The sequence below is a fragment of the Paenibacillus hexagrammi genome, from assembly GCF_021513275.1.
In the GTDB taxonomy this organism is placed as follows: Bacteria; Bacillota; Bacilli; order Paenibacillales; family NBRC-103111; genus Paenibacillus_E; species Paenibacillus_E hexagrammi.
The window spans coordinates 3,976,369-4,091,711 of the sequence record NZ_CP090978.1 but is presented as its reverse complement, the minus strand read 5'-3'; the positions used below and the strand labels follow the sequence as shown (position 1 = coordinate 4,091,711).

Sequence of the window (115,343 nt, the reverse complement as noted above, 5' to 3'; positions counted from 1 at the left end):
CACTTTCAAAAATAATACGAGGCTTGAATCCGGCAAGCGCACACAAGGCATCTGTTGTCTCACGCAAACTGCTTCCTTGTTTTAAAGTGATAAATCCATCCTCTGCAAACTGGGAGAGATGCACACTTTTTTGGGAAGCAAGCGGATGTGTATCAGGTACCGCGAGAAAAATCTCTTCCTTCAGCAGCTCTTTTTTTCAGTTCCGCTTGGCCCTACTAGAGATGAAGTGATACAAAAGTCGAATTTCGCTTGAGTTGGATTTCTATCATGCTGCAAGAGATGGAAGGTCACCTCTGGATGACGGTCACGGAACTCTTTTAACAAATCAGGCATCAATTGAGAGGCTACGTCAAAACTTACGTGGAGCGTCCCAGACGTTTGTCCGCTAATATCTTCCAGTTCCTTCCGTCCATCTTCCAATGCGCCCAGAGCAATGTCTACGTATTTCAAAAAAACTGCTCCATGGTTATTCAGCTTGATGTGCTTCCCTTCCCGATCAAAAAGCTTTACGCCAAGGTCTTTCTCCAAGGTAACGATCATTTTACTTAGAGCCGGTTGTGAGATATGCAGTTCGGCCGCAGATTTCGTTATATTCTCTGTCCGGGCTGTGTGTCTAAAGTATTTGAGCTGAGATAATTCCATAGTCCACCTCTATATATGTATTTGGTTATATATTTTATATACATTTATATATTTTACACTATATATGACTCGGTAATAAAATGAAATAGCAAGGAAGTATAGGTTCGTTCAAGAAAGGACGTGTCCAAGTGGTAGTTTCCATTAGCGATGGACAAATGGAGGGCATACAAGAGAATGGTCTGCATATTTTCAAAGGCATTCCATATGCCCGCCCGCCGGTAAAGGAGTTAAGATTCAAGGCGCCTAAACCGGTTATACCATGGGAAGGCATTCGGGATGCGAAGAAGTTTGGCGGCATAGCTCCACAAGCTATACTGCCTGAATGGCCAATCGCAGAAGAGCAGTCAGAAGATTGCTTATATTTGAACATATGGACGCCTGCCTGTGACGATCATAAACGCCCTGTTGTGGTTTGGATCCATGGAGGAGCTTTTGTTATGGGAGCCGGGTCCGAGTATGATTGCGCCGTATTCGCTGAGAAGGGGATCGTTAGTGTAACGATCAATTATAGACTGGGCGCGTTAGGTTTTTTGGAATTAGGCGATGTATTGGGTGATGAATATAGAGGCTCCGGTAATTGCGGATTGATGGACATTATCGCAGCTTTGCGTTGGGTTCAACAGTATATTTCCAGCTTTGGGGGAGATCCTGCTCGGGTTACGGTTATGGGGCAATCGGCTGGAGCCAAATTGGCTTCTACGCTTCTTTGCGTCCCAGAGGCAAAAGGTTTATTTCACAGGGCCATCATTCAGAGCGGAGGAGTCCAATCGATCAGAGACTTGGGCACGGCATCCACAATTACCGGTCGGTTTCTTGAAGCTTTGAATCTCTCCAAAGAACAAGGGAATATGCTCTTGGAGTTACCGTTTTCCGAGCTAATAAAGGCACAGTCGAGTTTCGATGGAGGAGCAACCGGACTTCATAAGTTTGGACCTGTGATTGACGGTAAAACGATTGTAAGACCACCACTAGAATCTATTCGAATGGGTGAAGCGAATGTAGTTCCAGTGTTAATCGGATCCAATAAGGATGAGGCTCTAGCTACGATTCAGATTGAGGGTTTAAGCATAATGGAGAAATCTAACGTTCAAGCCTTATTTGGGAAAAATGGTTTAGAAGTTACTCAAGCCTATGAGGAAGCTTGCCTTCAAAAAACGCGGGAACAAGCTGCGGTTGAAACATTAACGAACTACCTGTATGGATACGCAGTCGTTCAACTTGCAGAAGCTCTCGCAGCTAAGCATGTTCCTGTTTGGCTGTACCGATTTGATTATAGCAAAGGTGCGATGGGGGCGGTCCATAGCGCTGAGATGCCATTGATTTGGAAGCTGCCGATGAGTCCTCTAGAGAGTGAGCGATTAGTTGATCGCATGCATCAAGCATGGGTTTCTTTCATGAGCTTCGCGAATCCGGAAGCGGACGATGTGCATTGGAGCAAGTTTGATCTTGTGGAGCGTAAGGCAATGGTTTTTGATGATGAGTGTCAGTTGATTAGTAGTCAGCCTATAAAAGACGTTCCTTCTCAGGTTTTCATCCTGTGAGATGGCATGGAGGTTATGAATGTGGTGGAACATGTACAAGTAGAACACAAATGGACGAAAAGGCGAGATGAAAAAAATCGCCGTATGAGCTTAGTGAAACCATGGTTGCGAGGTTCTATTCTGCAGGCGGAGCTTATCGTGGATGCCATGGAAGTGTTGATATCTTCAGGTGATAGAGTTGCCCTTGAAGGCAACAATCAAAAGCAAGCGACATTTCTTTCCGGCGCCCTCTCCAAACTGGATCCCCATAAAGTCAACAACCTGCATATGCTCATAAGCAGCATTTCCCGACCTGAACATCTCGACATTTTTGAAAAAGGAATAGCGCGTAAATTGGACTTTGCCTATGCAGGACCCCAAAGCTTACGAATTGCTCAAATGATGGAAGATGGCTTGATTGAAGTGGGCGCCATACATACCTATCTCGAATTGTACGGCCGGATGTTTATTGATTTAATTCCGAATATCGCCTTGGTTGCTGCGGACAAAGCGGATCATGCTGGTAATCTATATACCGGACCCAATACGGAGGAGACACCGACACTTGTTGAGGCGACGGCTTTTTCCAATGGAATCGTCATCGTACAGGTCAATGAAATCGTGGGCGAGTTACCCCGAGTAGACATTCCCGCATCTTGGGTAGATGTCATCGTTGTAGCGGAGAAACCCTATCAGCTCGAAGCTTTGTTTACGCGAGATCCAAGGCAAATTTCGGAGACGCAGATCCTGATGGCGATGATGGCGATACGAGGGGTGTATGAGCGGCATCAGGTGATGTCGTTAAACCATGGGATCGGATTTAATACCGCGGCTATCGAGCTATTGCTTCCTACTTATGGAGAGAGCCTTGGCCTTAGGGGGAAAATTTGCAAGCATTGGGCACTAAATCCGCATCCTACCCTTATCCCTGCTATAGAGAGCGGTTGGGTAGAGAGTATTCACTGTTTTGGTGGAGAAGTAGGAATGGAGGCGTATATTGCAGCAAGACCGGATATCTTCTTCACAGGAAAAGACGGAAGCCTCCGTTCTAACCGAGCTTATTGTCAAATGGCTGGGATGTACGGTGTTGATTTGTTTATTGGGTCGACACTTCAGATGGATGAGGAAGGCAACTCATCGACCGTGACATCGGGCAGACTGGCAGGATTCGGAGGAGCGCCCAATATGGGCAGCGATCCTCGTGGGCGTAGGCATTCATCTGCGGCCTGGCTGGACATGATTTCCGAAGAGGGACCGATCGTCCGTGGAAAAAAGCTGGTTGTTCAAATGTTTGAAACCTTTCAAAAAGGAGACCAGTCCACATTTGTCGAGTCCTTGGATGCTATCGCAGTTGGCCGTGAAGCCAAGCTTCCGACAGCCCCCGTTATGATTTATGGCGATGACGTGACGCACGTCATTACAGAGGAAGGGATCGCCAATTTATACAAGGCCCGAAATCTGGAGGAACGCAAGCGATCCTTGGCTGCCATCGCGGGGGTCACACCTCTAGGCAGGAATCATAATCTTGCACTTAACGAGCAGTTAAGGAAAGACGGTCTGATCGCCTTTCCGGAGGATTTAGGGATTCGCCGGACAGAGGCTAAGCGATCCTTGCTTGCGGCTAAAAGTATGGAAGAACTTGTGGAATGGTCAGATGGACTGTATCAGCCACCTGGTAAATTTCGCAGCTGGTAGGTGAATACCGTGATATGGAAGAGTGCCGAACAATGCGGACTATGCCTGGGAGATCTGGCTGTAGCCGCACTTATAGACGAAGTGAAGTTGACTCCAAAGCCAGGCTTAGTGGACTTGCAATCTCCCGGCAGTCATACGGATATGCATGCAGGACTTATGATAGCTTCGGCTGACTCTCTGCGCAGCAGCTTCGAGGCCATGGGCAGTACGGCTTATGGCAGAGAGCCGAATCAAGAACTGCGTGAGACGCTTGCCTGCATCGGACGAACCGGGGAACAGAGCATGCTGCTGACAACCGGAGGCATCAATACGCACCGTGGCGCCATTTGGGCATTAGGGTTACTCATCGCGGGGGCAGCCATTTGCGGGAGTGGAGAAGCTCCGGAGCAAATTGCAGAAGCTGCAGGTACGCTAGCTCGGTTTCCTGACCGCACAGCACCAATATCAACTTCCAACGGAATCATGGCTATGCAAAAGTATGGAGTGAAAGGTGCCCGCGGAGAAGCAATGAATGGATTTCCACACGTTGTTCAGGTCGGACTCCCCGTGCTGCGAGACTCCCGCAGGAGCAACATGAGTGAAAACCATGCACGATTACAAGCGCTGCTTGCCATCATGGCGAATTTAGATGATACCTGTATCATTCATCGAGGCGGTATGGAAACGTTACTGGTTGTACAGCAGGGTACACAAAAAGTGCTTGAGCTCGGAGGGGCGTCTTCCATTGCCGGATGGGAAGCATTAGAGCGATTAAACAAAGACCTCGTTTTAAGGCATGTATCCCCTGGCGGAAGTGCAGATTTACTAGCAGCAACCCTGTTTCTAGATCGTCTATCGATCCTATCGTGATCAGAAGGTTGGAGAGGAGGCAAGGAGAATGGAGAAGCTTATACTTCGTTATGATGCGACAAAGTCTATTTCTAGGCGTGCTCATGTAGGTGTAGCCGGCTCGGGAGACTTGGAAATATTATGTGAACCACTTAGTGAACAAACGGCGCTGGTTCATATTCGAACGCAGTCTGATGGATTTGGGGATACGTGGCAAGCCATGATGGATCGCTTCTTTTTGAAACATAATGTGGCTGCTCGTATGGAGATTAACGATTTTGGGGCGACCCCCGGCGTTGTATCCTTGCGATTAGCCCAGGTCATTGAGGTGTTGGAATTATGACCATTCCTATTAGGGAAAGAAGTAGTTTTATCGAGTTGAGTGCAAGAGAACGCGCCCAATCCGTGATGGACCACGGAACTTTCAGGGAGCTTCTAGGTCCCTTCGAGAAGATGGAATCTCCTCATTTAGAGGCTCAAGGCATTGTTCCACAGAGTGATGATGGAGTGGTCATTGGAAGAGGGACGATAGACGGGCATTCTGCCGTTGTTATCTCAATCGAGAGTGCTTTCCTAGGGGGAGGCATTGGGGAAGTATCCGGTGCCAAAATCGCCGGAGCTTTGGAACTGGCTATTCAAGATAATCGGAAGGGAATACCCACTCGTGCCGTGTTACTGCTTGAAACAGGAGGGGTCAGGCTGCAGGAAGGGAGTTACGGTCTGCTTGCCATTGCGGAAATGCACGCGGCTATCGTAGCTTTACGCAGGTACCAGCCGGTTGTTTGCGTAATTGCTGGAATGATCGGCTGCTATGGGGGTATGTCCATTACAGCTGGGCTCTGCAGTACGGTTATCATGACTCAGCAAGGTAGGCTTCAATTGAATGGCCCAGAAGTAATTGAGCAAGAAGCGGGAATGGAAGAGTGGGACTCGAGAGACAGAGCATTGATTTGGCAAACCGTAGGCGGGGTGCAGCGCTATGAAACAGGAATGGTTGATATCCTGGTTGATGATGACATTGCGGATATTCAACGTTCGATACGTAGTGTCTATCGAAGCAGTATCCAAGACAAGCTGCGAAGTGAACAAGTAGGACCGTTTCTCGCACGGCTTGCTTTAATCGATACCGAGCAAACCATTCACCCGGAAATGCTTCGGTCTTTGTGGGGCAAATCTCTTCCCCCTGCCATCGATCATGACATTCAACACTTAAAGTCGATATGGCAGCAAACACATTCTGAAGACTCCGTTAGTAGAGGAAGGACCTGGTTCCAAGCCTTAACCGGGAAGCAGGAGTCGCTGCAAGAAGGATCTCCATCGGTGCTTTGCGCGGACTCAATCATTGGGGAAGAGCGTATACGCTACATCGCGGTTGTTCCGAATAGAAACAACCGTTTCTATCGCGCCCGCTGCGGAGAAGTGGGATTAGATGAAGGATGGACAATTGCTCATTATGTTAGGCAAGCCATGCAAGAAGATGAGGATGAACAGCGCAGGACGATTGTTGCAATCGTTGATGTCCCAAGTCAAGCATATGGGTATCGCGAAGAAATGCTCGGGATTTATTTAGCTTGTGCAGCAGCGGCGGATGCATATGCTAGTGCCCGGCTCGCAGGGCATGTAGTGATTGCCTTTATGGTTGGAAATGCAATATCTGGTGCATTTTTGGCCCATGGACTTCAAGCTAACCGATTAGTTGCGCTGAATGATCCAGGGGTCTCGGTGCAGGTCATGTCCAAGACGTCGGCTGCAAGAGTGACTCGAAGAAGCGTAGAGGAGCTGGATGAAACGGCGAAAAAGATTCCAGCTACAGCATACGATATCGAATCTTTTGCGAGCTTGGGGGCCCTGCATAGTTTGACAAGCGGCCTTCATGCCGATCGGCCAACTTCCCAAGATATTGAGAAGGTCAAACAGAATCTCTTGATGGATGCCATCTCGGCTTCGCGGCAAGCGTCACCGGATTTGAGCAGCCGACTTCTTTCTGAAGAGGCGAAGATAAACCGAGCTGCTTCAATTGCCGTTCGTCACAAACTCGAGGAACAATGGAAGTAAACGCGCATGATTTGCTCAGGATCTCATCGGTAGGCTCGCTAATCGTAGATAACCCAATTCCAGATTGGGTATGTGACTCCTTATCTCATGCAAGCTTGGTGGTAGTCCGTCGCGATGCAGCCAAGCCTGAATGGGTGCCTGTTGGTATTCGTGGGCATTCACGCCGTCAGCGGTTTCCTGCCTTTTTGCCAATGGAAGCCATCATTGAAAAGGTTAAGCCGGAGGACATGGTCGAGAAACGATTATGGATGGCAAATCCGCGACGTTCCCAGATCCCAGCCCTCACTTCACTCGATAGATTGGCTGAGTTTTATTCCGCTTATGGCTTATCGTGGGGACCAACGGGAAGTGTCGGATTTGAACTGGCCAGCGGGGTGCCCACAGCACACGGAGGAAGTGATTTGGATGTTGTTATTCGCGCACCTCAGCGTGTGGAGCAAAGAATTGCAAAGGAATTAATCGAATTTCATGAGTCTTTCCCTATTCGAATTGATGTTCAGATTGAAACACCTTTAGGCGCTGTTTCATTAGTGGAATATGCTAGAGGGACTGGAACCGTGCTTGTGAAAATGAACCTAGGGCCTCGTTTGGTTCAGGACCCTTGGATCAACGCATAAGGAGGTGTTAAAGATGAGCGTTGCTTTTTTGTTTCCGGGTCAAGGCTCGCAATGTCCAGGAATGCTGCATCAATTGCCCTCCCATCCTGTGATTCAGGCAACACTTGATGAAGCGACTTCCATCATGGACAAAGACGTGCTCTCGATGGATACCTGTGAAGCTTTATCCTCAACGGTTTCCGTACAGCTGGCTTTACTTTTTCGGGAGTTGCGGTTGGCCGTGCACTCATACAGGAAGGAGCAAAACCTGACTTCGTCGCAGGACATTCAGTCGGCGCATTTGCAGCTGCTGTAGTTTCCGGATCCTATTATTTCGCGATGCATGTGGACTAGTGAAATTGCGTGCCGAAGGGATGGAGAGCTCGTTTCGTTTCGGTTACGGAATGGGGGTCATTGTTGGTGTTCGCGAGCAGAAATTGCGTTACTTGGTTAAAAAAGCCCACGAGAATGGAGAAGAGGTATTCCTTGCTAACGTTAACAGTCCCAATCAAATCACGGTAGCCGGTAAACTGGAACATATCCATAACCTATTTGCTCAAGCTCGAAAGAATGGAGCGCGCAAAGCTGAGCTTCTCCGTGTTTCAGTTCCATCCCACTGTAGGCTCCTCCATCAGGTTTCCCATGACTTAGAGCTGGCTATGAGGAAAGTTAGCTTCAAGCAGCCCTCTATTCCCTATGTAGCGAATACGAACGCACGATTATTGCGAACAGCGAACGCGATTCAAAAGGATCTTGCTTGCGGTGTGGCGAATCCAGTTCAATGGCATCAAGCTACGACACTTCTGGGTGAGCTTGGTGTCCGATTGTTTGTCGAAATGCCGCCCGGTCATATTCTAACAAATCTTGCTCGTCAGGATTTGCCTTTCGTTCGATCCATAGCGCTGGAGGAAACAAGGCTTGACTCTGTTGTCAAAGTAATAAACCGGGAACGATGTGAAGAGAATGGAAGTTAAATATATAACCTGAGCGAGCCGACTATCCAAATTGAAGAGCGCCGAAAGAAGGGGGCCAGCATATGAATATTCAAATTACACAAGCCAGATACGAAGATGCAGGGATTGTTCACGACGTTATGCAAAAAGCTTTCCAAGAGTATCAAGGTAAGCTGACTCCGCCTTCAGGTGCTCTTTTAGAAACCCCCGATGATGTTCGACGCAAAATGTCAAATGATGGTGGAGCGATAATTGCTACTGTGAACGGGCAATTCGCAGGGTCATCACAATATTCTTTCAAACATGCTTATGTATATATCGGCAGAGTTTCTGTACTGCCTTCTTTTCGGGGATTACGTATCGGAAAGAAGATGGTTGCTTACATCGAAGATATTGCGAGAACGAGCGGGGTGGGCGAAGCTCAATTAGAAGTCCGGCTGTCTATCCCGAGTAATGTGACCTATTATCAAAATCTTCAGTACGAAATTATTTCGAAACACGACTATCCGAATCAGACCGATCAATACTATACAATGAGAAAATGGCTGTAACTTCGGCCACAGAACGACTATGCTTTTCTTTTTTAGTTTGAGCCTTCTTTTCTTCAGTATGTTTATCATGAATCTGGTTCCGCTGACGGAATCTATACCTTCGGTTCGATATATGTTGCTTCCAGCTGGTTTTCTGGTCATGGCGACTGGATTGCATTTTTTTAGTTTACTGAAATATGCCGACCAACTAAAGTGGTATACCCGTGTAGTTACACATGTTCCTCTTCTAGGGATATTAGTTGTATTCTTTCAACAAAATGGAGTGCAGATTACAGTAAATCAAGGCCTTTATTGGAGGATGGAACAATACAATAACTCGTTTACATACCTTGTTTCAGGTATAGTGCTGTACTCTATGATTGTATTGCTGGTGTTTCTTTATACTTCATACCAAAAAGCAGTAAGAAGTGAGAAGAACGACCAGCAGCGTTATCGAATTCGTTTAAGCCTGATAGGTGGTTCATTTACATGAATGTGGGAAATGTTGGTTTATATACTGAAAACGCCCATACAAGTATTATTTCCATGAGTTATGCACCTCGTGGTAACACTTGGTAATTTTGTGGTTTAGGTGTAACCCAAAGAAGCATTAAATAATGCTGTGGCCAAAATAATCGAATAAGTCTTGCAAAACGTTTCACTTCTATGTCAAAATCAACGTAGATTCGCTCATGACCTTTGTAGGTTCTTTTGCGAGTTTGGCAACGAGTGTGGAAAAGGCTGCGGACCATTTCGCCGTGGGTGCAGCCTTCATCTCCACTCGTTTTTTCTTTGTTCATTTCAAATAAGGCAACGCCCAGCAAGGTCTCCGCTGTAAATAATAGCTCGAAGTGGGCATGGTGATGCGCTTCGGATTCGGAGTGGCACTTTTCAAAAGCCAGTTCCTGCTTAGCAGTTCGAAAAAACACCTCAATACGCCAGCGTTTCACATACGTCTGTGTAGCTTCCTTCGGTGCATCGTAGCGGTTACTAATGAGAAGATAAGCCCCTCTGTATGTAGCTGGGGATTCGTCATCTTCCGTAGATTCTACATGTATCGAGAGTTCGTCTTCCTTTAAACGCATGGCGGCAACAGCGGCAATCTGAACATATCTTTGTTTGGTGACTTGTTTTCCTTTACGATTGGTTACGGTATAGGGCTGTTTCATATAGATATCTGGAATTGCGATGGATACCAGACCTGATGTTCTGTGACTTGTTAGCTTCTTAAACACTTCTCGAATAAGCATATTGGGAGTCAACGGTACGTAACGCTCTCTTCGAGTAAGAGGCTCGATTTCCCTTCGAAATAAAGCCGTATTTCGCTTGGCTTTGGTTACCCAATCAAACTGATTTGACTCCAGGAACACGAAAAAATCCTTACACAAATACCAACGGTCCATGGCTACCCATAATCGGCATTTCACGGATTCACGCAGCATCAAGAGCATTTGCTTGGCGAGATCCAACTTCGTAAGACCCTCACCTTTGGTTTCAGGTTTATGCCAAATCGAATAGAACAAGGGATACTCTAGCCCACTTTGTAAGACAGCTTGAATGACAACCAAATTCATCGCCCATGAATATGTTTTCGTAGAATGATCAAAAAGCCATGATAAAAAAGGGAGTTGTTTAGCATACGGATGCGCACAATGCGTGTCATCTAGATTTATGACATCCCCTTCTTTCAGCCTTGTTTGCCCATCCTGCTGAAGGCGCTCAATTCGCTTTTTACCAAATGTTTTCCATGGAAACGAAGTCGTAAAAAAACGGCTCATGGTATACTGCGCAAGTTTCCATGGCTTAAACATAACTTTTAATAAAGAGTCCTTTTGAGCCAAATCGGCCATTTGAACAACGGAAGAGCAATTAGAAATGAGACCCACCACATAGAGAAAACATAGCAACCAGGACGGCGTTCCGCTACGCTTCATCATGCCAGACTGAGTTAAGAGGAGCGAAATATCAAACCTCTCCCAAAGGGTACGCAAGATAGGGGCGCCCGCACATTCACTCAATTGTAAATCCCGATATTTCGGTTTTTTAACGCTTTCATTGGAAAATCACCTGTAATTTTGAAGTAACACCTTGGTTAAGGTATCCTTCGCAATTATTGTGGTGATTTTCAAAAGTCAAGTGTTTTTTTAGTTGGACGTAAGATTTTTGACATAGATTAACTACCAATAAATTACTTCAACTGCATAACTCATGTTATTTCCATTCCTTCCATTAACGACGGTAGCTACAGATACGAAATAACGCTTATTTGTTTAGCCAGAAACCAGCAACCGAATGAGGTTGCTGGTTTCTTTACTATATGTTCTCCTAGGTAAGTTTTCTGGATCTACACTCTTGACAGTGATAGTGATAATTATTATCATTTATATTGCACTTAATTATTGATAATGATATTCATTTTCATCTAAAGGGGATTGATTATGAGAAAAGCCATACTGACGATTCATTTGTTTCTGAGCTTGATTTTAGGAATATTCATCGTTGTAACTTGCACGACGGGAAGCCTTATTACGATCGAACCAGAATTGGAAAGCTGGTTGTATCCGATTGAAAAAACTCCAACATCTGGCGATGTGGGAGCAGCCGTCATTCAAGAGAAAGCGAACGCGATGAATCCCGAATACAAGACCGATTGGATAGACACCTCCAGGAAAGACGGCTTCTACCATGTTCACCTATCCAAGGATGGCAAAGATGGCCGACTGATTTATGCCGACCCCGGTACAGGGGAACCATTCGGAAAGGTACAGGATGCGCGTCGGGAGCCGTTCCTGACTATTTATAATTTGCATCGATATTTTCTGCTCATCAATGTAATCGGGAAGACGCAAGCGGCTTGGTTCGTCGGATATTTGGGGATCGGACTGCTGCTTATCTTGCTTACGGGGATTTACTTGTGGTGGCCGGGGCTCCGGAAGCTTGCTCTCGGGTTTAAGATCGTACGAAACCGGGGCAAATTGATGCACAACAGAAGTTTGCATAAAACTATCGGTATCATAACCATACCTGTGCTGCTGATTGCCTCGCTGACAGGCGTAGTGAACGCTTTTGAAAAATCGATACCCGGGTGGGTCGGATTTAAAGCAAGGGAAGAAATTCCAGCTTCCGCTTTACAATCCAAATCAAAAGATGGTGCTATCTTGCCGCTTAAGCAAGTGGTTGAGATCATCAATAAGTCATATCCGGAAAGCTCGATTATGAAAATTATGATGCCTCAAAAACCAGGGCAATCCTACCAAATTGCCATGAAGGAAGGCATTAGCGGCACAGGCGGCAGCAACACCACGGTGTATATGGATGCAACAAGCGGTGACATTTTGTACAAAACCAATCCGAATCTCTTAATCAACGCATACAACTCCTGGCGAAAAGGGCTCCACTTTGCGACATGGGGCGGAATAACGACGAGGTTGATCAGCTTTTTATTCGGCATGATGCCTTTGGTACTAATGATTACAGGAGTCGTTATTTGGCGACTGAAAGCACAAGCCCGTAAAAGAAGCAGTAAAACAAAAGCAAAATCACCAATGGCAGCCTAAAAAAGATGAAACCAGCTTCGCTACATATTGAATATTTGTTATCCAGATTAACGATTTGGTATTTCTGGCGTCGGGGGCCGAGCCTATAATGAAAACAACCCGCCTTTGCCCGCTATACCAACTATTGTTACTAGGAGGAGTCAATGTGTATCGGAAAGTAAGTGCTATACTCTTAAGCTTCAGTCTTGTTATTCCTACCTTCTCTTCGGCAGCACCAGTCTTGGCCGCTTCTGCAGAAGAAACGCCGTCATCGGTAGTTGCTACTTTCGCGGATATGAATGGTCACTGGGCGAATGATGCTGTCGTGAAATTTGCACAGGCTCATATTGTAACCGGTTACGACGATCAAAAGTTTCACCCAAATGAGCCGGTAACACGTGCTGAATTTGTCACATTTCTGAACCGAGTGTTTCGGTTTGCGGGTAATGGCACATCCTCGTTTTCGGATGTAAAACCATCTGATTGGTACATGGATTCCGTATCCAAAGCCACTCAGGCTGGGTTGATCGAAGGGTATCCGGACGGGAGGTTCCTTCCCGATGAGCCGATTCTGCGTCAAGATGCCGTGCTTTTGCTTACTCGGGCCTTTCAAATTGGCAGTCGAGCCCAGGATTCGATTTCTGGTTTCCATGATGCTGTAGATATTGATGATTATGCCAAATCAGCCATGGCCAGTTTAACATCGGAAGGATATGTAACTGGGGATGAAGATCACAATTTGCATCCAAAGCGTGCTATGACGCGTGCTGAAACCGTCGAGTTGCTGAATCGGATGATTGTCTGGATGAGCCCGGATTACGGCGATCTCAAAACGAAGGAAATCAAAGGGAATGTGATCATTAATCGCCCAGGTACGGCACTTCAAGATATGAAAATTGATGGGAATCTTTATGTTACAGAAGGAGTAGGCGAAGGGGAGGCCACCTTTAGTAACATTACGGTTTCAGGTGACACATTTGTTCATGGAGGCGGGACGCATTCCGTCATATTTCATAAGTCGAATCTGTCTCGAGTGCTCTTGAGCAAGAAGAATCATCTTGTGAGGCTTGCTTTAAACGAGAATTCTTCGGCTGACATCGTCGAGGTCACAGATCCGTCTATTGTGGAAGTAGCTTCAGGTGCTACAGTGAAGGAATTACATATTGGAGAAGCGGCGGGTGGCTCCAAAATCGTGAACAACGGCACGATTGGTCATTTGAAGGTAGGGGCTGCTGGTGTGACGGTTAACGATAAACCGGCAAGCATTGAGAAAGACGGCGACAAAAACGTACTTGTTCTGGAGGCAAAAAAAGAATCTCACTCGGGTCACGACTACACATCGGGTAAGCTGACTTCCCAAATGAAAGGCGACTGGACTTACGGGAAGTTCGAAGTTCGAGCAAAGTTGCCTGTCACGCAGAGGGAGATCGCGAAGGAGCTGGGGAGCTCTCGGAGCTATGTATCGCGCATTGAGAAGCGGTCGCTGATGAAGCTTTATCATGAGTTTATAAGGCGAAGCGATGAAGCAGGTGAAATAACTATAAGAGATTTATAAGAGGACTCGAATGAGTTCTCTGAGTTTGTTGATCAACTAGGTTCCATTACGAACTTCAGTAGCTTTTCTCCGATCGCTGTTGACATTTTGTTATTTCATTGAAATAAAAGCCTTATAGGGTGATAACAAAACTGTCAAAGTCGACCGCTACGCTTCTCCGAAAACTACTGAGCTCTTCATTCCAGTTTATCAACAGTCTTAGAGGACTCCAATGAGTTCTCTTTTTGTGTTTTTAAACACAAACGGTGCACACTGCTCTAGTTGGATAAAAACCCGAATTATGGAAATATAACCTCTTATTAGAAGATCGCCATTTAACCTGTCCTTTGGGCAGAGATTGGTGATCTGTTTGACATTCTTACATATTTAGTGAAATCCACCGTTGTATTTAAACTAACACTTTTGGAAGTGAGCCGACTTTTAAAATCGAGAAAATTAGACGCAGCTGTGTTTACTTGAGTATGATTCGGTCTACCCTGGATTGTTTGCTGTGGGCTTTATAAGGCACCTGGATTTATAACCCCTCAGTTACTGATGCCCTTTCTTACTAACATACTGGTTTAGAATAGATACTATTAAGCCTAAATGATCGAATAAAGAAGGAGAAACAATTTTTGTGTGGAATGTTGAAAAAAGTAAATTAATTCTAGTCGATGAGGTGTACGATCGATGAAACTGCCAAAGACTTGGACGAAACGCATTATGCATATTGCGCCGAATATAGTCATCCTGCTCTCTGCGTTTTCTCTTACTATGAATATGATCAGCTCCGTTAACAGTTCGCGAGGTCTTGTCCTTGCCCTCTCCTTTACTGGTTTCATCTTTGCCTCAATCCTTGTCAAATCGATCCCTTATAAGTACGTGCTAGCGGCAATCGCTTATCTCGCATTCTTCAACGCACTGCCCGAATTATCGTTTGATAAGTTGGTCAGTGTCATGTACCTATCGCTTGTCCTTCTTGCATTTCTGCTGCCATCGTCCTTACCAACGTTCTTCGCCGCGGGATTTTATCTATATATCACTCCAATTTATTGGAGCGAAGAGCCGGTGGAGATGATTCGTACTATGATGGTCGGTGTCATCGTAAATATGATCCTCTATTCGCTTCTGGCTTTTTACTTCCGGAACTTGAAAGAAGAGAACTCGATCAATGTAGAGTTAAACCTGCAGCTCAATCAAGCGTTTGGCGAGCTTGAAAATATCGCCTACTACGATACGCTTACTAAGCTTCCAAACCGAGAATTGCTCAAGGAGCGTATGGATACGGAGTTGTCCAAAGAAACGCCACTGGCCGTTATGTTTCTAGACCTCGACCACTTTAAGAACGTCAACGACATGATGGGTCACAATGCGGGAGACCAGATGTTGCAGGACGTAGCAAGACGTCTTAACGAAACGGTCGGCCATTCTTGCTTCATTTCCCGCTATTCTGGAGACGAATTCATACTGCTACTCTCCTACAAGCAGCAGGAGGAGATCGAAACATTGGCGGAGCGGCTCATCCGCTCGTTCCGCAATCCATTTTGGATATATCAAAAGCAGTTCTATACGACACCAAGTATCGGCATCAGCCTGTATCCCGAAGATGCGCACGATGCTGAAACACTGATCCAATACGCCGACAAGGCGATGTACAGTGTTAAGCGCAGTGAGAAAAATGGGTTTCGTTTCTTCTCCGCTATTAGGAGCACAGAGTTGCTACGTCAAGTAAAGCTTGAGAACGATCTCCGGAGCGCAGTGAGTAAGGGGGAGATAATCGTTCACTACCAGCCGCTGGTGGAGATAAGCACGGGGAGAATTAGGGGTTGGAGGCGTTGATGCGTTGGACACATTCGGAACTAGGGTCGATCGAGCCATCCGTCTTCATCCCGCTAGCCGAACAGACCGGTGTTATCGTTGAACTGGGCGAATGGATCCTTGGGGAGGCATGCAGGCAGGCGCGTTACTGGCAGTGCGATGGAAATCCCAATCTAACGATAGCTATTAATATCTCGATCCGCCAGTTTAAATCGCCAAATTTTTCCTCGAGGGTCCTAGAAATCCTGGATGAGGTGGATTTCGACCCCGCTTTCTTGGAGTTGGAAGTCACGGAGAGTATGATGCAGAACCTGAGCGAATCGATCTCAATACTTAGTGAACTCCGGAGCAAAGGGGTGAAAATTTCGATTGATGACTTCGGAACGGGTTACTCTTCACTCAGTATTTTGCGGCACCTACCCGCGGATTTTCTTAAGATTGATCGGTCATTTACACAGGAATTAACAGCCGACACCCCCTCTGATTCAATAGTCAAGCTTATCATCGATATCGGCCACAGTATGAACTTACAAGTCATCTGTGAAGGCATCGAACAATTGCAGGAGTTGAGTATACTCCAGCAATACGGCTGTGATATCGGGCAAGGTTTTTACTTTCACCGCCCCTCTTCCCCAGAGGAAATAGGTCTTTTACTTAGCCGTAAGTCCCTTGTATGAGCGTATGAAGCTGTATCATGAGTTATATAAGGCGAAGAGATGAATGAAGTGGAGTTTAATAGAAAGCTAAAAGGGAGGACTCGTGGAGTTCTTCCTTTTCTTTTATTTTTAGTACAGGCTCCAGAGGGAAACTCAATGCACTGCTATTTTTGGTTACCGGAGTTTACATATGCTTATCGCCTTGTTCCTTGGTTTATTAGCGGCCCGTAATCTCTCGAATCCCAAATTCTCGGTAGTGATTAAAGCTGGCGTTTCCTTCATACGAGCTGTGCCTACAGTACTATGGGTGTTAATTTTTGCCGTTGCTGCAGGACTTGGCAGTGTCGCAGCGGTTATCGGGATGACGTTCCACTCCGTTAGCTATTTGGTTAAAGCGTATTCGGAGTCCTTCGAAGAGCTGGATAAAGGGGTCATTGAAGCGTTAAAAGCGAGCGGCGCCAATTGGTGGCAAATCGTCTTCCAAGCCGTTATCCCTTCAAGCGCCACCTACTTGATCTCCTGGACGTTTATGCGCTTTGAGATCAACTTTGCAGTTGCTGTAGCCATGGGAGCGGCAGCTGGAGCCGGGGGATCGGCTACGATATGTTTATGGCCGGATCCTTCTATTATGATGTGAGGGAAATTGGTTCCATTACGTACTTTATCCTCGCTTTCGCCGTCATCCTTGAAATGATCGCTTCGAGAATCAAAAAGACATTAAGAGTGAATCACTAAGGGACTAGTAGAAAATAAAACCTGTCATTATCCCGATTGGGTAACGGCAGGTTTATTTTTCGCATGGTTAGAAGATTAGGGGTGAAAATCAGTTTTTTTAACCCGCTTGCAGGTGTACATGTTCTCATCAGCGATCCGCAGCAGTTGGTCCAAATCTTGTCCGTCATCAGGGAAGATCGCAGTTCCAATCGAGACAGTGACGGGGAAGTCGAACTTGTCTGCAACCTCCAATAGCTGTGTTTCCAACAGGTTCAAAATGACTTGGAGAACTTTTTCTTCGTCTTTGTAGTGACCGATAATAACGAATTCGTCTCCACCCCAACGTGCGATGAGATCACGTGGACGAGTGGACGCGGTTAGGGTTTTCGCGATGGAGGCCAGTACCGCATCCCCTTTGGCATGTCCGTATGTATCATTAATCTCCTTGAATTTATCACAGTCGATGAGGAGGAGGAACATACGACTTTTTACTCGCTGAACTTGAGATTTAATTTTTCCAAACGCGCTTATGATGAATCGACGATTATAAAGATTGGTTAGTGCATCCATATTGGAATAATAGACCGCTTTGTCATATTGAAGGCCAGCCCAGTAGGCAATAATAATAAAGAGCGGATAGGCGGAGAGGTCTGCAATATCCACGCGGCCATCACGGATGTAATAATAAATAATGTAAGCCGTGTGAATCGGTAAAATCAGGCAAGCCGTTATGATTCTTCCTCGGTATTTCACGATGCACCTCACTGCGGTCGGAGTGGAACCAGTTTCAATGTTTATAGTTTATTATCTAATATACAGTAGTGGGGACCATGTGATAAGTCAACAATAATTTCCATCTACAGATGCAGCATCAATCAGTATGGTTTCTTTTCGCGGAGCCTATGTGTCACCAGTAGAGAAAAGGGCGCTTACGAAGCTGTATCATGAGCTTTAAAGGCGAAGCGGTAGATTGGTTTAAGGTCTTGAAGGTATGATCCACTCGTATTACGATAAGAATAACAATAGAGACGTGCGCTACTCGTCTCTTTGCATAACAGTTTGGATGGGGCTACCCTCCAAGTGTATGTAGGAAAAAAATAACCCACTACCTGGCTGAAGTCAACTTGGGTGGGTTACTTTCGTTTTTGCTATAAGTCAAAAGAGCCAGAAGAAATGTCCGGAACGCGATAAACGACATGATCGTCTGGAAAGTATCCATACCGCCACCTCCTTACGGAGGGGAGCGTTCCACCACAAGCTGGTTATGCTTGTCTATTATAGCTTGTTATTGATTGCAAACATTGAAGAAATAAGAATGTATATTCTTGTTTTTTTGTGGATAGTCAATGAAATCCCATACTTACGAAGATGACAAGGGGAGGATTTTGATCAATGGCTTGAAGTGAACGCGGGCCTCGTTACTGAATTATTGTTTGTCGGTAAAGCTAGGAAGCTGCGCCGAAGAATAAAAAAGCATTTTGAGGATACCGTCTCACCTATTAAAAACAATAGAAATGAAGTAACAAAGATTGAGGTTAGTGTAGTTGAAGACCCGGTTGAAAGAGAAATCTACGAAACCTATATCGTGAATAACATACAGGGCCAAATACGACGTAGACAAGGTTTTATTCAAATAAATGATAAAGCAATAAGCAATTGTCACCCAGATAGGTCATTGCATATTGCTTTTTTTGAATCACATTGGTAACGTTTAAAAGTCTTGGGACTTCAAATAAACTGTTAGATGTGTCGCGAATTGAGAAGCGGGCGCTGATGAAGCTTTATCATGAATTTATATAGCGAAGCGGTGAAAAGATGAAACCTGCCTAAACCCAAATGGGGTAACGGCAGGTTTATTTTTCTCCTGGAAATAGAATCGCGAATAATAATACAGAATTACGTACCCCAGATAGCTTAAGATTTCACAGCACCGTCCGTAACCCCAGAGATAATGAATCTTTGCGCCAGTAGATAAATAATCAGGGTTGGAAGCAGAACAGCGATAATACCAGCAGAAAGAACGTTCCACTGGGATAAGCGATCTTGGGTGAACAGCATCAAGCCGCTCGTAATCGTAGATAACTTGGATGAAGGCATGTAAACGGTTGGAACGAAAAAATCGTTATAAATGCCGACAACCTTCAAAATACTGATTGTGGCGATGGCTGGACGCATCAATGGTAAAATAAGAGACCAATAGACACGCCAGTATGAGGCGCCCTCGACTCGCGCGCTTTGATCCAATTCGGTCGGAATCTTGTACATGAATTGCATAAACATATAAATATCAAGAACTCCAGCAGCCGAGTACAACACGAGTCCAGCGGTTAGCGTATTGTAGAGATGCAGGCTTTTGATAATTGTAAAGGTTGCAATCGCCGTTGTAGTGCTGGGCAGCACGGCAGCAAACACATACATCCCAAGCAGCAATTTCCTAAATCTGAATTGAAACCGGGTAACCACGAAGGCCACCATCGTTCCCATAAATATGCTTGTAAATAAAGCTACAAGAATAAGGATTCCCACGTTCTTAAATCCTAGCAGCATCTTTCCACGCTTCCAATAGATGGAGAAGTTTTCGAAATTCAAGAAGCTTTTGGGCAAATCCCAGACATGGGAATACATATATTCTTGATTGGACTTAAAAGAAGCTAGAAACACAATCAATATCGGGGTGACCACCATGATCACGAAGAGCAGCAGGAGCGAATAATTAAATAAGCGGAGCACCGGGTGATTTACGACAAGGCCTGATTCGAAATATCGACGCTTCACGACTCTTCACCTCCCCCGCGAATCACAATATTCTGAATGAGAAGCACGATAAGAACAATAGCCAGGAGGAAGATTCCCAGTGCGGAAGCTAATCCGAAGTTGTGAAAATTAAAGGCTGTGTAATACGCCATGGAAGCAAAAGTTTGCGTGCGGTCGCCTGGACCGCCTTTAGTCATAATAAAAGGCTGGAAAAAGGCCTGCAAGGCGCCGTTTAAGCTTAAGAACAAATTAATTTGTACGACTAATTTCATGCTTGGAATGGTAATAAAGCGCACTTTATCGAAAAAATTCGCCCCATCCATACTCGCTGATTCGTACAAATCTTTCGGGATCGATTGCAGCGCTCCGAGAAAAATTACCATGGCTAAGCCTGTGTTTTGCCATAACCCCATGAACGCTAGCGACATGTTGGCAGACCACGTGTTGGACAAGAAGTGAATGGAATAGTCTCCTAGACCAATCGACCTCAATAGAATATTGATCGGTCCATCTTCAAAGTTATACAAATAACTGAACATATACGCAACTGCGACTCCGTTCAAAATGTAAGGCATGAAAAGAAAAGAACGAAAGAAGCGCTTTGCCCGAATATTGGAATCCAGCAAAATTGCGAAATACAAACCGAGAAATGTTTGGATTACCGATATGATGACGTAAGCCAAGTTGTTTACCAACGTTTTCCAAGCGGTATTTTGACTGATAATCTCTTTGTAATTTGCCAATCCAATGAAATTATATGTAGGCTTTAGACCATCCCAATCCGTTAAACTAATCTGGAACAATTTCACTGCAGGATAATAGGAAAAAACGAGCAGTACGATGAGAGGAAGTGCCAGGAATAAAACAATCGTCAGTCTTCTCTCTAGGTTATCGTTCATATTCTGCATCATTGTGGCAACCCACCCCCTTTTTTACCAGAATAATGACTGAAGAAAGCCGATTAGGGTCACCATAATCGGCTCTTGCATACTAGTTTATTTGCCAAGCGCTGTGCGCGCATCATTCCACATTTTATTATACTTATCAACCACTTCTTGCGGGTTTTTGGATAGGACGTATTCTTGTGCTGCTTTCTTTGTATCGATTTGAGCCTTGTTGATCAATTCTTGATATTCAGGGGTTAGAGCTTCCCACTCAACGATTGGAAGGTTGTAGGCGAACAATTCTTTCAAGAAAGGCTGATCCGCTTGGTAGTCTTTATTCGCAGGTATCATGCCCACTCTTTTCGGCATATTGCCATTGTCCCACATGAATTTAACGAACGCTTTAGCAACATCCGGATGCTTCGAGTTTTTCGTTACACCGTACATGATATCTGCAGAACCGACCAACGCTTTAGCTCCCGGTACAGGAAACATGCCGAGATCTTCCGGCTTCGCGCCATTTTGCACGATCTGCGATGGAAGCCAAGTGCCTAAGAACATCATGCCAACTTTTCCTTGGGCCAAATCACGTTTAGATGCATCCCAATTGGTGGACATCAGATCTTTTTCCAGATAGCCTTTGTCTGAAAGATTTTTAAGGAATTTAATTCCGTCCAACAGTCCGCCGGGGTCGCTGTTAAAGAGATCTTTTGTAAGCAATGTATTTTGATAGTTTTTCAATCCGGTAAGATCATTGGAGTAGGCTCCATCCGCATAGTTGCCAAGCGGCCAAATATCTTTAAAGTTGGAGGCAACCGGTGTAATGCCTTTGGCCTTCAATTTCTCTGCGTCAGCCAAGAATTCATCCATGGTTGTTGGTGTTTTATCAATTCCAGCTGATTTGAAAGCGTTTTTATTGTAGATAAAGCCTTGGTAGTTTACCCCGATCGAAAGCGTGTAGAGCTTTTTATCAGGTCCTGTTCCATTATCGTAATACCAGAAGTTATCTTTCGTATAACCGAGTTCGTCAATAGGCACGAAGTAGGTAGGATAATCTTTTCTAGTTATGCCCAATCCGTTCGGGACAAACATAATATCAGGCAGTTCATTCGCTGCGATTTGCGTTTTCAACACATCATCGCCTTTACTGGCTTCCACATTAATTTTTACACCTGGATGTTGATCCATAAATTCTTTAGCAATATCGGTTAGGGTTGTATCTGCAAGGTCCGTACGGTGAGTCAGAAAAGTAATTTCCCCGATAATGCCGAAGTTCCCGATTGTGCTGCCGGGCTAGCGCTTGTGCTTGTTGAATCCGCTTCGCTTGAGCATCCCGCTACAAGAGCCATAGCGGTAATTGCGGCGGTAATCATGGCTAATTTTTGTTTCAATGTGAGTCCCCCTAATGTTTTATCGCTTGGATGCATCCTATCGTTATTGTAACGAAACTTTTCTATGTGCAACATGACAGCGATAAAGATTTCTTTACAATTCTACAGATAGGGCCAAATTTTTGCGGTTTCACGATAAATGATACAAACAAGTCAACGGATAGGAATGCACACCATGATATTTGTCCCCACTCCAAGGGTACTGATGATTTCAAGCCCATATTTGCTTCCATAAAAGAGTTGAATGCGTTTATTTACGTTGTACAAACCGATTCCCGTCCCCCTAATTTTAGGATCTCGGAAAGATCGATTCAAAGCGGCCGCTGTTTCTTCAGCCATGCCTTGGCCGTTATCGCAGACCTCAAAGATCAGGTTATCGCCATCGCTATATCCTCTTACCTCGACAATCCCACCGCTCGAACGATTACTTATTCCATGATAAATCGCATTTTCAACAAGGGGCTGCAAAATAATTTTCAACATGCCCATATCCATCATTTCCTCGCGAATATCCAAGGAGATCGTAAAAACGTCATCGAATCGGACTTTTTGCAACAACATGTACTGCTCCAAATGATAAATTTCTTCCCGGACGGATACTAGATCACTTATATGGCCAATGCTGTACCTCAAAAGCTGACCTAAAGAGAAAGCCATATCTGCGGCATCTGGAGCCTTACGCGACTCCGCAACCATTCGTATCGATTCCAATGTGTTGTACAGAAAATGAGGATTTATTTGCGATTTTAACATCTGAAGCTCCATCTCTTTTTGAGTAATCTTCTCCAATGAAATTTCATTAATTAGGTGTTGGATTCTGCCAGACATATGGTTAAAGGTACGGGCTAACTGGCCAATCTCATCTTCTTGCGGCAACGTAATTTCCTTGTTGAAGTCACCGTTTTCTACCAATCTCATTAAGCGAATCAGTTTTTGAACTGGCTTGACAATACTTCTTGAGAAGAAGACAGTGAATACGATCATGATCAAAAGCAGCGATGCTGTGGTTAAGAAGGTCGTCATTGCCAAGTGATTAATGTTCTTGTACAATTCGTTCAAAGGAATCATATTCACAACCGTCCATCCGGTAAGCTGCGAAGTGGCATAACTAAATAAATAAGTAACGCCATCCAGCTTAATTTCTTTAGACATTTCGCTGGAACGATCCTCAAGCTTAGCAGCTATGATGGGGGAGACGGGCTTTCCGATATTTGCTGTATCCTTGTCAGCCATAATCCGATTCTTTTCATCGAGCAGCAGAACCCTGTTATTGTTCACACTCTTCATTTCTTCACCCAACTGCAGCAAATAGTCCATGCGGCTAGTAACCATCACAACGCCTATGGTTTCAGCGGATTCCAGCTTGTAAATGCCTCTGGAAACACCAAATAAGTAATAAGGCTTGGAAGGGACCGACGTGTTGTCAACCCGATAGGACGGGAAAATAATTGGAGTTTTATAATCACGCAAAGAGGCATCATACCAAGTCTTTGCATTTGATTCATGTACGTTGGGATCCGTGATCCATTTTCCTTCAATGTACATGATTCCAACTCCATTGCGATTATAGATGACAAAAGATTCCACGTTCTTATTGGTAATCATATACTTACTCGCTTCATTCGAAAGGGCATATTGAAAATTGAAATCAAAGTGTCCCGTCCGATTCGATTCATCGATATAATTAAAAAGCTTGGAGTGAGCTCCATTTTCCCAAATCATCGGAACCTTCGTCATGGCGATCAAACTGTTTACTGTTTCATCCATTTTGTTAACTGTCTGTGAGTTCAAGCGCTGAACCACGTCCAGCGTATTCTTCTGCTTATCTGTCTTGAAATTTGAATATGTCATCCATGAAAGCGCGATCATAATGGCGAAAACGAAAAAAAAGCCGGTATACAGCTTGACCGCAATGGGGAAATTCCGAAAATGCAGGTATTTACATCGAGTGGATCCTGCATGAGGATCATGAAGGTGGATCATCTTTAAACCTCCGTTTTCCATAAGATAGATTGTCTTATTCTAGCATGGCAAGAGTTGTATAGGAACTACAAATTCTTACTTATGTAACTTGAAAATAGCTAAGAGTCTGGAGAGGTTATTATGCTGAAAATTGTAATCGTTGACGATGACAAAACAATTCGTGCAGGCATTCATGCCATCCTCGATGGCTTGGATCGAGGGTATGAGATCGATTCTAGGGCTTCCGATGGTAAAGCGGCTCTCGAACGCGTTATCGAATGGAAGCCAGACCTCCTGATTACCGATATCAAGATGCCCGTTATGGACGGAATTAAACTAGTCCACACGATTTCGGAGATGAAACTCCCCGTCAAGACCATCGTGATCAGCGGCTATGATGAGTTGCCATATGTCAAAGAATGCTTAAAGGCCGGCGTTCGGGATTATTTGTTAAAACCTCTGAATAAGCGCGATTTGGTTGAACAATTGGACCGTATGGAGTCGGCTAAACATATTGAAAGCTTGCGGGCTCAACAGCTAGAAAATCTCAAGCGAAGCGCAAAAGAAAGCCGCTTTTTAAGAAAAGAGCGTTTGCTCTGGGATTTGGTCGTTAATCGCTTTCAAGATCCACATGCTCTTGTGCAGCGCGTATCCGAATTTGGATTGAATGAAGCAGCTTCATTTATCATTGCTGTTATCAAGCTGGATAAGAGCGATGCGAAGCAAAGTCTCTCTTCCTTGGATTGGGAGCAATGGATTTATACTTTATCTGGGGAAATTTCATGGCTTGAAAGTTGGCACTTTAGTATGCAAAATGAACAAATGACGATTCTTGCTCCTCTTGATTCTGCACGAAGCGATGTCGATCCAACTCCTTTTACATGGTTTTCGGAACAGATGAAGTTGTATACCGCCTCCGCTTTTACTACTGGCATAAGTCAAACTTTTCAGCAGCTGAGTTATTCCCCTCTGGCTTATCAAGAAGCGTACTCTTGTTTACAACGAGCATTTTATGAAGGTACCGGAAAAATTTATATGTACAGCAAGGATGAGCCTTCCCTTTATAGCCAGTTTCAGGAGCTAGACATTATCGAATATACTCAGTCGTTATTTCAAGCGATTGATGCGCCCAATGCTTCAAAAGCCCTAGCTATACTAAACAGTATGATTACAAGGCTAGCGGATAATCGGGTAGAACCATCCCAGTTTAAGGGAGGGTTAACGAATCAAGTGCGCAAGCTTTATGTGCTGCATCCAGAAGTTGCTTCGGCCGCAGTGAAAGAGCCCCGCTTTGATTTGCTGTCTATCATCGAACACGCTGTAACGGTTCAAACCTTGAAAGAGCAACTGAATGAGGGTTTGCATGGACTTATTCTTCTTATGCAGGAGGAACAGCTTAAGAAAGATAATCGAATCATCATGAAATCCAAAGAAATCATTCAGAAGAATTATCAGCACAACATCACGCTTCAAACTGTTGCCGCTCAGGTCAATCTGAATCCGAACTATTTTAGTAACTATTTTAAACAAGAGACCGGGAGGAATTTCCTAGAGTATTTGCTTGAGGTCCGTATTCAAGCCGCAAAAAAGCTGCTTGCGGAACCGGATGTCAAAGTATACGAGGTCGGCTATTTAGTTGGATACGAAAATCCCAGTTCTTTTAACCGTGCTTTCAAGAATGTAACGGGCACTACACCCAGCGAATATAGAAAGACGCGAAATCTGATTGGACCGTCGGAATTACAGATTGATTGCTAGCCACTTGCTGCGGGCAGGTGGTTAGCATTTTTTGTTATACTGTTCACTTTTGTAGGCAAATCCAAAGAAAATTCACAATTAAATAATAATATGTGACAAAATTCACCTTACTTTGACAATATTGGTGTGATATATTTGTCGAGTAGTGAATGCGCAAACGTTTGCGCAAATCAATTGATAATATAAAGGCAATGCTACCTAAAAGGGTACAACCTCGGAGAATCCCCCCTGTGTTGTTCCCTATTTTTGTTGCCAAGAAAGGAAGATCGAAGTGAACCTGCATGCATTGTACCATCGTTCCAAGCAAAGTTGGGCTTATGCCTATGATTTGAAAACAGTGAAGCTTCGTCTGCGAACTGAACGCAACGATATCGAGACTGTGGATGTTGTTTATGGAGATAAGTACAACTGGAATATGACAGAGCAAACCGCATCTATGCACAAGTGGATGTCCGATGAGCTTTATGATTATTGGGAAGCTGCCGTCCAGCCTCCTAACGGACGCCTGAGCTATAGGTTTTACCTAAAAAAAGGGGAGTCCAGGATCTGGTATTCCGAGCGATGGTGCAAAGAACAACCGCCGAAAGAGTCTTTTGGGAACTTTGAATATCCCTATTTGAGCAGTGCGGATATCATCAGTCCTCCATCCTGGGTGAAGGATGCTGTCTTTTATCAAATTTTTCCCGAACGTTTTGCAAATGGAAATCCAGCGATAAGTCCTGCGCATGCACAACCATGGGGGGGCACGCCGACCACAGATAATTATTTTGGCGGGGATTTGCAGGGTGTCATCGATCATTTGGACTATTTGGCGGAGCTTGGCATCAATGCTATTTACTTGAATCCGCTATTTCTGGCGCCGTCCTACCACAAATACGACACGATCGATTACTGGCAAGTCGACCCCCACTTTGGTACGAATGAGACTTTGAAACAGCTGGTAACGGCTTGTCACGCCAAAGGAATCCGCGTTCTGCTGGACCTCGTGTTTAATCATTGCGGCAGCCATTTCCCTCCTTTTGTCGACGTGCTGGAAAAGGGGCAGGATTCCAAATACGCGGATTGGTTCCTCGTGCGGGAATGGCCGATGCAGGTGAAAGATGGGAAAGCGAGCTATGAAACATTCGGTTTTGAACCGACAATGCCCAAATTCAACACGGCCAATCCGGAATTGTGCGAATATTTATTGAACATCGCCAAGTTTTGGATCGAGGAAACGGATATTGACGGTTATCGGCTGGATGTCGCGAACGAAGTGGATCATCGTTTCTGGAGGAAGCTGAGGGAAGTGGTGAAAGCGGCGAAACCGGAAGCGTTCTTGCTTGGCGAGATTATGCATGACTCGATGGCTTGGCTGCAGGGAGATCAATTAGATGCTGTTATGAACTACCCGGTAACGGATTTTGCTCTGAAATTTTTCGTGAAGAATGTCATGGACAGTCGCGAGTTTGCCGATGCGATTGCGACTCAGCTTACTTTTTATCCGCAGCAGGTCAACGAAGCTGCTTTTAATTTGCTGAGCAGTCATGATATTCCGAGGCTGCTTACTTTATGCAAGGGAAATAAAGATCGGATGAAGCTTGCATCTATCTTTCAATTTACTTATCCAGGTGCGCCTTGTATGTATTACGGCGATGAAATCGGTCTTACCGGTGAGAATGACCCGGATAATCGGAAGTGCATGGAATGGAACACGGCCAAACAAGATCATGATTTGCTGGATTTTTTCAAAAAAGCGATTGCCATGCGAAAGAAATATGCGTCATTGCGGTATGGCGACTTTATATTCCTTTCAGCTGAACCGAAGGATTTTAGATTGATTTATGAACGTAAGCTTGGCGAGGAACGCTTTGTGATCATCATGAATGCGGCACCTCATCCTCAGCGTATCGATGCTTATATTTCAGAGGGAGAATGGGAGGATGCTTGGAACGGAGGCTTCATTGAGGTGGGGATGGCGTATTCCGTTACGCTTCCGGGATTCGGGTTTCAAATATTGCGTGCAAAGGAGTTGAAATCGTGAAGGCGTTAGTGTGGACAGAAGGAAGAAAGCTGGAGCTTTGCGAGATGCCGGAGCCTATTATCGTCTCAGCAAATGATGTGAAAGTCGAGATTCATATGACTGGCATATGCGGAACAGACCTCGCTGTGATTACAGGGAAAGAAGAGGGAGTTGCCGGCATCATTCGTGGTCATGAAGCAGTAGGTATTGTTGTTGAAGTGGGCGACAATGTGCAGCAGTTGAGCATTGGTGATCGTGTTGTTATTGACCCGAATCAAAGCTGCGGCGAGTGTTACTATTGCAATCGGGATAACCCGCATTTATGTGTAGGGAGCGATGGGAGCGGCATGCCCATAGCAGGTTTAAATAGACAAGGGACGTTTGCGAGATATTTTGTATGTGATAAGAGGTTTATCCATAAGCTGGATGACGGGATGAGCTGGGAAGCTGCAGTCTTGATTGAGCCGCTGGCCTGTGTCCTGCATAACTTTGAAGCAGCAAGAGTGACGTCAGAGGAAACTGTACTTGTTTTGGGATCAGGGCCTATGGGTATGCTGTGCCAGTATGTGAGCACCCATAAGACTAGAGTTACAGTGGCTACGGAAGTAAATCCCTACCGTCTATCTCGAGCGCAGGAAATTGCAGACTTAGCATGCTCTCCAGATCAATTACATGCGTCCATGCTTGAGGGACTAACGCAAAATGGCAAATTCGATGTGGTTATCGATACCGTCGGCAACCAACTTGAGATGGCCGAACGCTGGATTGACCGGGGCGGCAGGATGATTGCTTTCGGGATCAATGCGAAATATGAGTATACGTGCAAACCGACGAAGATGATCCAAAATGCCATTCAGCTGATCGGAGCTGGGGAATATAGATACAAATTTGAGGAAGCCATTCAGTTTGCAAAAGAGCATCCGGAGCTTCAGGGGATAGTTACAAAAAAGTATAACTTGGAAGATTGCGATGCGGCCGTAGGCGAGCTGTTGGAGAGCAGCCGTGTAACGGATAAGGGGGTGATCAGTCCAGTAAGTCAAACGCTGAAGACGGTTTTTGTTTTTGAGTAATGGATCAAATCTGTTAGAAACGATTGAGGAGAGGAAGAGAAACGTGCTGATTTCCAAAACAAAAGAGAAAAATTTGGAGAGCTTAATCGGTTATTTATCCGGCAGCGCAGAAAAAGAGGAAGCGTCTTTCTGGATCCCGGCGATTTGGAACGAGTGTGGGTACACGAACATCCTCGAGGAAAAAGATGGTGAAATTCGCGTTCACCCTTATGCCTTTTTAACGGAGCATCTAACCTATGTATTAAAAATGTCCAAGCAGTATGGACGTACGGAGTCAACGGATTTTGCCAATAGTGTCATCTATTCGTCCCTTGTGCGATACTCAACGGCGTGGGACTACGACCATGACGGCGAGATCGAGTCAGGAACCTTTTTACGAATGATGATGCTCCTGCCGCTGCTCAAGAAAATGGGAGTCACGATTTTATACATCCTCCCGGTCAATCGTTACAGTAAGCTGAATTTGAAAGGGGATATTGGCTCCCCCTATGCCGTTCAAACGTTGTTCGATCTGGATCCGAATCTGCATGACCCCTTGCTGGACGGAGCGGCGGATTGGAATATCCACGATGAGATGGCCGTTATGGTGGAAGTCTGCCACCTGCTTGATATTAAGGTTGTTGTCGATTTTATTCCTCGTGTAACTGCCCGGAACAGTGAGTGGGTTCGCGAGCACCCTGAGTGGGTGTATTGGATCAAGAATGAGGCGTTAGACGGATTCAAGCCTCCGCACATTCCTGAGCTTGGTTTCTTTGAAGAATGTACGCCGGATAAGCTGGAAACTGTGTATAACAGCAAAGAGACAGCGGAGTTTTTGGCCAAATTTTCGCAGCCGCCTCATCTTGTTGATTCAGACCTGTGGGAGGAGCTGAAGCAGCGTTCGGACGCCACGGGTGAGGAACTGCTGACACTCGTCGAGCAGCATATGGGGATTACAACATCTCCGGCTCATTCGGATTGGATTAACGATGTGCAGCCAATCTGGACGGATATTACATTTCTAAGGTTGTATCAAGATTTTGCTCCGCAGGTTCGGTCCTATTTGAAGCCTGATCAAGCGCCGTATGTGCTTTTTGATACGATCAAGTGCAATTACTATCCGGGCGAAGAGCCAACCCAAGAGCTATGGGACGTGCTCGTAGATGCCATACGCTTTCATCTAGAGAGGTACGGCATAGACGGATTCCGCATTGATATTGGACATGTGCTGCCAACTCCACTATTGACGAGGATGTTTAGCCTTATACAATCGATGAAACCGGATGCGATCCTGATCAGCGAAGATTTGTTCAATCGGAATCATGAGAAAGCAGCCGCCACCGGCTACAACATCATGCTGGGCAGCGGTTGGAATATTATGACGCAAATTACAAAGGAAAATTTGATCGGATACGCTTCTGAACTGCCGCAGCTGAAGCTGCATGTATTTGCATGCGCGGAAACGGCGGATACCCCGCGGATTACAAGCCGAGGCGGAGTCAAATTGGCGCGTATGATCAGTGTGTTCAATCATTTCCTGCCCAACGCAATTCCGTTTCTCACGACTGGATTTGAAATGAATGAAGAGCAGCCGCTGAACTGCGGGCTGGGCGACAATACGAATGGAGCAGAGATTCCGCGAGCTTTCTTTAATCAGATTCAAATAAATTGGACCAATCCGCAGCCGATGCTGCCTCTTCTTGAAAAGCTGAACCAATGCAAACAGAGATGGCTGTCTCTGGTTCAAGCCAACCATTTCTTTATTCCGGAATCGCCGGAAGGTGTTGTCATTTATGGGTACATGGACGAGGGCCAACTGCTGCTTGGACTATTCAATTTAAACCCTGAAGAGTCTGTCCAAGTTGACCTGGATGCCTACATCCCGGGTGTGAAGTCATATAGGGTGGAGATCGATACCGAAGGTAACGGCTCGGAAATTCTGAGAACAGGTAACGTTATCGAGCTCCAGCCACAGCAGGCGATTGTGTTATCACATTCCAATACTTATTAACCAAGGGGGATTAACCATAATGACAACGCATAAAAAAGAAATCGTGCTATGGCACGAGTTTGATGGTCCTGGAGATACATCTATTGAAGTTTTGGAGGAGATTTGCCAACTCTATTCGCAGCGGAACAACGTTCGAGTTGTGACAGAAGTCATGAGTATTCAGGAGCTTGGCAGAAGAATCGGAGAGGTGGCTGGAACAGATTTAGCACCTCATATCGCTTTCGTTCCGGCAGATATGGCTTGTTATTATGAAAGTGGGAAATACTCCCAAGTTCCAGGCGATTTTGTTGAAGACCTCCTGGACAGCGATGCCCTTGCAACGATGCAGGTAAATGGTATGCAATATGGCATTCCGACACTGTTAGGCAACCATCTTGTGCTGTATTACAACAAAGATGTGTGGGACGAAGCGCCTCAATCGTGGGATGCGATCGCAGCACTTCAGCCCGGACTGCAATCGAAAGGGATCATTCCAATTGGGGCCGACCTGGAACAATCGTATTGGTTCATTCCATTTCTAACGGCATTCGGCGGATGGCTGATGAAGGACGGAAAACCGGATCTTATTCATGAGCCATTGCTTCAAGCGCTGCAATTCGTCCTTAGCCAGCTTGAGCAGGGTACCATGGTTAGCTTAAATGGTTCTACAGATTTGCTTGAAACATTTATTTCCGGAGAAGTCGGCGCAATCATATGCGGTGAATGGAACTTCGATTATTTATCTCAGCACATGAAAGACAAATTAGGTGTGGGCAGGCTGCCTAGGATTCATGGACAAGCTTCCGTGCCCATGTCATCATCCATCGGGATGATCTTCCCGAATGGAGCTTTGGAAGGTGACTTGCGCGAGGAACTCCGATCTTTTGCACGGTTTATGCTAAGTGTGGAGTGCCAGCTGAAATGGGCAGATCAAGTGCAGCGAATTCCTGCTAACTCATCTGCACGGCGGCTGGTAACGGCGAACAGTACACCAAATAAAGCGCAAATTTTAGCGCTGCTGCAAGAGAGCCGGCCTATGCCGATTGATACACTGATGATTCACAATTGGGTAGCGATGGAGCAAGGACTCCGCACTCTTTTCGAAGAGAAGAACCCTGAAGCAGCACTTGGACAAATCGAGAAAACATTGCATCAAGCACTTGTGGAGGTAGGAGCACGATGAAAATCACCATATTCAGCCAAATATCAATCGACGGGAAGCTGACTTTCGGGGAAAAGGCTTCAAGCAAGGAGCTTTTCAGCTTATTTAATGATGACGATATGTCGTATATTCATAAATTCCGCGGACAAGTAGATGGGATCATGGTCGGCAAAAATACCATCCAAAACGATAACCCATTTTTGACGAACCGATATGAGGAAAATAAAAATCCGGTGCGTATCATCCCTACGTCAACGATGGATATCCCGCTTGATAGCAATGTACTGACCGATAATGGCAAAACCATCATTGTCACAACCGAGCAGGGAGCCGACCAGGAGAAAATAAAAATTATTCGCGACCGTGGTAAAGATTGCCTCATTTGCGGTACGGATAAGGTCGATTTTATGGAGTTGGGTAAGCAATTAGAGCACAACTACGGGATTACGAGCTTAATGGTCGAAGGCGGAGGATTTCTGAATTGGCACGCCTTTAGTCAGGATGTCGTCGATGAAATTATTCTCATGCAGCTTCCGATCATCATCGGAGGAGCTTCAAATATTACACTAGTAGACGGCGATGGCTTCCACGGGTTGTCTTCTACGAAGAAGTATCGAGTCATTGAAGTTCAGGCTAAAGAAAACTACACGCTGATGCGTTATGCGAAAGCGGTGTAAGCATGCGGCAACATGACGTGGATGCGGTCATTTTTGATATGGACGGGGTGCTCGTCGATACCGAACCGCTTTATTTTCAAGTAGAACAGCAGTCATTCCGACATTTTGGCATTAAGATGGATGAAGCTGAACATCACGGATATGTCGGCGTCACTCTTGAGAGCATGTGGTCACAGATCCGGGTGAAGCATGGCTTGGAGGTGCCGGTACAAGAACTGCTGGCTTATCACAAAAGCAATGTTCTTCAGTTCATCTCCGCCTATCCGGATTTACAGCCGATGCCGCATGTTGAAGCATGGATTCAGTGGCTCAAGAAGCAGAATATTCCGATTATCGTCGCTTCTTCTTCACCTCTCCCTTTAATCGAACTCATTTTGCAAAAAGCGGGGCTAGCACCTTATTTCCCGATTAAGGTCAGCGGTGAGAGTATGGCTAAAGGCAAACCGGAGCCTGATATCTTTCTTCATGCAGCGTCTGTGCTGGGGACGGCACCTGCCGGATGTCTTGTGATCGAGGATTCGACTAATGGGGTGAAAGCAGCGAAGGCGGCTGGAATGCTTTGCGTCGGACTAAAGAATCCAAATTCCGGCAACCAGGATGTAAGTCAAGCGGATTTCAAAGTGTCCGGCTTTAAAGAACTGTTTCAATTACCCGAAGTTCATCTACAACGTTGAAAAACATCGTTGTAGATGGGAACTTCCGCTTCTCGGTGCGTTGTGGGCAGCTGCAACGATGCTCAGCATCGTTGCATGAGAGGCCCCGCGCCTGAGAGAGCTCTACAACGCTGAAAAACATCGTTGTAAGTGGAACTTCCGCGACTCGGCGCGAGGTAGACAGTTGCAACGATGCTCAGCATCGTTGCATGAGAGGCCCCGCGCCTGAGAGAGCTCTACAACGCTGAAAAACATCGTTGTAGATGGGAACCTCCGCGACTCGGCGCGAGGTGGGCAGCTGCAACGATGCTCAGCATCGTTACGTGAGAGGCCCCGCGCCTGAGAGAGCTCTACAACGCTGAAAAACATCGTTGTAAGTGGAACTTCCGCGACTCGGCGTGAGGTGGACAGTTGCAACGATGCTCAGCATCGTTGCATGAGAGGCCCCGCGCCTGAGAGAGCTCTACAACGCTGAAAAACATCGTTGTAGAGTCGAACTTCCGCGACTCGGTGCGAGGTGGGCAGCTGCAACGATGCTCAGCATCGTTGCATGAGAGGCCCCGCGCCTGAGAGAGCTCTACAACGCTGAAAAACATCGTTGTAAGTGGAACTTCCGCGACTCGGCGCGAGGTGGACAGTTGCAACGATGCTCAGCATCGTTACGTGAGAGGCCCCGCGCCTGAGAGAGCTCTACAACGCTGAAAAACATCGTTGTAGAGTCGAACTTCCGCGACTCGGTTAAGCGGTCAAATATCTTGGAAAGTGGGCAGCAAGTGATGAGTAGACAAGATGATTTTTATCAACAGGTCATGAAAATTGCTATACCTGTTACGATGCAAAGCTTGATCATGTCGCTGCTTTATTTGACGGATCAATTAATGGTTGGCCAGCTAGGCGATGTTGCGATTTCCTCAGTCGGTATGTCGACCAAAATTTACGGGATCATCTCCGTCGTTCTAGCCGGGCTTTCTACCGGTGTTTCCATCTATGCCGCTCAGTTTTGGGGGAATGGGGACAGAAAAAGTGTTTCACAAGTCCTAGGTCTTGGTTTATTCGGCGGATTAGCGCTGTCTATTATATTCACTGTATTTGTTTTCATCTCCCCGCAATTGTTTTTGGGGATGTTTACAACGGACCCTCGAATTACAGGCGACGGCTCCATTTTTCTCAAAATTGTTTCTCTCAGCTACGTACCTATGATGCTAACGATGATGTATTCATCAATCCTTCGAAGTACGACGCATGTCAAATTGCCGATGGTAGTAAGCTTAATCACGGTTTGCCTGAATATCGTACTTAATTACGGGCTGATTTTCGGGAAGCTGGGAATGCCGGAATGGGGATTGATGGGATCGGCTGCGGCTACGTTAATTGCTAGAGTTGTTGAATGTCTGCTAATTATTGGCGCTGTTTATAAATACCGCTTGCCGGATCGGTGGATCTCAAATACTTATTCAAGATTCCCCGTCCTCTGCTTCGGCAATTTTTAAGCACAACGTATCCCATCATTCTAACCGAATTTGTTTGGGTGTTATCGGAAACCGTCTACGCGATCATTTATAGTCGTATGGGTACCGAAGAGATGACCGCCATGACCATTACATTCCCGCTGCAGGGCTTGAGTATTGGTTTGTTATCCGGCTTGGCAAGCGCAGCAGGGGTCATCGTCGGGAACCAACTAGGAGCGGGAGAAAACCAGGTGGCACTCCATTACGCCAAGCGACTCATTCGTTTAGGTATTGTCATTTCTTTGGTGTTGGGAGTCATTGTTGCTGCTGTGTCCCCGTTCTATGTATCAGCGTTTAACATCTCGGAACAAGCGCATCACTTAGGCATCTATATTGTTCTTGTGTTCGCTGGATTTCTTTGGGTGAAAGTAGCCAATATGATTATTGCAGGAGGAATCTTGAACAGCGGAGGGGACAGCAAGTTTGTTTTTGCCATGGAGTCCACTGCAAATTGGATCGTCGGCGTACCATCTGGTTTACTGCTGTCGTTCGTTTGGAAGCAGCCGGTGTATCTTGTTTATCTTGTGCTCTCACTCGAAGAGGTTGTCAGATTTGGCATTGGATTGACGAGGATTTACTCTAAGAAGTGGATTCGGAATTTAGTTAAGGATTTAGCAGCCTAACGTTAGTGATGGTGCTCAGCATATTCGCTCCAGTTTAGCGAAGTTGAGCTTGGGAGCTCCGAGTTATCAGGTCAGCCAGGGTTTCTGGCTGTAGTAGGCATCATGAAATCCGCCAAGGAGAAATCCCCTTGTTAAAGCTCAAATATTTATTCATCGGCTTATCCACAACCCGAGGACTCTATGGAGTTCTCGGGTTTATTTGGTAAGAGACAGGCAAAAATGAAAGCGGTTTTAGACAGCTATGGAAACAAGGTCGCAATAAAACGAAGAAATAAATACACACACAGCTTAAAAAGAGATGCGCCTCTCTATGTACTCTTACTGCTGCCCATTTCGTATATTCTCATCTTTAAGTATGCACCGATCTATGGTGTTGTGATGGCATTCCAAGATTATAATATTTTTGAAGGAATCAGCGGAAGTGAATGGGTAGGACTTGACGTCTTCCAGTTTATTTTCCAACAAGATAGCTTTTACCGTGCACTAAAGAATACCTTGCTTCTCAAACATCCAACAATACGAATGCCCGCGGCAATTTATTTGAAGAAATCCTTTCTGCAGATAGGAACAGCTTAACCAACGGGGTAAAAACCAAAATGAACCGAGAAGACGTCATTGTCCAAGAGAAGGATCTGGATCAGGCGGATGGATGGTTACAAAAATATGTTAAGATCGTACATTTTCTTAGCTATCTTCGGAAGTTAGAATGAGGAAACAAAAGATACAGCACCGGGAGTGGTAGTAGTGGAAAAGGTTGAGCCTAAAATTATCACAAGTTTACATAAAATCGCCCCTATTTACACACTTTGTGATAGCGCTTACACTTAACATGTAGAGGGAAAATTTGTATGAAGGGTGGCGATGCGATAGCCTTTAAAAGAACCTGCCGTCTGAATGATGTTGTCCAATATTTTTCATGAGGAAGGGCTGCGAAAAATGAAAATTCGAATAAAACGATGGATCTCATTAGCATTTGTGTTCACGATGATCTTACAGACAAGTATCGGAGCTGCAGATGTGACAGCGAACGCTGCAGAAGCAAAAGGACCTCAGAACCAGATAAGTGATCAAGGCAGTTATGTTTCAAATGAAACTAATGGGAATGACTTTGCATTAGTAGCAAATGAATCTGCAGCAAACTTATATGTGGATAATCATGATTCTGTGAGTGTCAAAAGAGCTGTTAATGATTTTAAAAATGATATTAAAAATGTTACAAATGTTGATGCACAAGTAGTAAATACGATACCAAACAATGGCGATGTAGTCATATTTGGTACAATTGGCAGCAGTGAAGCGATTGACACACTAATAAGCAATCATAAGTTAGAAGTATCGGAATTAAAAAAAGCGATGGAAGCTATAAATGGGAAGGCTTTCTCATTGATGTTGTTGAACATCCATTCGAGGGAGTTGATCAAGCACTAGTTGTAGCCGGTACGGATCGAAGAGGTACGATTTTCGGACTTTATGATATATCGGAAAAAATGGGTGTATCCCCATGGTATTATTTTGCTGATGTTGCGATTCAACAGAAACAAAACGTATATATGAAGGCAGACACTAGAATTACGGATTCACCGGATGTACAGTACAGAGGGATTTTTCTGAATGATGAGGAAAAGCTTAACGAGTGGGCTAAAGCACATACACAGGATGGAACAATAGGACCTGACACTTATAAGCATATATTTGAATTAATTTTGAGGCTAAAGGGAAATTACCTATGGCCTGCTATGCATGTGAACGGATTTAATAATAATCCTGAAAATGCAAGATTAGCTGAAGAATACGGTGTTGTGATGGGGTCAAGTCACCCTGAAATGTTTTTAAGGAACAATAATATGGAATGGCCGGAGTGGAAGCAAAATTATGATGCGATTCACCATACAGATGTGAAATATGACTATACCGTAAGTCCGGAGGCCGTACTGCAATATTGGAAGGACAGCCTTACGAGAAACATGAAATATGAATCTCAGTGGACGCTAGGTATGAGAGGTGCGCATGACGAGCCATTTACTACTGCAAACATTAATAATGGAACCTTTCCTGGTGCTACTGAAACAGAAAGAAAGGTTAATTTGCTTGACAAAATTATTAAAGATCAACAGGGCATGATGAAGGATGTCTTGGGGGAAGAAGGCTACCAGAACGCTTTCAAGATGTTTATTCCCTATAAGGAAGTATTGCCTCTGTATAACGCAGGTTTAGAGGTTCCGGATGATCTAACCATCATGTGGGTGGATGATAATCATGGTTACGTGAGAAGGCTGCCAAATGAAGAAGAAAGACAAAGAAGCGGAGGAAATGGCTTATATTACCACGTTTCCTACTGGGCTCCGGCAGATCAAAGCTATGTGTGGCTAGGTACGACTCCACTAGCCTTAATGGCAGAAGAATTACAGAAGTCCTATGAGTCGGGGATTCAAAAAGCTTGGATTTTAAATGTTGGAGATCTAAAGCCTTTGGAAGGTGAAATGGATTTCTTTATTAAATACGGCTGGGACGTTCATAAATATGAGAACAATCCTAACCAATTCTTACATGATTGGGTTAGCAGTCAATATGGACGCCAGTATGCAGATGAGGTAACAGACATTGTCAACACCTACTATCAACTAACGAGTAATCGCAGACTCGAGCATATGAAGGTTGATGTGTTTGACCAACTGCATTATGGCGATGAAGCAAGTAAAAGAATGTTGAAGTATCAAGGGATTTTTGACCGGGCAAATGCCGTGTATAATAGCCTGCCTGAGCAGATGAGGGATGGTTTTTATGAACAAGTCTTATGTAAAATTCGTTGGGCTTATTATGTAAATAAAGCATTCTATTACGCCGACCGAAGTAACATGGCCTATGATCAAGGCAGATTTTCTTCGGCAAATACTTTTTTAAAGCTGTCTCAGGATGCAGACCAGAAGAAGAAAGAGGAAATCGCCTATTATAACAAAGGATTAGCTGGAGGCAAATGGGATCGGATATTAGACCCTGAGACACACGCTCCACCGGTTATTTCTCAATGGCCAGAGGGGTCACCGGCATTAGTGTTAGGAGATCCTGAAATGGGTGCAATCGTACAAGGTGAAGAAAGGGTTCAAGATCATTCAGTTCTAGAGTTCTCCGAATTTGGTCAAGGTGGAAAATATATCGAGATTTTCAATAAGGGAGCAGAAAGCTTGGAGTGGACTGCTTCTACGGACAAGGATTGGATTCAACTTTCCCAAACAAGCGGAACCATTATGGATGAAGAACGAATTTGGGTAAACATAAATAATTTAAGCAGCCACAAAGGTGAAAGCGGTTTAATCGTGTTGAAAAGCGGCGAAACCGAAAAGAGCATTACAGTAAACATTGATGAAACATCTGTAGGTTTAGAGCAAGTAAAAGGCTATGCGGAAGCGGATGGGTACGTATCCATGGAAGCGGAGCATTACAGCAGAAAGAATGATGCTGGAGCTTTAAAATGGCAGGAGATTTACAATCTGGGAAGAACAAAGGGCAATGTGATGCGGTCCTATAATCCTTCCCTGACAAGAGTTCCGGAAGATCAAATTCAGCAATCCGCGCCTTCTTTGGAATATGATGTGCAGTTTGAGCATGCAGGCAATTTCCCGATGGAAATCTACAGAGTACCGACGTTAGATTCGACAGGAACGATTAAATTTGCTGTTTCCATCGATGCTGAGGACCCAATCATCGTATCCAGTAAGGCAGTTGACGAAGGTCAAGGTACAGACTGGGTACCTAATCTTTTCCGTCATATTGAAAAGCATGTGATCGATGTTAATATTCCAACGGTAGGTAAGCATACTGTAAAGCTGTGGATGATTGATAATGATATCATGATTGATAAGATGGTCATTTATACGGATGGAAAGGGTATTTTGTATTCGGACAATGGACCTGATGAAAGCTATAACAGTGTCTACAATGATACATTTAGTATCGGATACGAACTGTTACCTCACACTTCTGTAGCACAGACCAAAAAAGACGAAACAGCTTCATGGGGAAGCGGTGCTATTCTTGAAAAGGATGGAAAGGTATTCATAGAACCGGAAATGGCTATAGAAAATAGTGAGTATGCAAAGGTAGTAGCAAAAAGCGGGAATTCATGGAGAATCACGCAGTCTGATACAGGCTATGCCATGAGACTGCCAGACCAAGGCGCTATTTGGCGCGATGCAAGTGACTTGGTAAGTAAAAGTCCTGAAATGCAATTTAAGATCAAATTTACCACGCCAGGCACCTATAATGTATGGATGAGAACGAGAATTATTGATGATGCTTCTGATTCCATTTACGGTGGCATTGATGGAGTTTATAAGGCAACTAGCTTTGATTCATCTCAACTTTGGAGCTATGAAAGAGATGAAAAGTGGATGTGGCCGAGAAAGAACGGCACGATTAGCGTTCCTAGTGCAGGTGAGCATACGTTCAATATTTGGATGAGAGAAGATGGAATTTCTGTAGATCGAATTTATATTACTAAAACATCAGAGAATCCTCCTAGTGATACAAATTGGGTTGTCTCTGAAAGAGAGTTTGAGAACCCTGACAGTATTTATGAAAATAAATTAACTACAGCGATTCAGGCCGCTGAAGAAAGTTTAGAGCAGGCACCTGTTCCTTTAGGAACAGAGCTTGGCAGTTACGGGCAAGCTGAGTATGACCTGGTGCTTTCTTCTCTAGAGGAACTGAAAAAGCTAAAGGAAAGCGGCAGTAAAGATATGCCAGCCATTGATAACGCGATTGAAAAGCTAACAGATGCAGAGCGTCAATTAAGAAACAGTCAGAACTTAGATGATGGTCCTTTTCAATATGTTGCTTATCAAGATTTTGACAGAAATGAATTAGGTAAATTACCTTTTGGATTCAATGTACAAAGTATTACAAATGGTGGGGAGGCTGTTGTAGCCGAAGAGGATGGAAACCGATTTGTACGTTTTACCTCTTCTAATATAAGTGGAACTCAAGCGTTGCTTCAATTGCCATTTGGGGATGCTGGAGCCGCTGGAGAAGAGATTGTCATTGATTTGAAAGTAAGGATGCCTCAGAGTGCAAGATTTACGAATTTAGCTTACATTTCTACCGCTCCAGGTTTGTATGCGATTGCAGCAGGTTTTGATAGAAATAATGATCAAAACCAGAAGAATGTCATGATGCAAGATGGCGGCAGCAAAAAAATGATTAGCACCTTCGAAGAAAATAAGTGGTACAATGTCAAGTTTGTTGTAAATACAGCAAAAAAGACATACAGTGGTTATTTTGATAATCAGTTGGTTGCTAAAGACTTTAAATTCAGAATTCCAGATGGTGATCAACTTAATTATTATTCGTTTGGTTTGGATAAGCAGGTGGACGGAATCTATGATGTCGATGACATGAAGGTGTATGCAGCGCCAACTGCAGATGAATTTGCCCATGGCATGACATCATTGCTGTACAAAGACAATGAGGTAGTCCTTCCCGAATATGATGGATATACATTGGAAATCACAAACTCAAGTAAACCTGAGATTATTTCTACGGATGGAGTTGTTACGCCTCAGAAGGAAGATGCAGAGGTAAATCTAACAATAAAAGTTACAAAAAACAATGATAATTCCTGGGCAGAAACAGCCCCAATAACTGTTTTGGTAAAAGGCTCAAACAGCAGCAAGGTAGAAATGCCTACTGCAGACCCGGCACCAGGAACTTACACAAGTGCGCAAGAGGTTACGCTTACAAGTGCAACAGAAGGAGCAAAAATATACTATACAACCGATGGTAGTATACCGACCGTATCCAGTACGGAATATACAGAAGCCATTGATGTAGCTGAAACCATGACAATCAAGGCGATTGCAGTGAAACATGCTACGGTGGGAGAGGCTGTATATTCGAGTGATGTAGCGACATTCAACTACACGATTGGTGGTAATAAGGTAGTCATTGAAGGACCGGAGGAAGCTTCCAAAGGATCAGATTTTGATTTGATGTATGGCTTAAGCGGCATGGATCAAAATGTTTATGCTCAAGACCTGACATTCACTTATGATCCGAGTCAGTTGGAATTCGTTTCGGCTGAATCCGTGAATGCCGATGAAGTCGTTATCGTCGACAAGGCTCAAACACAAGGGCAAGTTCGCTTCATTGTAGCTACACTTGGACAAAACGCTCGACTTGACGGAAGCCTTCTGAAGCTTCATTGGAAAGTAAAAGCCGATACGCAAGCTTCGGCCTCTACGATTACATTAGCGAAAGCATTCATTGCCGATGAAGCAGGCCGTGAAAAAGAGCTGGTGGGTAAATCTCACACGGTTCAGTTTAGCTATGTTGCCGTTGACAAGACTGCACTGCTTGCATTAATAGCTAATGCCCAAAGCAAGCATGATGCTGCTGCCGAAGGAACTGGAGCAGGGCAGTATCCGGCGGGCTCCAAAGCATCGCTGCAAGCAGCAATCGATCAAGCGAAAGCTGTAGCGGATAACACTGCGGCAACCCAGGAGCAAGTAGAACAGGCGGTAAATGCATTGACGGCTGCACTACAAGCGTTTATGGATTCCGTCATTACCACCCAGCCTGGAGATGTGAACAGTGACGGTCGTTATTCTGTAGGTGACTTGGCTATCGTTGCAGCAGCCTATGGCAAGACCTCTGCCGATCCGAACTGGTCTAGCTACATGAACGCTGATTTGAACAACGATGGCAAGATTGACATTGAGGATCTAGCTGCAATGGCCATAAAAATACTGAACTAGGTTATATACGTACCAATTGGTAAACGTTCACCAGGAAAGAGCGGGAGGCGAACCTCCCGGAGACTGTCGATAGAAAATCTATGGAAGCTTGCAGACCCTACTTGATCAACAAACAGAGGGAGGCTAGCCTCCCTCTTATTATCTTGCGTCTTTTCGGATACAAAATGTAACATGGGCAAATGACCTTGTACCAGAAGAGGCAGTGAGTAATGATCAATGGACATCGTTTTGAAAGGAACATGCAGATGATAACAAATAGGAAACTTTCAGCATTTTTAAAGAAAATAGTTGTATTGTTCATCGCATTTCTAATGGTTTTTTCGTCCGTAAGCCTAACGAATGTGCGTGCTGAAGCCGCAGTAGAGAATGAATCCGGATTTCCGGTGTTTAAAGATGGTGTCGCGGCGGACTTATACGTATCGAACTCGGATTATAAGCAAATTGTACGCGCTGTAGGTGATTTGCAGAAGGACATACATGCAGTTACAACGAAAACGCCCGAAATTAAGCATGATGTTGCTGCTTTAAGTCAGCATGCAATGATTATTGGTTCTGTTGATGAAAGCGATGTCATTAAACAGTTGATGGCGGACGGGAAGCTAGATGAAGCGAAAGATCTTACAGGAAAATGGGAATCCTATCTGATCAAAATCGTAGATGATCCTGTTCCAGGCGTGAGCCAGGCATTGGTGATTGCCGGCAGCGACAAACGCGGTGCTGTCTACGGAATTTATGACGTCTCCGAACAAATCGGCGTTTCTCCCTGGTATTACTGGGCAGACGTGATTCCGCAGGTGAAGAACGAAGTCATCATTACGCAAACGCTGAAAAAAGAGGGAGAGCCTTCCGTAAAATATCGCGGGATATTTATCAATGATGAGGAAAATCTTGCAAAGTGGGCGGCGCTCAATGACCCTGTAGGAAAACAAGGCGGGAATATTGGACCGGAAACGTATAAAAAAATATTTGAGCTGCTGCTTAGACTAAAAGCCAACTATATTTGGCCGGGCATGCATTCTGAGATCCGTTTGGGACCGACCGATTATTTCAATAAGTATCCTGAAAACAGTCAAAATGCCGATGACTATGGCATTGTTGTCGGTACTAGTCACTGTGAGCCGATGATGCGCAATGGTACCGGCGAATGGGGGCCATTTTTGCAAGATGAAGGATATTTGCAAGGTGTTGACCTTAGTACGGTTACGGCCATTGATGATCTGAACAATCTTAATAAATATCCGAACTCAGCGACCTACGACTATACGCAGAACCCAGAGCTCATCAATAAATATTGGGATGAAAGCGTAAAAGCCTATAAGGATCATGAGGTGTCCTATACGCTTGGGATGCGAGGGCTTCATGACAAAGGGTTTGTTACGGCAGGAGCTACTACAACTGCACAAAAGCTAAATGTGCTTCAGAACATCGTAGACGCTCAGACAAAAATGATGGAAGATAACAACGTCAATTCCGAATCTTTCCCTATTTTCATTCCTTATAAAGAAGTGCTGCCTCTGTATGAAGCAGGACTTAAGCTGCCTGACAACGCAACGATTGTATGGGCGGAGGACAACCATGGTTTTATCCGGCGTTTTCCAACCGAGGTGGAAAATGCTCGTTCAGGCGGAAGCGGCGTATACTACCATGTCTCCTATGTGGGAACGATGACCTATATCTGGCTGAATTCTACGCCTCCTGCGCTTATGCTGAGTGAAATGGGTAAAGCTTATGAAAGTGGAGCCAAGCAGCTTTGGATTCTCAACGTGGGGGATCTCAAGCCAAGCGAAATCGGGATGGATTTCTTCTTGGATATGGCATGGAATATCAAGAAATGGAACAAGGATAACCTGAGCGGAGACAACGGTTACCTGTCCCAATTTGGCGAGAAAATGTTTCCGGGAGCCGACAACAAGGAGATTGGAAACATCTTAACGGAATATTATCGTTTGAACTATATGAGAAAGCCGGAGCACACCAATGCCAGCTCTGCCGTATTCGATCCCGTGGATTACGGAGATGAGTCTCAGCAGAGACTAGTCGATTATCAAAACCTGATGAATCGGGCTGATGCGATGTACCAAACACTCCCTGATGATCAGAAAGATAGCTTCTACCAGCTTGTTTCTTATCCGATCAAAGGTTCCTTCTATATGAACTTAAAGTATTATTATGCCCAGAAGAACAAGCTGTCGCTGGATCAGGGTAGAGCAGCTTCTGCTAATCTGTATGCAGACCTAGCGCAATGGGCGCAAGATAAAGAAACACAGGAAACCGCTTATTATAATACCCAGATGTCCGGCGGAAAGTGGAATAAGATCATGGATCCATATCCATCGCCATTGCGGCCTGACGCACCGGGTATGCCTTCTGTAACGAGGGTAAATGTTCCGGACGGCCCCAAAATGGGAGTCGTGGTTGAAGGTGAAACGAACAGTACGACTGACAGCTCTTTGAGCTTCTCGGCGTATTTGAAAGACACCCATTTCATTGACATCTTTAACAAAGGCAGCGAGTCATTCAGCTATCAAGTAACTGCCGATCAACCTTGGGTGAAAATCTCGAAAACCAGCGGAACCGTTGTTGATGAAACCCGTATTTTTGCGTCCATTGACTGGAGTCAGGTTCCTTCCGGTACGCAGAATGCGGTCATTACCGTAACTGGTGCAGGAAGTGAAAAGAGCATTATGGTTCATGCCAGCAATCCGGCACTTTCCCGAGAAGAGATTGACGGATATGCAGAAGAAGACGGTTACGTTTCCATCGAAGCTGAACACTACGCGAGAAAACAAAATGATGGAGCTATTGGTTTCCAAACCTTTGAGGGTCTAGGTCGTTCAGGCGGCTCCGTAGCAACGTACCCGATGAATACGCCAAGCTATATCCATAATCTGAGTGATGCACCTAAGTTAAGCTATGACGTGAATTTTGAAACTGCGGGAAGCTTTACGACGACGGTTTACCGTGTACCGACTTTAGGCGCTGATGGACAACGATTTGCAATCGGAGTGGATGGAAACACGCCAATCGTGTTGTCGGGTCAAGACACAGCGGAAGAAGGCACATGGAAAACAAATGTCACCAATGCGATTGAAAAGATGTTAGTAACCATCAACATACCTACAACAGGGCATCATACAATCGAGCTTTACATGATCGATGCAGGTGTGGCGATTGACAAGATCGTGGTTAATACCGGTGGTGAAAAACCTTCCAATCAAGGTCCGCCAGAAAGCTATAACTCGGTTTACAATGCTGATCCTGTTTTCGTACCGAGGGTATTGCGTATGTCCAGAGAGGTTCTGGATGCCTATCTGCCAGCGGTTGAAGCGAAAATCACGGAACTGCAAAACGATACGAGCGGTGACTCGTATATTCCGGATGCTATCGCGTATTTAAAGAATGTTCGGGATGAGGTACTGGCATCGCTGGATGACCCGAAAGCGGACACCGTGCACGATGGATACGTCCGGCTGATCGGTGCGATGCGCGAGGTAGATTCACTAGGCAATCTTCAAGGCATGCTTGAAGGAGCTCTTGCCAAAGCTGAGCGGATTAAGATTACCGGTGTCGTGGGAACCAAGTTCCTGAATTATCCATCTGATGCCATGTCGAGCTTCTTGACCACTTATACAGATGTGTTGGATAAATTGAAAGGCAGCCCGAGCTGGACCATTCAGCAAGAGTGTTATCAAGTGCTTGTTTTAGCGACTAGCACACTTGAAAGTAAAAGGAATATGGTCGATGGAGATAAGAAGTACTTGTTATACGATGATTTTAATGGAGCGGATTCTACGGTTGACCTTACTTCTTCATGGGAGGTCGTACAGGACGGAGGTACAATAAACCTGGAAACAGATCCGACTGAAAGCACTAATAAATATATAAAAATGACGAAAAATAACGCAGCCGGAGAAACGGGACTAACTGCTCAATTCCCGGAAGCAAGCGGGCAAGTGATCTTCGAAATGAAGGTGCGATCCGATGCGCCGGATACCTTTTTTGGAATGCCTTACATTTATGGTTTGAATAAAGATACCCAACTGTTCAGTAATGCGATGCGCAATAATGGCACGTTTTTAGTTAACAACACGGATGTCGGCAAGTTTACAAGCGGCACATGGTACAACCTAAAGATTGTGCTTGATAGCGAGAAGCAGACTTGCGACTTCTACGTAGATGGTGTGAAGGTAAGGACCGATTTGCCGCTTCGTGCTGCAATGACTGCTGCGAATATCCTTAGCTTCTATACAAATAATGACGGTTCCAACGCGGGTAAAACCGGTTCGGTGTATATCGACAATGTAAAGGTTTATACCCTTGTATATGAACCGGCCACAGAGGAAACTTTGGCGGCACTTCAAAACGCAATCGCAGCTGCAAGAAATCTGCAGGAGAGAACTACACGGCGGACAGCTACGGCCCCGTAATGGAAGCAATCATCGACGGCGATAACCTAATTGCAAATGGAGGATCAGAAGAAGCAGCACAGGGTATTTTGCAGAAAATAAAAGCTGCAGCAGACGGCTTGAAGCTTAGAAGGTATATCGTTAACGATAACTTTGATAATCTGAACTCACTTGGTGACCTTTCAAGCGACTGGAAACCGATCGAGACCGGCGGCAAAGTTACGTTGGGAAGTGAAAACGGCAATAAGTATCTGAAGCTCACTCAAACTCAAAAGGGCAGCGGTCTTTCGGTGGAAGCCAATAGGATGTTTCCAGAGATGAGCGGGAAAGTGTACATGGAGGCGAGAGTGCGTTCAGATGCTCCTACAAACTTCTATGGATCGCCTTTTATTTATAAAAACGATAGCTCTACAACCATTATTGCCACTGCAGCACTGCGCGATAACGGCTCCATTAAAGTATCAAATAAGGGCGGTAACAGTACGAGTACTGCTGAGGTTGGAAAATTCAATATCGGTGAATGGAATACAATCGATCTTATCCTTGATTCTAGTACGCAGAAAGTGCAAGCCTATGTCAACGGAGTTCTGCAGCAGCAGGATTTACCGATGCGCAATCCATTGACAACACTTGGGAAGCTTAGATTTTATAGCGATGACAACAACGGAAGCAATCCATTAGCCATTGGTTACGTTGACTTTGTTCGTGTCTACCAAGAAGGAACAGCAGCTATAAACCTTGAAACCTTAGATTCGAAGCTTGCCGAAGCTGCATTATACTTGGACAACGAAGCTTACACATCTGAATCTCGGACAGCTTTAAGCAACTTCATTCAAACTATTTCCGAGGAAAAAGCGGGCTATACCACACAATCTCAAGTCGATGCTGCTGTTGCAAGCCTGGAGCAAGCCGTATCTGCCTTAGTTGAAGCCGAAACAGAAGTAAGGGCTGCATGGGACGGAACGGATCAAGTTTCCGCGGGTCAACCGTTCAGTGTTACTTATGGATTGCGGCATGTAAAAGACGGCATATTTGCACAAGATGTAGTCGTATCCTATGATTCCAATAAAGTGGAATATGTTTCTTCGGAATCCTTACAGTCGAATTTAGAGGTCGTAAGTGAACTTAGCCAGGATGGAGAAGTCAGAATTCTCGCCGCAAGTCTGGGAGAAGGCAATGAGGTTCATACTGACGGAGATTTTCTTAAGCTGAATTTCAAAGCAAAGCAGGCTGAGGCATCGTCAGAAACAACCGTTGCTTTATCGAATGCGGTCATATCGAATGGAGCGGGTAATGAAACACAGCTGACGGGAATAACTCATCATGTAAGGATTAATGCCGTGAATAAGACGGCCTTACATGCATCGATTGAGAAGGCTATAAGCACATATCAATCGGCGGAAGAAGGCAACCGTGCAGGCCAATATCCAGTTGGTTCGAAAGCTGTACTTCAAGCGGCAATTAACAGTGCGAAGGCAACCGAGGACAACACAGCGGCGACACAGTCTGAAGTTGATCAAGCGGAGGCAGCCTTGAACGAAGCTTTGCAAACATTCACTGACTCTGTCATTATCGGCATACCAAGCGATGTGAACGGCGATTCTAAGGTAACCATTGGTGATTTGGCAATCATCGTGAAGTACTATGGAGCCCGAGCAGGTGATGAAAACTGGAATGAAGTTAAGTTTGCGGATATTAACGGGGACGGTGCTGTCAACATCATGGATTTGGCAGTCGTTGCAAGGTTAATTCTGGGAGACTAAGCCTAGGGAAACAAGGAGGCTCGGGGAGACGTTCTCTTCGGGCTTCTTGGTTACTAAGACCTAAAAAAATTATAACTATTTCTAAAAACATCAAAAACATTTTGACTATTAAGTGTGTTAGTATAAATGAAAGCGTTTTAATTTTGGGTTCATATTGGGACTCTTACCGTAAAATAATGAATAAGGGGGTGGCGTGCGCGCCTTATGATACATAATGTAACATTTTGTTGATTTTACACATATTTTTATGAGTTCCCTTTTCGGTACTAGGCTGCGAAAGCGTTTAATAACGATGGAGAAAAAAGGAGTTTTGACTTGATGAAAAGAGCTGGCATAGTTTTATTAATCATTTCTTTCATATTGATGTCATTCGTTATTCCTGACAAAACTGCACGAGCGGCAACATTACCTGATGAGAATGGATATGATTTGTGGTTGCGCTATCCTTCAGTTACGGTTGCTGCACTATTAGCGAAATACCGCCAAAAGGTCACAGAGTATGTAGTCGAAGGATCGACGGACATCTCGGGCTCCATTCGAAAAGAATTGAATCGTGGACTTTCGGGTCTGCTTGGACAGCCTCTCACCGAATCGGCTTCAATCACACAGGATGGAGCGATTGTGGTAGGCGCCCTTCAAAATTCCCCTTTGATTAGCAGCTTGGGGTGGGATGAAGAACTTCAGACACTAGGTCACGATGGCTTTATGATCCGCTCTGCCACATTGTCGGGTCATGCAGTGACTGTGATTGCAAGCGCCAGTGACCAAGGTGCACTTTATGGTACTTACCAATTATTAAGCCGTATCCAGCGTTACCAATCCATCGATAATCTGAATATCTCGGATAAGCCTGCCCATGAGTTTCGTATGCTTAACCATTGGGATAATTGGAGCGGATCGATTGAGCGGGGATATGCCGGAAGTAGTATTTGGAACTGGAGTGAGCTTCCTGAAACCGTAAGTCCTCGATATGAGGATTATGCACGGGCTAACGCTTCGATTGGAATCAACGGAGCGGTTCTGAATAATGTGAATGCTTCCTATGATTTCATCGATTCGAAGAATCTCCCCAAGATAGCGGCAATAGCAGATGTTCTTCGTAAATATGGAATTCGAGTGTATCTATCGATAAGATTTGACAGTCCTATTCTCTCGGGCGCATTATCCACTGCTGATCCGATGGATCCTCAGGTCATTCAGTGGTGGCACAGCAAGATCGATGAAATCTACAGCTATATACCTGATTTCGGAGGTTTTAGCGTAAAAGGCGATTCAGAGGGGCAGCCGGGACCATTGAAATATGGTCGGACTCATGCCCAAGGGGCTAATATGTTGGCTGATATCTTGCAGGAGCACAACGGCATGGTGATATGGAGAGCATTTGTGTATGGCGTCAGCGGCCTCTCCTCTGACCGAACCAAACAAGCGTATGAAGTGTTCAAGCCGCTCGACGGACAATTTGCCGACAATGTAATTCTCCAGGCAAAAGAGGGACCGCTAGATTTTCAGATAAGAGAACCTTTGATTCCAGTCATTGGTGGAATGCCAAATACAAATACAGGACTTGAACTCCAAATTACGCAAGAATATACGGGTCAATCCACTGACCTGTGTTGGTTGATTCCGATGTGGAAAGAAGTATTTAATTTTGATACCAAGGCATTAGGGGCTGGCTCAACTGTTGAAAAGGTGATCAATGGATCGCTTTTTAACCATAAGCACTCGATGGTGGCAGGTGTGTCCAATATTGGCGCAAGTACGAACTGGACGGGGCAGCCGCTTGGTCAGGCGAATTGGTACGGTTATGGCCGCCTTGCCTGAACCCGAACCTTTCAGCTCTAAGCATCGCCGATGAATGGACGGGAATGACCTACAGTAATGATTCGAATGTCAAGAGTACGATAACATCACTTCTCTTGAATTCTCGTGACACCTACGAAAGCTATACCTCTCCTTTTGGTTTAGGTATCATGAGTTCTTCGAGCGACCACTATACGCCATCGCCTGAAAGCCGAACAAGTTATTCCGGGGCTAGCGCAGATGGCTTGGGTTACGACCGGACCCGTGAGACAGGAAGCGGTGCCGTTGATCAGTATTACCCTGAAGTGGCGGATATGTATAATAACCTGGAGACCACACCTGAAGAGCTCTTAGTCTGGTTCCATCACGTTCCATTCTCGTACAAACTTAAAAGTGGAAAAACACTTATTCAATCCTTGTATGATTCGTATTTCGATGGCTTTCATAAAGTCACACAAATGGTTGATTCATGGAAGACACTGCAAGGGAAGATTGACCAGGCACGATATGATGAAGTGCTCGCTACATTTAATAAACAAGTAGATCATGCAAAAGCATGGAGAGATTCATTTGTTACGTATTTTCAAAATCTATCTAGCATTCAGGATGAACAAAATCGCAGCTTATGGCCGGATAACTGGGCGGACGGCGTATTCCATGAGAAGAATGGAGAAGTAGCGATTGAGGCGGAAATTGCTGCACATAATTCTGAGAATTCAACTATCACCGCACGTGATAACGATAATTGGAACAAGACAGTAGGTAAATTCTACGGAGCCCTGTTACTCGGACCTGATGATGGAAGTAAGTGGGAGAACGTAGCTTCACCCTCATCAGAAGTGCTTAATGCACATGCTCCAGAGCTAACGTATAAAATTAATTTTGGCCAAACGGGCGACTATAATGTCTGGATATTGGCTAAGGCTCCCGACTCCGGCAGTGATTCGATTCTATTTGGCTTGGATTCAACGTATAAGGCTGCATTCACGACATTTACAAGAGGTAATTCTTATAATTGGAACCAAGCAGGTAAACTGACAATTAGCAGTGCCGGATTGCATGACTTGAACCTGTGGGGAAGAGAGGACGGTATCGCAATAGACCGAATCTACTTAACTGCAAATGATTCAAACACACCTCCTGCCTGGCCATCCAGCAACGTGGATGTAAATAGCTTAAGCCTAGATAATGGAACACTTCGTCCTGCCTTTTCAGCTGATGTAACCCAGTATAAGGTAGCGGTAGCGAAAGATGTTAAGGATGTCACGATAACAGCTGCTTCCGTTAATGCAGGCGCAACGGTTACTGTCAATGGAGTAGAGGGAGTGTCGCAAAAGGTTGATTTAACAGGAAGTTCTACTCGTATTCCAGTCACGGTCACAGCACTGGATAACACACAGAAGACTTACTGGGTTACGGTAGAACGGCCTGAAGATGTCATTCTTCAAGGTCCTGACCAAGCGGCTAAAGGCGAATCCTTCGAATTGAATTATGGGCTGGAAAGCGTGGAACAAAATGTTTACGCTCAAGATCTGACATTTACTTACGATCCGAGTCAACTGGACTATGTATCGGCCGAATCCGTGTATCCGGATGAAGTCGTGATCGTCGACAAGGCTCAAACACAAGGAGAAGTCCGTTTCATTGTTGCAACACTTGGACAAAACGCCCGTCTTGACGGCAATCTTTTGAAGCTTCATTGGAAGGTAAAAGCTGATACCCAAGCTTCTGTCTCTACGATTTCATTATCCAAAGCAATCGTTGCCGATGAAACCGGTCATGAGAAGGACCTGGGAAGCAAAACTTACACAGTTCAGCTAAGCCAAGTCGTCATTGACAAGACAGCACTGCTTGCATTAATTGCGAATGCCCAAAGCAAGCATGATGCGGCTGCCGAGGGAACCGGTTCTGGCCAATATCCAGCAGGCTCCAAAGCAACACTGCAGGCAGCTATTGATCAAGCGAAGGCGATAGCGGATGAGATATCTGCAACCAAGGAGCAAGTTGAGCAGGCGTTAAGCACATTGAACGCTGCCCTGCAAACGTTTATGGATTCAGTCATTACAACAAACCCTGGCGATGTGAACGGTGACGAACGCTACTCCGTAGGTGACTTGGCGATCGTTGCAGCAGCCTATGGCAAAACCTCGGATGATCCGAACTGGTCCAGCTATGTGAACTGCGATTTGAACAAAGACGGTAAGATTGACATCGAAGACCTTTCGGCAGTAGCGATGAAAATTTTTGAATCTTAAGCTGGATTAACATAGAGAACCGGATCCATAGATAGGTGCAGTCCCGCCTGTGGAAGAGAGATAGGGAAATAGTCCGACTAACCCCTATCTCTTCTTTCACTTGTAATGGGAACGGATACAAGTCAATGTCGACGATCCCATGGATGGCTGGGTTAACGTGCTGAGATATGATTTGACTGAAATGAATTTTCATTAATAAACCAAATTTAACCAATTGGGGGAAGAGATGGATGCTAATATGGTTTAACATGACCTATGCAGTTCACCCCAATTGATGGGAAAAGCTTAGAATTCATTATAATTTTTACCTAAGTTCATAAAAACCACTTGACTTTTCAGAAACACCACAATAATCGCGAAGGATACCTTTTTGAACAGGTATATCTTACAGATTATAGGTGATATTCCAATGTCAGCGTTACAAAAGCCGAAGTTTAAAGATTTAAATCACAGCGAATGTGCTGGAGCTCCCATTCTGAAAAGTCTGTGGGAGCGTTTTGACTTCTCTTTGTTACTCGCACAATCTGGCATCATGAAACGTAACGGTACTCCGTCTTGGTTAATTTGCTTCCTCTACGTCGTCGGCCTCGTTGCCAATTGCTCTTCCGTTACCCAGATAGCGCAATTGGCCGACAAAGACGCTTTGCTGAAGCGAATGTTTCAGCCTTGGAAGCTTGCACAGTACACGTTAAGTCGCTTTTTAACGAAAGGCTTTGCTTGGACGACTTTTGGAAAAAAGCGTGTTGAGCGCTTGCAGCAGGATCCTGTAACTGCGCTTACTGATGGAGATGTCGTAAATCTCGATGATACCCACAGCGCGCATCCCTTTGCCAAGCTGCTTCCGTTTCTGTGCTGGCTCTATGACCACTCCGCCAAAGTCTATGTATGGGCAACCAATTTGGTTGTTCTACAAGCTGTTCGGAAGAGCGGATTGGAGTATCCGTTGTTTTTCCGGATTTGGCATAAGCCCGAAACAAAAGGAGAAGGCTTGACTAAAATCGATTTGGCCAAGCAAATGCTACTCATGTTGCGGGAATCTGTTTCATGCCGCTTGTGGGTAGCCATGGATCGGTGGTACCTTTGCAAGCATTTCTTCTCGTTCCTGGAGGAGAATAACTTTGATTGGGTCACCAAAGCCAAACGCAACACGGCTCTGTTTCGTAAAGTCATCGAACCCGGCACTCGTCGGGAACGCTATGTACCGCTGACTCCAGTCATGCTGATCCGGGAGGTCTTTAAGGAGCTGTTAGGTGGGGAGGCATCCGGTCTGACCTCCATTTCGATACCGGATATCTACATGAAGCGCCCTTACGCAACCGTGAATCGGAAAGGGAACCAAGTGACCAAGCAGCGGTATGTTCTTGTAGCTGCTGTTGTTGCGATACGTTTGAAAGAAGATGACCAACCGATAACGGATGCTGATCAAGAGGAAAAAGGAGAAGAGCCTGCTACTTACAAAGGCGCTTATTTGTTAATTAGCAATCGCCACGATGCTCCGAAAGACGTGGTTCAGACCTATGCCAAGCGCTGGCGCATTGGCGTGTCCAGTTAAGGACACAACATCTAGTCGGTGAAAGTCCGACCGGGAGAAAAGACTAGACTCCCGTAGCCTGAGAGGCGCCGTGGAGCGAAAGCGAGACGGTGAAGCCCTCTGACATCACGCTCAAAAGGAGCATGGGCAAAATTCCAGGTTGTAACGTACAGTGAACGCAGACGTAGCCTCGTTACACGCAATTCCGGTGGCTGAGACGGTCGATAACGCGCGAAAGCAGCAAGAACTGACCGAAAGAGTCTGAAACGGCAGTTCTCACCGGCGGGGTATCAGCGGCGACATGGAGTGAAAGATGTTATGGAAACTGGAGAAGCCCTCGGCATCCGGTGAAGAAAGCTCACCGAGGAGGCATTCCCTATAACCGTGATCGGGAAATGGGACATGCAGATGTCAGGGTGGCGGATCGGACCGTAGTACTTTAGATCCGCGTGCAGCAAAACGCGCGGGGAGGGAAGGGTCCGGACCGGTAAACAAATCCGTATAACCAAAGGAGGCAAGGGTGAAAATGACAAAAACACCCATCAGTCTGCAGGAACTGAGGCAACGGATATATCAAAAGGCGAAGTCTGAACCTACGCATCGGTTCTGGGGTCTATTTACCCACATAACCAGCATAACGACTCTCCATGAAGCGTACCGACATGCGAAGAAAAACGGCGGTGCCGCAGGCACAGACGGACAAAGCTTCGCAGACGTGGAAAAAGAGGGTGTTATCCCGTTTCTCGAAGGCATCCAAGAAGAACTCCAAACGGGAACGTACCAACCTCAAGCCAACCGGAAGGTAGATATACCGAAGGCGAACGGCAAAATGCGAACTTTACAAATTCCCGTAATCCGGGATCGCGTTGTACAAGGTGCTCTAAAATTGATTCTCGAAGCGATCTTTGAAGCTGACTTCTGCCCAAATTCGTATGGATTTCGACCGAAGCGCTCACCTCACCAAGCATTAGCCGAAGTGAGACGAAGTGTACTGCGACGCATGACCAATGTAATCGATGTCGATTTATCCCGATACTTTGATACAATCCGGCACTCGATTCTACTGGAGAAGATGTCGAAGCGCATCCAAGACCCACAAGTGATGCACCTGATCAAACAGGTGATAAAAGCGGCGGGAAAGATCGGCGTACCCCAAGGTGGGCCGTTTTCTCCATTAGCTTCGAATATCTACCTGAATGAGGTAGACTGGGCATTTGATGCCATTCGGCGTAAAACGGCAGAAGGCAGTTACGAAGCGGTCAATTACCATCGATTTGCCGATGATATGGTGATCACCGTAAGCGGACACTCCAGCAAACAAGGGTGGGCTGAACTAGCTCTTAAAAGACTTCAGGAACAGCTGAAACCGTTGGGTGTAGAACTAAATCTGGAGAAAACTCGGATGGTTAACGTCCTGAAAGGCGAGGCATTTGCTTTCCTTGGATTTGACTTAAGGCGAGTACCAAACCGTAGTGGAACTGGATACTTCATCCTCATGACACCGAAGAAGAAAGCACGCATTGCAGTCAAGGCGCGAATCCGCGAGCTAATCCAAAATGGCGGGGCAACCCCGGCAAAAGACATGGTGAAACGGATCAATGCCGTATTAGCTGGATGGGTGAATTATTTTCGGGTTGGCAATTCGAGTGATGCATTTAGCGAGGTGCGTGACTACACGGAGATGAAAATACGAACCTTGCTGACGAGAAGAAAACGGAGAAGAAAGCGTAGTGTCGGATGGCGAAGATGGAGTAATGAGTACCTCTACGGTGTATTGGGACTATATTGGGATTGGAAAGTCCATCCCCTCAAGAACGTAGAAGGATACCGATGAAAGTGATCGCCATTTGATAGGTCTCATAACCCTTTTGAAGAAGTTTACTGGGTGAGCTGCTTGAGGGAAAACCTCACGAGCAGTTCTTATGGGGAGGGGCTGGAAACGGGTCGCAAACGACACCGCGCCAATTCTTTACCCGACAAGTATTCTTTCGCTCGGCCAAACAGGAATTAGCTTTTGAAAAATGCCATTCCGAATACGAGGCGCATCATCATGCCCATTTCGAGTTGTTGTTTGTCGCCGAAACTTTATTAGCGATTGCGCTCTTTGAACTGAACAAAGAAAAAACGAGTGATGATGAAGGCTACACCCACGGCGAAATGGTTCGTGGCCTCTTCCACACTCGTTGTCAGGTCCGCGTGAACAACCGCAAGGGCATTCAGCGAATCACTATTGATTGTGACACACAAGTGCAGCAGTTTGCAAGACTAATTGAGCTTTTTTGGCCAGAGCACTATTTGGTGCTTCTTTGGGTTATACCTAAACCTGGTAATTACCAACTACTACCACGAACTGCATAGGTCATGGGTTTAAAAAATTACTATGTGCATTACTTACATTCTCTATAGTCATTACTTTAGCTCCAATCATTGGTAAAGGACCTTCTGCATATGCGCAGACGGTCAACATCTCAGATCATACCTCAAATAAGGTAGAAGGCAACATCATTACCATTTCCTCTGGAAATCAGGAAGTAAAGATAGAGCTCTGTACCTCTAGAATGGCTAGAGTTCAGCTTTCTGTTGACGGTACTTACCGTCAACCGGATGAAACCTATTATATGGTTCAAAAGAATGACTGGGCTGATGTTGAAAAAACGGTAAGTGACGAAGGGACATATATCAAAATTGAAACCAAAGATATGGTGATCAGGGTTCAAAAGTCTCCTGTAAGGGTACAGATGTATAAGAAGGATAACATCACCTTGCTTAGCAAGGACGCCGATGATCAGGGGATGTATTGGGATGCAAGCACCGGTGTCAGAGGAGTTAAGAAAGTGGAGGGGCCTGGAGGCGGCGGTATTTTTGGCTTCGGAACAGGGGAGAAGGGACACAGCGAGCAGCTGAACAAATATGACTTGGATGTGACGGATTTTGGCATGGACCATGGGCAGCTCATTGCGCCCTTCTATATGAGTACAGTGGGTTACGGTATATTTCTTAATACAATTGATCAAAACACGAAGTTTTTTAAAAGAGGCGGAGGCTTTGAGACAAAGGATTATCTGGATTATTACTTCATGTACGGCCCCGACTTTAAAACGATTCTCAACCAGTATGCGGAGCTGACGGGCCGAATGGAGCTTTACGGTAAATGGGCCCACGGCTTCATGCTCTCCAAGTATGGCAATGATAATGCTACGCAAGCCGAGTTCTTAGATTGGCTGGATCATCTGAGGGGCGCTGGTAAGTATGACGGCCAGGGCTCTTACCCTAGTGATGTCTATGTATTTGACTACGGGTGGCGGGGAGATAAATGGAGTCCGCACCGTTGGGATCCTACACGTTTCCCTGACCTGGATTCCATGTTTGCGAAGGCGGATTCAATGGGATTTGAGGTAGGGCTTCACAATAATAAAGGAACGCCGGAGGCTAAGGTCAAGGATAGTGACCCGGCTACACAGGGTGGCCGGTTTTTGAATCCTGCCGTCAATGAAAAGTGGACCCAAGCTCATATGGACAATGTTATCAAGCCTGGATACGGCGACTGGTTCTGGCCTGATGAATTTGATATTGCTGAGGGCAGTACTCATAACAACTGGATGCCGACACTTTCAACCAAGAGTGTGTATGAAGCCTGGAAAAATTACACGGACGAATCCCGACCTATGTTCATCACTAGAGGAAGCTATGCCGGGCAGCACTTTGCTACCGCTTGGTCAGGAGATATTCAGAACACGACGGAAGAAATGGGATATCAGATCGGCTATGGTCTTGAATCGGGTCTTGTTGGTTACTGGACTACATCACATGACCTTGGCGGCTTCTTGCAAAGACCTAATGACAATCTCTACACAAGATGGGTAGCTGAATTCGGTGCTTGGAACGGTATCATGCGTGCACATGGACATGGCGGGCGCGAACCTTGGACATTCAGCAGTACAGCGCAGGATACACTTAAGAAGAATCTTAAAATACGTTATGCCTTATATCCCTACACCTATTCTTTGGCATGGCAGGGTTATAGCCAAGGCGTACCTATGATGAGACCGATGTTCTTAGAAGATGGGAATCAAAACAATTCCAAAACTTGGGATCTGAACAGACATTACTACTACGGTGATTGGTTCCTTGTAGCTCCGGCTCTTTCAGAAAGCGATACGATGGTGAAATTATGGCTTCCTGCGAAAACGACCTGGTACAACTATTATACGGGGCAAAGGTATGAAGGCGGAGAAAGTGGAAGAGACGTTTATGTCAATGCAAAACTTACGGATATACCGGTATTTGTGAAATCAGGCGCCATCATACCTATGGGCCCTGACATGAACTACGCGGACGAGAAGCCCTTAAATCCTCTAACATTGGATATCTATCCAAAAGCTGATACTTCCTTTACGTTATATGAGGACGACGGACGATCCAGAAAATACATCACGGAGAATGCATACAGCACAACAAAATTCGACAGTCACCAAGCTGGGAACAATATTACATTTAGAATAAACAAAAGAGTAACTCCAAATGTGTCAGCATTTAAACCAGTTGAACGCTCCTACAATCTCAAATTTAACCATATCAACAATGTAAGGGGGGTTACCGTAAACGAAGCACCTATACAGGCAGTGGATTCCTTGGAGAACTTTAATGCAAGTAGTGAGGCTTACTGGGTCGACCCCGCAAGCGGTGTGGTCTACGTGAAGACTGCTGATACCGGGGAGCAGATCGAGATCACTCTTGATTCTGATGGCGTTGTGGAGCCGGCTCTTGGAGAAGAGGGCTCAGCAGGACCTGTGATAAACTCTGGTGATAAGTTTGAATTGGAGCAAGCCACAATGAAGGGAGTAACCATTGACACGGAGTGGAAAGGCTATACAGGAACAGGTTTTGCAAAAGGATTCAAGAACGTTGGAAATTACGTGCAATTTACCGTGGATATCCAGAAGGCCGGAAATTACAATCTGATCCTGCGCAGTAATAGCGGCAAAAAGAATGATCCCAAGTATGATTCCACTCCGCGTCAAGGCGCTTTGTACTTAAATAATGCTAAGGTAACTGATTTCGCCCTTAAGGTAACACCTACCTGGGGAGACGCGAACAAGAACGGAGATTGGTTCGACTACATCATATCGGATGTAAAGCTAGATGCAGGCGCGAATACGCTCAAAATCAACGTGGAGGGCAGCACAAATCCAGGCAATTACAATCTTGATTATGTGAGATTTGATTACGCTCCGAAAATAGCGGATGCTTACGGAACCATAGAAGCTGAGACCGCTTCAACACGCCAAGGCGTAGATGTAGGTGCATCCAGTGATGATAGCGGTGGTTATAAGCTCAACCATATTGAAAACGGAGATTGGGTTAAATTTTCTGATGTAGATTTTGGAACAGGTGGCGTAAACGGTTTTGAAGCACGTTTGGCTAGTGGACTACAGGGCGGTAAGCTGGAAGTTTGGATAGACTCCATGGAGGACCAGCGGGCAGTTGAAATGGAATTTGGAAGTACGGGATCTTGGAATAATTGGGAGACCATTCAGGCACCTTCTCAATCCATTACAGGTATACACGATGTTTACTTGAAATTTGTAAATACCGAAAGTGCTTCTTCGATCCTTGATCTCAATTGGTTCCGATTCCTTAAGGATTATAAGGCCCCGGTAGTTGGCGCCGTTCTTCAAGGACCTGCAGAGGCTTCTAAAGGAGCAGATTTTGATTTGGATTATACCCTAAGCGGGCTGGATCAAAATATTTATGCTCAGGACCTAACATTTACTTATGATCCGAGTCAACTGGAATTCGTGTCGGCAGAATCGGTTAATCCAGATGAGGTAGTCATTGTTGACAAGGCTCAAAAGCAAGGTGAAATTCGGTTCCTTGTGGCTACCGTTGGACAGAACGCCCGTCTTGAAGGCAGCCTTCTGAAGCTTCATTGGAAAGTAAAATCCGATACTCAAGCTGCTCTCTCAATGATATCTTTATCCCAAGCATTAATCGCCGACGAAGCAGGTCATGAGGCAGAAATAGAAGGCAAATCTTACACGGTTCAACTAAGTAATGTTGTCATCGACAAGACCGCCCTGCTTGCATTAATCGCCAATGCTCAGAGTAAGCATGATATGGCTGCGGAGGGAACCGGCACAGGCCAGTATCCGGCAGGCTCAAAAGCATTGCTGCTGGCAGCAATTGATCAAGCGAAAGCTGTAGCTGATGATGTTACGGCAACCCGGGAGCAAGTAGAGCAGGCGGTAAGTGCATTGACGGTCGCTCTGCAGACTTTTATGGATTCTGTCATTACAACACAGCCTGGCGATGTGAATGATGACGGCCGTTATTCCATTGGTGACTTAGCTATCGTTGCCGCAGCATACGGAAGAAACTCCGCCGACCCGAACTGGTCTGCCTACAAACATGCCGATTTGAACAATGACGGCAAGGTCGATATCGAGGATCTAGCGGCTATGGCTAGGAAGATATTGAGCTAAAGTGTAGATAATTTGTACTGCGTAATTATAGACTAGAATCACGAAACAGCCTTAGTCCTGCAGGTTATGGGACTAAGGCTGTTTCGTTTACGTGCGATTATACAGCTTAGGAAAAATCTTCTTTAGCAAAGCATGTACCCAATCTTAGAATAGATCAATTTTACATGTGTATATATCATTGTTTTCATTAGGTTCGTCATATAAAATCATGTTACAAGTGGTAAATGTTGGGAGGTTTGTGGACGGATGAATCTTAGGTGCTGAGCTTATGGGTGTTGAAGTTGAAAGCGTTTTCTAATGATGAGGAAGGTGAACACGGTGCGACCAAAGGAAAACAGTTTGAGAAGCATGTCTATCAGGAAATTTCTCTATATATTGCCTTTTATGATTCTACTCGCAACCTTTGCGTATTACCCGTTATACGGGTGGGTGTATGCGTTCTTTGATTACACACCGCCGATTCCGCTGTCCAAATCACCGTTTGTTGGTTTGAAGTGGTTTCATTCTTTGGTAGAAAACCAAGTGAAGATCGATCAGCTGCTTCAGGTTATCAAAAATACGTTTGGAATGAGCGGATTGCTGCTGCTTTTCTCCTGGCTTCCCATGATATTTGCCATCTTTCTCAATGAGATTAAAGCGGTTCGCTTTCGAAAATTTGTACAAACGGTAACCACGCTTCCCAATTTTATCAGCTGGGTATTGGTGTATTCACTCGCATTTTCCATGTTCTCCAGTGAGGGGATCGTCAATGGGTTGTTGAAACAATGGGGGTTTATCGACTCTCCGGTGCTATTTCTTCAAGACTCAGACCATGTTTGGTTGACGATGTGGATGTGGGCTACTTGGAAGACATTAGGCTGGTCGGCCATTTTATATATAGCTGCCATTACAGGGATCGATGATTCTCTCTATGAGGCGGCTCGTGTAGACGGCGCAACGAGGATGCAGAGCATACGGCATGTCACCTTGCCCAGCTTGCTGCCGACTTACTTTGTCCTCTTGATGCTGCAGCTTGCGAGCTTCTTGAATAATGGTTTGGAGCAATATTTTGTATTTCAGAACTCCTTTAATAAGGACACCATACAGGTTCTGGACTTATATGTATACAACTTGGCTATGGGAGGCGGCAGCTATTCCGTTTCCGTTGCCATCAGTATGTTAAAAAGCTTGATCAGTGTTGTGCTTCTCTTTTCGATCAACGGATTATCTAAATTAGTAAGAGGAGAGAGCATTGTATGAGTGACAAAACAAGTCTAGTACCGAGCGAGAACGTGCGCAGCGGGAATCCGTTGCAGCCTGTTAAAGTAAGGGCAAGCACGATCGATAACATGATTTCTGTTTTGATCTATGCTCTGTTTGCCTTATTTGCTCTTATTTGCGTGTATCCGTTCTACTCGATCTTGATTAACACGATCAGTGCCAATGATCTCAGTGCCAGAGGCGATGTCATATTTTTCCCTCAGAAAATTCATTTCCAGAACTATTTCGATGTGTTCAAAATACCGGGGCTGTGGCACGCTGCCATGATTTCTCTGGGAAGAACGCTGATTGGTACAACATTAACGGTTGGGGCTTCCGCTTTTTTAGGATACATGTTTACCCAGGAGGACATGTGGAGGAGAAGGTTTTGGTATCGCTTTACGATCATAACCATGTATTTTAATGCGGGGATTATTCCTTGGTATCTGACTATGAGATCTCTGCATCTGACAAATAATTTTTTGGCTTATATATTGCCGACCATTGTGGCGCCTTTTTTCATCATTCTGGTAAAAACCTTTGTGGAATCAACGCCTAAGGAATTGCAGCAGTCGGCAAGTATCGACGGGGCTGGAACGATGACGATCTTTTTTAAGATCATGCTGCCCATCTGTAAGCCCATATTGGCTACGGTTGCCATATTCTCGGCTGTGGATCAATGGAATGCCTTTCAGGATACCCTGCTTCTGGTTACGGATAGCAAGCTCTACAGTTTGCAGTTCATTTTATATAACTATATCAATCAGGCAAGTTCCTTATCCACTATGGTCAATCTGCAAAATGCCGGTTCAACTGCCATGGCGAGTCTGGCAACCAAGCAAACGACGACCTCTATTCGCATGACGGTTACGATCATCGTGGTCGCACCCATCTTGCTGATTTATCCTCTTTTCCAAAGATTTTTGTAAAAGGAATTATGATAGGTGCAGTAAAGGGTTAATCTGCGCGATTATAATAAACGAACAATATGGGGGGAATGCAAATGAGTAAGACGAGCGGAGCAGGAAATAAATCGATGTCGGCCGTATTGGCCTGCCTCGTCCTGGGAATGACCGTACTCAGTGGTTGCGAAAGCGCACCCAGCAGTGCGGATCCGACGACTGGGGGAGCAAGCAGCCCGGCCTCACAGGGTCAAACAGCCATTGATCACAGTGAGCCTTTGACCATTACCGTCTTTGACAATGCAGCCAATTATCAGGGGGAACAAACGGGCTGGTACGGCAAGCTGCTGAAAGACAAGTTTAATCTAACGTTGAACATTCTTGCTCCACAGATTGCGGGCGATCAATTGTACAAGACGAGGTCGGCAGCGGGTGATCTGGGCGATCTGATGATTGTCGATAACAGTCAGCTGGAAGAGCTGATACCGGCGGGTCTTGTTATGGATCTGACAGATAAGGTCAAGAATACAAAGTATCTCTCCACTTATGTGGACAATCATTATAAGCCATTCAATGCGGCTTTTGACAAGGTAAATCCTGATGGCAAGATTTATGCGATGCCAACTTTTGAAGCGGATACTTCACCGACAACATTCTCGGAAGAAATCCCCTATTCCAGCCCTATTATGCCGTGGGATTATTATAAGGGCGTAGGGGCTCCCAAGCTGAATAATCTGACAGATCTTCTGAATGTGCTTAAGAGCATGCAAGAGAAATATCCGAAGACGGCAGACGGGAAACCGATTGTTCCGATTACCTTGTGGAAGGATTGGGACAACGGTGATATGGAGAATGTACGCTGGCTCAGCAACTGGTACGGCTATGAACAGCCGGAAGGAACCACAACCCTGCAGCTCAATGCAAAAGGCGACATTGTTCCGCTCGTTGATGACAACAGCATGTACAAGAAGATTCTGCAATTCTACTTTACGGCAAATCAGATGGGACTTGTAGATCCTGATTCGGCAACACAGGATTGGAATAAAGTAGCTGAAAAGCTCACGAACAAGCAGGTATTGCTCTTGTGGTATTCGTGGCAAAGAGGATTCTATAATTCCATCGAAAGAGGAAAGAATGGGGATGGCAATGTCGCTGTTCCTATCGCTGACACCCATATTATTCAGAACAGTGACGCTTACTACGGAAACGGAAGAGTGTTTGCTCTCGGCGCAAAAGCCAAGCATCCTGAACGAATTATGGAGTTCCTGGACTGGACCGTTTCACCTGAAGGATTGCGCTACTATACGAATGGATTTGAAGGCTTCAATTATGAAAAGACAGCGGATGGGAAGTATAAGCTAACCGAAGTTGGGCAGACTGCCTTCCAAAAAAATACACCTGTACCGGATCAGTACGGCGGCGGTGGCTATCAGGATGGTCAGAGTAAGATCAACAGCATGATTATGAGCGACTTTGTGAAGGATCCCGATACGGGAGAATTCTATAACAACAATTACTGGAGCACGACCATTGAAGCGAATAAAACGGCTTTAACTACGGATTGGCAGAAAGCTTATGACGCTACAAACCCAACTGAGTACTACATGAAAAATCATATGATCGATATCGTTCCTAATATCAACACAAGCCTGGGAAGCGATTCATCTGACATTAAAAACAAGCGGAGCCAGATTTCGAACTATGTGAAGAATACGTCCTGGAAAATGGTATTTGCCAAGAATCAAGCGGAATTTGACCAGCTATGGGCAAAAATGAAGACAGATGTAGTTGGACTTGGCTGGGAAGATGTATTTGCAGCGGATAAAACGAAAGCTCAAAAGATCGTTAAGATGCGTACGGAAGCTTCGGCTAATAAGTAAAACCCTCAAAAGGCCCTGCTGAACCATGAGCGGGGCCGAAGTATGCAGACAGCTTGAAATGCTATTTGGTGAAATGAAGGGGGACATTACATATGCTAAGAATCGTAGAGGTTGAAAATGGGATCGTACAGGGCTTGCCGGCAGCTGATCCCCGAATCACGAGCTTCAAGGGGATTCCATTTGCTGCCCCGCCCGTTGGCGAGAATCGCTGGCGAGCCCCGCAGCCAGCCGCAGACTGGAGCGGCGTGCTCAAAGCCTACGAATTCGCACCGATCTCGATGCAGGTGAGACAGGAGATCGACCCGAACAACATCTATACCCGGGAATGGGCCGTAGAACCGGATATTGCCATGGATGAGGATTGCCTCTACCTGAATGTTTGGACACCGGCTACTCGCACCGATGAGAAATTGCCGGTATATGTATGGTATTTTGGCGGAGGGCTGCAAGTCGGCCATACCGCCGAAATGGAATTTGACGGAGAGCGCATCGCCCGGCGTGGCATCGTGGTCGTCACGATCAACTATCGTTTGAATGTCTTTGGATTTTTATGCCATCCGGAGATTACGGCGGAATCGCCGGAAGCACCAGCGAACTTCGGCAACCTTGACCAGCAAGCGGCAACAAGATGGGTGAAGCGCAATATTGCAGCCTTCGGAGGCGATCCGGACAATATCACCATCGGGGGACAGTCGGCCGGTGGCGGTAGCGTCTTGAGCCAACTGGTTTCGCCTCAGAATGAAGGTCTGTTCCAGAGGGCCATTATCCAAAGCGGTATTTTCAAAGAGCTTTACCCAGGAAATCGCATGCCCAAATTTGGGCTTCAGCTGGGGGATGCCGAGCTGGAAGGCGTGGAGTTTTTTGAGTATCTAGGCGTTTCCTCCCTAGAGGAAGCACGAGGGCTCGATGCCGTCTACCTGCGAGACAAGGCCGTAGAATACCAGGGCTTCTGGGGCACGGTTGTCGATCAGGCATTCAGTGTAGGTCATTCGTTTGAATTGTTTCTTCAAAATAAACGTTGGATGGTACCGGTATTATTCGGTCATACGTCAGGGGAGTTTATCAGCACTCCGAATCTGGATACAATTGGCGACTTTGAGAAATTGGCCGAGGACATGTTCGGCGACGATGCGGATACGTTTCTTGCGCTTTGCAGTGCGCAGTCGGGCAGTGTGGAGGAGCGCATACAGAGGGCAGCGGTTAGCAGCATTGAATATGCGATTCGCATCGCAGCACAAGTAAGTGCTGACCATGGTGGGGATTCTCCTTTTTACTATTATCATTTTGATGCGGAAATACCAGGCTGGGATGATCCCGGTGCCTTTCACTCGGTAGATCTGTGGTTTTTCTTCGAGACGTTGGCTAAGTGCTGGAGACCGTTTGTCGGTAAACATTATGATTTGGCCCGCCAAATGTGTACTTATTGGGCTAACTTCATCCGTTCTGGAGATCCGAACGGACAGGATTCTACCGGAGAGGAACTGCCTCGTTGGGAAGCCTTTACGCCAGAAGCGCCGTATAGGATGGTGTTTGCAGATCGATCCGAATTTTCCAGGGAGCAGCCGAGTGAGATCATGGCATTTCTTGTGCAGCAGTATGTGAAGAAATATAAATTAATGGATAAAATGTAATAATTTTGGACAACGGCATGGAATATGCGCATACCGATGAATTTGCTTACATGAGGGAAGGAGCAAGAGGACGAACAATGGAGAACATGGATATGACAGCGCTGCCTCCCGAATATAAACAGCTGGCTAAAGAGGGGCATAGAGGCGAGATTCATCAGGTTACCTATAAGGTGAGACATTATTTGAACGCATCCAGGCAGCTAGTGACTAGCGGGAATGTCGAAGCTGCTGAAGCGGGAAGAGAACCAGTTGAGGGAGAAGCCATCCTGAAGACATGTAGCGTCTATTTGCCCGCTGGCTACGACCCGCATGATATCGAAACCAAATACAATGTATTGTATTTACTGCACGGCGTAGGCGGGGATCATGATGAGTGGCTGGACAGCAACGGCAAAGTCGACGGGAGCTTTGTCCTGTGTAATATCGTTGACAATCTCATCGCAAACGGTCATATCGATCCGCTTATTATTGTATTTCCTAATGGGAGAAGTGCGCACGACTGGACGGATCGATCGTTCAATCCGATGGGGACCAACATCCTGGGCTTCTATTATTTCGATTATGAGTTGAGATATGATTTGATTCCTTTTATCGAATCCACTTACCATACTCGTGCGAATATACAGGACAGATCCCCTGAGGGAATTGAAAAAAGCCGTATGCACAGGGCCATAGCTGGCCTTTCCATGGGTGGCATGCAGGCTTTGAATTTGATACTCGGCGGGGACCGATGTGATTCTACGGCTTATACCGGGAGAGAGAGCGGTTGGGCAAATGGGCTTGATCCTACGGTACGGGCTTCCGGTATGGAAGATCTATTTGCTTATATTGGAGCGTTTTCGAACGCGCCTACCTCTAGCGGTGGTTCGGTGCTAGGTGCGGGTATCGCTTCCAAGATGCATCAGCTGCATGTGCTATATATGATCTGCGGGGATGCAGATGAAGTGTCCATTGGCAGCTTCGAGTCTTCAACGGATGGACTTGCTGAAGCTGCTGGAGCGTACCTCGCTGATTTTTACCAGGTTATTGTCAAACATGGTGTTCATGATTTTCATGTATGGAACAATGGAGTCTACCAGTTTCTTCTATTGTCATGCAGAAGACGTGAGCTGCATGTGCGGCCGAATGTGATCAGGTTGACCATCGTTTAGCAGCGGCGAACTCAGGTGGATAGCTTCTGGGCCGTTCCATAGGGAGCGGCTCTTTGGAATCCATCCATTGAACAAAGATACGAAGATTCTACATGCAATTTCCAGTTTGTGGTTGCTATTTGTGGAAATTAGAAATAATGACAATCAGGAGATGATGATATGAACACAACAGTTACTGTTAATACGGATCTGGAGGTCGGCACGATCAGCCGGCATATTTACGGTCACTTCGCTGAGCATCTCGGCAGATGTATTTATGAGGGTATTTGGGTTGGCGAGGATTCACCGATTCCGAATACTCGAGGCATTCGGAACGACGTCCTGGAGGCGCTGCGCCAGCTCAGCATTCCAGTGCTTCGCTGGCCGGGCGGCTGCTTTGCCGATGAGTACCACTGGAAGGACGGGATTGGTCCGAGGGAGCAGCGCAAACGCATGGTCAATACGCATTGGGGCGGAGTTGTGGAAAATAACCACTTCGGCACGCACGAGTTCTTCGATCTATGCGAGCTGCTTGGCACGGAGCCATATATTTGCGGTAACGTCGGAAGCGGCTCGGTTCAGGAGATGCAGGAATGGGTCGAATATATGACCTTTGAAGGTGAGTCACCGATGGCTAACTGGCGGAAGGCGAACGGACGAGAGAAGCCTTGGAAGCTGAAATACTTTGGTGTAGGTAACGAGAATTGGGGCTGCGGCGGGAATATGAGGGCCGAATATTATGCGGACGAGTATCGCCGCTATCAGACCTATGTTCGAAGCTACGGCGGCAACCGCATTTATAAAATTGCCGGCGGTGCCAATGGAGACGATTATCGCTGGACGGAGGTGTTGATGCGCGAGGCAACCGGACATATGGATGGCCTCAGTGTGCACAACTACACAGTGCCTGGCGGATTTGAGGTGAAACGTCCGGCAATCGGATTCGCCGAAGCGGAATGGTTTGAGACCATGCAGCTGGCTTTGCGCATGGACGAGCTGATTACGCGCCACTCCGCCATCATGGACCAGTATGACCCGAAGAAAAGGGTCGGCTTAATTGTGGACGAGTGGGGAACCTGGTTCCAGGTAGAGCCGGGCTCGAACCCCGGATTTCTGTACCAGCAGAATTCCCTGCGGGATGCATTGGTTGCAGGGCTTCATTTCCACATTTTCCAGAAGCATTGTAACCGCGTCCACATGGCGAATATCGCGCAAACCGTTAACGTGCTGCAGGCGATGATTTTGACAGAAGGGGCCAAGATGATATTGACGCCGACGTACCATGTATTTGAAATGTTCAAGGTGCATCAGGATGCGCAAGCGCTTGAGCTTCATCTCACTGCAGGTGAATACCGGGTAGGTGAAGAGACGATTCCGCAGGTCAGCGCCTCCGCATCGAAGCGTGCGGACGGTACAATCGACATCAGCCTATGCAATGTTAATCCGAACCAGGCTGTGCCGGTTTCGCTGCGACTTCGCGGATTGGACGGGACGATGAACGTCAGCGGGCGAATTCTGACACATGCAGACATGAACGCACATAACACGTTCGAGCAGCCGGAGACCGTGAAACCGACGGAATTCAGCGGAGTAACGGATATAAGTGGCGAAGGCTTGACGGCGACGCTGCCTCCGATGTCCGTCGTTGTACTAACGCTGCGTTCCTAGTCTATGAGAGGGAACGCAGGATGTAAGGGCTGCTCGTCTAACGTGCAAGTGACGCGCGATCAGATCAATCGATTGCTTGCAGCGATGAATGGTAAGGGCTTTGCTTTTGTGAGTGAAGAGGCATATAGCTCCCGGGTCGACGTTTGCCGCGCTTGCCCATCGTTGGAATACGAAACGACATGCAAGCACTGTGGCTGCCTAGTGGAGGTGCGCGGAAAATTGCTTGAGAAAGATTGTCCGCACCCCGGTGGATCCAAATGGAGTGTCGAGAATGACATGTTGTTATCTCATTGAAATAAAAGCCTCACCCGACTTCCCTCTGGAAAGATCGGGTGTTCTTTTTTAAATCCATTTTTTTGTGCACTTCTGGTAGTGTCTTGGTGTATCTCCTGTCATTTGCTTGAATTGTCTGCAGAAATGCTCCACATTTTGATATCCGCACCGCGCAGCGATTTCAGCTATGGTTTGAGTGCTGTGCATTAAATGTTCCTTGGCTAATCGAATGCGGCTGTTGATGACGTCATCCATGCAGGAAATTCCAAACGTTTTTTTGTAGATGCTTTGAAGATAACCGGGGCTGATTCGAAGGTTTTCCGCCATTTTCGAAACGGTCCAATAATCGCTCGGATTGGTTTGGATAGCGGTGCGAAGTCTCAATAGATTGTAGTATTGGGGAGTGATTTCAGCATGAAAGTAGGATTCCAGCAGCTGGTTGAACATCGTCCTTAACAAACAGTCAATGGAAGATTCTTTGTAACCGCGAGTAAAGTTATGTTCGATGACTAACAGTTCGAATAGCTTGCTGCAGTAGTCCGGGTCTTCTAAGGAAAATGGAACGCCCGATGGAAGCGGTGATTCCGTTATATAGAATTCATTTGTCTCGAAGCGTATCCAATCATTGACGAAATGATCGGCACAGGCCTGATAATAGACCTTCTGCTGAGGGCGGTAAAGAACAGCGCAATGAGCAGGGTATTCCTTGAGCTGGTTATCGACCCAGAATTGGGCGGGAGTCTTCGTTAGGACAAGGAGCCAGTGATATCCCACGGGAACGTCGATAACAAAATTGCTCGCGTGCGTAGTATTGCATTCAACATAATAAATATGGGTCATCCGTACCCCTCCACGAAGGTTTGTTCCATCATATGAGGAAATAATTGTATAGTCCTTGTCTTTCTCACTTTACCAAAGGATTCGTTACTTTTCTAGTTTGAAAAGTTGTTCGTCTTTGCAAGAAATGAAAGGATCGTGAATTGCGAATAGGGGAGGAGTATTGTGAAAATGAGAGCACGAACTACCGCAACCAAGCGGTTATGGTTTCGAGAACCCGCAACCGAATGGAATGAAGCGCTTCCTATCGGCAACGGCCGGCTAGGCGCCATGGTGCTTGGCCGATGGGACAAGGAACTGCTGCAGCTGAACGAGGATTCGGTATGGTATGGCGGACCGCGTGATCGTAACAATCCCGATGCGCTGCCGAATCTTCCTCGGATTAGGGAGTTGATTCTTGCAGGCAAGCTTCAAGAGGCACAGGAGCTAGCAGCCATGGCCATGCCGGGCCTGCCTGAGTCGCAACGCCATTATTTACCGCTGGGCGATCTACGTTTATCCTTTGCGAAACATGAGGATAAGCCTGAACATTATGTCCGGGAGTTAGATCTGGACCGTGGAATCGCGCGGGTTGAATATGAGCTTCAAGGCGTACGGTACTTGCGCGAAATATTTGCCAGCTATCCAGATCAGGTGCTGGTCATTCGGTTATCCGCAAGCACACCCGGCTCGATCACCTTCAAGGCGAGGTTTGATCGGGGTTCGTGGAGATACGTCGAAAAGACGGGGAAATGGCAGCAAGACGGCCTCATCATGTCCGGACATAGCGGAGGGGAAGGCGGTGAACAGTTCTGCGCACTGCTGAAGGCCTCGGTCAAAGGCGGAGCTCATAAGACGATCGGCGACCATCTGATTGTAGAGCAAGCGGATGAAGCCGTTCTGTTCTTAGCTGCGGGGACTACGTTCCGATTTGCGGATCCCGAGGCCGTCTGCATGGAACAGATTGAATCGGCAATGAAGCATTCCTTTAAGTCTCTGCTCGAACGGCATATATATGATTACCGTTCACTCTTCGACCGAGTGGAACTAAGGCTGTCAAAAGATACAGGGGAAGCGGATCGCCTTCCAACAAAGGAACGCTTGGAACGGATTCTTCAAGGACATGATGATCCGGGCCTGGTTGCCCTTTATTTTCAATTTGGCCGCTATCTGCTGATTTCTTCAAGCCGTCCGGGCTCCCTTCCAGCAAATCTTCAGGGGATCTGGAACGATCACTTCCTTCCCCCTTGGGACAGTAAGTTCACAATTAATATTAATACGCAAATGAATTACTGGATTGCCGAAGCGGGAAATGTAGCCGAATGCCATCTGCCTCTATTTGACTTGATTGAACGGATGAGAGAGCCCGGGCGGATAACGGCGAGGACCATGTACGGTTGCCGCGGCTTTACCGCTCATCATAATACGGACCTATGGGCAGATACGGCTCCTCAGGATACGTATTTGCCGGCTTCCTTCTGGCCGATGGGCGCTGCCTGGCTGTGCCTGCATCTGTGGGAACACTTCCTCTACGGCCAAGATGCAGAATTTCTCGCCCGGATGTATCCGATCATGAAGGAGGCGGCGGAATTTTTGCAGGATTATCTAATCGAGGGGCCAGATGGACAACTGATCACATGTCCTTCGGTCTCGCCGGAAAATACATATAGGCTGCCGAATGGCGAGTCCGGTGTCCTCTGTGCCGGGGCTTCCATGGATTTTCAAATTATCCGTGCACTATTCGACGCCTGTATCGAAAGCACACAGATTCTTGCAATCGACGAGCCATTCAGTGAAGAACTCAAGATGACCTTGACCCGGCTTCCGCAGCCGGCGATTGGCAAACATGGGCAAATTCAGGAATGGATGGAGGATTACGAGGAAGCTGAACCCGGGCATCGGCACGTATCCCATCTGTTCGGTTTGTATCCCGGTGATCAATTTACAGTCGAGAAGACACCCGAGTTTGCCAAAGCGGCGCGGGTTACCCTGGAGCGGAGGCTTGCTAATGGAGGAGGGCATACGGGCTGGAGCCGTGCATGGATCATCAACTTCTGGGCGCGGCTTCATGATGCCAACAAAGCATACGAAAATGTGATGGCTCTTCTTGGGCATTCCACATTGCCCAATCTTCTTGATAACCATCCGCCGTTTCAGATTGACGGGAACTTTGGGGGAGCAGCTGGTATTGCGGAGATGCTGCTTCAGAGTCACTCAGGCGTGATCCACTTGCTGCCGGCGCTGCCGCGGGAGTGGAAAGATGGGTATGTCCGGGGACTTAGAGCTCGCGGGGGGGTACACAGTGGATATTCGTTGGGCGGAAAGCATCGTCGTTGAAGCCAAAGTAACATCAAACGTTGGCGGTGCATGCCGAATCAAAGGACTCGCGGACGGCCAAATCATTGAATTCACGGCGGAAGCCGGGCAAAGTTATGTGTTTCCTCGTGGGATAAGGTATAAGGAAATGAAAACCAGAAAACAATACATGCATAAGATTTCCAGGAAGTGAGCTCCTATGCTTTTATTATTGTATAGCTCCGTTAGTCTGTTCGTATTTGTTTACTTTTTGAAATATCAAAACAAACATTTACATTCGTTAGAAATCTTTTTTTACTGGTGCTTAGCTTCTTTACTGATTCAAAACCGATCGGCTATTTTTACGATGAATACAAAAATTGTCTTGAGTCCGCCGACGGTTGTCCATGAGCTTTCGGATGTGCTTATACGCCTAGTGCTGTATCCAATCGTTACACTGTTTTGTTTACATGAAATTGCCGCTGCTTCATCCAAAATCAAAAAAGCCTGGATAATCATCAAGTATTCGATTCTTTTGCTTGGTTTAGAATGGATTTCCGATTGGCTGGGCGTTTTTAAACACGTGGGACCGTATTTGTTAGGGTCCGGCATATTTTGGATAGGTTATTTGATGTTGATGATGATGATCCAAATGGTCTTTCGCGGGAAATTTTATAAGGGATACGATAAAACATGAATTTCCATGTTGATTGGAACGAATGGTTCATAGTTATTTGCTCGGTTATAGCGATGACCGTGTTCTTCAGGATACGAAAGCATTTTGACGCTATCACTATCGTCATCCTTTGGACGTTTAATGTCGCGTTTGTTGCCAGCTCTGATTATGAGCTAGCCGCACCGCCGTTTGAGCTCTATTACTGTGGTGATAATACTACTTACGAGCCTATAACGGCAGTTGCTCACGTTTTTTTGTATACGCCGTTTTCGTTTATGTTTTTATTTCTTTATGATAAATGGAACTTGCGTGAAAAAAAGAATCGGATGCGTCTCGTGTTCTATATAGCCGGATGGACTGCGTTTTCGATATTCTTTGAATGGCTGCAAATTTTGAACGGTTTTTTTGTATATACCGGTTGGAAGTTATACTATTCAATCCCGGTGTATCCGGTATCCGCTTTGATTTTAATAAAGGTTTACCATTTTATTGGAAATCATCTCCCCCTGCGGAAGAAAGCATAAAAAGCTCCGGACGCCTATTCCGTGAGCTTTTTTGCATACCACTAACGAACTTCCTGCCTAGCTTCACATGATCATAAGCCCAAATATTCTCCACCGTTCACATGGATGGTCTGACCGATTACGAAACGGGAATCTTCCGATGCCAAGTACAAATAGATAGGGGCGATTTCGTAAGGCTGTGCTGCTCTTTTGATAGGTCCAGAATTATGGAAAGACCCATAAAACATGTAATATTCAGGCGGAAGGGATGAAGGGATTAGAGGAGTCCATGTTCGACCAGGTGCCACGGCATTGACCCGGATGCCCCGATCAGCAAGTGAAACCGCTAATGAACGGGTTAGTGCGCTAACAGCACCTTTCGAGGCGGAGTAGCTAGCCATTCCTGAATAGCCTTTATCCGCTGCGAGGGAGCTCGTATTGATGATGGCGCTGCCCGGCTGCATGTAAGGAAGTACAGCTTTCGTAAAATAAAAACAGGAGAATATATTCGTCTGGAAGATCCGCAACAGCTGCTCGGATGAGAGATCCGTTATGTCCTTTTCATAAAGAAGTTCCGCCGCATTGTTGATTAAGATATCGACTCGTCCGAATCTGGACAAGGTGTGTGCGACGGCCTCTTTGCAGAATGTTTCATCACCTATATCCCCGGCAATCGTCAAGCAGCGGCGGCCCATTTGCTGGATTCTCTCCTGTGTCTCTATAGCATCAGCGTGTTCATTAAGGTATACAACAGCAATATCCGCGCCTTCTCGGGCAAATAAATAGGCAACCGCCCGACCAATTCCGCTGTCCCCCCCGGTAATGATCGCAACCTTATTGTGCAGCTTACCCGATCCAGTTGCTCCGGGCGGCTCCGATACGGGCCGAGGCACCATTACATATTCCAAACCCGGCTGTCCGGGTTGGTATTGATACGGAAACTCGACCGGGATTTCCTCGCATTTTGTCACTTGTGGTCCATGGGAATACAATAGGTTTCCCTCCAATTCAGAGTTCACTATTATTACATTATTCTTGCTTCTGAAATGGGTGAGTGACGAATTGAATCGTAGGTTGTGTTTTTTTGCATGGGATCATTGTTTGAAGAAATCAAACAAAGTGTGTTAATTATTTTATATAAAAAGCCAACTGCTTCAGATAGACTGAATTCAAGACGAAGACATCATCTTTAGTCACAAATACGAAGTTGAGGGGGAACATGTATGTTACAAAAGAAGAAATTGGGACTTGCCATGGCTTCTGTCATGTTAGTTGGAAGCGTTTTAACCGGGTGCGGATCAAATGGGTCTGATTCCACATCTAGTGCAAGTGCTCAACCTAGTTCGAGTGCAGCCGTATCGGATGCGGGCAAGAAAACAACCATTACATTTTGGGCGGCGGCAACGACACCGGAACGTGATGCTTTCTGGCAAGGCGTTGTGAAAGATTTTATGGCAAAGAATCCGAATATTACGGTCAATTATTTAGGGGTGCCGGGCGACCTGAATGGTTATATTCAAAAGCTGAATGTATCCATCGCGGCAGGAGAAGGTCCGGATATTATCAACAACTTCACATCTGACTTTATTGGACGCGATGTGTTAGAGCCGCTGGATACTTACATGTCGAACTGGGACAAAAAGGACAAGATTACGACGGGTTCGATCGCTTCTATGAAGGCTGCAGACCCGGTTGGCGGAAAGCTGTATGGACTTCCTTACGCTGTTCTGCCATGGGTAGAGTGGGTTCGTCCAGACTGGTTGAAGGAGGCTAACCTTCCGGTTCAAGGCGATTGGAATAATTTCTTTGAAGCTGCTAAAAAGCTGACTGACAAATCCAAAGATCGTTATGGATATTCGATTCGCGGCGGGGCTGGCAGTGCGACTACACTGGAGTATTTGATGTATTCATATTCTGGCATTACGAACTACTTTACGAAAGATGGCAAGGCTACGATTAACGATCCCAAGCATGTTGAGTTTCTGGAAAAATACCTGGGTAATTACAATGTGCTCACACCAGAGGATGATTTGAACAAGGGCTGGACGGAGTTAGCGGCGTCCTTCCAATCCGGTAAAGTCGGCATGATTTTCCACAATCTTGGTTCCGCAAGCGCACAAAATAAGGCGTTTAACAACGATTTAACTAAATTTACAGCAACACCGTTTCCAACTAGCCTACAAGGTACGAACGTGCAGCCTGGAGTTACACCATCGGTTATGATGATGCTGAAGACTTCTAAGAATAAGGATGCGGCTTGGAAGTTTATGACTTACTTTGTCTCCAACTCTGACAGTCCCTATGGCCAGCTGTACGGAGAAATTCCGACGTACCTAGACGCGCTCAAAGATGATTGGATTCAGAAGGTTCCTTACATCAAAACCGGTGCTGATCTGATGAGCTCCCCGGATACCAAGTTTACGGATAATCCTGTATACTTGCCTGGTTATAACAAAGTTCAGACGAATATGGCACCGATGATTCAGAAGGTCATGGCGAAGAAAATGACAGCCAAGGAACTGCTGGATGAATGGGCAAAGCAATTAGAGAAAGAAAAGGCAGATTTTGATGCTGCAAATAAATCGAAGTAATGCATCGGGCATAGGCATTGCAGGCGAGTCCTTGAAATTGACAAGGGCTCGTCCTTTGTTTTTCAAACGAGTGGGAATAGATTTGGAAGATAGGTTGGATGTATAATTTATGTCATAAAGTAAGGTAACATGCGGAGGAACCTATGATCTCTTATCTCTCAAGAAGGCCCATTAAAGTAAAGCTGCTTCTTTATTTTTTACCGATTCTGGTATCCTCGGTGATTCTCACGGGGTATTTTTCTTATTATACGGCAGTCAAGCAGTTAGAAAGAAACGCGTATTTTCTATTGAATGACACGCTTGAGCAAACAGGTGTATTTTTGAATGATAAGTTTCATGCTGTATTTGCACAGCTAGTCATTATCGAGAATAATTCAGCTTTTCAAAATATATTGTCCAATACCGACCAAGATGTTGACGGACATCGATATGATGATCTCATTGAGCTTCATCGGCAATTTGATATCTCGTATCACAATTATGATGAAATGATCGATTCCATTTTCGTTACTTTTAATAATGGGCGCACGTTTCATATGAAGGAAGAATTTTTTATACCTCGAAGTATCGGAATCAATCTGCAGGAATGGATCAAACGCTTTCAAAATAAGGAGAGTGTAAACGGTTACTATTGGCTTAATACACATGACGATGAAGTGTTTAACACGGTTCAGCCGCGTAAAGTCATGAGTGTGTTTAAAATTTATGGAAACGCAGAGTCCAATGTGAGTGCAATTAGTCTGATCAACATGAAGGAATCGTATCTTTTAAATATTTTAAGAAATGTAAAGGTAAGTCCAAATGGAACACTTGCTCTAATCAGTACGGATGGCGTTATGTATTCGAAGGAGTTAGCTTCAGAATATGCGATAAGTGATAGCGTCATAGATCAGATTAAGAATAATGGAGAGCAAAACGGTGAGTTCAAGGTAAGCAGCAACTCGGGAGAACCGATGATGATCCAGTACACGTCATTGTCTTTAAATAAATGGAAGCTGGCTGCTATCGTTCCTCAAAGTGATATTCTCAGCAAAGCAAGCCAAATCAAAACCATTACTTTCATTGTTGTAGCTATTATATTGTTAGTTTTTATTGTCGTTGCGACTATGTTTGCCGGCAGTTTGACAAATCCAATCCGTTATTTATCACAACAAGTGAAGCGAGTTCGGCAAGGCAACTTAGATGTAAGCTTCCAATTGAGTGAGCAAAATGAGCTTGGTGTCCTTGCGCATGGTCTGGAAAGCCTGGTGGTTTCTGTGAAAGAATTGCTGGAAAAAGTGAAGGACGAACAGGAGCAAAAAAGAGAGATTGAACTGATCGCCTTACAATCGCAAATTCAGCCTCATTTCCTTTACAATACGCTTGGTTCCATTAAATATCTGATTGATCTGGATGAAAAGGAAAAAGCCTCCACGATGGTTAGCGCCTTGACGCATTTCTTCCGAATCGGCATTAGTAAAGGCAGAGAGGTCATTTCGTTATGGGAAGAAATTGAGCATATCAGGAGCTATTTAAGCATCCAAAATATTCGATATACAGGTAATTTTGATTTTGAAATTGACATTGAAGAAAGCATGCTGCATCTTCCTATTATGAAATTAACCCTTCAGCCGATTGTCGAAAATGCCATCTATCATGGGATTAAGAGCAAGTATGGGAGAGGAAGCATCCGCATTACTGGAACTCAGCAGGGGGACATAGCCATTCTTGAAATATTTGATGACGGGGCGGGTATGCATCCGGAGAAACAGGCAGAGCTACTGGCTTCCATTCAATCACATGAGGTGTATGAAGCGCCGGTTACATTCGGCTTACGTAATGTGCACAGACGTCTAGTACTCCAATTCGGCCGTAACTATGGATTGGAATTAGAGAGCGAAGCAGGAGTATATACCATTGTAAGAGTGAAAATACCGAATACAGGGAGAGGTGATTAACATGTTTAAGCTGCTCATAGCTGATGATGATGTTTGGATTAGAGAAGGGATCAAACGCAGCATTCCTTGGGAACAATATAACATTCAAATCGTGGGTGTAGCTGCGGATGGGTTAGAAGCTTGGGAGCTTATTCAGAATGTGAAGCCGGATATTTTGCTATCGGACATTCGCATGCCGTTCATAGATGGTTTAAAGCTTGCCGGTTTAATCAAAGAGAATAATCTGGACATGAAAGTCATTTTCTTGTCAGGCTTTTGATGATTTTAGCTATGCGAAGGATGCGATCCAGCTTCAAGCATTTGATTATATTATGAAATATGAAAGCAATGATCGCATTCGGCAAGTGGTTGTAAATGCATGTTTAGCATTAGAGGAGGATCGGAGAAAGCTTGAGAAGGAGAGGAAGAGTCAAGGGCTTATCGTGAATCAATTTCTCAGCGGATTAATCGCAGGCATTGGAAGCGAAGAGTTTGTAGAAAAAGAGTGCGAATTGTTGGGATTATCTTTTTGCGGTGTCATGTTTGGCATAGCTGTAATTGGGCTGGACAGCGGCATGGATCGATATTTAAAGCCGAATAAACCGGAGGATCTGGAGCTGCTTCTGTTCTCGATAAAAAATGTATGCAACGAGGTTTTAGGAACGACAGTAATGGATGATTATCAGGTTTGTATCGTCCATTACAACCACCGGATCAACCTGCTATTTAACTTTGCACATGAAGATTTGGAAAAGATGAAAAAGGATACGGAACATATTTCTCAAACCATGGTTGGGCTTATAGATCAGTATCTGAAAATTCAAGTTCGGATGGGAATTGGCAGTTTTGGTAAGGGGTTTAATCATATTGCTTTCTCCTATGAGGAAGCCATGATCGCAGCGCAGTTAAAGGATAGCACCATAACTGAGAATATCTTGTTCTATGATCAGGTTAAGTATTCAGGGAACTCGCATCAAGCCTTTCTCAAAACCATTATGGATTATATTACGAATAACTATGATAATGTAGATTTAGATTTGAAGATTGTAGCAGAAACCGTGCATATATCTCCATCATATGTAAGTACCTTATTTAAACGATATACGGATGTTAATTTTAGTGACTATGTGCTCCGTATTAGAATGGAAAAAGCGATTGAGCTCTTAATTCACACGGATTATAAGGTTTATGAAGTGGCTGAGAAAGTTGGATTTATCAATACCCAATATTTTAGTGTGCAGTTCAAGCGGCAAACCGGTCTATCGCCTATTGAGTTTCGGCAGCAAAATAGACAATGATGAGAGTGAAGCTCGCCATGGACCCTACTTGATCTACATACCGAGTCTTATCCCGTGGTGGATAGGGCTTTTTTGTTTCTCGGGCATTTATTGAAGAAAACAAACACTATTTGCAAGAAATATTATTTAGATAATTCTTTTAAAATTTTATGATGAGTACAGAGGTGATCAATAATAATGAAACTAGAACAACAGACTACAGGCAGTACATTTGGAGCGGCTGGAAGAAAAAGAAAGTTGAGTAAATGGGTTGGCGAGGATAGATTTTTACCCTATGTTCTAGTTGTCCCAACACTGATCTTGATTGCAGTTATTATGTTTTTTCCGATTCTTAAGGTTTTTGAATTGGCGCTGCGTAATTACGATATGACGCGTCCACAAGATTTTGGATTTGCTGGCCTTAGCAATTTTAGAGAAATCTTATTTCATGATGAGCTGTTTCCAAGCTCGCTATGGATTACCGTTAAATGGGTGGTCATTGAGGTTGTGTTACAGCTTGTGTTTGGCCTCATTGTGGCGTTGTTATTAAATCAAACGTTTCGTTTTCGTGGTGTAGTCCGATCTCTGGTACTGATTCCATGGGCGGTTTCGGGTGTACTGACCACGATGCTATGGTCGCTTATGTTCAATCAACACATTGGCGTGATCAATGACCTTTTGAAAAAACTCGGCATCATTCATGAGAATATTGCCTGGCTTGCCAACACCCACACGGTGTTCGGTTCTGTAATTGTAGCAGAGCTCTGGAGAGGAATCCCGTTCTTTGCGGTAGCTTTGCTGGCTGCGCTGCAATCGATTCCGCAAGACATTTATGAATCCTGTGATGTAGACGGCGCCGGAAAAGTAAGAAAATTGTTCTCCATCACGTTGCCTTATTTGAAAGAAAGCATTATTTTCTCAACGATGTTAAGAGCTATTTGGGAATTTAATTCTATGGATATGATCTATACGATGACGGATGGCGGTCCTATGAATATGACCACGACGCTTCCTGTTTACATGTTCAAAACAGCGATCCTCAACGGCAATTATGGCTACGCTTCAGCGATGGGTGTCATTACATTCTTTGTACTTATGATATTTGTCATTGGATATTTAAAATTAAGCAGGAGTGATCAAGATGAATAAATTACGACATACGCTGACTTCCTTGATCTTATTTTATATACCTTTACTAGCTACACTGTTGTTTGTGCTACTGCCATTTTTATGGGACATTTCCACTTCATTAAAGCGGGAAGAAGATATTCTAAGCTCTACCATTCACTATTTTCCCAGTCCGATAACCTTTGATAACTTCATCAAGGTGTGGAGTGTGAATAAATTTTCGGGATTTTTCATCAACAGTCTATTTATTTGTTTAGTATCCGTCATATTCGTTGCCATTCTATCGATCACCAATGGATATGCGTTGAGCAGGTTTAAATTTGCAGGGAAGAATCTCTTTATGTTGATTCTGCTCAGCACCCAAATGCTTCCGGTAATCCTGTTTGTCATTCCGCTATTCCTCATCTTCAAAAGCATGGGGCTGATGAATACGCCATACGCGATTATATTGTTTTATATTGTATCGCAGGTAGCCTTTAACACACTGTTGATGAAGGGATTTATTGGCGGAATTCCGAAGGAAATTGACGAAGCGGCCATGGTAGACGGGGCAAGCAGGTTCCGCGTCATCTTTACGATTATTACACCGGTTATTCTTCCCGGGATTGTCGCAACGGCAGCTTTTGCCTTCATCGGCTGCTGGAATGAATTCCTAGTCGCGTTCTCATTCTTGACTTCTGCGTCGAAGTTTACCATTCCAATCGGCCTAAAATACTTAATCGGCCAGTACAGTGTCGAATACGGTTCACTTGCGGCAGGAAGTATCATCGGTTTGATTCCACCTATTTTGCTGTTCATGTATATCCAGCGGTTTTTAATCCAGGGGTTAGCCGGGGGATCCGTGAAGGGATAAAGAAAGTAGAAAGAAGCGGCTATTACCAAAATCTGTTAGGAGGACTTCAAATGAAAATTCAAAACCCCGTACTAAGAGGGTTTAATCCTGACCCCTCTTTCTTAAGAGTTGGAGATGACTATTACCTTGCCACTTCCACATTTGAATGGTTTCCAGGCGTACAAATTCACCATTCCAAGGATCTTGTAAACTGGCAGTTGCTTACACATCCTCTCACTCGCATGAGTCAACTCAATTTGATCGGTTGTCCGAATTCCGGTGGAGTCTGGGCGCCTTGTTTAAGCCATGATGGTCAACAGTTTTACTTACTATATTCCAATGTAAAGTGCCTTACAGGCGTTTACAAAGATACACCTAACTATGTAATTACAGCTCAAGATATACATGGGCCCTGGTCTGAGCCTGTATATGTAAACAGCAGCGGGTTCGATCCATCGTTGTTTCACGATGACGACGGGAGAAAGTGGTTGCTTAATATGGTTTGGGATCATAGAAAAGGCCGAAACCGATTCCATGGCATTAACCTTCAAGAATATTGTGCCGATCAGCGAAGACTAATAGGGCCTGTTACAACGATTTTCAAAGGAACGAGTTTGGGAGGAACGGAAGGACCTCATTTGTATAAAAAGGATGGGTTCTATTATCTCATGGTTGCGGAAGGGGGAACCAGCTACAATCATGCAGTTACGGTTGCACGTTCTAGGAATCTGACGGGTCCCTATGAAGTTGATCCATGCAATCCCGTTCTTACTTCCAAAGGAAAATCGCACCTGCGATTGCAAAAAGCCGGTCATGCGAGTCTTGTTGAAACACAGACGGGTGAATGGTATATAGCTCATTTGTGTGCGAGACCGGTTAATGAAGATGGAGAATGCAACTTGGGACGTGAAACTGCCATTCAGCGCTGTGAGTGGAATGAAGAGGGATGGTTGCGTGTTGTAGACAGTACCATGAGTCCGCAGGAAGAAGTGGAACCCCCTAATCTGCCTTCCCATGCATTTCCTGAAGTGCCGTTCTTGGATCATTTTGATGAAACGCAGCTTTCCGTTCATTTCAGCACGTTAAGGGATCCCGCGCACCCGGATTGGTTGTCGTTAACTGAAAGACCTGGCTGGCTACGTATCAGGGGGAGGGAATCGCTGAATTCCTTACACCGTCAGAGCATGGTGGCTAGACGGCTTCAATCGTTTAAAGCGGAGGTTGAAACATGTTTGGAGTTTACACCGGATCATTTTCAACAAATGGCTGGCTTAATTGCTTACTACAACACCGAGAATCATTATTATCTGCATCTCACTCACGAAGAAAGCAAAGGTCCTGTATTGCAGCTGATCAGTTCCATGCGTGGGAAGTATAACGAATTGCTGGAGGAACCCATTACTCTTGCTGACACGATGCGTGTATGGCTAAAAGTCCATTTTAATGAAAGTTATCTGCAATTTTATTATTCAATGGATGGCAGTGAGTGGAACCTGATAGGGCCAGTTTTGGATGCTGCCAAGCTATCTGATGAGTATGCCACCATTTCTCAAGACGGGTATTTCAGATCTTGGGGATTTACAGGCACATTTGTCGGGATGTGTGTTCAAGATCTATCTGGACAGCTTAAGGCGGCTGATTTTGATTATTTCTCCTATAGGGAGTGGAAATAGATATTGGGGAAGTAATAGGAGTTCATTATAGAGCAGGAGAGGGGGATCTACTCAACGAAGAATGCGATGAGGCTATATGGTTCCAATGATGATAAAGGAGGGTTTCGTTTGAGAGTGATGAAGCAAAGTATGTGGATGATGATCGTGTTACTCCTTGCTTCCTACTTGCCGGGGATACCGCTATTTGACAAATCTAATTTAGTAAACGCTTCCAGTTATGCTTCGAGCATGTATACACCAACTGATTTGCGAATGGCACCAGCGTCGAATACAGATGCGTCGGTGGTCTTGGTGTGGGAAAAGCCTTTGTATTACTCCAATATTGTTAGATATAACATCTACAATCTGGATGGGACACTAGTCGGTTCAACGGATAAGACTTTTTACAAGGTACTTGGATTGAACCCGGAAACAAGCTATGGCTATTTGGTTCGGGCACAAGATGCGAATGGCAATGAATCCTTGGATAGCAACACCATTCAAATTACGACGAAAAGAACGGGCAAGCGCTTCAATGTTAAGGATTACGGAGCTGTAGGCGATGGAAGCACCTTGGATACTGCGGCGATTCAGTCCGCTATTGATGCAGTCACACCAGGCGATACATTGTATTTTCCTGCTGGTTCCTATGTAACTGGCGGCATATTCTTGCACAGTAATATGACCGTTTATGTGGATGCAGGCGCTGCAATCATGCCGAGTACTAAGAAAGCCGATTTCATGCCTTTCGTTTTGCAGAGACATAGTCTTGAAGAACCGGAGGCCTATCAGAGTCTCATCAATGCAGGTGTTCTAGATCACACGAATTATGGCTACTCAGTTGAGAACATTGCGATTCTGGGACCGGGGACGATTGGTGATGAAGAGAATGGTTTATTACTGCGTGAGGAGTATGACAAGGATGTTGATGAGGTAGGGCATTCCTATGGCGGCGGTCACTTGATTGGTTTGAGTAACGCTCATAACGTTTATTTGGATGGATTGCGAATCCGTAACGGTATGATGTGGACCATTGTTCCTGTGTATAGCAAAGACATTACAGCATACAATCTGGATGTGAATACCTCCCAGCACAACGGCGATGGATTTGATCCCAACTCTTCCGAGAGCGTTTACATTCTGAATTCTACCTTTCAAACCGGAGATGACAGCAGTGCCATTAAATCCGGGATTAATGAAGAGGGGCGTCAAATCGGCAGACCTTCCCGGTTTATTTACTACCGTGGAGATACGTTCAGCGGCGGTCATGGCGGTATTGTAATCGGCAGCGAAATGTCAGGGGGCGTCAGCGACGTCTATGCGGAGGATTGCAATCTGATTCCGGTGGATGTCTCATCCAATGCGGCTTCGCCGGGCTTTAAAGTGAAAACGAGCACCTCCAGGGGCGGTTACATTAAAAATATTCAAGTTCGAGATTCTCTGATTAACAAAATCGATCTGAATTCCAATTATGACAAATTGGATGTACCGGATATTTATCCGCCGGATATGAGCAACTTCCGATTTATAAATCTTGTTAATAATGATACAGCGGGTACGGCAGCAGATAACGTAATCTCGTTAACAGGGGCACCTTCTACGCCTACATCGGATAATACATTGAAAAACGTACAGTTTATCAATGTTGCGTTTACAAAAGCGATATTGACGAATACAGAAAATATCTTTTTCAAGGACAGCAGATTGACGCAAGGAATCAACTTGACGAAGAGCAGCAACATTGTCCAAGACGGAGAAGTTGTATATGACAAGTCATTCCCCGTGAATGAGGACTTCTCGGATTATCAAGTTGGGGATTCGCCAGGAGGATATTGGACGCCTTCTACTACGAACAGTAATCTAGGTTCTATAGATATTGTTTCGGATGGTGCATCCGGTCCAAACAGCATGTATTTAAATGATCGTGGAGCAGGTTATGTAACGGCTCAGCGCAGCTTTGCCCCACAAACAGGAACGACATCGGTAGAGGTCAGCATGAAATTTCTAACCCCGCAGAATGTAAGTAATGGCGTACCAACGGGAACCTACGCGACCAAGGTTACCGGAAATAATAGGGTGTTCCAATTGCTTTCTTCTAACGGCAAGATCGTCCTTTGGTTGAATACGGAAAACTCGGGTGCGTTGTCTTATGTCATTAATGGCCAAACCTCTCAAACGATTATTCCGTTGATTCCACTTGATACCTGGTTCTCACTAAAAACGGTAGTGGACTATAATAACAAGCTTGTTGATGTTTACTACAACGGTAATAAAGTACTGAGCGGTCAGCCTTTCTATGATTCAACATTGGCAACTCCGGATATTAGTACGTTCAAATCGGTTGGCCCTAATAATAATACAACTGTGGCCTCACAAGTTATGCTCGATGACTTGAAGGTTCACAGCGATTCAGCTGAGGATACGGGCTACGGAATTGTCATTCAACCATCTAATGGGAAAAGCAGCATTACCGAGAAGGGTGGCAGCTTGAGCTTCAGCGCTGCTAAAACGACCGGCGGGGCTTCGAGCGTTACCTGGGCTGTATACAACACCGACCTGACACCTACATCTCATGCAGCAATCGATGCAAATGGCGTGCTTACGGCAAAACAGGACGGCCAAGTACTTGTAACGGCATCCATGAATGATGGAAGCGCCATATTAGGGATGTATCCGGTTACGATAACAGGGCAAGAATCGGTCATTGGATTTAAACCCTTACAGGTGACAACTGCTGTAGGCGCAGCACCGATTCTTCCTGCGCAAGTTCCGGTCATGTTGGACAATGGGTCTGTTGATTACGCACCGGTGATCTGGGATTTCATGGATTCCTCCAAGTTCGCACAACCGGGAACGGTCACCATTTATGGAACGGTAACAGGATATGCTCAACGGGCTGCCATTACTGTCCATGTAACGTCCGTAGTCATAAATAGCTACTTGCCTGTAATCGTGAAAACAACGGCGGGTGCAGCTCCACAACTTCCTAATCAGGTTAAAGCCGTTCTGAATAATCTTACAACACAGTCTCTTCCCGTTGTTTGGGACGATATTTCGCCTGGATTATATGCTCATACAAATGTGAGCGGATTCAAAGTAACGGGAACAGTACAAGGAGCGGAGCTCCCAGTTACCGCTTATATCTCTGTCCTTCCTGATGTAGCGTCTGGGGCTAAGCAGTTCATACTGGTAGCTGCCGATGGAAGCGGTGACTATAGAACCATTCAAGAGGCCATACATGCAGTTCCGGATCAAAATGACGGAAGAGCCGTTATTTTTGTGAAAAATGGTCTCTATTACGAGAAGGTCCTTATTCCAGAAAGTAAGCCTTATATTTCTATGATTGGTGAAAGTGAAGACGGTGTGATCCTGACTTACGATGATAGTCCCAAGAAAACGTCTGCAAATGGATCTTCGCTTGGGCTGGGCACATATACAGACTATACGTTGATGATTAAGGGTCATGATTTTTATGGGAAGAACCTAACGATTAGAAATACGTCAGGGTCTGGCTCCGGGCAGTCCGTAGCGCTCGATATCTACGCGGATAAAGTCATGTTCGAGAACAGCAGAATCACTGCGTATCAGGATACATTACTGACTCGTAACCTAACAGATAACGCAGATCCTCTGAATTACGCAAACAATACGACGATTCAATCCTATCGTTCCTATTTTAAAGATTGCTATATCTCCGGCTCTGTTGATTTTATTTTCGGACCTGGGATTGCGGTGTTTGATCATACGGAGCTTCGTTCAAGACTAACGGGTCATGTAACGGCGGCATCCACTCCGCTGGGGCAAAAGTTCGGGTATGTATTCCTCGATAGCAAAGTGACAGGAGAACCGTTGATAAACGGAAAAAATGGCGTGGATTTGGGCCGTCCGTGGAGACCTTACGCGAAAACCGTATACTTGAACTCGTATATCGGCGCTCACATCGCTGCCACGGGATGGAACAATTTTGGTAATGCAAGTAATGAAAGAACGGCCTATTACGGGGAGTACAACAGCTATGGTCCCGGTGCCAATCCGACTGCGCGTCTTTCTTGGACTCACCAGTTAACAAGCGAAGAGGCAAGCGACTATACACTTGCTAATATTTTTAGCAAGTCAAGTACGATCAATGGAACTGACGATTGGGATCCTGAAGCCATTACATCTATTCCAAGCATCCAAACGACTACACCGCTGGGAACTGCACCCCTGTTGCCGTCTGTGGTAGACGCTGTTTATGCAAATGGAACGACTACACAGGTTTCGGTTGTATGGGATCCAATTGCACCTGAGCAGTATGCCCAAAATGGTACTTTTACCGTTACAGGCTCCGTGTATGGATCAAGTCTGAACGCAACAGCATTAGTTACGGTTCGTGCAGGTAGTGTTCTAACTGGACCGCAGCGTGTAAATGCGGGACAGTCGCTCGAGCTGGTATATGGTTTCTCAGGTGTAACTCAGAGCGTATACGGGATGGATCTAACATTCACCTACCCGAGTGAGCACATGCAGTTTGTCTCGGCAGAATCCTTAGTTGATGGCGTATCGGTCATTCATCATGTCACAACACCAGGTCAAGTGAGAATCCTCATTGCGAGTTCTTCACCTGATCAATCACTAACAGGAAGTCTGAGTCGAATTCTGCAGCTCCAATTCATGATCGATAGCTCGGCACAAGCAACGACAAGTACCATCAACTTGAGCAAAGTATGGGTAAGCGATGGCAGCGGCAACGAAATTGCGGTAGACGGAACTTCTTATGAGGTTGCTGTGGAAGCTTTCGAAGCTGCTGATATGACCACATTGATTACTAAGCTGAACGAAGCCAATTCACGAGCTGCTGCTGCCACCATTGGAACCTACTGGGGACAATATACGCAAGATGCAGTGAATCGTCTACATGATGCCATTACAAAAGCGCTTGCAGTAAAAAACGATACATCATCGGCACAATCAGCTGTTGATCAAGAGGTGCAAAGCTTGTCGGCAGCCATTCAAGCTTTTGACGCTTCCATGAACACGAACGCTGGTGTCATTGACCTTCAAATCATCGACCAGCATTATGGGGTGACATCAACGTCAAATGACTGGTCATCCGTCAAGAGATACGATCTCAATCAAGATCATCAGTTAAATATCGTTGATTTAGTTCTAATGGCACGCAAGATTGTGATTAGCCGAAGTTAAGTTGCATGTAGGGGGCAGTTGTAGCATCAAGCTGCCTCCTAAATTGAATGGGGAAGGAAGGAATGCCCGAATGATGACCAAATTAAAGCTTTTATTTGCTCTTATGTGCTTCACGATCCTAGCAAATCCCGTAGTGACGAAAGCGAACGACGAGCCTGACTTTACACTTCAAATCTCCAATGATAGTCCTACAGTTAACTCGGATTTTAAAGTTACCGTTCTAGCTGATCATCTCTCGGATATGTACGCCTATGAGATCAATCTTGCTTTTGACAGCTCCCAAGTGAGCTTTGTTAATTATCATACCAATCATGGGGGGTACGATGCATCCGCTAAGCTAACAACGAATGGGGTTCAGTTAACGCATACAGAAATCGGCGATACATCTGGTACTAACGGCAGCGCAACACTTGCTACTGTAAACTTTAAAGCTCTTCAATCGGGAAATGCGAAAATCAGCTTATCCAGTGTAAAGGTAGTAAGTTCCCAGTTGGATTTGGTTGAACATAGCAGCTCACAGTTCGTAGAAGCCCATATTTCGAGCCCAGGTGGAGGAAATGGCGGTGGCGGCAACGGAGGCGGTAACGGTAATGGTAATGGTAATGGTAATGGTAATGGTAATGGCGGAGGTTCGACAGGTTCCAATTCTGGAGGTACGGACTCGGCAACGCCAGAAAAGATAACGTCTCATGAGGTGTTCGACGAAGGTAAGAAATCATTTACTTTTACAGTCAATCCAGATGCGTTACAAGCAGTCTTAGATAAGACCAATACCAATGCATCTGGAATGAAGAAAGTAAAGATCGAGGTTGAAAACAACAATCACGCAGATGAGTATGTCAGTATTTTGCCGACACGATTGCTTTCCAATGCGGATAAGAAGGCAGAAATAGAAATAAGTACGGATGTAGGCAGTGTGACGATTCCTGATAATCTGTTTCCTGGTGGTATGACGGATGCGGACGAGATTGAACTTCATATCAAAAAGTCAACAGTGGACCATTTGAAAGTAGGGGACCATGAATATCTCAATCGTCCTTCGATCGAGTTATCGTTCACATCTGGAAATGAGATCATTCCTTGGAGCAACGATAGCGCGCCTTTGGTTGTAAGTATCCCTTATGAGCCGACTAGTCAAGAAATTCAGAATCCTGAACATATCGTTGTGTGGTATGTGGAGAGTAACGGTCATATAACTCCGGTTTACAGTGGAAAGTACGATAAGACTAGTGGGGCAGTGACGTTTACAACTACGCATTTCAGCACCTATGCCATTGGCTACCAGACGAAAACATTCCATGATCTTGCATCGACTGAATGGGCAAGACATCAGATTGAAGTGATGGCATCCAAGGGAATTGTGAACGGGGTGTCCGATCTTGAATTCCAACCCAATCGTGCCATCACTAGAGCGGATTTCATGGTCCTGTTAGTCAAAACATTAGAGCTGAAAGGTTCGCTCGGCGCCGCCTTCGATGATGTGCCGGATCAGGCTTATTACAATGAACCCCTGCGAATAGCTAGAAGCTTGGGAATTGCCGAAGGGGCTGGCGACAATAAATTCAACCCGCTCGAGCCCATTACTAGAGAAGATATGATGGTCTTGTCTGCAAGAGCTTTACAAGCAACGAACCGCTTGAATCTAAACGGAGATCATTCTACACTCGCTCAGTTCAGCGATTACAAGGACATATCTTCGTATGCTGCTGAGAGCGTTTCCAGTTTGGTCCATGCAGGAATTATTCACGGAGATGAACAAGGTGTTCATCCGAAAGCAACAACGACCAGGGCCGAGACGGTTGTACTTATGTACAACATCTTCAATCAACAATAAAAGGAGGGATGACCTATGGTAGTAGCCTCTCCCTTTATGGGAAAAGGCGCCTCGATCAGAAGACTATTTGCTATAGTCTTAGTCTCTGTGCTGCTCTTCAGCTTGCTTCCCGCGTATAGCAGCGCTAGTGCAGCTGCAGCAGTCGATATTCCCGGACAAATCGAAGCGGAGAATTGGACCGCGATGAATGGCGTTCAAGCTGAGGCAAGCAGTGATACAGGCGGCGGTCAAGATGTTGCCTATATTGATGCTGGGGATTGGTTGGAGTATACGATTAACGTTCCTTCAACAGGTACTTATCAAGTTGATTTTCGAGTGTCCTCCAAGTATACGGATAGATCATTCCAGCTTCTTGATAGTAACAGCAGCGTATTGACGAACGTGTACGTCCCTAACACGAGAGCTTTTCAGACGTGGACGACGATTAGTTTGCCGGTCCAGCTTAATGCCGGTACACAAAATGTGCGGATTTCTACGAGCACAGGCGGATTTAATCTCAATTGGCTGGCATTTACCAGCATCGATGCAGCGACGTTCCCCAAAGCCGCGCCTGGGATCATCGAAGCTGAAGCGTGGGATGGGATGAGTGATGTAAGAACAGAGAGCACCTCAGATACGGGCGGCGGGCTGAATGTAAGCTATATTGATACCGGCGATTGGTTAACCTACATGGTTAATGTTACGAATCCGGGCACATATACGGTTGATTATCGCGTCGCTTCACCCACAGGCGGTGAAATTCAATTACAAGATCAAACAAGTACCGTGACGTCTGCGGTATATGTGCCCAATACAACCGGCTATCAGAATTGGACTACGATCAGTACAACGGCAACCTTGTCCGCCGGTATCCAATCTATCCGAATTTATGCTAAAACAGGTGGCTTCAATTTGAATTGGATCAAATTTACAGCTATAGAAGCTCCGCCTCCTACTCCTACTCCAACGTCTTCGGGAACGATTCCGGGGCAAATCGACGCTGTGAACTGGTATGAAATGAATGGGGTTCAAACGGAAACAACCACAGACAGCGGCAGCGGAACTGTTGTCGATTATATTGATGATGGCGATTGGATGGATTACAACGTCGATGTGGCCACGACTGATTTTTATTCGGTGGACCTTCGAGTCGCTTCTAAAAGTGGCGGAGGCAAAGTTCAATTTATGGATCAGCAGGGCACTGTGCTTTCGACAGTCGAAATTCCGGCAACAGGAAACTGGAGCTGGTGGACAACAGTTAACACAACCATTCACCTTGAGGCTGGTTCTCAGATTCTTAGAATCGCTGCGGTCAAGGGCGGCTTTAATTTTAACTGGATGAACTTTACCGTGAAGTCATTTACACCTGACGGGATGTATTCAATAGCCGGAAACACGACTGCCACGATTGGCTGGTCGCCGGTTGCCAAAGCTCTCTCCTATAATGTGAAACGTAGTACAGCCGTAGATGGACCGTATCAACAGCTTGAAAATGTATCGGCAAATACATTCAATGATTCCAATCTGCAAAATAACACAACGTATTATTACCAAGTAAGCGCAGTGACTTCATATGGTGAAAGCAGTTATAGCACACCTGTTGCGGTAACCCCTTTATCAGTTGCGGCTTATGTACTTCAAGGCACAGCGAGAGATAGTCAAATTTCTCTGCAGTGGGATGCCGTTGATCGTGCAGAAAGTTATGATGTGCTTCGAAGCGATAATGGGGGAGATACGTATCAATCTCTCGCTACTGGGGTATCAGCAACAACGTATACGGACGCTGGATTAACGGATGGAACGAATTATCAATATGTGATTCAAGCGAAAAGCTCCAGCGGGATCATTGGAAACTCCAACGTTATCGAAATGACACCAGTAGTACCTATTGATAGACCAGATGGTCTCACGGCAAACGAAGGGAATTCCAGTGTTACTTTGACTTGGAGTGCAGTTCCGGGAGCTGCTTCCTATACGGTAAAAAGGAGCACGCTGTCTGGCAGATCGTACGCTGTTGTTGCGGATAACGTGACTGATTTGACTTTCAAGGATGAGACGGTTACGAATGATACGACTTATTACTATGTTGTTTCGGCTAATAGTTCAAGTACAACTAGCATGAATTCCGATCAGGTTGCCGCTTATCCGTTTCATCTTAAGGATGGCGCGCCTTCTAAGCCGGAAAATGTAAAGGTTGTACCCGGCAGTAATCGGGTTGCTCTACAGTGGAGTGAAGTTGCAGGTGCAGCGACTTATTCCATTAAACGTGCGACTACATATGAAGGACCCTATGAGACAATAGCAAGCGTTTCGGAAACCAGTTTTACAGATATGGGGCTAACGAATGGAACGACCTATTTCTATTCCGTTTCTGCGGTGAATGATCAGGGAGAGGGAAACAGAAGTAATGTTCGGAGTGCTACTCCAGCGAATGTAATTATTGTAGCGAAAGATGGAACCGGAGATTTTACGACGGTTACGGACGCCATTAACTCGATCTCTGGTTCTAACACCACACGACAAGTCATTTTCATGAAGAACGGTGTTTACAAAGAGAAGCTCACCATTAACAAGCCTTTTGTTAGTCTGGTAGGTGAAAGCAGGGACGGAACCATTCTTACCTATGATGATTACGCAGTCGTAGGAACGAGCAATAGCTTTTCGGTCAAGGTAACAGCGAGTGATTTTTCAGCTGAAAGCCTAACCTTCCAAAACTCTTCTTTCCCAAGATCAACTGCCGGTCCTTCTGTTGCACTTTTTGTAGTTGCTGACCGGGCATACTTCAATAACGTACGAATTGTCGGCTATCAGGATACGTTATATATTAACTCCGGCCGGCAATATTTTAAGGATTCTATAATTGAAGGTGATGTTGACTGGATTTTTGGAAATGCTAACGCCATTTTCGATCATTCAGAAATAAAAATGGTAGGTAATGGCGGCGGTTATGTCACGGCGGCATCCACCGATCAGCTATCGCCATACGGCTACACTTTCCTTAATTCAAAATTGACAAGAGGGACTTCTTTCTTAAAGGGGCAGGTGGCGAATTGGGATCCCGCATGGGATATCGATCAAAATCCTGCGGCTATCGACAGCTCCACTGAATTAGGCAGACCTTGGAGAGGCTATGCGAACGTGAAGTACATCCATACAGACATGGACGCACACATTGCTCCCGACGGATGGTTTAACTGGGGGAAGCCAATGAATTAACAGCACGTTATGGGGAATACAACAGCTATGGAGCAGGGGCTAACCCTAAAGCCCGACAAAAGTGGACCACACAATTGACGGCAAACGAAGCCAATGAATATACCGTACAAAACATCTTCCAAGGAACAGATGCTTGGGATCCAACGTTATTCGGCACCCTTCCTAGGGGAGCACAGCCGCCTGCTGCTCCAACAGAGTTGTCCATTTCGTATCAAAATGGCGCAACAGCATCCCTGGGAGATACACCGCTCCGTCTGCTATGGAACATCGTTCCTGGTGCTAGCAGCTACAATGTATATCGCAGTTCCAGTCCTGACGGAGGCTACTCGCAAATCGCAAGCGGTTTGCAGTCAGAGGTGACGACGCCAGTTACGACAGTTGAAGCTGAGAATTACAACGCAATGGATGGGGTAAAGCTTGAAACGACGTCCGATGTTGGCGGCGGTCAAGATGTTGGCTATATCGACGCAGGAGATTGGATGGATTATGCAGTCGATATGCCTGCTGATGGATTCTATACGATAAAATTACGTGTGTCAGCTCCAGACAGCGGGAAGCAGCTGCAAGTAAAATCAAGTGATGGCACTGTACTGGGCACAGTCGACGTACCATTAACTGGCGGTTGGCAGAATTGGGATACGGTTAATGCCATTGTAGCCTTACAAGCAGGTCCCCAAACACTTCGTGTTTCCTCTGTAACGGGGAAATTCAACTTAAATTGGATCGAGATCGATCAGGGATTGGAAGGAAAGGTCAAATTCACGGATACGGTGGTCAACACCGGAACTCCCTATTCCTATACCGTAACTGCGGTCAATGAAAATGGTGAAAGTGCATTCTCAAGCGCAGCATCGTTGTCAAGCGCAGAAGTGTCGTTTGATCGCAACATGTTGAATCAAGCCAATATTCAAGTTTCGGTCCAGATTCAAGGTGAAGCTGTAACATCGATTACGAACGGATCGTATACATTAGTGCAAGATAAAGATTTCTCAATTGCAGATCCTATGTTTACAATCAATAAATCCTATTTGAAGCAACTGCCTTTAGGTACAAATACGTTAGTATTTACGTTCGATTCAGGCAGAACTATTCCTTTTGAGATTCAGGTAAGCAATACATCCATATTGCCCAGCCAAACAATCTCGAATGTCATGCCGCTTCATCTCTATACATTTGAAGGGATAGCGCCCTACTTGCCTTCCATCGTTCCTGTCACCTACACGGATACTTCTGAGAAGGCGCTGCCTGTCGTATGGAATAGCGTAAGTCCGGCCTCATATGCAAGTGCGGGAAACTTTACCGTTCAAGGTACGATAAAAGGAATGGATATAGTGGTTGACGCAGATGTAACTGTCCAAACCAAATCTTCAGTGAACTATGCTACCGGCGGTGACGATCTGCAGTCATACGTAACAGGGTTACCTTTCGACATGCCAAACATGACACTGTATACGTTTCCTGATAAGGACTTCAACATCGTGGACTATGGCGCAGTGGGAGACGGAGTAACGAAGAATACCTCAGCAATTAACCAGGCGATTATAGCCGCTTCAGCCAATCCTGGCGGTGGCCGCGTTATTGTTCCTGCCGGTGTTTGGTATACGGGGCCTATTGTGATGCAGAACAATGTGAATCTTCATCTGGAAGACGGTGCGACCATCTTATTCAGCTCTGACCTGGATGACTTTTTACAAGTGAATGGCCCGATCAGACATCAGTTGAATGCATCAGGTGTAACGAACATTGCGGTCACCGGCAATGGAGTATTTGACGGCAATGGTCAATACTGGAGACCTGTCAAGAAGAGCAAGGTTACGACTACACAATGGAATTATTTGCTTTCCATGGGTGGAGTACTGAGCGAAGATGAAAGTATGTGGTATCCGTCCGAGCAAGCTGTTGATGTGGCTAGACCCATATTGCTTAATATTGCAGATAGTAAAAATGTTCTTGTCGACGGTCCCACATTCATGAACGGCCCTGTATATGCCGGCAGCTTCACCAGAGTTCAAAATCTTGTAATCAGAAATACAACGGCCAACAATGACTGGTGGTTCCAGAATGGTGATGGTCTGGATGTGACTTCTTCACAAAATGTCGTGATGTACCATAACACAGTGAATGCCGGGGATGACGACATCGGAATGAAGGCCAGCGGTGATCCAAGCTCCATCCAAACTCAAACGAATGTGGTTGTCGCCAACAATATCGTTTTCCGCGGACATGGTGGCGTTTCATTCGGGAGCAACACCTCGGGCGGCTTTAAAAATCTAGCCTTCCTTAACAATCAATACATCGGTACGGATACCGGCATTAACATCAAATCTTATGTCGGCGGCGGCGGACCGATCGAAAACCTTTATTTCGATGGCATCCATATGGACAATATTCTTGGTTCTGCCATTAGCTTCAGTGATTTCTATACAGGCCATAACGATACTGTAGATAACGCCCAACTTGGCGTTGATAAGCGTGTGCCGGAATTGAAACAGATTTCAATCAGTAATATTACTGTGAATGGCGCCGATCAGGCAGTAACCATTGACGCGCTTCAAAATGTACCGGTTCATGATATTGTTTTCACGAATGTGAAGATGACATCGAATACCGGTTGGGTATCCAACAATATTGCGGATGTGCAGCTAAATCATGTACAAATTGTTCCTGCAACAGGCGTAATCTACGACATGAGCAATGCGTCGAATGTTTGGTTCAATCATGTGGATGTCCCGACAGGAACGAGCACATTCCTGCGACTAACAGGTAATTATGCAAACAATATTATTTTGCAGAATACGGAATACGCCAATGCCAGATTCCCTTGGCAGTTGGGGACAGGGATTAGCCCTGCAGCTATCGTGATTCCTGAGGTGATCACGATCCCGCAAGCGCCAGCCCATCTTACTGCCATCACTGGGGCATCCCAAGTGTACTTATCCTGGAATGCCGTTGCCGGGGCGGATCAATATGTGGTGAAACGCAGTCTAACCAGCGGTACGGATTACCAAACAGTTGCCTCTAACGTAACAAGCAATGCTTTTTATGAATCCGGGATGGTTGAGGGAACTTACTACTATGTGGTTACAGCCGTAAACTCCGCTGGCGAAAGCATTCCTTCCGATGAAGCTAGCGTAAACATCCAAGCTCCATCGGAAACAGTACCATTGGCTGTCATTAGTGGAGGAACTACTGCCTTAGTAGATCGAGAATTTGAGCTCGTATATGGGCTTAATCATGACAGTATGACAAGTAATGCGAATACACCTGTTGTTCGCCAGAGCTTCACCATGACGTATGATCCGGAGCAGATTCACTTTGTTTCGGCTGAGTCGCTGGTAGATGGGCTTGCATTGACATCCATCGAAAACGACCAAACGGCTGGAAAAGTTACATTTATCATGACAAGTGGTACAGCTGGGGTCGTCCCTCATGGTGATATGATGAGAATCAAGTGGAATGCAGTCGGGTTGGAACATCCAGGCGATTCGAAAACAATTCTTCGACTCAAAGAGATGGAAATCCAAGATGTACATGGTACGATCTCGATGGTTGCGGACACCATTCATTCGATGGATGTACTTATTGATAAAGCAGCGTTAAGCAGCCAAATTTCATCGTCGGATTCTCTGGCTTCCGAGAGTTATACCACTTCTTCGTGGGCACTTCTTCAAAGCTACTTGACTTCGGCTAAGGAGATTCAGAGCAACCTGCTGGCAACGCAAGCCCAAGTCAATGCGGCGGTAAGCAATTTGCAAGCGGCTAGGGCACGATTAGAATTCCAGCCCTCCAAGTCGGTTCTTGGCTCAAATATGGAAAGTGCGCAAACGGTACTTGACGCTTCTTCCATTGGGGTTCGATGGGGGCAATATCCTCAGGCGGCACACGATACACTGGCTGCTGCCATTGCCAAGGCTGCCGAAGTATTCAACCGTGCAGGCGCAGATGGTACTGAAGTTAGTCAAGCCGCACAAGAGGTTAATTCTGCCCGAGAAGATTTCTTGGCAGCTATGAATTCAGTTGCTAGCGTAGGTGACCTGGGTATCATCTCCGCACATAATGGAGTCGACTCGACCGACAGCAGCTGGTCTGAAATTCAACGGTACGATATCAACCATGATAACCGAATCGACATTATTGACTTAGCGGCGATTGCGCAGAAGTTCTAACAGGTGAGTCCGGCTCGGCCGGACTCTTTCTAAATGGAAAAACTTGCCCGATGAGGTTCGCTGTATGCTCTCGGTAGTAACACTAATATGAATCATAAAAAAAGCTATAAATGTACTGAATAATGTACGTTTATAGCTTTTTTTAATTTCAACGAAACCCCGTCCAATGCTTATCCCGCTTGTATCGGCAAGGTTTGGATACGAAGCGAATCCTTTCTATCTTTTAACTCGCAAAGGATCGTGCTCAAGATTCGCTGTTCGCCTTCCGCCAACGAGCGGAGCAGCAGGATAATGCGGTCGAGCAGACTCATTCTACGGCTTAAGCCGAATTTGAGCAGAAGATTTCGGATGACTGAGGTTTCCTGCAGCAGCTCCTGGTAAGCATCGAACGCGGCTTGGCTGATCAGGCCAGCTTCATTCATATACTGAAGTCGCAGTAACATCAGCTGCTTGTGATCGGACAGTACATGAAAAAAGCGGAAATCACCCATCTCCCTATCCGACTTAGATTCCTCAAGGACGTGAAGCAGGTGATCGTAAGTCTTCATACCATATTCCAGAACAGTCGTGGTCAGCCATGTAGGCTCACGATGAGGAGTGTAGGTTGATTGCAGATAATCGGTTAGCGATTGTATCGCGGTTTCTAAATCGAACTCCCAGGAGACGTCCGGTTTGTAGCGCCACAGCTCGATGCAGCCCATGCGATTCAGATGAGCGGGCAATTTGCATACGGCATCCTCCAGTTCGCGGTAGGTAACCTCGAATACTCCGTACCTAGTGGCTTCGTCCGGATTCCGATGAAAATCCGCTAGAAAGAAGACTTCACGACTGTCGTCAAAGCCGATTATCATCGGGTCATGTAGATCGTCCATTTTTTGATAATAGGGGTAATAGGGGATGTAATATTGATTCAGGAGCTGGTAGATATAGGTCCCTTTGGATAAGGCTTGTTTATAAAAGGAGATCAGATCACCAGCTTCTAGGATCTTCGATAGAGTCGTACTTGATATTTCAAGCCAGGGGCATTCCTCTTCAGGTGAGGCGATGTGAGTGTAATTGAGCACGACATCCCTGCCGCTCCAGCCTTGAATTAGCTCTAGTTGAATGTATTTGGAACATAGCCAGGATTTGAAGGCAGGATGACGTTGAGCGATCGAAAAGATATGGGCCTGATTAGCCCAAGAAGTGATGATGGGACGTTCGACGGGCAGCATACAGGTGGAATGCATCATAAATTCCCCTTTCATTTTGGAAGTGGCTAGGTGAATGTGTTGTAAAGCAAAAAAGCAAACCATGAAAATTGTAAAACAAACCCAGGTATTTTTAAAAGAGGACAAATAACTAGTCTACATACGACAACGACAAAAAATGAAGAACAAAAATTAGGAGCAGGGCCCTGATGATGACATACTTCTACATCTTTAGATAGAATTGTTTGGTACATGAGTTATGCAGTTGAAGTAATTTATTGGTAGTTAATCTATGTCAAAAATCTTACGTCCAACTAAAAAAACACTTGACTTTTGAAAATCACCACAATAATTGCGAAGGATACCTTAACCAAGGTGTTACTTCAAAATTACAGGTGATTTTCCAATGAAAGCGTTAAAAAAACCGAAATATCGGGATTTACAATTGAGTGAATGTGCGGGCGCCCCTATCTTGCGTACCCTTTGGGAGAGGTTTGATATTTCGCTCCTCTTAACTCAGTCTGGCATGATGAAGCGTAGCGGAACGCCGTCCTGGTTGCTATGTTTTCTCTATGTGGTGGGTCTCATTTCTAATTGCTCTTCCGTTGTTCAAATGGCCGATTTGGCTCAAAAGGACTCTTTATTAAAAGTTATGTTTAAGCCATGGAAACTTGCGCAGTATACCATGAGCCGTTTTTTTACGACTTCGTTTCCATGGAAAACATTTGGTAAAAAGCGAATTGAGCGCCTTCAGCAGGATGGGCAAACAAGGCTGAAAGAAGGGGATGTCATAAATCTAGATGACACGCATTGTGCGCATCCGTATGCTAAACAACTCCCTTTTTTATCATGGCTTTTTGATCATTCTACGAAAACATATTCATGGGCGATGAATTTGGTTGTCATTCAAGCTGTCTTACAAAGTGGGCTAGAGTATCCCTTGTTCTATTCGATTTGGCATAAACCTGAAACCAAAGGTGAGGGTCTTACGAAGTTGGATCTCGCCAAGCAAATGCTCTTGATGCTGCGTGAATCCGTGAAATGCCGATTATGGGTAGCCATGGACCGTTGGTATTTGTGTAAGGATTTTTTCGTGTTCCTGGAGTCAAATCAGTTTGATTGGGTAACCAAAGCCAAGCGAAATACGGCTTTATTTCGAAGGGAAATCGAGCCTCTTACTCGAAGAGAGCGTTACGTACCGTTGACTCCCAATATGCTTATTCGAGAAGTGTTTAAGAAGCTAACAAGTCACAGAACATCAGGTCTGGTATCCATCGCAATTCCAGATATCTATATGAAACAGCCCTATACCGTAACCAATCGTAAAGGAAAACAAGTCACCAAACAAAGATATGTTCAGATTGCCGCTGTTGCCGCCATGCGTTTAAAGGAAGACGAACTCTCGATACATGTAGAATCTACGGAAGATGACGAATCCCCAGCTACATACAGAGGGGCTTATCTTCTCATTAGTAACCGCTACGATGCACCGAAGGAAGCTACACAGACGTATGTGAAACGCTGGCGTATTGAGGTGTTTTTTCGAACTGCTAAGCAGGAACTGGCTTTTGAAAAGTGCCACTCCGAATCCGAAGCGCATCACCATGCCCACTTCGAGCTATTATTTACAGCGGAGACCTTGCTGGGCGTTGCCTTATTTGAAATGAACAAAGAAAAAACGAGTGGAGATGAAGGCTGCACCCACGGCGAAATGGTCCGCAGCCTTTTCCACACTCGTTGCCAAACTCGCAAAAGAACCTACAAAGGTCATGAGCGAATCTACGTTGATTTTGACATAGAAGTGAAACGTTTTGCAAGACTTATTCGATTATTTTGGCCACAGCATTATTTAATGCTTCTTTGGGTTACACCTAAACCACAAAATTACCAAGTGTTACCACGAGGTGCATAACTCATGTTGATATATCTAAATAACATTTCTTTCCATTCATGAATCAAACGGTTGAATTGATCTTTGGTGCCGTCGCTAAGAAAATGCAGCGCAATGCCGTCGCGAACTGCCCAGAATAGCGATGTGACAATGCCTGCATCCAACTCCTGCCGAAACTCTCCGCTTTCCATCCCTTCCCGGATGACCTCAAGAATCATGCCCAGCGCTTTCTGGTTGTTACCGTCCATTTGTGCTTGCATGTCTTCATTCCGGGAGGAATGAATCGTAAATTCCAGATGGAACTTGAGCAGGCGCCTCAAATCCTCCAAAGGCTGATCAATAAATCGCTGGAACATGTAATTCAGCTTCTCGGTGGCACTCTCGTGTGCTTGAAACTTCGTCTTGAAGCTGTTTACCATCGTGTTCATTCGTTTTTCCATCAGGCGAATATAAATGTCTTCTTTACTTTGGAAATAGGTATAGATGGAGCCCTTGCTGACTCCTAGATGAATCGCAATGTCATCGATGGTCGTACCGGCGTAGCCTTTGCCGGAAAAACAGTCGAGTGCGCCTTCCAGTATGGCATCGCGCTTTTGCTGCTTATACGCTTCCGTTACCTTGGGCATGCAGAGCTTCTCCTTTAGCTTTCGGACTGAGTGTCATAGCTCGCTCTTTCTGAGGCGTTGATTCTATGGGCTTCATGTCTATGAATATAGCGTGAGAAGCCGCTAATTGCAAGACGAACGGAAGCTTCCTGCTGATGGAACTGTGAATCAGGCGATCAGGCTTCTTTTTTTAATGTGCCATGAATAATGGTGTTCTTCCTGGACATCCAGATGTACACGCCAAGCGTTACGGCACCGGCGGTAAGCACGAAGCCGTGCATCAACCATACCATACTTCGCAGAGCTAGTGAGTTCAGCAGCAATGAGGCGGCTATAAATCCGCAGCCAAAACCAAAGGAATTAAGTAAGCTGGATACCCCCGCAATTCGACCTCGGATCTGATTGTCACATTGTTGAATGATCGTCGACTGCAAGGTCATGGCGCAAGCGTCGGCAATCCCTGTTAAGAATGCGCAGACAAGCACGATAGGAAGTGTTGTCGTCCAAAAGATGCAAACAAATCCCAGTGACATGAATAGTGTGGATATCAAATAAGCCCGGTACAAATCTACCTGTACCAACTTAATCTTAGGAAGAAAATAAGTCATAAGAACATTTCCCGCTCCCCATATAGACCACATGGTACCGTACAACATAGCTTGCTTCTTGGCATCTATGGACTCAGCGAGCAAGGGGAAACCCAAATTATGGGAAGCCGAGCCGAAAGTATCGACGAAGTACACAAGGAAGACGAGTAGCACATACGGGTAAAGGCGGAAGTACCGCGTTACCTCGTAGAAATCGCCTGCTACTTGCCGGAAAAAGCCGCCCATTTGCTTGTGAACGGTAAATGATTCGCTTTCCCATTTTAGCTTGTAAAGGATAATCCCCGAGACGAGAAAGGAGATTGCATCTACAATGAGAACCGTTTCATAGCCGAAGAATTCATAGAACAACCCTCCTACGAGAAAGCCAGCGACCATGCTGATTGAGCTTAGTCTGGAGATCATTGCATTGATGTTCAGCACATTCGAGCTTCCGTAAATCTGCGGGATTTCGGCTGTGTAACTGACCTGAAAGAAGCTGGAGACAAAGCCGGAAGCGAAGCGGACGATCAAGATGAACATCGGGTCCGGAAACGGAATAATGAGTAGAATCAATAGGCCGCGCAGGACATCGCTGACAATCATGATCTGCTTACGGCTTAAACGATCGGCTGCCATGCCGGATGCAGAACTGGCCAGAATACCTCCGATCATGGTACAAATCATGGAAGCGGACAGCCAGAAGACACTGCCGGTTTTGATGTAAATCATGGCGTTGATGGCGATCATATCCATACGGGTTCCGAAATCAGAAAAGGCTTTCACATACAGATAAACTTGGAGCTTCATTCGGCATTCTCCTTGTAGATTGCGCTTAATTTAAATAAAATGACCGGTCAGTTTTTTATATTATGACACACTTCCTGGAAACCTTCAATACATCTCTAGTGTGTATCATCACATTTCAACTACGATCAGCACACCCTAACGCTAATCCATATTACCTTGTGCCTTCCAGACATCTATCGTACTCATCCATACATGGACGTAACATTAACATCCCCGCCCCCCAAATCTTCATCAACAGTCCACGTAACATTCATCATGGCTGGTATCGCTGGATCGGGTATGTTACCCTGAAGAGAAGAAGAAACGGGGAGCGTGCAGCAAGTGAAGCGGGTGCTGATTACGGGATATAGAGCATCGGAGCTGGGGATTTTCTCCTTAAAGCATCCAGGAATATCTATTATTAAAAAGGCCATCACAAAGCAAATTATCTCGCTCATGGATGAGGGACTGGAATGGGTTGTCGTGAGCGGAGGCTGGGGAGTCGAGCTGTGGGCCGCAGAAGCTGTGATCGACTTAAAGACGGAATATCCCCATATGCGGTTGGCGGTCATCACTCCGTTCCTAGAGCAGGAAGAGAAGTGGAGCGATGAGAAGAAAGGCATTTACAGCGGAGTATTGGCACGTGCCGACTATGTAAACAGCGTGACAAAAACCAAATACGATGGACCTTGGCAATTTAAGGAAAGGGATACCTTTCTGCTGCGGAATACGGATGGTATGATCCTGGTATACGATGAGGACACTGGGGGCTCACCGCAATACATCAAGCGGCAGGCGATGCGTCTGGCGGAACAAGGCTCGTATCCCATTTTCAGCATCAATGCAATGGATTTGCAGAGTGTTGCCGAAGATGAGCGGCAGGATATGGATTACGTCTAAAGCACGTGAGACGGACTGCCGCCGCTCGATCATGGAAGCTTTCTTTTACCCTTAACGAAGGGCTACTAGAAGGCTTTTTTGCTTTGTGAGTTTCTAACATGCGGGGATTCGGTATGTTTCTGACAATGATGCAGACACTATGTTCAGTGGCTGCAGCTTCTGAGATGGAGATTTGCGGCAGGAAACAAAGCTCCACAGGATGTTGAAGGTGGGGGAGAGCGTTATCGTTGTTGTAGGTGAAGAGAAGAAGGGCCACATGACGAAATTGGTTGAAGTTAAATGATGTCAACAGGGCTCATGACGAAAAGGGATTTTGATTTCATTGATCATGTAAGCGCTTTTGCATTACGATAAGTACACAAACACTTTGTCGAAAAAAATCGGCAAAGATGATTCATACTTAGGAGGGGTATCCTAATGGATGCGACAGTAAACAAAACGCAAGCAGCTTCCGGCGGAGTACGGGTAAAGGTTCAAAGTTTCGGCCGTTTCCTGAGCGGTATGGTGATGCCGAACATCGGCGCATTTATCGCATGGGGGTTAATCACAGCTTTATTCATACCAACGGGCTGGATTCCAAATGAATATTTGGCGAAGCTTGTCGGTCCGATGATTACCTATCTGCTGCCCCTGTTGATCGGATATACGGGCGGTACGATGGTGCACGGCACGCGTGGAGGTGTCATCGGCGCGGTAACGACGATGGGGGTTGTCATCGGTACGGACATTCCCATGTTCTTGGGAGCGATGATTGTAGGTCCCTTCGCGGCATGGGTGCTGAAACAATTCGATAGGTCGATCGAAGGAAAGGTCCGTTCCGGCTTCGAAATGCTGGTCAACAACTTCTCCTCAGGTATTATTGGAGGAATACTAGCAGTTCTAGCTTACGCAGTTGTAGGTCCAGCTGTGCAGGTGGTAAGTAAAACGCTCGCCGCTGGTGTTCAGGTTCTGGTCAATGCAGGATTGCTTCCTCTGGCTAACCTTCTGATTGAGCCAGGTAAGGTGTTGTTCCTGAACAATGCCATCAACCATGGCGTTCTCAGTCCGATTGCTCTAGACCAAGCGTCCAAGACAGGCAAATCCATTCTATTCATGCTCGAATCCAACCCAGGTCCGGGACTTGGCATTCTCCTCGCATACTGGCTAGTTGGCCGCGGAAGCGCAAAGCTGTCCGCACCGGGCGCAGCGATCATTCATTTCTTTGGCGGTATTCATGAGATCTACTTCCCGTACATTCTGATGAATCCTCGTCTCATTCTTGCAGTTATGGCCGGCGGTGTGACAGGTACGTTCACTTTCTCGTTGTTTAACGCGGGTCTCGTAGCACCTCCTTCACCGGGCAGTATCTTTGCTTACATTGCAATGGCGCCTAAGGGCGGCCTGCTGCCGATCTTCACCGGCGTTATTACGGCAACGATCGTTTCCTTCCTTGTCGCGGCGCTGCTGCTGAAGACTGTGAAGAAAACGGATGAAGAAGACAACCTTGAAGCAGCGACTGCCAAAATGAAGGATATGAAGCAGGCGCCTTCTAAAGCTCAAACTTCTTCAGCGGCAACAGCAGCAACAGCTGCACCGGCGGCTACTACTGTCGTCAAAGCTGCGTCCGACGTGAACAAGATTGTATTCGCTTGTGATGCAGGTATGGGCTCCAGTGCGATGGGCGCCTCCATCCTTAGGAAGAAGATGAAGGACGCGGGCGTCGATGTGACGGTCATCAATACGGCTATCGGCGAGATACCGCAAGATGCGGACATTGTCGTCACGCATAAATCATTAACGGATCGGGCTAGAAGCAAGGCTCCGCAAGCCGAGCATATTTCCATCGATAACTTCATGAAAAGTCCGGAATATGACGTGCTCGTCGATCGATTGCGTTCTTGATGAGGATATTTGTAACGCTGGCTAACCGCCGGCGTTATCTCCATTTTGGCTAACGAGGAGAATTCGTATGATCCTGTCGAGCAGGCATCGTCAAATCGTGAATTTGCTGATTAAGCAGCGGGAAGATATTACAGCCGGAGAGATTGCTGCGGAGATTAACGTGAGCACCCGAACCGTTCATCGAGAGCTTGCTGAGCTTGAAGGGATCATGGCTGAACATGGTCTAACGCTGCTTAAGAAAGCAGGCAAAGGCATTCAATTGCAAGGCGAGTCTGATCAATTAGCAGCTTTTCAGACTCTGCTTCAGGATGAGACTGCGGTGGAACATTCGGCGCAGGAGCGAAAGGTTCTCATTCTTTGCACGTTATTAACGGAAAACGAGCCGGTAAAGCTATTTACGCTGGCTCATGACATGTCAGTAACTGTGCCAACCATTACGCATGATTTGGACGATGTGGAGCAGTGGATGGCTCAATGCGGGTTGACTCTTATTCGGCGCAGAGGATACGGTGTTGAGCTAGCGGGTACGGAGACGAATAAGCGTAAGTTAATTCGCAAGCTGGCAAACAGTTATCTGGATGATTCGGATCTGTTCGGTAAAGCCGATGATACATCGAATACGGCATCACACATGCTGTTGGAGTTAATTGGCAAGGTTAATTTCCGATATGTCGAGGGGGCGCTTTGGCAGGATGAGGACAGAGGCTTGGGGGCGTTATCCGAGAGCGAGTATACCGAGCTTCTCATTGATGTTTCTATATGTATCGCTCGAATCCAGCAGGGGAAACTTATTGAGCAAGAGCCGAATGAGTCGTTGACTCTTCCAAAGAACAACTTGCTGTTGCAGCATATTATTGAACATATCAAGAGGCACGTAGATGTGGATTTTCCTTCTGCGGAGGTTGAATATCTCGTCGAGCTGCTCAACTGCCGTGTCTCTCGTGCTCCGAGCGAGCTGCTTCCCGATCATGAACCTTGGCTGATTGATACCATAGGAAGGCTAATCGCTCGGATGGAGCAAATTGCGGGCTTGCAATTTCGTGATGATAAATCACTAAGTGAGGGCTTATTGACGCATCTTGGTTCCGCTTTGCGCAGATTGAGAGCCGGCATCAACATTAGGAACCCGCTGCTCAGTCAAATTAAACGGGATTACGAGCCCTTATTTCTCATGATTCGGCGCGCAGTGGACGTCACGATCCCGGAGATCGATGTCCCCGATGAGGAGATTGGCTTCCTGGTCATGCATTTCGGGGCTTCAATGGAAAGGCTGAAGCAATTTCGCCGTGACGTCAGCGCCATTATTGTGTGCACCAGCGGCATCGGCACGTCCAAAATGCTGGCGGTGCGTCTGACGAAGGAATTCCCGCAGATTGAAATCATAGGCAATGCATCGTGGTTCGAGGCGGCGAGAATCCCGGCCCAGGATTATGATTTGATTATTTCTACGGTGGATCTTCCCATACCTGAGGAACGGTATATTAAGCTTAGTCCGCTGCTCTCCAAGGATGATGCGGACCGGCTTCGTTCTTTTATCCACAATGTTACTTTAAATCAGGGCTCCGAAAGGAAGCTCGCTTCCGCTTCTGCAGCAAGGGATCCAAACTCCTCCGTCCGTCTGAGACGCATTCAGCATTATGTGAATGAAATTGTTCGTATTGTAGATCAATTTAAACTATATGTTTTGGAGCAAGCCTTTGTCAGCTTGGATGAGGCGCTACATGCACTATGCCAATATCCGAAGCTTGCAGGTATTATTGAAGAGGCACAGCCTGTTGTGGAGTTATTGCTGGAGCGGGAAAAGCAGAGCAGTCAAGTGATTCCCGAAACAGGAATCGCTCTATTTCATATTCGAAGCCAATATGTCCGCAGTCCATTTCTTACCCTGTTTCGGTTCGAGCATCCCCTTCTATGGAAGGAAGAGGCCGCTGAAGCAGAACTAAGGCAAGCTTTGTTGATGTTAGGACCACAGGAGCTAAGCAAGGAGAGTTTGGAGGTTCTGAGTGAAATTAGCTCTTATTTGCTTATACCCGAGATGCTGCAATTGTTAAAAGAAGGCAGTGAACAAGAGATCAAGCAATTTTTATCACAGGAATTAGCGCAATTTCTAGAAAATAAAAAATAATCGGATATACAAAGGAGAACTGTACGATGAGTATTCTATCTGTAAACAAAGTAAAGCTGAACGCGAAGCCTGCCAATAAAACAGAAGCGATCCGCATGGCAGGTCAATTGCTGGTTGATGCAGGTCACGCCTCGGCGGGGTATATCGACAAGATGCTGGAACGTGAAGAAACGCTGTCTACGTATATGGGGAACGGGCTCGCCATTCCGCATGGAACAGCAGACTCCAAATCGCTGATCGTTTCTACCGGATTGTCCATTGTTCAACTAGCTGAAGGAGTTGATTTTGGCGATGGTGAAAAGGCAACTTTAATTATCGGCATCGCGGCGGCCGGTAACGATCATCTTGAAATTTTGACCAATGTGGCCATGATTTGTTCCGAAGATGAGAATATGGAGCAAATTATGAACGCCAAGACGCCGGAAGACATGATCAAGATATTTGAAAGCGGGATGGAAGCATGAGAGCTTTGCACTTTGGGGCAGGCAATATCGGACGTGGATTTATAGGGCTGCTTTTGTCTAATTCGGGCTATAAGGTTACGTTCTCCGATGTCAATGAAACGCTCGTGGGTCATCTTCAGGAGAGAGGGGCATACACCGTACGTTTAGCGAACGAAACCCAGGATGAATTTCATGTGGAGGGTGTATCCGCGATTCTAGGCAAACAGATTGACGTCGTAGCGGATGCGGTAGCTGAAGCTGATTTGGTAACGACTGCAGTAGGCGTTAACATTCTGAAGCATATTGCCGAGGGTATTGCTAGAGGGATTGAGAGGCGGATCGAGCGCGGCGCGCAGCCCCTTCATGTAATCGCTTGTGAGAATGCCATTGGGGGCAGCACCCAGCTGAAAGAGCATGTATATTCTCATTTAAGTGAAGCCATGCAGCAGCGCGCTGAGGGACTTATAGCTTTTCCCGACGCCGCTGTTGACCGGATTGTGCCTCTACAGCACAACGAAGATCCGCTAGAGGTTACTGTTGAGCCTTTCTATGAGTGGGTTGTCGATGAATCGCAGATGCTTCCGGGTTTCCACCGGATCGAAGGTGTTCATTATGTCGACCATTTGGAGCCTTATATTGAGCGCAAGCTGTTCACTGTGAACACCGGCCATTGCTCCGCTGCTTATTTAGGATTTATTCAGGGTTATTCGACAATTCAGGAAGCCATGGCTCATGAAGACATTGTGAAGCAAGTTGAGCAAATCATGAACGAAACGGGTGCATTGCTCGTCAAGAAATACGGCTTTGACAGTGCGGAGCATGAACGCTACATTCATAAAATTTTGGACCGTTTCCGCAATCCATATTTAACGGATGAGGTTACGAGGGTCGGACGTTCGCCAATTCGCAAGTTGTCCAGCAACGATCGTTTGGTCCGTCCGGCTATGCAGGCTTTTGATTTGGGTTTACATCCGGTTTACCTTCCTAAGGCGATGGCCGCCGCTTTCTTGTTCCGAGATGAGGCGGATCAGGAATCGATGGATATCCAGGCTGCTGTGAGCCGGGAAGGAATCGATAAAGCCATTACTAGGTATACATCTATTCCGCAAGAACATCCGCTTCATGCGAGTATTGCGGCTGAATATGAACAATTGAAGAATCAAGTACATTCTTAAGAAAGGGGAGTTCGCTATGGCTAAAATGATGGCTAAACCGTTTCAAGGCATTGCCGCTTCCCCCGGCATCGCCATCGCCAAGGCTTATCGCCTGAAGCATTCACATTATGTGCCTGCTCCCGGCAAGGCTAATGATTCCGCAGAAGAGAAGAAGCGGTTTACACAGGCGGTGGAGCAGTCCAAACAAGAGATTGAGCAAATAAGAGAGCTGACCGAGCAGCGCATGGGTGCGGCGAAAGCGGAAATATTCGAAGCACACCTGCTGCTGCTTGAGGATCCTGATTTCATAGATGCGATTATAGAACGAATTGAGAATGAAGGAGATAACGCGGAGTTCTCTCTTTATGAGGTAGCAAATCAGTTCGTGGAGATGCTTCGTTCTATGGATAATGAAATGCTTCGGGAAAGAGCCGCTGACGTGCTCGACATATCGCGAAGAATCATGAGCCATCTCCGAGGCGAAGAATATGCAGCGGTCTCGGCTATAAGCGAGCCGTGTATCCTGATCGCCGAAGATTTGACTCCATCGGATACGGCTCAGCTGAACCTGGATTACGTTCTCGGATTTGTTACTGAGATCGGCAGCCGGACCTCCCACTCGGCTATTATGGCGCGTTCTCTTGAGGTTCCCGCTATTGTGGGCGCGGGAACGGCAGCGGGCGATATACAGACCGGGACGATGATCATCATGGATGCGGTCACGGGAACAGTCCTGCCTTCACCCAGCGATCAAGAGCTGGAGGAATACCGTGCCAAGAAAGCGGATTACGATCAACGCAGGCTTGAGCTGCGCGCATTGCTGGATCAACCGACGGTGACCAAGGATGGTCATCATGTGGAGCTTGCTGCCAACATCGGCAGCGTAGAAGATTTGCAGAAGGTGCTGAGCAACGGTGCGGAAGGTGTTGGGTTATTCCGGACAGAATTCTTGTATATGGGACGCAGCTCCCTTCCGAGCGAAGAAGAGCAGTTCCAGGTTTACAAGCACGTGCTGGAGAGAATGAATAACAAGCCGGTGGTTATCCGCACGCTGGATATAGGCGGGGATAAGGAGCTGCCTTATATGAAGCTTCCTGTGGAGACTAATCCGTTCCTCGGGCTGCGGGCTGTGCGCTTATGTCTAAGTAAGCAGGAGCTGTTCCGAACACAGCTGCGAGCGTTGCTTCGGGCAAGCTCCTGTGGCCAGCTGAAAATCATGTTTCCTATGATTGCTGTTAAGGAAGAACTGCTCGAAGCCAAGAAGCTGCTGGCTGAAGAGAAGGAGAAGCTGCAGCAGGAAGGAATTCCTGTATCGGACAGTCTGGAAGTCGGGATTATGATCGAAATCCCCGCGGCAGCTCTTGCGGCTGACATTCTCGCCAAAGAGGTTGATTTCTTCAGCATCGGCACGAACGATTTGATTCAATATACGATGGCAGCAGACCGGATGAACGAGAACGTATCGTATCTGTATCAGCCTTGTCATCCGTCTATTCTTCGACTTGTTCGCATGGTTATTCAAGCTGCGGAGAAAGAAGGCAAGTGGGTCGGCATGTGCGGAGAAATGGCTGGCGATGAGACCGCAATACCGCTGTTGCTTGGACTGGGGCTGCATGAGTTCAGCATGAGCGCGAGCTCCATTTTGCCTGCGAGGGCATTAATGAAAGACTTGTCCCGCGAGGAGTGGGCAGGCTACGCTGAGGAAGCCATTCAAATGGGCAGTGAGCGTCAAATCCAACAATTCGTACACGATAAAATAGGGAGAGTGTAGACTATGGTATCTCAAACATATACCGTGCTGAATCCATCCGGATTTCATGCGCGTCCAACTAAGGTATTTGTGCAAACCGCTAGCACGTTTCCGTGCAAAGTAAATGTTAGCAAGAATGGGAAAAAAGTAAATGGCAAGAGCTCTCTCAGCATGCTGACGTTGGGCATCGAAGCTAATGATGAAGTCCTCTTGGAAACCGACGGGGATCAGGAAGAGCAGGCTTTAGAAGCGCTGGGGCAGCTGCTCAGCAAAATTTTTGAAGAATAACGGCAGCAGCAATTCTATTTGAGGGCTGTCTCTAACGCCACCTGAAAGTGGCTTTGGAGGCAGCTTTTTCCATGTTTATAGGAGCGTGAAAAGCAGGGATTCGCAGCAGCCGAGTCAAACTATGTACGTACAGTTTTCGACAAAAAAGTATTGTGTTTTATAATAAAAGTTTTTATTATAAGTTCATATACATAAAATTTTGTCGAATTATCGGAGGGTCCCTATGAATTCTGAAATCGAGAAGTCCGACGATAGTCCCAGTTTCTTGTTGTGGCAGGTGCTGAACCTGTGGCAAAAGAATATGCGGCAAGCTTTACAAGCCGTTGAGCTTACTCACGTTCAGTTTATTCTGCTCATAGCCACAGACTGGTTGAATCGGCAATGTGAACAAGGTGATGTCACACAAGCGCAAATCGCAAGCTACGCGCATGTTGAACCCATGCTTGCCTCGCAAGTCCTGCGGTCTCTGGAGAAAAAAGGGTTGCTGACTCGTAAAGAGCACTCCACGGATACGCGAGCCAAATCCATAGTATTAACAGAGGAAGGAAAGCAGCTCGCTTCGCAGGCTTTCCTGATCGCGCAGCAGGTGGATCACAGCTTCATTGCGAAGCTGGGGCAAGAAGAAACGGATTTTATTCGCCTGATGAAAGTACTGGGCACAGAGTAACAAGCTAATCAATGAAACATGGAGAGGGGTAACACAGATGGAGAAATCATCACTTATCGGTATCGTTCTTGCCTTCGTTGCAATCGGGGTCGGCATGGTCTTGAAAGGAGCAAGCCTTGCAGCACTACTCAACCCTGCTGCGATGCTGATTATTTTCGGCGGAACGGCGGCGGCACTGTTTATTGCGTTTCCGCTGGATGACATCAAGAAATTTCCTAAATTGATGAAGATCATTTTCACTGAACAGAAGTTAATGGCTAAAAAAGAACTCATCGAAACTTTTATTAATTGGGTATCGATCACTCGTCGTGAGGGTTTGTTGTCTCTAGAAAAGCAAGCCGAAGAATTGTCCGATCCGTTCATGAAAACAGGCATGCGCCTGATCATCGATGGTAACGATCCAGATTTCGTCCGGGATGTACTCCTTGAAGACATTGCTGAGATGGAAGCTAGACACAAGAAGTTCGCCGGTATTTTTACTCAGGCTGGTACGTATGCGCCAACGCTAGGAGTGCTGGGGGCGGTTGTCGGTCTGATCGCAGCGCTCGGTAACCTCAGTGAAGTAGAAAAACTGGGTCACTTGATTTCCGCAGCCTTCGTTGCAACGCTGTTCGGTATCTTCCTCGGATATGTAATCTGTCACCCGTTCGCTAATAAACTGAAGCAGAAATCAAAGAAAGAGGTCGAGATCAAGCTGATGATTGTAGAAGGCCTGCTTTCGATTCAATCCGGTGTTTCTGCTAATTCCGTGAAGCAAAAAATGATGATCTTTATCGCGAACTCTGATCGTGCGAAGTACGATGAAGAGGCGAAGGAGGCCACTCCACAGTGAGCAAGAAAAAACATGAAGAGCATGAAGAACACGTCGATGAAACCTGGCTCATTCCTTATGCCGACTTGCTTACACTTCTGCTAGCCTTGTTTATTATTTTGTTCGCTTCGAGCCAGATGGATAGTAAAAAATACGATTCCATCATGAGATCGCTCAATTCCGCATTTACAGGAGGCACGGCGCCGCTGGAAATGTTCAACCTGATTCCGATCGACGAGGCGGCGAACTCAACCAAGAATAACAATGATAATCAAAATCCTCCTCCGACAAAAAAGGAAGATCAGAATGCGGGGAAGCTTACTGAAAAGCAAAAGAAGGAAGAGGAAGACCTGGAGAAGCTCAAGAAGAGTGTGGATGCCTTCATCAAGGACAATAACCTGGCGGAGCAGCTAACTACGAAGCTCGATAATGAGAAGTTGGTCATTACGATCAGCGACAAAGCTTTATTCGATTCTGGCTCGGCGTCGCTCAAGCAGGATGCCAAAACGCTGGCGGTTCCGATGTCCGAGCTGCTGAGCAGCTATCCCGACTATCAAGTAGAGGTATCGGGGCATACGGATAATATACCGATTCATAATCAAGAATTCGAGACGAACTGGGATCTAAGTGCGAAGCGTTCGGTTAACTTTATGAAGGAATTGCTGAACAATAGCAAGCTAAACCCGGTCATGTATCGTTCAGTCGGGTACGGTGAATTTCATCCGGTAGAAAGCAACGATACAGCGGATGGCCGAGCGCGCAATCGACGGGTAGAGGTAAGCATCCTGCGCAATCTTAAGCCGTCGGAGGACAATAGCGGGGCTGATCAGGGAGGGGCCGCCAACGCAGGTCAGGCGGGTTCTGACGCGCAGCAGCAGGCTCAGACTTCTGGCGAAGGACAGGCACAGACACAGGCACAGGCACAGACACCTGCTGAGGTGCAAACACAGGCACAGTTGCCTACAGAATCACAGCCTCAGGCGCAATCATCTGTTGAAGATCAACCTCAAGCTGAGCAGCAATCGCAGACATAAAAGCGGAAGCTGAGCAGCAATCGGAGAAAAGCTGCGGAAGTTCGTAATCGTCATAGTTGAATTAACAAACTCGGAGCATCCTTGGGCAAAGGATGCTTTTTTTCTTTTGTCGCAAACTGCAACATTCATCCGGATTTGGAGATAGTATAGAGGAATGAGCAGATATTGGAGGAGCAACTACATGGATAAGTCATTTACAGATACTTTTTTACCTTTGACTTCGATATCGGACGGTCAGGGGAATCAGGTTGCATCGGATGTATTTGCCTTTTGCGTCCAAATCGTAAATATATGTTTAATTGGCGATCCCAACCAACTAAGTAAGGGATGGGTTTTAGTTGACGCTGGTATGCCTGGCTCATCTGAAGCCATCCGCAGAGCAGCGGAAGAACGATATGGTCCGAACACGCCTCCTCAAGCAATCATATTGACACATGGCCATTTTGATCATGTTGGGGCGATTGAAGATTTGCTTAAGATGTGGGATGTGCCCGTTTACGCGCATGAATTAGAGCTTCCTTATTTGACGGGAATATCCAACTACCCCCCTGGGGATAGCCGTGTAGACGGTGGACTTGTCAGCGAGCTTTCTCCCTTATTTCCGAACCACGGCATAAACCTAGGCACTCGGGTTCATAAGCTGCCGCATGACGGGAGTGTGCCTGGGCTACCGGATTGGCGTTGGGTGCATACACCGGGACACACGCCGGGTCATATTTCCCTATTTCGTATTAAGGATAAGGTTTTGGTGGCTGGAGATGCTTTCGTAACCGTGAAGCAGGAATCACTGTATAAAGTTATCACGCAAGAGCAGGAAATCAGCGGTCCTCCTAAGTATTTCACGACGGACTGGAACGCCGCCAAGGAATCCGTTAGAAAGCTCGAGGCACTGCATCCCTCAGCAGCTGTTACAGGTCACGGGACACCAATGTCGGGCAGCGAACTGGAACAAAGCTTATCGATGCTAGCGGAGCAATTTGACGGTATAGCTGTACCGGAGCATGGACGGTTTGTGCATAGCTAGCATGAAGAAGCCGCTTGGAGGAATTCCTCTAAGCGGCTTTCATAGCTTTAGATCAGACATGTACCAGCTTTTTGTCTTCCTGATCCTCTTTGGTTGTTTTAGAATCTTCTTTCTTACCTTTCGTTCCCATTGATCCATCACCTGAGGCAGAATGGACTTCTTGCTCCTGTGTCTCTTCTTCTTTTTCTTTCACTGTTTGACCGATCTTATTTTCTACCGTCTGCATGTCTTCCCTCATCAGAGCCTCTTTCTTGGCTTCTCCTTGTAAGATTGCTTTATCTATTACGTCATCTTTTCGATCTTCTTTTACATTGCCTTCTATTGAAGCTGCTTTCAAATTAGCGTTGTTGTTAGACGCTAGAAAAGCTTCACTTCCTGTCTTGAACTTGCTTATTTCACCAAATAGCTGTGTTGCCAAACGATAGATATCATCAGCTTCCTCGGCAATTTGACGGATCGAAGCATCCTGCTGGGTCGAGGTGGAGTTGACTTCCTCCACACCTGCGGCTGTTTCTTGCGCAACAGCGGCTACGAATTGTACGGATTCGACCAGAGCGTCGTTTTTCTGCCGCATCTGTTCAATCCTGCCGTGTACCTGTACGATCTGAGCTGTAATCTGATTCATAGATAGCTCGATACCGGAGAAGGAATCAATGGTGGCTGCTACCCGCCCTGTTTGGGAATCGGCTTGCTCCCGGGCTTCCATCAGGCTGCTTTGAAGCTCACTAATTTGTGTTTGCAGCGTTTGAATAATGGTGCTGATCGATTTGGAAGAATCATTCGTTTGCTGGGATAGCTGCCGCACTTCTTCGGCGATAATTGAGAACCCTTTGCCGTGAACGCCGGCTCTGGCTGCTTCAATTGCAGCATTCAAGGCAAGCACGTTCGTCTGTGTGGAAATTTCGGTAATGGATCGGGTAATGGCGCCGATTTGCTTCGAGCT

Annotated in this window: 81 protein-coding genes and 2 pseudogenes (2 of these 83 only partly in view); 68 read left to right on the top strand and 15 right to left on the bottom strand. The window is 45.8% G+C overall.

Translation table 11 applies throughout. The features are described 5' to 3' along the window. Window positions 1–172: the 5' portion of a LysR substrate-binding domain-containing protein gene (locus L0M14_RS18635; RefSeq protein ID WP_235122958.1), read on the bottom strand. The gene continues 257 nt to the left of window position 1, outside the view; only the first 172 of its 429 coding nucleotides appear in the window; its start codon is at window positions 170–172; the stop codon falls past the left edge of the window. Window positions 173–180: 8 nt separating this feature from the next. Further along, the gene (locus tag L0M14_RS18630; RefSeq protein WP_235118125.1) at window positions 181–642 is read right to left on the bottom strand and encodes a LysR family transcriptional regulator; all 462 of its coding nucleotides are present in this window, start codon (window positions 640–642) and stop codon (window positions 181–183) included. Window positions 643–770: 128 nt separating this feature from the next. Between L0M14_RS18630 and L0M14_RS18625 the strand changes: the two genes are divergently transcribed. The 10 genes from L0M14_RS18625 to L0M14_RS18580 all read left to right on the top strand — a co-directional run bounded on the left by L0M14_RS18625 (window position 771) and on the right by L0M14_RS18580 (window position 9,312). Continuing rightward, the gene (locus L0M14_RS18625; protein WP_235118124.1) at window positions 771–2,183 is read left to right on the top strand and encodes a carboxylesterase/lipase family protein; all 1,413 of its coding nucleotides are present in this window, start codon (window positions 771–773) and stop codon (window positions 2,181–2,183) included. 15 nt (window positions 2,184–2,198) lie between these two features. Then, window positions 2,199–3,857, top strand: coding sequence for a malonate decarboxylase subunit alpha (gene mdcA / locus L0M14_RS18620; protein ID WP_235118123.1), 1,659 nt, complete (start codon window positions 2,199–2,201; stop codon window positions 3,855–3,857). Window positions 3,858–3,866: 9 nt separating this feature from the next. Beyond that, window positions 3,867–4,706 (top strand): triphosphoribosyl-dephospho-CoA synthase, encoded by an 840-nt coding sequence (locus L0M14_RS18615; RefSeq protein WP_235118122.1) that lies wholly within the window; start codon window positions 3,867–3,869, stop codon window positions 4,704–4,706. 28 nt (window positions 4,707–4,734) lie between these two features. Continuing rightward, complete coding sequence (locus L0M14_RS18610; RefSeq protein ID WP_235118121.1) at window positions 4,735–5,028, top strand: malonate decarboxylase subunit delta; 294 nt, start codon at window positions 4,735–4,737, stop codon at window positions 5,026–5,028. Further along, window positions 5,025–6,740, top strand: coding sequence for a biotin-independent malonate decarboxylase subunit beta (locus L0M14_RS18605; RefSeq protein WP_235118120.1), 1,716 nt, complete (start codon window positions 5,025–5,027; stop codon window positions 6,738–6,740). The genes L0M14_RS18610 and L0M14_RS18605 overlap by 4 nt, the downstream gene beginning before the upstream one ends. After that, window positions 6,731–7,357 (top strand): malonate decarboxylase holo-ACP synthase, encoded by a 627-nt coding sequence (locus L0M14_RS18600; protein ID WP_235118119.1) that lies wholly within the window; start codon window positions 6,731–6,733, stop codon window positions 7,355–7,357. Before L0M14_RS18605 ends, L0M14_RS18600 begins: the two co-directional genes overlap by 10 nt. 13 nt (window positions 7,358–7,370) lie before the next feature. Continuing rightward, window positions 7,371–7,652, top strand: coding sequence for an ACP S-malonyltransferase (locus L0M14_RS18595; RefSeq protein WP_235118118.1), 282 nt, complete (start codon window positions 7,371–7,373; stop codon window positions 7,650–7,652). A 37-nt stretch (window positions 7,653–7,689) separates the two neighbouring features. Further along, complete coding sequence (locus L0M14_RS18590; RefSeq protein ID WP_235118117.1) at window positions 7,690–8,310, top strand: acyltransferase domain-containing protein; 621 nt, start codon at window positions 7,690–7,692, stop codon at window positions 8,308–8,310. 62 nt (window positions 8,311–8,372) lie between these two features. Further along, window positions 8,373–8,840 (top strand): GNAT family N-acetyltransferase, encoded by a 468-nt coding sequence (locus L0M14_RS18585; protein ID WP_235118116.1) that lies wholly within the window; start codon window positions 8,373–8,375, stop codon window positions 8,838–8,840. A 67-nt stretch (window positions 8,841–8,907) separates the two neighbouring features. Beyond that, window positions 8,908–9,312: a hypothetical protein gene (locus tag L0M14_RS18580; RefSeq protein WP_235118115.1), complete on the top strand. Its 405-nt coding sequence runs from the start codon at window positions 8,908–8,910 to the stop codon at window positions 9,310–9,312. Window positions 9,313–9,370: 58 nt separating this feature from the next. Here the strand turns inward: L0M14_RS18580 and L0M14_RS18575 are convergent, their stop codons facing one another. Beyond that, complete coding sequence (locus L0M14_RS18575) at window positions 9,371–10,810, bottom strand: transposase (protein WP_235118114.1); 1,440 nt, start codon at window positions 10,808–10,810, stop codon at window positions 9,371–9,373. A gap of 447 nt (window positions 10,811–11,257) precedes the next feature. Here L0M14_RS18575 and L0M14_RS18570 point away from each other — a divergent pair, with 447 nt between their 5' ends. The 5 genes and pseudogenes from L0M14_RS18570 to L0M14_RS18550 all read left to right on the top strand — a co-directional run. Then, on the top strand, window positions 11,258–12,376 hold the full coding sequence (locus tag L0M14_RS18570; protein WP_235118113.1) for a PepSY-associated TM helix domain-containing protein: 1,119 nt from the start codon (window positions 11,258–11,260) through the stop codon (window positions 12,374–12,376). A 145-nt stretch (window positions 12,377–12,521) separates the two neighbouring features. Next, complete coding sequence (locus tag L0M14_RS18565; protein WP_235118112.1) at window positions 12,522–13,910, top strand: S-layer homology domain-containing protein; 1,389 nt, start codon at window positions 12,522–12,524, stop codon at window positions 13,908–13,910. A gap of 669 nt (window positions 13,911–14,579) precedes the next feature. Next, entirely contained in the window at window positions 14,580–15,728 is a 1,149-nt protein-coding gene (locus tag L0M14_RS18560) for a GGDEF domain-containing protein (RefSeq protein ID WP_235118111.1), read from the top strand. Continuing rightward, window positions 15,728–16,384 carry an EAL domain-containing protein gene (locus tag L0M14_RS18555; RefSeq protein ID WP_235118110.1) on the top strand — a complete coding sequence of 219 codons (657 nt, stop codon included), beginning with the start codon at window positions 15,728–15,730 and terminating at the stop codon, window positions 16,382–16,384. The genes L0M14_RS18560 and L0M14_RS18555 overlap by 1 nt, the downstream gene beginning before the upstream one ends. Before the next feature lie 172 nt (window positions 16,385–16,556). After that, window positions 16,557–17,098: pseudogene (locus L0M14_RS18550) on the top strand (PhnE/PtxC family ABC transporter permease); the annotation flags it as partial. Between the two features lie 75 nt (window positions 17,099–17,173). On the opposite strand, the gene L0M14_RS18545 reads toward L0M14_RS18550, so the two are convergent. Beyond that, window positions 17,174–17,830, bottom strand: a complete 657-nt coding sequence (locus tag L0M14_RS18545) for a GGDEF domain-containing protein (RefSeq protein ID WP_235118109.1) — start codon at window positions 17,828–17,830, stop codon at window positions 17,174–17,176. Window positions 17,831–18,500: 670 nt separating this feature from the next. Here L0M14_RS18545 and L0M14_RS18540 point away from each other — a divergent pair. Next, a pseudogene (locus tag L0M14_RS18540) lies at window positions 18,501–18,714 on the top strand (GIY-YIG nuclease family protein); the annotation flags it as partial. A gap of 277 nt (window positions 18,715–18,991) precedes the next feature. Here L0M14_RS18540 and L0M14_RS18535 read toward each other — a convergent pair. From L0M14_RS18535 to L0M14_RS18515, 5 genes are all read right to left on the bottom strand, one after another. After that, window positions 18,992–19,852, bottom strand: coding sequence for a carbohydrate ABC transporter permease (locus L0M14_RS18535; protein WP_235118108.1), 861 nt, complete (start codon window positions 19,850–19,852; stop codon window positions 18,992–18,994). Then, on the bottom strand, window positions 19,849–20,742 hold the full coding sequence (locus L0M14_RS18530) for a carbohydrate ABC transporter permease (RefSeq protein ID WP_235118107.1): 894 nt from the start codon (window positions 20,740–20,742) through the stop codon (window positions 19,849–19,851). The genes L0M14_RS18535 and L0M14_RS18530 overlap by 4 nt, the downstream gene beginning before the upstream one ends. Window positions 20,743–20,826: 84 nt before the next feature. Next, entirely contained in the window at window positions 20,827–21,873 is a 1,047-nt protein-coding gene (locus L0M14_RS18525; protein WP_235118106.1) for an ABC transporter substrate-binding protein, read from the bottom strand. 83 nt (window positions 21,874–21,956) lie between these two features. Then, window positions 21,957–22,106 (bottom strand): hypothetical protein, encoded by a 150-nt coding sequence (locus L0M14_RS18520; RefSeq protein WP_235118105.1) that lies wholly within the window; start codon window positions 22,104–22,106, stop codon window positions 21,957–21,959. Window positions 22,107–22,259: 153 nt separating this feature from the next. After that, window positions 22,260–24,089: a sensor histidine kinase gene (locus tag L0M14_RS18515; protein ID WP_235118104.1), complete on the bottom strand. Its 1,830-nt coding sequence runs from the start codon at window positions 24,087–24,089 to the stop codon at window positions 22,260–22,262. Window positions 24,090–24,209: 120 nt separating this feature from the next. Here L0M14_RS18515 and L0M14_RS18510 point away from each other — a divergent pair, with 120 nt between their 5' ends. The 25 genes from L0M14_RS18510 to L0M14_RS18390 all read left to right on the top strand — a co-directional run bounded on the left by L0M14_RS18510 (window position 24,210) and on the right by L0M14_RS18390 (window position 68,926). Beyond that, entirely contained in the window at window positions 24,210–25,826 is a 1,617-nt protein-coding gene (locus L0M14_RS18510; RefSeq protein WP_235118103.1) for a response regulator transcription factor, read from the top strand. A 271-nt stretch (window positions 25,827–26,097) separates the two neighbouring features. Then, window positions 26,098–27,849 carry an alpha-glycosidase gene (locus L0M14_RS18505; protein ID WP_235118102.1) on the top strand — a complete coding sequence of 584 codons (1,752 nt, stop codon included), beginning with the start codon at window positions 26,098–26,100 and terminating at the stop codon, window positions 27,847–27,849. Beyond that, a complete protein-coding gene (locus tag L0M14_RS18500; protein ID WP_235118101.1) occupies window positions 27,846–28,898 on the top strand; it encodes a zinc-dependent alcohol dehydrogenase in 1,053 nt (350 codons plus the stop codon). Before L0M14_RS18505 ends, L0M14_RS18500 begins: the two co-directional genes overlap by 4 nt. 43 nt (window positions 28,899–28,941) lie before the next feature. Then, a complete protein-coding gene (locus L0M14_RS18495; protein WP_235118100.1) occupies window positions 28,942–30,888 on the top strand; it encodes an alpha-amylase family protein in 1,947 nt (648 codons plus the stop codon). A gap of 19 nt (window positions 30,889–30,907) precedes the next feature. Then, window positions 30,908–32,050: a sugar ABC transporter substrate-binding protein gene (locus L0M14_RS18490; protein ID WP_235118099.1), complete on the top strand. Its 1,143-nt coding sequence runs from the start codon at window positions 30,908–30,910 to the stop codon at window positions 32,048–32,050. Then, window positions 32,047–32,706 (top strand): dihydrofolate reductase family protein, encoded by a 660-nt coding sequence (locus L0M14_RS18485; protein ID WP_235118098.1) that lies wholly within the window; start codon window positions 32,047–32,049, stop codon window positions 32,704–32,706. The genes L0M14_RS18490 and L0M14_RS18485 overlap by 4 nt, the downstream gene beginning before the upstream one ends. Window positions 32,707–32,708: 2 nt before the next feature. After that, window positions 32,709–33,380 carry an HAD family hydrolase gene (locus L0M14_RS18480; protein WP_235118097.1) on the top strand — a complete coding sequence of 224 codons (672 nt, stop codon included), beginning with the start codon at window positions 32,709–32,711 and terminating at the stop codon, window positions 33,378–33,380. Window positions 33,381–34,135: 755 nt separating this feature from the next. Continuing rightward, the gene (locus L0M14_RS18475) at window positions 34,136–34,849 is read left to right on the top strand and encodes an MATE family efflux transporter (RefSeq protein ID WP_235118096.1); all 714 of its coding nucleotides are present in this window, start codon (window positions 34,136–34,138) and stop codon (window positions 34,847–34,849) included. After that, complete coding sequence (locus L0M14_RS18470) at window positions 34,795–35,490, top strand: MATE family efflux transporter (protein ID WP_311198735.1); 696 nt, start codon at window positions 34,795–34,797, stop codon at window positions 35,488–35,490. The genes L0M14_RS18475 and L0M14_RS18470 overlap by 55 nt, the downstream gene beginning before the upstream one ends. 219 nt (window positions 35,491–35,709) lie before the next feature. After that, window positions 35,710–36,066 (top strand): hypothetical protein, encoded by a 357-nt coding sequence (locus L0M14_RS18465; RefSeq protein WP_235118094.1) that lies wholly within the window; start codon window positions 35,710–35,712, stop codon window positions 36,064–36,066. A 360-nt stretch (window positions 36,067–36,426) separates the two neighbouring features. Next, a complete protein-coding gene (locus L0M14_RS18460; RefSeq protein WP_235118093.1) occupies window positions 36,427–36,918 on the top strand; it encodes a hypothetical protein in 492 nt (163 codons plus the stop codon). A 122-nt stretch (window positions 36,919–37,040) separates the two neighbouring features. Continuing rightward, window positions 37,041–42,239 carry a glycosyl hydrolase 115 family protein gene (locus tag L0M14_RS18455; RefSeq protein ID WP_235118092.1) on the top strand — a complete coding sequence of 1,733 codons (5,199 nt, stop codon included), beginning with the start codon at window positions 37,041–37,043 and terminating at the stop codon, window positions 42,237–42,239. Window positions 42,240–42,484: 245 nt separating this feature from the next. Further along, window positions 42,485–46,666, top strand: a complete 4,182-nt coding sequence (locus tag L0M14_RS18450) for a glycosyl hydrolase 115 family protein (protein WP_235118091.1) — start codon at window positions 42,485–42,487, stop codon at window positions 46,664–46,666. Continuing rightward, window positions 46,666–48,408 (top strand): cohesin domain-containing protein, encoded by a 1,743-nt coding sequence (locus L0M14_RS18445; protein ID WP_235118090.1) that lies wholly within the window; start codon window positions 46,666–46,668, stop codon window positions 48,406–48,408. Before L0M14_RS18450 ends, L0M14_RS18445 begins: the two co-directional genes overlap by 1 nt. Window positions 48,409–48,726: 318 nt before the next feature. Beyond that, window positions 48,727–50,229: an alpha-glucuronidase family glycosyl hydrolase gene (locus tag L0M14_RS18440; RefSeq protein ID WP_235122957.1), complete on the top strand. Its 1,503-nt coding sequence runs from the start codon at window positions 48,727–48,729 to the stop codon at window positions 50,227–50,229. 44 nt (window positions 50,230–50,273) lie between these two features. Further along, window positions 50,274–52,463, top strand: a complete 2,190-nt coding sequence (locus L0M14_RS18435) for a cohesin domain-containing protein (RefSeq protein WP_235122956.1) — start codon at window positions 50,274–50,276, stop codon at window positions 52,461–52,463. A 409-nt stretch (window positions 52,464–52,872) separates the two neighbouring features. Next, a complete protein-coding gene (locus tag L0M14_RS18430; RefSeq protein WP_235118089.1) occupies window positions 52,873–54,015 on the top strand; it encodes a transposase in 1,143 nt (380 codons plus the stop codon). Window positions 54,016–54,520: 505 nt separating this feature from the next. Continuing rightward, on the top strand, window positions 54,521–55,828 hold the full coding sequence (ltrA, locus tag L0M14_RS18425; RefSeq protein WP_235118088.1) for a group II intron reverse transcriptase/maturase: 1,308 nt from the start codon (window positions 54,521–54,523) through the stop codon (window positions 55,826–55,828). Between the two features lie 724 nt (window positions 55,829–56,552). After that, complete coding sequence (locus L0M14_RS18420) at window positions 56,553–60,476, top strand: TIM-barrel domain-containing protein (RefSeq protein ID WP_350340479.1); 3,924 nt, start codon at window positions 56,553–56,555, stop codon at window positions 60,474–60,476. 348 nt (window positions 60,477–60,824) lie between these two features. Then, a complete protein-coding gene (locus tag L0M14_RS18415) occupies window positions 60,825–61,715 on the top strand; it encodes an ABC transporter permease subunit (protein WP_235118087.1) in 891 nt (296 codons plus the stop codon). After that, entirely contained in the window at window positions 61,712–62,644 is a 933-nt protein-coding gene (locus tag L0M14_RS18410; protein ID WP_235118086.1) for a carbohydrate ABC transporter permease, read from the top strand. The genes L0M14_RS18415 and L0M14_RS18410 overlap by 4 nt, the downstream gene beginning before the upstream one ends. A gap of 74 nt (window positions 62,645–62,718) precedes the next feature. Next, complete coding sequence (locus L0M14_RS18405) at window positions 62,719–64,497, top strand: type 2 periplasmic-binding domain-containing protein (RefSeq protein ID WP_235118085.1); 1,779 nt, start codon at window positions 62,719–62,721, stop codon at window positions 64,495–64,497. Window positions 64,498–64,589: 92 nt separating this feature from the next. After that, complete coding sequence (locus L0M14_RS18400; RefSeq protein ID WP_235118084.1) at window positions 64,590–66,128, top strand: carboxylesterase/lipase family protein; 1,539 nt, start codon at window positions 64,590–64,592, stop codon at window positions 66,126–66,128. 77 nt (window positions 66,129–66,205) lie between these two features. Further along, a complete protein-coding gene (locus tag L0M14_RS18395) occupies window positions 66,206–67,279 on the top strand; it encodes an alpha/beta hydrolase (RefSeq protein ID WP_235118083.1) in 1,074 nt (357 codons plus the stop codon). Between the two features lie 159 nt (window positions 67,280–67,438). Continuing rightward, window positions 67,439–68,926 carry an alpha-N-arabinofuranosidase gene (locus L0M14_RS18390; protein WP_235118082.1) on the top strand — a complete coding sequence of 496 codons (1,488 nt, stop codon included), beginning with the start codon at window positions 67,439–67,441 and terminating at the stop codon, window positions 68,924–68,926. 342 nt (window positions 68,927–69,268) lie between these two features. Here L0M14_RS18390 and L0M14_RS18380 read toward each other — a convergent pair whose 3' ends face one another. After that, window positions 69,269–70,039, bottom strand: a complete 771-nt coding sequence (locus tag L0M14_RS18380) for a helix-turn-helix domain-containing protein (protein WP_235118081.1) — start codon at window positions 70,037–70,039, stop codon at window positions 69,269–69,271. A gap of 168 nt (window positions 70,040–70,207) precedes the next feature. Here L0M14_RS18380 and L0M14_RS18375 point away from each other — a divergent pair, with 168 nt between their 5' ends. From L0M14_RS18375 to L0M14_RS18365, 4 genes are read left to right on the top strand one after another with little or no spacing between them, the layout of a single operon-like run. Next, a complete protein-coding gene (locus L0M14_RS18375) occupies window positions 70,208–72,352 on the top strand; it encodes a glycoside hydrolase family 95 protein (RefSeq protein WP_311198734.1) in 2,145 nt (714 codons plus the stop codon). Further along, window positions 72,318–72,524 carry a hypothetical protein gene (locus tag L0M14_RS31590; protein ID WP_311198733.1) on the top strand — a complete coding sequence of 69 codons (207 nt, stop codon included), beginning with the start codon at window positions 72,318–72,320 and terminating at the stop codon, window positions 72,522–72,524. Before L0M14_RS18375 ends, L0M14_RS31590 begins: the two co-directional genes overlap by 35 nt. A gap of 6 nt (window positions 72,525–72,530) precedes the next feature. Then, window positions 72,531–73,007 (top strand): hypothetical protein, encoded by a 477-nt coding sequence (locus L0M14_RS18370; protein WP_235118080.1) that lies wholly within the window; start codon window positions 72,531–72,533, stop codon window positions 73,005–73,007. Then, window positions 73,004–73,510 (top strand): hypothetical protein, encoded by a 507-nt coding sequence (locus L0M14_RS18365; protein WP_235118079.1) that lies wholly within the window; start codon window positions 73,004–73,006, stop codon window positions 73,508–73,510. Before L0M14_RS18370 ends, L0M14_RS18365 begins: the two co-directional genes overlap by 4 nt. 71 nt (window positions 73,511–73,581) lie before the next feature. Here L0M14_RS18365 and L0M14_RS18360 read toward each other — a convergent pair whose 3' ends face one another. Next, entirely contained in the window at window positions 73,582–74,481 is a 900-nt protein-coding gene (locus L0M14_RS18360; RefSeq protein ID WP_235118078.1) for an SDR family oxidoreductase, read from the bottom strand. A 231-nt stretch (window positions 74,482–74,712) separates the two neighbouring features. On the opposite strand from L0M14_RS18360, the gene L0M14_RS18355 reads away from it, so the two are divergent. From L0M14_RS18355 to L0M14_RS18305, 11 genes are all read left to right on the top strand, one after another. After that, complete coding sequence (locus L0M14_RS18355) at window positions 74,713–76,080, top strand: ABC transporter substrate-binding protein (protein ID WP_235118077.1); 1,368 nt, start codon at window positions 74,713–74,715, stop codon at window positions 76,078–76,080. Window positions 76,081–76,223: 143 nt separating this feature from the next. Then, window positions 76,224–78,017, top strand: a complete 1,794-nt coding sequence (locus tag L0M14_RS18350; protein WP_235118076.1) for a sensor histidine kinase — start codon at window positions 76,224–76,226, stop codon at window positions 78,015–78,017. Window position 78,018: 1 nt separating this feature from the next. Then, complete coding sequence (locus tag L0M14_RS18345) at window positions 78,019–78,276, top strand: response regulator (protein WP_235118075.1); 258 nt, start codon at window positions 78,019–78,021, stop codon at window positions 78,274–78,276. Window positions 78,277–78,328: 52 nt separating this feature from the next. Continuing rightward, entirely contained in the window at window positions 78,329–79,294 is a 966-nt protein-coding gene (locus L0M14_RS18340; protein WP_235118074.1) for a helix-turn-helix domain-containing protein, read from the top strand. Between the two features lie 177 nt (window positions 79,295–79,471). Further along, window positions 79,472–80,422, top strand: a complete 951-nt coding sequence (locus L0M14_RS18335) for a carbohydrate ABC transporter permease (RefSeq protein ID WP_235118073.1) — start codon at window positions 79,472–79,474, stop codon at window positions 80,420–80,422. Beyond that, window positions 80,415–81,254, top strand: a complete 840-nt coding sequence (locus L0M14_RS18330; RefSeq protein ID WP_235118072.1) for a carbohydrate ABC transporter permease — start codon at window positions 80,415–80,417, stop codon at window positions 81,252–81,254. Before L0M14_RS18335 ends, L0M14_RS18330 begins: the two co-directional genes overlap by 8 nt. A 50-nt stretch (window positions 81,255–81,304) precedes the next feature. Next, window positions 81,305–82,906: a glycoside hydrolase family 43 protein gene (locus L0M14_RS18325; RefSeq protein ID WP_235118071.1), complete on the top strand. Its 1,602-nt coding sequence runs from the start codon at window positions 81,305–81,307 to the stop codon at window positions 82,904–82,906. A 117-nt stretch (window positions 82,907–83,023) separates the two neighbouring features. Continuing rightward, the gene (locus tag L0M14_RS18320; protein ID WP_235122953.1) at window positions 83,024–88,069 is read left to right on the top strand and encodes a pectinesterase family protein; all 5,046 of its coding nucleotides are present in this window, start codon (window positions 83,024–83,026) and stop codon (window positions 88,067–88,069) included. A 70-nt stretch (window positions 88,070–88,139) separates the two neighbouring features. After that, window positions 88,140–89,903, top strand: a complete 1,764-nt coding sequence (locus L0M14_RS18315; RefSeq protein WP_235118070.1) for an S-layer homology domain-containing protein — start codon at window positions 88,140–88,142, stop codon at window positions 89,901–89,903. Window positions 89,904–89,918: 15 nt separating this feature from the next. After that, window positions 89,919–93,098, top strand: coding sequence for a pectinesterase family protein (locus tag L0M14_RS18310; protein WP_235118069.1), 3,180 nt, complete (start codon window positions 89,919–89,921; stop codon window positions 93,096–93,098). 74 nt (window positions 93,099–93,172) lie between these two features. After that, window positions 93,173–97,264 (top strand): carbohydrate-binding protein, encoded by a 4,092-nt coding sequence (locus L0M14_RS18305; protein WP_235118068.1) that lies wholly within the window; start codon window positions 93,173–93,175, stop codon window positions 97,262–97,264. Between the two features lie 170 nt (window positions 97,265–97,434). Here the strand turns inward: L0M14_RS18305 and L0M14_RS18300 are convergent, their stop codons facing one another. Further along, a complete protein-coding gene (locus L0M14_RS18300; protein ID WP_235118067.1) occupies window positions 97,435–98,496 on the bottom strand; it encodes a hypothetical protein in 1,062 nt (353 codons plus the stop codon). Window positions 98,497–98,860: 364 nt separating this feature from the next. Here L0M14_RS18300 and L0M14_RS18295 point away from each other — a divergent pair, with 364 nt between their 5' ends. Beyond that, window positions 98,861–100,366 carry a transposase gene (locus L0M14_RS18295; RefSeq protein ID WP_235118066.1) on the top strand — a complete coding sequence of 502 codons (1,506 nt, stop codon included), beginning with the start codon at window positions 98,861–98,863 and terminating at the stop codon, window positions 100,364–100,366. On the opposite strand, the gene L0M14_RS18290 is transcribed toward L0M14_RS18295, so the two are convergent. Both L0M14_RS18290 and L0M14_RS18285 read right to left on the bottom strand, forming a co-directional pair. Continuing rightward, window positions 100,339–100,971, bottom strand: a complete 633-nt coding sequence (locus tag L0M14_RS18290; RefSeq protein WP_235118065.1) for a TetR/AcrR family transcriptional regulator — start codon at window positions 100,969–100,971, stop codon at window positions 100,339–100,341. The two genes, L0M14_RS18295 and L0M14_RS18290, sit on opposite strands and share 28 nt — an antisense overlap. 155 nt (window positions 100,972–101,126) lie before the next feature. Next, complete coding sequence (locus tag L0M14_RS18285; protein WP_235118064.1) at window positions 101,127–102,344, bottom strand: MFS transporter; 1,218 nt, start codon at window positions 102,342–102,344, stop codon at window positions 101,127–101,129. A gap of 321 nt (window positions 102,345–102,665) precedes the next feature. Between L0M14_RS18285 and L0M14_RS18280 the strand changes: the two genes are divergently transcribed. The 11 genes from L0M14_RS18280 (at window position 102,666) to L0M14_RS18230 (ending at window position 114,400) form a co-directional block, all read left to right on the top strand. Beyond that, window positions 102,666–103,223 (top strand): SLOG family protein, encoded by a 558-nt coding sequence (locus L0M14_RS18280; protein ID WP_235122952.1) that lies wholly within the window; start codon window positions 102,666–102,668, stop codon window positions 103,221–103,223. 417 nt (window positions 103,224–103,640) lie between these two features. Then, window positions 103,641–105,104 (top strand): PTS mannitol transporter subunit IIBC, encoded by a 1,464-nt coding sequence (locus L0M14_RS18275; protein WP_235118063.1) that lies wholly within the window; start codon window positions 103,641–103,643, stop codon window positions 105,102–105,104. A gap of 67 nt (window positions 105,105–105,171) precedes the next feature. Then, entirely contained in the window at window positions 105,172–107,229 is a 2,058-nt protein-coding gene (locus L0M14_RS18270; RefSeq protein ID WP_235118062.1) for a BglG family transcription antiterminator, read from the top strand. 26 nt (window positions 107,230–107,255) lie between these two features. Then, the gene (locus L0M14_RS18265; RefSeq protein WP_235118061.1) at window positions 107,256–107,693 is read left to right on the top strand and encodes a PTS mannitol transporter subunit IIA; all 438 of its coding nucleotides are present in this window, start codon (window positions 107,256–107,258) and stop codon (window positions 107,691–107,693) included. Continuing rightward, a complete protein-coding gene (locus L0M14_RS18260) occupies window positions 107,690–108,847 on the top strand; it encodes a mannitol-1-phosphate 5-dehydrogenase (protein WP_235118060.1) in 1,158 nt (385 codons plus the stop codon). Before L0M14_RS18265 ends, L0M14_RS18260 begins: the two co-directional genes overlap by 4 nt. A 28-nt stretch (window positions 108,848–108,875) precedes the next feature. After that, a complete protein-coding gene (gene ptsP / locus L0M14_RS18255) occupies window positions 108,876–110,597 on the top strand; it encodes a phosphoenolpyruvate--protein phosphotransferase (protein WP_235122951.1) in 1,722 nt (573 codons plus the stop codon). A 3-nt stretch (window positions 110,598–110,600) separates the two neighbouring features. Further along, window positions 110,601–110,864, top strand: a complete 264-nt coding sequence (locus L0M14_RS18250) for an HPr family phosphocarrier protein (RefSeq protein WP_235118059.1) — start codon at window positions 110,601–110,603, stop codon at window positions 110,862–110,864. A 223-nt stretch (window positions 110,865–111,087) separates the two neighbouring features. Continuing rightward, a complete protein-coding gene (locus L0M14_RS18245) occupies window positions 111,088–111,531 on the top strand; it encodes a MarR family winged helix-turn-helix transcriptional regulator (protein WP_235118058.1) in 444 nt (147 codons plus the stop codon). A gap of 37 nt (window positions 111,532–111,568) precedes the next feature. Further along, complete coding sequence (motA, locus tag L0M14_RS18240; RefSeq protein ID WP_235118057.1) at window positions 111,569–112,363, top strand: flagellar motor stator protein MotA; 795 nt, start codon at window positions 111,569–111,571, stop codon at window positions 112,361–112,363. After that, entirely contained in the window at window positions 112,360–113,376 is a 1,017-nt protein-coding gene (gene motB / locus L0M14_RS18235; RefSeq protein ID WP_311198732.1) for a flagellar motor protein MotB, read from the top strand. Before motA ends, motB begins: the two co-directional genes overlap by 4 nt. 181 nt (window positions 113,377–113,557) lie before the next feature. Further along, on the top strand, window positions 113,558–114,400 hold the full coding sequence (locus tag L0M14_RS18230; RefSeq protein ID WP_235118056.1) for an MBL fold metallo-hydrolase: 843 nt from the start codon (window positions 113,558–113,560) through the stop codon (window positions 114,398–114,400). A 52-nt stretch (window positions 114,401–114,452) separates the two neighbouring features. On the opposite strand, the gene L0M14_RS18225 is transcribed toward L0M14_RS18230, so the two are convergent. Further along, a protein-coding gene (locus L0M14_RS18225; RefSeq protein ID WP_235118055.1) for a methyl-accepting chemotaxis protein crosses the window boundary here: on the bottom strand, window positions 114,453–115,343 show its 3' portion. 1,149 nt of this gene lie beyond the right edge of the window; the window shows 891 of its 2,040 coding nt (coding positions 1,150–2,040); the start codon falls outside the window, past its right edge; its stop codon occupies window positions 114,453–114,455.

Coding starts and splice junctions, on each gene's coding strand:
- L0M14_RS18350 (WP_235118076.1), top strand. CDS start 76,224: ATGATCTCTTATCTCTCAAGAAGGCCCATTAAAGTAAAGCTGCTTCTT.
- motA (WP_235118057.1), top strand. CDS start 111,569: ATGGAGAAATCATCACTTATCGGTATCGTTCTTGCCTTCGTTGCAATC.
- L0M14_RS18375 (WP_311198734.1), top strand. CDS start 70,208: ATGAGAGCACGAACTACCGCAACCAAGCGGTTATGGTTTCGAGAACCC.
- L0M14_RS18405 (WP_235118085.1), top strand. CDS start 62,719: ATGAGTAAGACGAGCGGAGCAGGAAATAAATCGATGTCGGCCGTATTG.
- L0M14_RS18380 (WP_235118081.1), bottom strand. CDS start 70,039: ATGACCCATATTTATTATGTTGAATGCAATACTACGCACGCGAGCAAT.
- L0M14_RS18230 (WP_235118056.1), top strand. CDS start 113,558: ATGGATAAGTCATTTACAGATACTTTTTTACCTTTGACTTCGATATCG.
- L0M14_RS18295 (WP_235118066.1), top strand. CDS start 98,861: ATGAAAGCGTTAAAAAAACCGAAATATCGGGATTTACAATTGAGTGAA.
- L0M14_RS18345 (WP_235118075.1), top strand. CDS start 78,019: ATGTTTAAGCTGCTCATAGCTGATGATGATGTTTGGATTAGAGAAGGG.
- L0M14_RS18440 (WP_235122957.1), top strand. CDS start 48,727: ATGAAAAGAGCTGGCATAGTTTTATTAATCATTTCTTTCATATTGATG.
- L0M14_RS18585 (WP_235118116.1), top strand. CDS start 8,373: ATGAATATTCAAATTACACAAGCCAGATACGAAGATGCAGGGATTGTT.
- L0M14_RS18285 (WP_235118064.1), bottom strand. CDS start 102,344: ATGAAGCTCCAAGTTTATCTGTATGTGAAAGCCTTTTCTGATTTCGGA.
- L0M14_RS18465 (WP_235118094.1), top strand. CDS start 35,710: ATGAAAGCGGTTTTAGACAGCTATGGAAACAAGGTCGCAATAAAACGA.
- L0M14_RS18450 (WP_235118091.1), top strand. CDS start 42,485: ATGATAACAAATAGGAAACTTTCAGCATTTTTAAAGAAAATAGTTGTA.
- L0M14_RS18595 (WP_235118118.1), top strand. CDS start 7,371: ATGAGCGTTGCTTTTTTGTTTCCGGGTCAAGGCTCGCAATGTCCAGGA.
- L0M14_RS18395 (WP_235118083.1), top strand. CDS start 66,206: ATGGAGAACATGGATATGACAGCGCTGCCTCCCGAATATAAACAGCTG.
- ltrA (WP_235118088.1), top strand. CDS start 54,521: ATGACAAAAACACCCATCAGTCTGCAGGAACTGAGGCAACGGATATAT.
- L0M14_RS18480 (WP_235118097.1), top strand. CDS start 32,709: ATGCGGCAACATGACGTGGATGCGGTCATTTTTGATATGGACGGGGTG.
- L0M14_RS18245 (WP_235118058.1), top strand. CDS start 111,088: ATGAATTCTGAAATCGAGAAGTCCGACGATAGTCCCAGTTTCTTGTTG.
- L0M14_RS18415 (WP_235118087.1), top strand. CDS start 60,825: ATGTCTATCAGGAAATTTCTCTATATATTGCCTTTTATGATTCTACTC.
- L0M14_RS18580 (WP_235118115.1), top strand. CDS start 8,908: ATGAATCTGGTTCCGCTGACGGAATCTATACCTTCGGTTCGATATATG.
- L0M14_RS18335 (WP_235118073.1), top strand. CDS start 79,472: ATGAAACTAGAACAACAGACTACAGGCAGTACATTTGGAGCGGCTGGA.
- L0M14_RS18275 (WP_235118063.1), top strand. CDS start 103,641: ATGGATGCGACAGTAAACAAAACGCAAGCAGCTTCCGGCGGAGTACGG.
- L0M14_RS18260 (WP_235118060.1), top strand. CDS start 107,690: ATGAGAGCTTTGCACTTTGGGGCAGGCAATATCGGACGTGGATTTATA.
- L0M14_RS18430 (WP_235118089.1), top strand. CDS start 52,873: ATGTCAGCGTTACAAAAGCCGAAGTTTAAAGATTTAAATCACAGCGAA.
- L0M14_RS18560 (WP_235118111.1), top strand. CDS start 14,580: ATGAAACTGCCAAAGACTTGGACGAAACGCATTATGCATATTGCGCCG.
- ptsP (WP_235122951.1), top strand. CDS start 108,876: ATGGCTAAACCGTTTCAAGGCATTGCCGCTTCCCCCGGCATCGCCATC.
- L0M14_RS18370 (WP_235118080.1), top strand. CDS start 72,531: ATGCTTTTATTATTGTATAGCTCCGTTAGTCTGTTCGTATTTGTTTAC.
- L0M14_RS18610 (WP_235118121.1), top strand. CDS start 4,735: ATGGAGAAGCTTATACTTCGTTATGATGCGACAAAGTCTATTTCTAGG.
- L0M14_RS18510 (WP_235118103.1), top strand. CDS start 24,210: ATGCTGAAAATTGTAATCGTTGACGATGACAAAACAATTCGTGCAGGC.
- L0M14_RS18400 (WP_235118084.1), top strand. CDS start 64,590: ATGCTAAGAATCGTAGAGGTTGAAAATGGGATCGTACAGGGCTTGCCG.
- L0M14_RS18515 (WP_235118104.1), bottom strand. CDS start 24,089: ATGATCCACCTTCATGATCCTCATGCAGGATCCACTCGATGTAAATAC.
- L0M14_RS18605 (WP_235118120.1), top strand. CDS start 5,025: ATGACCATTCCTATTAGGGAAAGAAGTAGTTTTATCGAGTTGAGTGCA.
- L0M14_RS18365 (WP_235118079.1), top strand. CDS start 73,004: ATGAATTTCCATGTTGATTGGAACGAATGGTTCATAGTTATTTGCTCG.
- L0M14_RS18555 (WP_235118110.1), top strand. CDS start 15,728: ATGCGTTGGACACATTCGGAACTAGGGTCGATCGAGCCATCCGTCTTC.
- L0M14_RS18445 (WP_235118090.1), top strand. CDS start 46,666: ATGGAAGCAATCATCGACGGCGATAACCTAATTGCAAATGGAGGATCA.
- L0M14_RS18270 (WP_235118062.1), top strand. CDS start 105,172: ATGATCCTGTCGAGCAGGCATCGTCAAATCGTGAATTTGCTGATTAAG.
- L0M14_RS18340 (WP_235118074.1), top strand. CDS start 78,329: ATGAAATATGAAAGCAATGATCGCATTCGGCAAGTGGTTGTAAATGCA.
- L0M14_RS18300 (WP_235118067.1), bottom strand. CDS start 98,496: ATGATGCATTCCACCTGTATGCTGCCCGTCGAACGTCCCATCATCACT.
- L0M14_RS18355 (WP_235118077.1), top strand. CDS start 74,713: ATGTTACAAAAGAAGAAATTGGGACTTGCCATGGCTTCTGTCATGTTA.
- L0M14_RS18265 (WP_235118061.1), top strand. CDS start 107,256: ATGAGTATTCTATCTGTAAACAAAGTAAAGCTGAACGCGAAGCCTGCC.
- L0M14_RS18570 (WP_235118113.1), top strand. CDS start 11,258: ATGAGAAAAGCCATACTGACGATTCATTTGTTTCTGAGCTTGATTTTA.
- L0M14_RS18485 (WP_235118098.1), top strand. CDS start 32,047: ATGAAAATCACCATATTCAGCCAAATATCAATCGACGGGAAGCTGACT.
- L0M14_RS18490 (WP_235118099.1), top strand. CDS start 30,908: ATGACAACGCATAAAAAAGAAATCGTGCTATGGCACGAGTTTGATGGT.
- L0M14_RS18530 (WP_235118107.1), bottom strand. CDS start 20,742: ATGATGCAGAATATGAACGATAACCTAGAGAGAAGACTGACGATTGTT.
- L0M14_RS18315 (WP_235118070.1), top strand. CDS start 88,140: ATGATGACCAAATTAAAGCTTTTATTTGCTCTTATGTGCTTCACGATC.
- L0M14_RS18390 (WP_235118082.1), top strand. CDS start 67,439: ATGAACACAACAGTTACTGTTAATACGGATCTGGAGGTCGGCACGATC.
- L0M14_RS18330 (WP_235118072.1), top strand. CDS start 80,415: ATGAATAAATTACGACATACGCTGACTTCCTTGATCTTATTTTATATA.
- L0M14_RS18420 (WP_350340479.1), top strand. CDS start 56,553: ATGGCTAGAGTTCAGCTTTCTGTTGACGGTACTTACCGTCAACCGGAT.
- L0M14_RS18475 (WP_235118096.1), top strand. CDS start 34,136: ATGAGTAGACAAGATGATTTTTATCAACAGGTCATGAAAATTGCTATA.
- L0M14_RS18320 (WP_235122953.1), top strand. CDS start 83,024: ATGAAGCAAAGTATGTGGATGATGATCGTGTTACTCCTTGCTTCCTAC.
- L0M14_RS18630 (WP_235118125.1), bottom strand. CDS start 642: ATGGAATTATCTCAGCTCAAATACTTTAGACACACAGCCCGGACAGAG.
- mdcA (WP_235118123.1), top strand. CDS start 2,199: ATGAATGTGGTGGAACATGTACAAGTAGAACACAAATGGACGAAAAGG.
- L0M14_RS18325 (WP_235118071.1), top strand. CDS start 81,305: ATGAAAATTCAAAACCCCGTACTAAGAGGGTTTAATCCTGACCCCTCT.
- L0M14_RS18455 (WP_235118092.1), top strand. CDS start 37,041: ATGAAGGCAGACACTAGAATTACGGATTCACCGGATGTACAGTACAGA.
- L0M14_RS18410 (WP_235118086.1), top strand. CDS start 61,712: ATGAGTGACAAAACAAGTCTAGTACCGAGCGAGAACGTGCGCAGCGGG.
- L0M14_RS18290 (WP_235118065.1), bottom strand. CDS start 100,971: ATGCCCAAGGTAACGGAAGCGTATAAGCAGCAAAAGCGCGATGCCATA.
- L0M14_RS18250 (WP_235118059.1), top strand. CDS start 110,601: ATGGTATCTCAAACATATACCGTGCTGAATCCATCCGGATTTCATGCG.
- L0M14_RS18310 (WP_235118069.1), top strand. CDS start 89,919: ATGGTAGTAGCCTCTCCCTTTATGGGAAAAGGCGCCTCGATCAGAAGA.
- L0M14_RS18460 (WP_235118093.1), top strand. CDS start 36,427: ATGAAAATTCGAATAAAACGATGGATCTCATTAGCATTTGTGTTCACG.
- L0M14_RS18435 (WP_235122956.1), top strand. CDS start 50,274: ATGACCTACAGTAATGATTCGAATGTCAAGAGTACGATAACATCACTT.
- L0M14_RS18600 (WP_235118119.1), top strand. CDS start 6,731: ATGGAAGTAAACGCGCATGATTTGCTCAGGATCTCATCGGTAGGCTCG.